111 protein-coding genes (2 of these 111 only partly in view) are annotated in these 114318 nt (G+C 54.6%); 55 read left to right on the plus strand and 56 right to left on the minus strand.

All coding sequences use genetic code 11. The annotated features are described in order from the left end of the window. Positions 1 to 596 carry the 3' portion of an enoyl-CoA hydratase gene (locus tag ACTRWH_RS03695; RefSeq protein WP_462825911.1) on the plus strand. 196 nt of this gene lie to the left of the window's left edge, so only the last 596 of its 792 coding nucleotides appear in the window; the start codon falls outside the window, past its left edge; it ends in the stop codon at positions 594 to 596. Between the two features lie 5 nt (positions 597 to 601). Here the strand turns inward: ACTRWH_RS03695 and ACTRWH_RS03700 are convergent, their stop codons facing one another. The 3 genes from ACTRWH_RS03700 to ACTRWH_RS03710 are packed head-to-tail and all read right to left on the minus strand — an operon-like array spanning position 602 to position 2784. Further along, complete coding sequence (locus ACTRWH_RS03700; protein ID WP_462825912.1) at positions 602 to 1078, minus strand: DUF192 domain-containing protein; 477 nt, start codon at positions 1076 to 1078, stop codon at positions 602 to 604. After that, on the minus strand, positions 1075 to 1836 hold the full coding sequence (locus tag ACTRWH_RS03705; protein ID WP_036207335.1) for an ABC transporter permease: 762 nt from the start codon (positions 1834 to 1836) through the stop codon (positions 1075 to 1077). Before ACTRWH_RS03705 ends, ACTRWH_RS03700 begins: the two co-directional genes overlap by 4 nt. A gap of 27 nt (positions 1837 to 1863) precedes the next feature. Then, positions 1864 to 2784, minus strand: a complete 921-nt coding sequence (locus tag ACTRWH_RS03710; protein WP_041333389.1) for an ABC transporter ATP-binding protein — start codon at positions 2782 to 2784, stop codon at positions 1864 to 1866. Between the two features lie 122 nt (positions 2785 to 2906). Between ACTRWH_RS03710 and ACTRWH_RS03715 the strand changes: the two genes are divergently transcribed. Together ACTRWH_RS03715 and ACTRWH_RS03720 are read left to right on the plus strand one after the other, a co-directional pair. Then, positions 2907 to 3389, plus strand: a complete 483-nt coding sequence (locus ACTRWH_RS03715; RefSeq protein ID WP_051946968.1) for a hypothetical protein — start codon at positions 2907 to 2909, stop codon at positions 3387 to 3389. Between the two features lie 70 nt (positions 3390 to 3459). Beyond that, positions 3460 to 3777: a hypothetical protein gene (locus tag ACTRWH_RS03720; protein ID WP_036207325.1), complete on the plus strand. Its 318-nt coding sequence runs from the start codon at positions 3460 to 3462 to the stop codon at positions 3775 to 3777. 19 nt (positions 3778 to 3796) lie between these two features. Here the strand turns inward: ACTRWH_RS03720 and ACTRWH_RS03725 are convergent, their stop codons facing one another. The 4 genes from ACTRWH_RS03725 to ACTRWH_RS03740 form a co-directional block, all read right to left on the minus strand. Then, a complete protein-coding gene (locus ACTRWH_RS03725) occupies positions 3797 to 4402 on the minus strand; it encodes a hypothetical protein (protein WP_075194874.1) in 606 nt (201 codons plus the stop codon). A 163-nt stretch (positions 4403 to 4565) separates the two neighbouring features. Further along, positions 4566 to 6032, minus strand: coding sequence for a PhnE/PtxC family ABC transporter permease (locus tag ACTRWH_RS03730; RefSeq protein ID WP_462825913.1), 1467 nt, complete (start codon positions 6030 to 6032; stop codon positions 4566 to 4568). A gap of 25 nt (positions 6033 to 6057) precedes the next feature. Beyond that, the gene (locus ACTRWH_RS03735) at positions 6058 to 6708 is read right to left on the minus strand and encodes a phosphonate ABC transporter ATP-binding protein (protein WP_036207303.1); all 651 of its coding nucleotides are present in this window, start codon (positions 6706 to 6708) and stop codon (positions 6058 to 6060) included. Beyond that, on the minus strand, positions 6708 to 7577 hold the full coding sequence (locus ACTRWH_RS03740) for a putative selenate ABC transporter substrate-binding protein (RefSeq protein ID WP_228209678.1): 870 nt from the start codon (positions 7575 to 7577) through the stop codon (positions 6708 to 6710). Before ACTRWH_RS03740 ends, ACTRWH_RS03735 begins: the two co-directional genes overlap by 1 nt. A gap of 176 nt (positions 7578 to 7753) precedes the next feature. On the opposite strand from ACTRWH_RS03740, the gene senB reads away from it, so the two are divergent. Next, positions 7754 to 8731: a selenoneine biosynthesis selenosugar synthase SenB gene (senB, locus tag ACTRWH_RS03745; protein WP_228209677.1), complete on the plus strand. Its 978-nt coding sequence runs from the start codon at positions 7754 to 7756 to the stop codon at positions 8729 to 8731. Here the strand turns inward: senB and selD are convergent. The 4 genes from selD to ACTRWH_RS03765 form a co-directional block, all read right to left on the minus strand. Then, entirely contained in the window at positions 8721 to 10997 is a 2277-nt protein-coding gene (gene selD, locus ACTRWH_RS03750) for a selenide, water dikinase SelD (protein WP_462825914.1), read from the minus strand. The two genes, senB and selD, sit on opposite strands and share 11 nt — an antisense overlap. After that, positions 10997 to 11767, minus strand: a complete 771-nt coding sequence (locus tag ACTRWH_RS03755; RefSeq protein ID WP_449288256.1) for a helix-hairpin-helix domain-containing protein — start codon at positions 11765 to 11767, stop codon at positions 10997 to 10999. The genes selD and ACTRWH_RS03755 overlap by 1 nt, the downstream gene beginning before the upstream one ends. Before the next feature lie 47 nt (positions 11768 to 11814). Continuing rightward, on the minus strand, positions 11815 to 12213 hold the full coding sequence (locus ACTRWH_RS03760; RefSeq protein WP_007152149.1) for a hypothetical protein: 399 nt from the start codon (positions 12211 to 12213) through the stop codon (positions 11815 to 11817). Between the two features lie 145 nt (positions 12214 to 12358). Continuing rightward, entirely contained in the window at positions 12359 to 13906 is a 1548-nt protein-coding gene (locus ACTRWH_RS03765; RefSeq protein WP_036207289.1) for a bifunctional GNAT family N-acetyltransferase/carbon-nitrogen hydrolase family protein, read from the minus strand. Positions 13907 to 14157: 251 nt separating this feature from the next. Here ACTRWH_RS03765 and ACTRWH_RS03770 point away from each other — a divergent pair, with 251 nt between their 5' ends. Beyond that, complete coding sequence (locus tag ACTRWH_RS03770; RefSeq protein ID WP_462825915.1) at positions 14158 to 16044, plus strand: methyl-accepting chemotaxis protein; 1887 nt, start codon at positions 14158 to 14160, stop codon at positions 16042 to 16044. Here the strand turns inward: ACTRWH_RS03770 and ACTRWH_RS03775 are convergent. Then, entirely contained in the window at positions 16027 to 16977 is a 951-nt protein-coding gene (locus tag ACTRWH_RS03775) for a hypothetical protein (RefSeq protein ID WP_228209674.1), read from the minus strand. The two genes, ACTRWH_RS03770 and ACTRWH_RS03775, sit on opposite strands and share 18 nt — an antisense overlap. A gap of 177 nt (positions 16978 to 17154) precedes the next feature. Here ACTRWH_RS03775 and ACTRWH_RS03780 point away from each other — a divergent pair, with 177 nt between their 5' ends. Beyond that, a complete protein-coding gene (locus ACTRWH_RS03780) occupies positions 17155 to 17706 on the plus strand; it encodes a PaaI family thioesterase (RefSeq protein WP_036207280.1) in 552 nt (183 codons plus the stop codon). A 12-nt stretch (positions 17707 to 17718) separates the two neighbouring features. Here the strand turns inward: ACTRWH_RS03780 and recQ are convergent, their stop codons facing one another. Continuing rightward, positions 17719 to 19575 (minus strand): DNA helicase RecQ, encoded by a 1857-nt coding sequence (recQ, locus tag ACTRWH_RS03785; RefSeq protein ID WP_286848042.1) that lies wholly within the window; start codon positions 19573 to 19575, stop codon positions 17719 to 17721. Between the two features lie 151 nt (positions 19576 to 19726). Here recQ and ACTRWH_RS03790 point away from each other — a divergent pair, with 151 nt between their 5' ends. Then, on the plus strand, positions 19727 to 20938 hold the full coding sequence (locus ACTRWH_RS03790; protein WP_228209672.1) for a 1-acyl-sn-glycerol-3-phosphate acyltransferase: 1212 nt from the start codon (positions 19727 to 19729) through the stop codon (positions 20936 to 20938). Positions 20939 to 20953: 15 nt separating this feature from the next. Beyond that, the gene (locus ACTRWH_RS03795) at positions 20954 to 21613 is read left to right on the plus strand and encodes an alpha/beta hydrolase (protein ID WP_041333396.1); all 660 of its coding nucleotides are present in this window, start codon (positions 20954 to 20956) and stop codon (positions 21611 to 21613) included. Between the two features lie 51 nt (positions 21614 to 21664). Here ACTRWH_RS03795 and ACTRWH_RS03800 read toward each other — a convergent pair whose 3' ends face one another. Further along, positions 21665 to 23080 carry a TrkH family potassium uptake protein gene (locus ACTRWH_RS03800; RefSeq protein ID WP_228209671.1) on the minus strand — a complete coding sequence of 472 codons (1416 nt, stop codon included), beginning with the start codon at positions 23078 to 23080 and terminating at the stop codon, positions 21665 to 21667. A gap of 251 nt (positions 23081 to 23331) precedes the next feature. Between ACTRWH_RS03800 and ACTRWH_RS03805 the strand changes: the two genes are divergently transcribed. The 5 genes from ACTRWH_RS03805 to ACTRWH_RS03825 all read left to right on the plus strand — a co-directional run bounded on the left by ACTRWH_RS03805 (position 23332) and on the right by ACTRWH_RS03825 (position 26306). Beyond that, positions 23332 to 23877, plus strand: coding sequence for a porin family protein (locus ACTRWH_RS03805; RefSeq protein WP_007152159.1), 546 nt, complete (start codon positions 23332 to 23334; stop codon positions 23875 to 23877). 67 nt (positions 23878 to 23944) lie between these two features. Then, complete coding sequence (locus tag ACTRWH_RS03810; protein WP_091644321.1) at positions 23945 to 24526, plus strand: acyl carrier protein phosphodiesterase; 582 nt, start codon at positions 23945 to 23947, stop codon at positions 24524 to 24526. After that, entirely contained in the window at positions 24520 to 25116 is a 597-nt protein-coding gene (locus ACTRWH_RS03815; RefSeq protein WP_036207262.1) for an ATP-dependent zinc protease family protein, read from the plus strand. Before ACTRWH_RS03810 ends, ACTRWH_RS03815 begins: the two co-directional genes overlap by 7 nt. A gap of 99 nt (positions 25117 to 25215) precedes the next feature. Further along, the gene (locus ACTRWH_RS03820; protein ID WP_007152162.1) at positions 25216 to 25617 is read left to right on the plus strand and encodes an antitoxin Xre-like helix-turn-helix domain-containing protein; all 402 of its coding nucleotides are present in this window, start codon (positions 25216 to 25218) and stop codon (positions 25615 to 25617) included. Further along, positions 25614 to 26306, plus strand: coding sequence for an RES family NAD+ phosphorylase (locus ACTRWH_RS03825; RefSeq protein ID WP_083637157.1), 693 nt, complete (start codon positions 25614 to 25616; stop codon positions 26304 to 26306). The genes ACTRWH_RS03820 and ACTRWH_RS03825 overlap by 4 nt, the downstream gene beginning before the upstream one ends. Before the next feature lie 8 nt (positions 26307 to 26314). Here ACTRWH_RS03825 and ACTRWH_RS03830 read toward each other — a convergent pair whose 3' ends face one another. Next, positions 26315 to 27199, minus strand: a complete 885-nt coding sequence (locus tag ACTRWH_RS03830) for a LysR family transcriptional regulator (RefSeq protein ID WP_007152164.1) — start codon at positions 27197 to 27199, stop codon at positions 26315 to 26317. A 178-nt stretch (positions 27200 to 27377) separates the two neighbouring features. On the opposite strand from ACTRWH_RS03830, the gene ACTRWH_RS03835 reads away from it, so the two are divergent. From ACTRWH_RS03835 to ACTRWH_RS03870, 8 genes are all read left to right on the plus strand, one after another. Next, on the plus strand, positions 27378 to 27545 hold the full coding sequence (locus ACTRWH_RS03835; RefSeq protein ID WP_156105500.1) for a DUF1127 domain-containing protein: 168 nt from the start codon (positions 27378 to 27380) through the stop codon (positions 27543 to 27545). Positions 27546 to 27954: 409 nt separating this feature from the next. Beyond that, a complete protein-coding gene (locus ACTRWH_RS03840; RefSeq protein ID WP_157132739.1) occupies positions 27955 to 28488 on the plus strand; it encodes a YfiR family protein in 534 nt (177 codons plus the stop codon). Continuing rightward, positions 28485 to 29939, plus strand: a complete 1455-nt coding sequence (locus tag ACTRWH_RS03845) for an ATP-binding protein (protein WP_462825917.1) — start codon at positions 28485 to 28487, stop codon at positions 29937 to 29939. The genes ACTRWH_RS03840 and ACTRWH_RS03845 overlap by 4 nt, the downstream gene beginning before the upstream one ends. Positions 29940 to 29993: 54 nt before the next feature. Further along, entirely contained in the window at positions 29994 to 30449 is a 456-nt protein-coding gene (locus tag ACTRWH_RS03850; protein WP_040474253.1) for a response regulator, read from the plus strand. Between the two features lie 13 nt (positions 30450 to 30462). Beyond that, positions 30463 to 32154 (plus strand): EAL domain-containing protein, encoded by a 1692-nt coding sequence (locus ACTRWH_RS03855; protein WP_198324855.1) that lies wholly within the window; start codon positions 30463 to 30465, stop codon positions 32152 to 32154. 59 nt (positions 32155 to 32213) lie between these two features. Next, positions 32214 to 33950 carry a thiamine pyrophosphate-binding protein gene (locus tag ACTRWH_RS03860; RefSeq protein WP_278739973.1) on the plus strand — a complete coding sequence of 579 codons (1737 nt, stop codon included), beginning with the start codon at positions 32214 to 32216 and terminating at the stop codon, positions 33948 to 33950. Positions 33951 to 33965: 15 nt separating this feature from the next. Beyond that, entirely contained in the window at positions 33966 to 34796 is an 831-nt protein-coding gene (locus ACTRWH_RS03865) for a citryl-CoA lyase (protein ID WP_007152173.1), read from the plus strand. Further along, positions 34793 to 35590, plus strand: coding sequence for a citrate synthase family protein (locus tag ACTRWH_RS03870; protein WP_305937238.1), 798 nt, complete (start codon positions 34793 to 34795; stop codon positions 35588 to 35590). Before ACTRWH_RS03865 ends, ACTRWH_RS03870 begins: the two co-directional genes overlap by 4 nt. Before the next feature lie 15 nt (positions 35591 to 35605). Here the strand turns inward: ACTRWH_RS03870 and ACTRWH_RS03875 are convergent, their stop codons facing one another. Together ACTRWH_RS03875 and ACTRWH_RS03880 are read right to left on the minus strand one after the other, a co-directional pair. Then, complete coding sequence (locus ACTRWH_RS03875) at positions 35606 to 37735, minus strand: TonB-dependent receptor plug domain-containing protein (RefSeq protein ID WP_256713541.1); 2130 nt, start codon at positions 37733 to 37735, stop codon at positions 35606 to 35608. A gap of 222 nt (positions 37736 to 37957) precedes the next feature. After that, positions 37958 to 38815 (minus strand): substrate-binding periplasmic protein, encoded by an 858-nt coding sequence (locus ACTRWH_RS03880; protein ID WP_227544224.1) that lies wholly within the window; start codon positions 38813 to 38815, stop codon positions 37958 to 37960. Between the two features lie 224 nt (positions 38816 to 39039). Between ACTRWH_RS03880 and ACTRWH_RS03885 the strand changes: the two genes are divergently transcribed. Beyond that, positions 39040 to 39747, plus strand: coding sequence for a DUF1223 domain-containing protein (locus ACTRWH_RS03885; RefSeq protein ID WP_228209669.1), 708 nt, complete (start codon positions 39040 to 39042; stop codon positions 39745 to 39747). A gap of 20 nt (positions 39748 to 39767) precedes the next feature. Here ACTRWH_RS03885 and ACTRWH_RS03890 read toward each other — a convergent pair whose 3' ends face one another. The 3 genes from ACTRWH_RS03890 to ACTRWH_RS03900 form a co-directional block, all read right to left on the minus strand. Next, a complete protein-coding gene (locus ACTRWH_RS03890) occupies positions 39768 to 40130 on the minus strand; it encodes a DUF3703 domain-containing protein (protein WP_462825918.1) in 363 nt (120 codons plus the stop codon). A 656-nt stretch (positions 40131 to 40786) separates the two neighbouring features. Then, complete coding sequence (locus ACTRWH_RS03895; RefSeq protein WP_228209668.1) at positions 40787 to 41194, minus strand: PaaI family thioesterase; 408 nt, start codon at positions 41192 to 41194, stop codon at positions 40787 to 40789. 143 nt (positions 41195 to 41337) lie between these two features. Then, positions 41338 to 41670 (minus strand): YdhR family protein, encoded by a 333-nt coding sequence (locus ACTRWH_RS03900; RefSeq protein ID WP_228209667.1) that lies wholly within the window; start codon positions 41668 to 41670, stop codon positions 41338 to 41340. An 832-nt stretch (positions 41671 to 42502) separates the two neighbouring features. On the opposite strand from ACTRWH_RS03900, the gene ACTRWH_RS03905 reads away from it, so the two are divergent. The 3 genes from ACTRWH_RS03905 to ACTRWH_RS03915 all read left to right on the plus strand — a co-directional run bounded on the left by ACTRWH_RS03905 (position 42503) and on the right by ACTRWH_RS03915 (position 45310). Next, the gene (locus ACTRWH_RS03905) at positions 42503 to 43441 is read left to right on the plus strand and encodes a LysR family transcriptional regulator (RefSeq protein ID WP_085680654.1); all 939 of its coding nucleotides are present in this window, start codon (positions 42503 to 42505) and stop codon (positions 43439 to 43441) included. A gap of 190 nt (positions 43442 to 43631) precedes the next feature. Continuing rightward, complete coding sequence (locus tag ACTRWH_RS03910; RefSeq protein WP_339807232.1) at positions 43632 to 44570, plus strand: hypothetical protein; 939 nt, start codon at positions 43632 to 43634, stop codon at positions 44568 to 44570. A gap of 116 nt (positions 44571 to 44686) precedes the next feature. After that, positions 44687 to 45310: a LysE family translocator gene (locus tag ACTRWH_RS03915; protein WP_151982193.1), complete on the plus strand. Its 624-nt coding sequence runs from the start codon at positions 44687 to 44689 to the stop codon at positions 45308 to 45310. 26 nt (positions 45311 to 45336) lie between these two features. Here the strand turns inward: ACTRWH_RS03915 and ACTRWH_RS03920 are convergent, their stop codons facing one another. Continuing rightward, complete coding sequence (locus tag ACTRWH_RS03920) at positions 45337 to 47052, minus strand: protein adenylyltransferase SelO (RefSeq protein WP_151982191.1); 1716 nt, start codon at positions 47050 to 47052, stop codon at positions 45337 to 45339. Between the two features lie 70 nt (positions 47053 to 47122). Here ACTRWH_RS03920 and ACTRWH_RS03925 point away from each other — a divergent pair, with 70 nt between their 5' ends. The 3 genes from ACTRWH_RS03925 to ACTRWH_RS03935 all read left to right on the plus strand — a co-directional run bounded on the left by ACTRWH_RS03925 (position 47123) and on the right by ACTRWH_RS03935 (position 49215). After that, the gene (locus tag ACTRWH_RS03925; RefSeq protein WP_462825920.1) at positions 47123 to 48280 is read left to right on the plus strand and encodes a hypothetical protein; all 1158 of its coding nucleotides are present in this window, start codon (positions 47123 to 47125) and stop codon (positions 48278 to 48280) included. Between the two features lie 75 nt (positions 48281 to 48355). Continuing rightward, positions 48356 to 48682, plus strand: a complete 327-nt coding sequence (locus ACTRWH_RS03930; RefSeq protein WP_036207216.1) for a rhodanese-like domain-containing protein — start codon at positions 48356 to 48358, stop codon at positions 48680 to 48682. 389 nt (positions 48683 to 49071) lie between these two features. After that, entirely contained in the window at positions 49072 to 49215 is a 144-nt protein-coding gene (locus ACTRWH_RS03935) for a hypothetical protein (protein WP_199480839.1), read from the plus strand. 143 nt (positions 49216 to 49358) lie between these two features. On the opposite strand, the gene ACTRWH_RS03940 is transcribed toward ACTRWH_RS03935, so the two are convergent. From ACTRWH_RS03940 to ACTRWH_RS03950, 3 genes are all read right to left on the minus strand, one after another. Next, complete coding sequence (locus ACTRWH_RS03940; protein WP_462825921.1) at positions 49359 to 50306, minus strand: LysR substrate-binding domain-containing protein; 948 nt, start codon at positions 50304 to 50306, stop codon at positions 49359 to 49361. A gap of 18 nt (positions 50307 to 50324) precedes the next feature. Then, positions 50325 to 50648 (minus strand): thioredoxin, encoded by a 324-nt coding sequence (gene trxA, locus ACTRWH_RS03945; protein WP_036207214.1) that lies wholly within the window; start codon positions 50646 to 50648, stop codon positions 50325 to 50327. A gap of 118 nt (positions 50649 to 50766) precedes the next feature. Beyond that, positions 50767 to 51792, minus strand: a complete 1026-nt coding sequence (locus tag ACTRWH_RS03950; RefSeq protein WP_091643713.1) for a lipid A deacylase LpxR family protein — start codon at positions 51790 to 51792, stop codon at positions 50767 to 50769. Between the two features lie 414 nt (positions 51793 to 52206). Between ACTRWH_RS03950 and ACTRWH_RS03955 the strand changes: the two genes are divergently transcribed. Then, on the plus strand, positions 52207 to 52458 hold the full coding sequence (locus ACTRWH_RS03955; RefSeq protein ID WP_151982178.1) for a hypothetical protein: 252 nt from the start codon (positions 52207 to 52209) through the stop codon (positions 52456 to 52458). Between the two features lie 49 nt (positions 52459 to 52507). On the opposite strand, the gene ACTRWH_RS03960 is transcribed toward ACTRWH_RS03955, so the two are convergent. Continuing rightward, positions 52508 to 53443, minus strand: a complete 936-nt coding sequence (locus ACTRWH_RS03960; RefSeq protein ID WP_151982176.1) for a LysR family transcriptional regulator — start codon at positions 53441 to 53443, stop codon at positions 52508 to 52510. Positions 53444 to 53563: 120 nt separating this feature from the next. On the opposite strand from ACTRWH_RS03960, the gene ACTRWH_RS03965 reads away from it, so the two are divergent. The 3 genes from ACTRWH_RS03965 to ACTRWH_RS03975 are packed head-to-tail and all read left to right on the plus strand — an operon-like array spanning position 53564 to position 56348. Then, on the plus strand, positions 53564 to 54550 hold the full coding sequence (locus tag ACTRWH_RS03965) for a zinc-dependent alcohol dehydrogenase family protein (protein WP_151982174.1): 987 nt from the start codon (positions 53564 to 53566) through the stop codon (positions 54548 to 54550). Between the two features lie 2 nt (positions 54551 to 54552). After that, on the plus strand, positions 54553 to 55539 hold the full coding sequence (locus ACTRWH_RS03970; protein ID WP_151982172.1) for an LLM class oxidoreductase: 987 nt from the start codon (positions 54553 to 54555) through the stop codon (positions 55537 to 55539). Next, positions 55536 to 56348: an SDR family NAD(P)-dependent oxidoreductase gene (locus tag ACTRWH_RS03975; protein WP_462825922.1), complete on the plus strand. Its 813-nt coding sequence runs from the start codon at positions 55536 to 55538 to the stop codon at positions 56346 to 56348. The genes ACTRWH_RS03970 and ACTRWH_RS03975 overlap by 4 nt, the downstream gene beginning before the upstream one ends. Before the next feature lie 96 nt (positions 56349 to 56444). Here ACTRWH_RS03975 and ACTRWH_RS03980 read toward each other — a convergent pair whose 3' ends face one another. Further along, positions 56445 to 57272, minus strand: a complete 828-nt coding sequence (locus tag ACTRWH_RS03980; RefSeq protein WP_462825923.1) for a DUF4437 domain-containing protein — start codon at positions 57270 to 57272, stop codon at positions 56445 to 56447. Positions 57273 to 57416: 144 nt separating this feature from the next. Further along, the gene (locus ACTRWH_RS03985; RefSeq protein WP_151982166.1) at positions 57417 to 58301 is read right to left on the minus strand and encodes a LysR family transcriptional regulator; all 885 of its coding nucleotides are present in this window, start codon (positions 58299 to 58301) and stop codon (positions 57417 to 57419) included. A gap of 107 nt (positions 58302 to 58408) precedes the next feature. Here ACTRWH_RS03985 and ACTRWH_RS03990 point away from each other — a divergent pair, with 107 nt between their 5' ends. Further along, on the plus strand, positions 58409 to 59581 hold the full coding sequence (locus ACTRWH_RS03990; protein WP_462825924.1) for an MFS transporter: 1173 nt from the start codon (positions 58409 to 58411) through the stop codon (positions 59579 to 59581). Positions 59582 to 59637: 56 nt separating this feature from the next. Here the strand turns inward: ACTRWH_RS03990 and ACTRWH_RS03995 are convergent, their stop codons facing one another. After that, positions 59638 to 60558 carry a LysR substrate-binding domain-containing protein gene (locus ACTRWH_RS03995; RefSeq protein ID WP_462825925.1) on the minus strand — a complete coding sequence of 307 codons (921 nt, stop codon included), beginning with the start codon at positions 60556 to 60558 and terminating at the stop codon, positions 59638 to 59640. A 162-nt stretch (positions 60559 to 60720) separates the two neighbouring features. Here ACTRWH_RS03995 and ycaC point away from each other — a divergent pair, with 162 nt between their 5' ends. The 5 genes from ycaC to ACTRWH_RS04020 all read left to right on the plus strand — a co-directional run bounded on the left by ycaC (position 60721) and on the right by ACTRWH_RS04020 (position 64514). Then, positions 60721 to 61347 (plus strand): isochorismate family cysteine hydrolase YcaC, encoded by a 627-nt coding sequence (gene ycaC, locus ACTRWH_RS04000; RefSeq protein ID WP_041334861.1) that lies wholly within the window; start codon positions 60721 to 60723, stop codon positions 61345 to 61347. 77 nt (positions 61348 to 61424) lie between these two features. Continuing rightward, positions 61425 to 62102, plus strand: coding sequence for a hydrolase (locus ACTRWH_RS04005; protein WP_199480765.1), 678 nt, complete (start codon positions 61425 to 61427; stop codon positions 62100 to 62102). A gap of 175 nt (positions 62103 to 62277) precedes the next feature. Continuing rightward, entirely contained in the window at positions 62278 to 63141 is an 864-nt protein-coding gene (locus ACTRWH_RS04010; RefSeq protein WP_199448665.1) for a pirin family protein, read from the plus strand. Positions 63142 to 63220: 79 nt separating this feature from the next. Beyond that, entirely contained in the window at positions 63221 to 63805 is a 585-nt protein-coding gene (locus ACTRWH_RS04015; protein WP_462825926.1) for an antibiotic biosynthesis monooxygenase, read from the plus strand. Positions 63806 to 63944: 139 nt separating this feature from the next. Beyond that, complete coding sequence (locus ACTRWH_RS04020) at positions 63945 to 64514, plus strand: NAD(P)H-dependent oxidoreductase (RefSeq protein ID WP_462825927.1); 570 nt, start codon at positions 63945 to 63947, stop codon at positions 64512 to 64514. 97 nt (positions 64515 to 64611) lie between these two features. On the opposite strand, the gene ACTRWH_RS04025 is transcribed toward ACTRWH_RS04020, so the two are convergent. From ACTRWH_RS04025 to ACTRWH_RS04035, 3 genes are all read right to left on the minus strand, one after another. Next, positions 64612 to 65196, minus strand: a complete 585-nt coding sequence (locus ACTRWH_RS04025; RefSeq protein ID WP_462825928.1) for a DsbA family protein — start codon at positions 65194 to 65196, stop codon at positions 64612 to 64614. Between the two features lie 26 nt (positions 65197 to 65222). Beyond that, complete coding sequence (locus tag ACTRWH_RS04030) at positions 65223 to 65954, minus strand: SDR family NAD(P)-dependent oxidoreductase (protein WP_462825930.1); 732 nt, start codon at positions 65952 to 65954, stop codon at positions 65223 to 65225. A gap of 125 nt (positions 65955 to 66079) precedes the next feature. Next, positions 66080 to 66955, minus strand: a complete 876-nt coding sequence (locus ACTRWH_RS04035; protein WP_462825931.1) for a LysR substrate-binding domain-containing protein — start codon at positions 66953 to 66955, stop codon at positions 66080 to 66082. Between the two features lie 93 nt (positions 66956 to 67048). On the opposite strand from ACTRWH_RS04035, the gene ACTRWH_RS04040 reads away from it, so the two are divergent. Then, positions 67049 to 67549 carry a lactoylglutathione lyase family protein gene (locus ACTRWH_RS04040; protein ID WP_127401246.1) on the plus strand — a complete coding sequence of 167 codons (501 nt, stop codon included), beginning with the start codon at positions 67049 to 67051 and terminating at the stop codon, positions 67547 to 67549. Between the two features lie 62 nt (positions 67550 to 67611). Here ACTRWH_RS04040 and ACTRWH_RS04045 read toward each other — a convergent pair whose 3' ends face one another. The 14 genes from ACTRWH_RS04045 to ACTRWH_RS04110 form a co-directional block, all read right to left on the minus strand. Continuing rightward, positions 67612 to 68604 (minus strand): XdhC family protein, encoded by a 993-nt coding sequence (locus ACTRWH_RS04045; protein ID WP_127402384.1) that lies wholly within the window; start codon positions 68602 to 68604, stop codon positions 67612 to 67614. Positions 68605 to 68606: 2 nt separating this feature from the next. Next, on the minus strand, positions 68607 to 70940 hold the full coding sequence (locus ACTRWH_RS04050; protein ID WP_462825932.1) for a molybdopterin cofactor-binding domain-containing protein: 2334 nt from the start codon (positions 70938 to 70940) through the stop codon (positions 68607 to 68609). Beyond that, positions 70937 to 71398: a (2Fe-2S)-binding protein gene (locus ACTRWH_RS04055; protein WP_136633807.1), complete on the minus strand. Its 462-nt coding sequence runs from the start codon at positions 71396 to 71398 to the stop codon at positions 70937 to 70939. The genes ACTRWH_RS04050 and ACTRWH_RS04055 overlap by 4 nt, the downstream gene beginning before the upstream one ends. A 67-nt stretch (positions 71399 to 71465) precedes the next feature. Continuing rightward, positions 71466 to 72257 (minus strand): transporter substrate-binding domain-containing protein, encoded by a 792-nt coding sequence (locus ACTRWH_RS04060; protein ID WP_462825933.1) that lies wholly within the window; start codon positions 72255 to 72257, stop codon positions 71466 to 71468. A gap of 202 nt (positions 72258 to 72459) precedes the next feature. Continuing rightward, positions 72460 to 73449: a PfkB family carbohydrate kinase gene (locus tag ACTRWH_RS04065; RefSeq protein ID WP_462825935.1), complete on the minus strand. Its 990-nt coding sequence runs from the start codon at positions 73447 to 73449 to the stop codon at positions 72460 to 72462. Then, a complete protein-coding gene (gene pgi, locus ACTRWH_RS04070) occupies positions 73446 to 75086 on the minus strand; it encodes a glucose-6-phosphate isomerase (RefSeq protein WP_462825936.1) in 1641 nt (546 codons plus the stop codon). The genes ACTRWH_RS04065 and pgi overlap by 4 nt, the downstream gene beginning before the upstream one ends. Positions 75087 to 75112: 26 nt before the next feature. Beyond that, positions 75113 to 76579, minus strand: a complete 1467-nt coding sequence (locus ACTRWH_RS04075; RefSeq protein WP_462825937.1) for a mannitol dehydrogenase family protein — start codon at positions 76577 to 76579, stop codon at positions 75113 to 75115. Between the two features lie 6 nt (positions 76580 to 76585). Next, positions 76586 to 77689 (minus strand): sn-glycerol-3-phosphate ABC transporter ATP-binding protein UgpC, encoded by a 1104-nt coding sequence (locus ACTRWH_RS04080; RefSeq protein ID WP_462825938.1) that lies wholly within the window; start codon positions 77687 to 77689, stop codon positions 76586 to 76588. A 12-nt stretch (positions 77690 to 77701) separates the two neighbouring features. Next, positions 77702 to 78535 carry an ABC transporter permease subunit gene (locus tag ACTRWH_RS04085; protein ID WP_462825939.1) on the minus strand — a complete coding sequence of 278 codons (834 nt, stop codon included), beginning with the start codon at positions 78533 to 78535 and terminating at the stop codon, positions 77702 to 77704. A 17-nt stretch (positions 78536 to 78552) separates the two neighbouring features. Next, entirely contained in the window at positions 78553 to 79500 is a 948-nt protein-coding gene (locus tag ACTRWH_RS04090; protein WP_462825940.1) for an ABC transporter permease subunit, read from the minus strand. Between the two features lie 83 nt (positions 79501 to 79583). Continuing rightward, complete coding sequence (locus tag ACTRWH_RS04095; RefSeq protein ID WP_462825963.1) at positions 79584 to 80876, minus strand: extracellular solute-binding protein; 1293 nt, start codon at positions 80874 to 80876, stop codon at positions 79584 to 79586. A 388-nt stretch (positions 80877 to 81264) separates the two neighbouring features. Beyond that, positions 81265 to 82161 (minus strand): AraC family transcriptional regulator, encoded by an 897-nt coding sequence (locus tag ACTRWH_RS04100; RefSeq protein ID WP_075194832.1) that lies wholly within the window; start codon positions 82159 to 82161, stop codon positions 81265 to 81267. A gap of 84 nt (positions 82162 to 82245) precedes the next feature. Then, a complete protein-coding gene (locus ACTRWH_RS04105) occupies positions 82246 to 82935 on the minus strand; it encodes a glutathione binding-like protein (protein ID WP_379864977.1) in 690 nt (229 codons plus the stop codon). A gap of 2 nt (positions 82936 to 82937) precedes the next feature. Then, the gene (locus tag ACTRWH_RS04110) at positions 82938 to 83618 is read right to left on the minus strand and encodes a glutathione S-transferase family protein (protein WP_091643751.1); all 681 of its coding nucleotides are present in this window, start codon (positions 83616 to 83618) and stop codon (positions 82938 to 82940) included. 240 nt (positions 83619 to 83858) lie between these two features. Between ACTRWH_RS04110 and ACTRWH_RS04115 the strand changes: the two genes are divergently transcribed. Next, positions 83859 to 85166 carry an ATP-grasp domain-containing protein gene (locus ACTRWH_RS04115; RefSeq protein WP_036207174.1) on the plus strand — a complete coding sequence of 436 codons (1308 nt, stop codon included), beginning with the start codon at positions 83859 to 83861 and terminating at the stop codon, positions 85164 to 85166. A gap of 84 nt (positions 85167 to 85250) precedes the next feature. On the opposite strand, the gene ACTRWH_RS04120 is transcribed toward ACTRWH_RS04115, so the two are convergent. Beyond that, positions 85251 to 86699: a malate:quinone oxidoreductase gene (locus ACTRWH_RS04120; protein WP_305937212.1), complete on the minus strand. Its 1449-nt coding sequence runs from the start codon at positions 86697 to 86699 to the stop codon at positions 85251 to 85253. A gap of 225 nt (positions 86700 to 86924) precedes the next feature. Between ACTRWH_RS04120 and ACTRWH_RS04125 the strand changes: the two genes are divergently transcribed. The 5 genes from ACTRWH_RS04125 (at position 86925) to ACTRWH_RS04145 (ending at position 93878) form a co-directional block, all read left to right on the plus strand. Beyond that, positions 86925 to 88187, plus strand: coding sequence for an MFS transporter (locus tag ACTRWH_RS04125; RefSeq protein ID WP_305937211.1), 1263 nt, complete (start codon positions 86925 to 86927; stop codon positions 88185 to 88187). Positions 88188 to 88538: 351 nt separating this feature from the next. Then, the gene (locus ACTRWH_RS04130) at positions 88539 to 89444 is read left to right on the plus strand and encodes an ABC transporter substrate binding protein (protein WP_462825941.1); all 906 of its coding nucleotides are present in this window, start codon (positions 88539 to 88541) and stop codon (positions 89442 to 89444) included. 83 nt (positions 89445 to 89527) lie between these two features. Then, on the plus strand, positions 89528 to 91531 hold the full coding sequence (locus ACTRWH_RS04135; RefSeq protein ID WP_085680735.1) for a HAMP domain-containing methyl-accepting chemotaxis protein: 2004 nt from the start codon (positions 89528 to 89530) through the stop codon (positions 91529 to 91531). A gap of 110 nt (positions 91532 to 91641) precedes the next feature. Continuing rightward, a complete protein-coding gene (locus tag ACTRWH_RS04140) occupies positions 91642 to 92562 on the plus strand; it encodes a peptidoglycan-binding protein (protein ID WP_462825942.1) in 921 nt (306 codons plus the stop codon). 92 nt (positions 92563 to 92654) lie between these two features. Further along, positions 92655 to 93878, plus strand: coding sequence for an MFS transporter (locus tag ACTRWH_RS04145; RefSeq protein ID WP_051946929.1), 1224 nt, complete (start codon positions 92655 to 92657; stop codon positions 93876 to 93878). Here ACTRWH_RS04145 and ACTRWH_RS04150 read toward each other — a convergent pair. Beyond that, the gene (locus tag ACTRWH_RS04150) at positions 93862 to 94803 is read right to left on the minus strand and encodes an EamA family transporter (RefSeq protein ID WP_462825943.1); all 942 of its coding nucleotides are present in this window, start codon (positions 94801 to 94803) and stop codon (positions 93862 to 93864) included. The genes ACTRWH_RS04145 and ACTRWH_RS04150 overlap by 17 nt on opposite strands. A gap of 165 nt (positions 94804 to 94968) precedes the next feature. On the opposite strand from ACTRWH_RS04150, the gene ACTRWH_RS04155 reads away from it, so the two are divergent. Beyond that, the gene (locus ACTRWH_RS04155) at positions 94969 to 95601 is read left to right on the plus strand and encodes an NAD(P)H-dependent oxidoreductase (protein WP_151982132.1); all 633 of its coding nucleotides are present in this window, start codon (positions 94969 to 94971) and stop codon (positions 95599 to 95601) included. A gap of 86 nt (positions 95602 to 95687) precedes the next feature. Further along, positions 95688 to 96593 (plus strand): LysR family transcriptional regulator, encoded by a 906-nt coding sequence (locus tag ACTRWH_RS04160; RefSeq protein WP_041334887.1) that lies wholly within the window; start codon positions 95688 to 95690, stop codon positions 96591 to 96593. On the opposite strand, the gene ACTRWH_RS04165 is transcribed toward ACTRWH_RS04160, so the two are convergent. The 4 genes from ACTRWH_RS04165 to dctP form a co-directional block, all read right to left on the minus strand. Beyond that, positions 96585 to 97871: a hydroxymethylglutaryl-CoA reductase, degradative gene (locus ACTRWH_RS04165; protein ID WP_085680745.1), complete on the minus strand. Its 1287-nt coding sequence runs from the start codon at positions 97869 to 97871 to the stop codon at positions 96585 to 96587. The genes ACTRWH_RS04160 and ACTRWH_RS04165 overlap by 9 nt on opposite strands. 23 nt (positions 97872 to 97894) lie before the next feature. Next, positions 97895 to 99217 carry a TRAP transporter large permease gene (locus ACTRWH_RS04170; protein ID WP_041334889.1) on the minus strand — a complete coding sequence of 441 codons (1323 nt, stop codon included), beginning with the start codon at positions 99215 to 99217 and terminating at the stop codon, positions 97895 to 97897. Then, on the minus strand, positions 99214 to 99729 hold the full coding sequence (locus ACTRWH_RS04175) for a TRAP transporter small permease subunit (protein WP_075194823.1): 516 nt from the start codon (positions 99727 to 99729) through the stop codon (positions 99214 to 99216). Before ACTRWH_RS04175 ends, ACTRWH_RS04170 begins: the two co-directional genes overlap by 4 nt. A 68-nt stretch (positions 99730 to 99797) precedes the next feature. Then, positions 99798 to 100853, minus strand: a complete 1056-nt coding sequence (gene dctP / locus ACTRWH_RS04180) for a TRAP transporter substrate-binding protein DctP (RefSeq protein WP_462825944.1) — start codon at positions 100851 to 100853, stop codon at positions 99798 to 99800. A gap of 165 nt (positions 100854 to 101018) precedes the next feature. Between dctP and ACTRWH_RS04185 the strand changes: the two genes are divergently transcribed. Beyond that, complete coding sequence (locus ACTRWH_RS04185; protein ID WP_085680747.1) at positions 101019 to 102401, plus strand: aminotransferase-like domain-containing protein; 1383 nt, start codon at positions 101019 to 101021, stop codon at positions 102399 to 102401. A 17-nt stretch (positions 102402 to 102418) separates the two neighbouring features. Here ACTRWH_RS04185 and ACTRWH_RS04190 read toward each other — a convergent pair whose 3' ends face one another. The 3 genes from ACTRWH_RS04190 to ACTRWH_RS04200 form a co-directional block, all read right to left on the minus strand. Beyond that, on the minus strand, positions 102419 to 102571 hold the full coding sequence (locus ACTRWH_RS04190; protein ID WP_167603990.1) for a hypothetical protein: 153 nt from the start codon (positions 102569 to 102571) through the stop codon (positions 102419 to 102421). A 150-nt stretch (positions 102572 to 102721) separates the two neighbouring features. Beyond that, on the minus strand, positions 102722 to 102976 hold the full coding sequence (locus ACTRWH_RS04195; RefSeq protein ID WP_036207155.1) for a YdcH family protein: 255 nt from the start codon (positions 102974 to 102976) through the stop codon (positions 102722 to 102724). A 91-nt stretch (positions 102977 to 103067) separates the two neighbouring features. Further along, positions 103068 to 103850: a hypothetical protein gene (locus tag ACTRWH_RS04200; RefSeq protein ID WP_273623301.1), complete on the minus strand. Its 783-nt coding sequence runs from the start codon at positions 103848 to 103850 to the stop codon at positions 103068 to 103070. Between the two features lie 186 nt (positions 103851 to 104036). On the opposite strand from ACTRWH_RS04200, the gene ACTRWH_RS04205 reads away from it, so the two are divergent. From ACTRWH_RS04205 to ACTRWH_RS04220, 4 genes are all read left to right on the plus strand, one after another. Beyond that, positions 104037 to 105005, plus strand: a complete 969-nt coding sequence (locus ACTRWH_RS04205) for a beta-ketoacyl-ACP synthase III (protein ID WP_075194819.1) — start codon at positions 104037 to 104039, stop codon at positions 105003 to 105005. Positions 105006 to 105083: 78 nt separating this feature from the next. Beyond that, positions 105084 to 106565, plus strand: a complete 1482-nt coding sequence (locus tag ACTRWH_RS04210; RefSeq protein ID WP_462825946.1) for an NAD(P)-binding domain-containing protein — start codon at positions 105084 to 105086, stop codon at positions 106563 to 106565. A gap of 88 nt (positions 106566 to 106653) precedes the next feature. After that, positions 106654 to 107334, plus strand: coding sequence for a FadR/GntR family transcriptional regulator (locus ACTRWH_RS04215; protein WP_136633177.1), 681 nt, complete (start codon positions 106654 to 106656; stop codon positions 107332 to 107334). Further along, positions 107331 to 108335: a bile acid:sodium symporter family protein gene (locus tag ACTRWH_RS04220; RefSeq protein ID WP_036207138.1), complete on the plus strand. Its 1005-nt coding sequence runs from the start codon at positions 107331 to 107333 to the stop codon at positions 108333 to 108335. The genes ACTRWH_RS04215 and ACTRWH_RS04220 overlap by 4 nt, the downstream gene beginning before the upstream one ends. Here the strand turns inward: ACTRWH_RS04220 and ACTRWH_RS04225 are convergent. Then, the gene (locus tag ACTRWH_RS04225; RefSeq protein ID WP_075194817.1) at positions 108306 to 108977 is read right to left on the minus strand and encodes a molecular chaperone DnaJ; all 672 of its coding nucleotides are present in this window, start codon (positions 108975 to 108977) and stop codon (positions 108306 to 108308) included. The two genes, ACTRWH_RS04220 and ACTRWH_RS04225, sit on opposite strands and share 30 nt — an antisense overlap. Positions 108978 to 109106: 129 nt before the next feature. On the opposite strand from ACTRWH_RS04225, the gene ACTRWH_RS04230 reads away from it, so the two are divergent. Genes ACTRWH_RS04230 through ACTRWH_RS04240 form a run of 3 tightly spaced genes read left to right on the plus strand, consistent with a single transcriptional unit; the run spans position 109107 to position 114257 of the window. Continuing rightward, positions 109107 to 111299, plus strand: a complete 2193-nt coding sequence (locus tag ACTRWH_RS04230) for a TonB-dependent receptor plug domain-containing protein (RefSeq protein ID WP_379864956.1) — start codon at positions 109107 to 109109, stop codon at positions 111297 to 111299. Positions 111300 to 111334: 35 nt separating this feature from the next. Then, positions 111335 to 112321 carry an ABC transporter substrate-binding protein gene (locus ACTRWH_RS04235; RefSeq protein WP_036207127.1) on the plus strand — a complete coding sequence of 329 codons (987 nt, stop codon included), beginning with the start codon at positions 111335 to 111337 and terminating at the stop codon, positions 112319 to 112321. Then, the gene (locus tag ACTRWH_RS04240) at positions 112314 to 114257 is read left to right on the plus strand and encodes an ATP-binding protein (protein WP_036207124.1); all 1944 of its coding nucleotides are present in this window, start codon (positions 112314 to 112316) and stop codon (positions 114255 to 114257) included. The genes ACTRWH_RS04235 and ACTRWH_RS04240 overlap by 8 nt, the downstream gene beginning before the upstream one ends. Positions 114258 to 114276: 19 nt before the next feature. Here ACTRWH_RS04240 and gorA read toward each other — a convergent pair whose 3' ends face one another. Next, a protein-coding gene (gene gorA / locus ACTRWH_RS04245; RefSeq protein ID WP_036207121.1) for a glutathione-disulfide reductase crosses the window boundary here: on the minus strand, positions 114277 to 114318 show its 3' end. The gene runs 1320 nt beyond the window's last position; only the last 42 of its 1362 coding nucleotides appear in the window; its start codon lies beyond the right edge, outside the window; its stop codon occupies positions 114277 to 114279.

Genomic DNA, 114318 nt, shown 5'->3' on the forward strand with positions numbered 1-114318 from the left:
CCGGGCACGACCTGCGGGAAATCCGCGAGCAGCTCGACAGCCATGAGTTCCAGCTGAAACTGTTTAACCAGTGCAGCAAGGTGATGCAGCAGATTGTGAACCTGCCAAAACCGGTGATTGCCCGTGTGGCTGGCGTGGCGACCGCTGCCGGTTGCCAGCTGGTGGCCAGTTGCGATCTGGCGGTGGCAGCGGATACCGCGCGTTTTGCCACGCCGGGCGTGAACATTGGCCTGTTTTGCTCCACGCCCATGGTGGCGTTGTCCCGCAACGTATCCCGCAAGCAGGCCATGGAAATGCTGTTGACCGGTGAGATGGTCGGTGCGCTGAAGGCGGAACAGATTGGGCTGGTCAACCGTGTGGTGGATGAGCAGGTTCTTGACGAAACCGTCTACCGCCTGGCCGCGACCATTGCCGGCAAATCCGGCCATACCCTGAAGATTGGCAAGGAGGCGTTCTATCAACAACTGAAGATGGGGCTGGCCGAGGCCTACGACTTTACGTCGGAAGTGATGGCAAAGAACCTGCAGGCTGCAGATGCCCACGAAGGCATCTGTGCGTTTCTGGACAAGCGCAAACCGGAATGGAAAGACGAGTAGGGCGGCTAACGGCAGTCTGATGCATTCAGGGAGAGCCGATCTCCCACGCCAATCCCCTGGCTTTCGAAATAGCCCAGGTTCATTTCCAGGGCCCGATAAAACGGGACGCCGGCCTCATAGGTTGGACAGTCCCGGCCCTGGTCCGATGGGCAGGGCACCATAGGGCGAATGGCACCGATGGTGCCGTCACGGTCCAGATAGGCAATATCCAGTGGAATCAGCGTTCGGTACATCCAGAAGCCGTGGTCGGCACGGCGCTGGTTGTTATAGACGAACAGCATGCCGGCGTTTGGGGCCAGTTTCTCCCTGTCCATCAGCCCGCGGCTGCGTTCGGCCGGCGTGCGTGCCACTTCAACGGTAATGGGCACCGCCTGGCCGGCGGAGATCAGGCATGCCTTCTCCACCGGCAGGTCGTCATTGTCCGGGAGTGCTGCCAGGCAACCGGAGAACAGCAGCGCCAGGCAAACCAGCAGGGCTCTCACGAACGCAGCCGGTAGCCGGTCTTGAAGATCCACCACACCGCGACCATGCACGCCGTCAGGAACAGCAGTGTCATACCCACACTGATGCCCACATGCACGTCAGACACGCCGTAGAACGCCCAGCGGAAGCCGCTGATCAGGTACACCACAGGGTTGAAGAGGCTGATGGTCTGCCAGATCTCCGGCAGCATTTCGATGGAGTAGAACGTGCCCCCGAGAAACACCAGTGGTGTCACGATCATCAGCGGAACAATCTGCAGTTTTTCAAACCCGTCCGCCCAGATGCCGATGATGAAACCGAACAGGCTGAAGGTGATGGAGGTAAGCACCAGGAAGGCGAACATCCAGAAAGGGTGGAGCACGTCGTAGTCCACAAACAGTTTGGCGGTAAGCAATATGATGACGCCAAGTATGACTGACTTGGTGGCGGCGGCACCGACGTAGCCGAGGACGACCTCCAGATAGGAGACAGGTGCCGACAGGAGCTCGTAAATCGTGCCGGAGAACTTCGGCATGTAGATGCCAAACGAGGCATTGGAAATGCTCTGCATCAGCAGCGACAGCATCACCAGGCCGGGAATGATGTAGGCACCGTAGCTGATGTTGTCGATGTCGCCCATGCGGCTGCCAATGGCGGAGCCGAACACCACGAAGTACAGCGAGGTGGAGATTACCGGCGAGGCGACACTCTGCATCAGCGTGCGGCGCATGCGGGCCATTTCAAAGTTGTAGATTGCTCGGACACCGTAAAGGTTCATTGCGTTACTCCCGCATACCGGTTGGTTTTATTCATGCACCAGGCCAACAAAAATCTCTTCCAGGGAGCTTTCCCTGGTCTGAAGATCCCGGTATTCGATGCCCAGGTCGCCCAGGGTTCGCAGCAGGCGCGCTACGCCAGCCTGCTCCTGTTGTGAGTCGAAGGTGTAGATCAGCTCGTAGCCATCATCGGAAAGGTCCACCGGCTCCAGTGTGAGTTCACCGGGGATTTTCTCCAGCGGGTTCTGCAGGTGCAGGCGAAGCTCTTTCTTGCCCAGTTTGCTCATCAGCCGGGACTTGTCTTCAACCAGGATGATCTCACCTTGGCGGATAACGCCGATGCGGTCGGCCATCTCCTCGGCTTCTTCGATGTAGTGGGTGGTGAGGATGATGGTGACGCCATTTTCCCGCAGCTTGCGCACCATTTCCCACATGTCCCGGCGCAGCTCCACGTCTACACCGGCGGTGGGCTCATCAAGGAAGAGGATGCGGGGTTCGTGGGACAACGCCTTGGCGATCATCACGCGACGCTTCATGCCGCCAGACAGGGACATGATGCGATTATTGCGTTTGTCCCACAGCGACAGATCTTTCAGGACTTTCTCAATATGGTCCGGTGCAGGCGCCTTGCCGAACAGGCCCCGGCTGAAGGAGACAGCGTCCCAAACGGTCTCGAAGGCGTCGGTGTTGAGCTCCTGGGGAACCAGGCCGATGCTCTCCCGGGCTTTGCGATAATCCTTCACGATGTCGTAGCCGGCGGCGTTCACTTCGCCATCGGAGAGGTTCACAATGCCACAGATAATGCTGATCAGCGTGGTCTTGCCGGCGCCATTCGGGCCGAGCAGGGCGAAGATCTCTCCCCGTTCGATGTCGAGGTTGATGTCGTTGAGGGCCCTGAAACCATCCGCATAGACTTTGTTGAGGTGCTTGACGGAGATGTCCGGTTGCACTGGCTTGTCCTGTTGGTGGTGAATCAAAGCGCGGTATTTTCTCATGACCGGTGATGATTTAGAAAGCTTTGCCTTGTTAGCGATTATCCCCATAATGCCCGCTTAACCGTGGAGGAGTGGATGTGTTGAAAGCGCTTGTTGCTGTGCTTGCCATTGCTGGCGTCGTTGCGCTGGGCATTTTTGGCCCGCGTTGGTTGATGTCTGAAGATGTCGCCGAGGCCGATCAGGGCGCGGTTGAGTGCGATCTCCTCAATACTACGTGCCACTGGGCACAAAAGGGCAAGAGCTGGCATGCGCGGTTGCAAAAAAGCGGTGTTCAGGCCCAGGGCACGGAATACCATTTAACGGTAAAGACCAACGGGAATCAGCCCCGGATGCTGGCTGTGCTGCGGGGCGAGTCCATGTACCTGGGGGAGTATCCGGTTCCCATGACCAAGGCGGGGATGTCGCCCGATGGTGAGGGCCAGCTCTGGGAAGCGCGGTTTACCGCACCTTTCTGCACCACCGACCCTAGCATGACCTGGCGGATCGACCTTCAGGCCGGGATGGATCACGCCTTCGTGATGCCCGTAAAACTGACGTTTGTAGCCAAGGGCCGCGTCTGACGATGGGATGACAGTGTGTCAGGATGGTGTAAAATCAGCAGACCACCACACATCGCCCAGGGAAGAGTATATGGATTACGGTGATAGCGTACAGAAAGTTCTGCTAAGAAAGATCCAGAAAGCGGAACAGGATCTGCTTCAGCTCAAACTGGATTATTGCCGTTTCATCTTTGGGCTCAGCCATCGCACCAGGGTCATCAGCAATGGCATAAGCTACGTAGTACGTTCCGTGGATGTGGAGTCGATGGAGCGTCTGGACGACGGGTGCTTTTCCCGGCCAGAGGTGGCTGGCAGCCCGGCCGATAACCCGGATACCACAGACCCCGTGAACCTCGGCGTTGACTGGACGCTGGAAGAGTCTGCTACCCGCCCCAAAGCCCGCGGTTGAGCGGGTCCTCCTGTAAACGTCAAATAAAGGCGTTCGACGTAACCGTTGAGTAGAGGCTGTGTTCCTGCGGAACATAGCGATGCCCGCTCCAGTGCTCTGCACCGCTTACACCACCTCTGAAAAAGGCCAACAAGGTCGAACTGCCGGTCATCGTTGATAGCGCCTGGACGGCTTCGGGTTGCCGTATGCCGATTTTTCGGCTGGCCAGTTTGCTGACCAGATCAAGCAGCGCATCTGAATGCCGTTGCGGTTTTTCACACAGGGCGCAGGCAGCGCCATACAACCAGACGACGGCGTATTCCCGAACCGCATGGGGCGCGGTTTCCAGAACCAGCCCATGTTCCCGGCAATCCCGGTCCTGGAGACTCAGCAGGATATGCATCTGGGTGATCAATCCACAGGTGTCTGAGGGAGCTGAGCGGGTTGGTTGCGGAGCGGCAACGGAGCGTTTCTGTTGAGCCTCTGGTAGTGGAGGCTGGGCCGAATGTTGGTGTCCAGCCACCATTGTCACCACGGACGCCGGCACGAACGGATCGTTCCGGACCAGGGTAAGCATTCGAAAGACCAGTAAAAGCAGCAGCGCGATCAGCCCGACTTCGAACAGCATAATAAAGCTGCTAATCATAGGTGTTCCCTCTTGCTCAAACCCTGTTCAAATCCTGGATGAGCGGTGTTCTGGTGGAGATTGTTACATCCGTTATCTGAAGTGTAACCAAATGTATTCTGAGCACGAAGGGAAGCCGGGCCAAAAGCGGCAGGAATCCATGGAACTGTGACGCGGTAGGCAGCTAGCAGGTAGGCATGGTCTGCAGGGCGAGTTTCCTGCGGATAAAGCGGCCTAATATATCGACACCAATGTTCAGGGATGCAGTGATCAGGATCAGCACCATCGCGCGATCAAACTGGATGTTCTGGATGGCGCTGTCGACGTAGAAACCCAGGGTGTAGATGCCCAGTATGCCGAGGATCGCAGTCTCCCGCATGATGATTTCCCAGCGGTAGAACAGGAACGCCAGGAATGAACGATAGACCCTGGGCACCAGTTCGTAGGTATACCGATTAAGACCAATCGGCGCATCCGGGCGTAACCGGATGGTGCTGGATTGCCGGCCAATCAGATGGCCGATGATGCCCCCGTTATGCAATGCCAGCGCAACAACGGCGGGCAGCATGGACGGGCCCCATAGCTGCAAAAGGATATACGCCAGGATGTACTCCGGCGTGGAACGCATGATCACCAGGAAGACATGCCCCGAGGTACGGCGAACAGGCCCGCCGAAGTGAGTCGATATCAACGGGAAGGCCAGTAGTGCAATGATCCCGGTTGCAACCAGGGCCACCTGGGTGAGGATTACCGTGTTCCAGATGCCCGGCATGGCCTGATTGACAATCATGTCCCCCAGCCACGCGCCCATGCCGGCCCAGCCTTCTTCTCCGCGCAGTGGTGACGGCACGATGTCCTGGGTGAAAAACCGGCCGACGTTACTCCAGACAATCGGGAGACCTTCGCCAAGAAAAAACGGTGCGCCAAGGATATAAACGGGCAACAGCTTCGGCTTTACCCAGAGCGGCATGGTGGCTATCAGCACGTAGAAAAGGATCAGCATGGCGCCGGCGTCGGAATAGTGGCCTTGAGAAAAGGCCGATTCCAGATAGAAGCCGAGGGTTGGCAAGCCAACAAAGCCAAGGATGGCACTGGAGCGCAAGCCGCATTCCAGCCGGTACGCGGTGTAGGTTCGCAGCTGCACCCAGCAATCCGGTATTTTGGTGTACAGGAAGGCCGAAACAACGCCCGTACGGGGCGGTAACAGGCGACCGGGTTCCGGGTCGGCTTCTTCCAGGATCTCCGAATAGACCTTGGCGAAGATACCGGCGTAGGGGATAGCGATGGCTAGAACGCCTGTCAGCGGATGGAAGCCGAAAAATTGAAGGAAAATAAGCGCCCAGAACAGCTCATGTATCGCCCGCACAAACGCGCACAGAATCCGAACCGGCATCCAGCGATAAACAAGCGCCAGAAGAAAGCCGCTGATACTGCCGAGAGCGACGCCAACGAAGGCAAAGGCAACCGTCCGAAGCAGGGCGGTTGCCAGCCCTTCGGTACTGAAAAAATCCGGTGTTATCACGCCCAGGAAGAACCGGCCAAGATCTTTCCAGGGATTGGCTGCCGTGATAGCGATATCGGCAAACACCAGGCCTACCAGGGCGATGGCGATAAAGATCAGGCTGGTTTTGACGGTTGGCGAAGACAGCATAGGAGTGGAATCTGGGCCGGTTGAGTCAGTAGAGTGGCGCAATGTCGGCCGGTGTGAGCTTTTCGCTCGACTCGTCCAGCGCGATCTGCCCGTCCTGGATACCCACGATACGGGTGCAGTATTCCAGTGCGAGCTCGACATCATGGAGTGCGATAACGCTGGTCTTGAAGCGCTCTCTCAATAACGTCATAACCTGGTGGGCAAGCGGCCCATCCAGGGCAGAGACAGGCTCGTCCGCCAACAAAAGTCCTGACTGCCGGTAAAGGGCACGGGCGATGGCCACGCGCTGGCGCTGTCCGCCGGACAGCGATGCGGTGGGCATCCAGGCTTTCTCGGTCATCCCCAGTTCCGACAATAGGCTTTTGACGTCACGGCTGTCCCGGGTGAATGGCCGAACCAGGGTAACCATGTTGTACCAGTTGCCGTGGGCATCGAGGCGGCCCATGTACACGTTGTGGAATACCGGTAACGCGTTGACCAGTCCCAGGTCCTGGGGGACCAATGCTGCCAGGCGCTCCACCTGCTCATAGACAAGACGGATCAGAGTGGATTTTCCGGCGCCGCTGCGGCCCACCAGGCCAACGCGCTCTCCTTCCCTGACACTGAGGGAGAGCGGGCCAATCACCCGCTCTCCACCAAAAGACGCCGTCAGGCCGGATAGATCGAATCCCGACATTAATCGATGATTCCGATCTGCTTTCCAACTACCCGGATCGGCTCGTAAGCGTCATTGGAGACTGGGATGAAACCACTACGGGGAAAACTTTCAAGCAATTCAGGGTCGTCCATCGCAAGCAGGGCTTCCTGAAGCCGTTTCTGGAAACCTTCACCGAACTGTTCGTTGACGTCGCCGCGAACACTCCACTGATAGTTCGGGTACGACGGCGTTGTCCAGATGACCTTCACCGCGTCGGTATCAATGTTGCCGTTTTCCATTTCCTTGTCCCACACTGAGAAGTTGATCGCGCCAACATCGTAGGTGCCCGCCTCTACGAGACGAAGGGTGCGGGTGTGATTGCCACTGAAGCCTACACGGCTGAAGACGTCGTCGGGGCTGTCATCAAAGGATTCGCGAATATAGTACTCCGGAATCAGGCGACCGGAGGTTGACCCCTTGGAACCGAAGGTAAAGGTCTTCCCCCGGAGTTCGTCGGACAGGGTTTCCATCTCGTCAAGTCCGGTACTTTTGTGGGCAATGAAATGAGTGTAAAACGCTTTGTCTTCCACGCCCTGGGCAATCGCTTCAGAGCCGGGAACCAATTCGCGGGCCTGCACGCCGGAAAGCCCGCCGAACCAGGCTAGCTGGACCTGGTTGTTGCGGAAGGCTGAAACCGCGGCGGCGTAGGATTTGACAGGGATATAGCGAACATCTACGTCCAACTCTCCTGCCAGGTAATCGGCGATACCCGTGAAGCGTTCCACCAGTTTGGTTTCGTCTTCATCGGGAATGGCGGTGAAGACGAGTGTCTGGGCTGAAACGGTTGCTGAAGAGAGCAAGGTCAGTAAGCTGGCAACAGCGAATTTCCGTATCAATTTCAAAGCCATTTGAATTTCCTTGTGTCTGGAGCTGAATTTAGCGGGGTCACATGTCCGGACCGGAAGCCCGAAGCTATCCAGAATACCGTGATTTACTGCAACTCTGAACAGCTATACGATTCTATGAGCCAATCAGGTTAGGGGTATCCGGCAAAAAATGAAAATCTTGATGGAAACCGACACTCATGAAAATCATCCTGAATACCCCGGCGCTACCGGGCTCCAGGGCTGGTAATCGGGCCACGGCGGACCGATGGTGCCGGTTGCTTGAGCAGGCCGGACACCGGGTTTTCGTTGTGACCGAATACAACAACGAGCCCTGCGACCTGTACATTGCCCTGCACGCCTGGAGGAGCCATGAGGCCGTTCTTCGCTTCCGTGACCGTAACCCGGAAACGCCGATAATCGTTGTGCTTACGGGCACGGACATATACGACCACCAGTACCGCTACCCGGAGCAAACCCTCCATTCCATGGCCCTCGCGGATTGCCTTGTGGGGCTCCACCATCGTGTTGGCCGGGATATTCCCGAGCGTTTCGTGCCAAAGCTGGTGACGGTGTTGCAGTCCGCCGATCGGCCCGGGGGTAATGCTGGCGTCGATACCAGGCATTTCGATGTCTGTGTTATCGGACACCTGCGCGAGGAGAAGGACCCTCTGAGGGCCGCAATCGCGGCGAGGACATTGCCGCCAGGTTCGACCATCCGGGTGCTGAATGCAGGCAAGGCTCACAGCCATGACTGGGCTCGGCGAGCCATAGCCGAACAGGAGGCCAATCCGCGTTTTCAGTGGCTCGGCGAAATTGACAGACTGTCCACCCACCAGCTTATGAACCGTTGCCGTGCCATGGTTATCAGCTCGGTGATGGAAGGAGGCGCTAATGTCGTATCCGAAGCCTGTCGTGCAGGGCTGCCGGTTATCGCGTCGGACATCTCCGGCAATATTGGCCTACTGGGTGAAGATTACCCGGGGTACTTCCGTGTAGGCGACGAGGCTGATCTTGCGAAGGTGTTACTGTGGGCGGAACAATCCCCCGAATATCTCGGGGAACTGACCGATCGCGTCACCGAACTCGCCTCTTGCTTTGTTCCTGAAGCTGAGCAGGCGGCCCTGCTCACTGCGATTGAGAAGGCCAGGGCCAAAGGCGACCGTCTCAATCCCTGAGTGTGATGGGCTCGATGGGGCCGCTCTCATCCTGCGGCAACACCCGCCCTATAATGGCAGTGTGGGGATAGCCCATTGCTTTCAGCTCACTGATACAGGCATCCGCCTGGTCAGCGGGCACGCTGGCCAGCAGTCCGCCGGCGGTCTGCGGGTCGAAGATCAATGGGTAGCGAGGATGGTTGACCCACTTTTCCTGGTCTCGAATACCACGCCGGAGACGAATGTTGGCCGGCTGCAAGGAGCTGAGGATACCTGCTGCTGCAGTTTCCTCAGCGCCAGGCAAAATCGGTATTGCCGTGAGATCGAGCTCCGCATCAACGCCAGAGGGGCGCGTCATCTCAACCAGATGGCCAAGCAAACCAAAACCCGTTACGTCGGTGCAGGCTCGTGAACCATATCGGCGCAGGCACTGGGCCGCGTCTTTGTTGGACTGCATCATTGAGGCCAGGGCAGAATCAATCCAGCGGCCTTTCGCGGCAAGTTTGGCGTGGGCAGCGAAGAGCGTCCCGGTACCGATAGGCTTGGTCAGCAGCAGAACGTCTCCGGCCCGCAGGCCGCCCTTGCTCATGACGTCATCCGGATCAATCAACCCGTTGACGGCAAAGCCCAGTGCCAGCTCCCGGCCTTCGCCCGTATGGCCGCCCACCAACGCGCAGCCAGCTTCATTCAGCACTTCCACGGCGCCGGACATCATCTGGTAAACCACGTCTTCCACCTTGGACTCTATGCCGTAGGGCACGGTCGCTACGGCCGTGGCACTCTGAGCTTCGGCGCCCATGGCAAACACGTCGCCCAGGGCGTGATTGGCGGCAACCCGGCCGAACACATAGGGGTCGTCAATAAAGGCGCGAAAGAAATCGACGGTGTGAACCACCGCCTTTCCGGGTGGGACGGTCAGTACGGCGGCGTCGTCTGGGGCGTGTAGACCAATCAGGATGTCATCCCGCTCTATTGGTCGCAGCTCGCCGAGGGCCCGTGACAACACGGTACTGCCGACTTTGGCTCCGCAGCCACCGCAACGCATGGCCACCGCGGAGATGGCCTGGGACGCTTCCTCGGGGTTTTGTGCGGCGCCGGTGTCGGGCAGGGCGGCGTTCTCTTCCATGGCGGGAAGATCATTGAATTTCGCCATGAAGCGTCTATCAATGCTGTTTTTCCAGCGCCAGACCCAAGAACCGGCCAACGACAGGTCACCTCTGGAGGCCACTGCGAATTTGTCGCCGGTACTGATCAGCGCCAGCCATTTTTTCTGCGGCCGGAATGGCTTCGCGGGCTTTCCGAGGGCATGGCGGCGGAGGTTGTCCGCTAGTGGCTGGCCCTGACGAACGGCAAATACGCCGGCTTTTTCCCGGGGGTGATTTACAACGTTGGCAATGTCACCCGCCGCGAAGATATCGTTGTCGGTTTCTGTCTGCAGGGTGTCCGTCACCCGGATAAAGCCACCGTCGTCCAGGGCCAGGCCGGTATCCCGCAGCCACTCGGGGCCGCCGGCACGGGTGACCCAGAGCACTTCGTCAACCGACAGGGTGTCGCCGGACTCCGTGGTCAAACGATTGGCCTCGACCTCTGAGACTGCGGATCCCAGGTGAACCTTCACCCCACGGCTTGCGAGTGTGTCAGCGAATACCGCACGCACCCTGGCGTTGTGGGTAGGCAGGATCTGCTGGTCTGCATCAAACAGATGAAAGTGCAACTGGTCCGGGTCGTGGCCGCGCTTTTCGAGCTCATTTCGTAGCCGGAACTGCATGGCCAGTGTGAGTTCAACGCCACCTGCACCTGCGCCGACCACAGCAACGGTCATCGGGCCGTCATGGTTTTCCAGCCGCGACAACAATGACAGCCAGCGATTGTTGAATCCGTTGATAGGCTTGACGGGCACTGCATGTTCAGTTGCGCCGCTGACGTCACCGACCTTGGGAGCGGACCCGATATTCACCGACAGAATGTCGTAAGGCACGTCCGGCCGGGAGCGGCAGACCACACGTTTTCGATGGCGGTCGATGCCAACCACTTCATCGCGGTAGAAGCGCGCGCCCGCGAACTCGGCCAGTTTGCTGAGGTCTATATGGACGTCGTCGTAGGAATAATGCCCAGCCACGTACCCGGGAAGCATTCCGGAGTAGGGTGTATGGGTATCCCTGCAGATGAGGGTAAGGCGGACACCAGGCACTGGGTTCATGGCAAAGCGCTTGAGAACGCCTACGTGGCTGTGTCCGCCGCCAATCAGGACAATGTCCCGTAAAACAGGCTGTTCGGATTGTTGCATTAAATAACTTTCTTGGCTTCGTCACTGAAGGTGTTAAAGCCTTTCACGCTTGAAAATGCCTGAAGCTTTTCCTTGTCCGCGTCAGACGGATTGGCGATCTGATCAACCGAGGTGATACCGGCTTCCTTCATTTTGCGGGCGGTGGCCGGCCCAATACCTTTAACCTGGGTAAGGTCGCTCTTGTCCTTCGGCTTTGGAGCGCGTGTTGCTGCAGCCGGCTTTGCCGCTGGCTTCCGCGCGGCCGTGGCGGCTTTCTTGGGAGCGGCTTTAGTGGCTGCGGCCGGACTTTTGGCGGCGGTGCTCGCCTTGGGTTTGGCGGCTTTCTTTGCAGTTGCCGCTTTTGGTGTGGCGGGCTTCTTGGCGGCCGGTTTTTTGGCCGCTGTCTTACTGGCGGTGGATTTTTTCGGAGCTGACTTGCCTTTGGTAGCAGGGCCGGCCTTCTTGGCGGCCTGGCCTGCGACCTTCTTCACCTCTTCGCTGGCTTCCTTGCTGGCAATACCAAGGCGGTCCAGGATATTGTTTTGCAAATCGTGGAATTCACCCAAGCGACGTTCAAATTCTTCGTTGAAACGTTTCATTTCACGATCACGAAGCTCATCCACTTCCTTCAACAGTTTGCGGACGGGTTCCTGAATCTGGTTCTGCAGGCTGTCGAACTGCTTGAGGGCGTCGTTGATCAGCTTTTCGATCTGTGATGACGTTTTATCGAACTCTTTGTTCACTTTCTTGACGACTTTATCAACGCTTTGCTTGTTGGCTTTCTTCGCCATGAGGACTTTCTCCTTGAAGTGCAAGTTGATGTGGGGCGTTGGTGAGTTCAGGCCAGTTGCCGAATGCTGGAGGCGGGCCCTGAGGAACGTCTGGATTTTAGCGTCTGCTTCTTGAGCACCACCTCACGAATGCGCTTGAGTTTTTCGCTCAGGGCAGACGAGGAGTTGTCATTGAGTTCTACGAAATCAACGGAATAGAAGAAATTGCTACAGTGTTTCCTGCGTTCCGTTACCAGGCCGGTAATTCCATCCGCCCTGATGTCGTCAAACGGCATTTCCATCACGAGATCCAGGATAACCGTATCACCGGGGTTAAATATCTTGTCCGTTTTCATCACACATCCGAAGTGATCGAGCTCGAACAGCGCGGCCTGCACACGCTCCCGGCGAAAGAGGCCACGCTTGATGTGAAAATGTGCGACAAGATCCGGTAGTGCTTCGTTCATCTAAAAGTGATCTCTTTTGCACCCCGAGGGGGTCCGGACGACACCCCTAGGGCGTGTTCCTGAAAGTATATGGTTAAACAATAGCCACACTCTGTTGGTTTGGCAACGTGTTCAGTGTCATACGATAGAGCTCTCAGGCGGTTCATCAACTGTTTTTATCATTTTGGCCCGTTTGTAGCGTGTTGAGCTCGTAAATATCCGTGCGCCGGTCTTTCAGGTTCGTCACCGAGCCTTCGTTGCGCACCAGCTTCAGCTTTTCCAGATCCATATCTGAAAACATGATCATTTCCGTATTCGGTGTGGTTTCCGCCATCACCGCATCGTGGGGGAACGCAAAGTCCGACGGTGAGAATACGGAAGACTGGGCGTACTGCACGTCCAGGTTCTCAACCTTGGGAAGGTTACCCACACTACCGGTGATCACGACATAGCACTCGTTTTCAATCGCCCGTGCCTGCGCACAGTGCCGCACCCGAAGGTATCCGTTCTTGGTGTCCGTCCAGAAGGGCACCATAATAATATCCACCTCTTCGATGGCCGCCAGGCGCCCCAGTTCCGGGAACTCGATGTCGTAACAGATCATGATGGCCACGCGGCCGGCGTCGGTGTCGAACACCTGGAACTTCTCACCGCCTTCGATGACCCAGTCACGGCGTTCGTGGGGCGTGATATGAATCTTGCGCTGTTCGTCGACGCGGCCGTCGCGGTGGCACAGATAGGACACGTTGTAGACCCGATCATTTTCGAGCAGGGGCATCGAGCCGGTAATGATGTTGATGTTGTAACTGACCGCCATTTCCGACATCTGATTGCGGAATTGCTCGGTAAAGCCTGCCAGAAAGCGAATGGCCCGTGTCTGGTCCACCTGGTCCGTCAGGCCCATCAGCGGTGCGTTGAAAAATTCTGGAAACAGGGCGAAATCGCTCTTGTAATCCGAGAGCGCATCCACGAAGTACTCCACCTGTTCCAGCACTTCCTCCACCGAGGTAAATTCACGCATCTGCCACTGAACGGCACCCAGGCGTACTTGAGTCTTCTTGACGTTAAGCACCGGCGACGGCGGTGTATAGAGGATGTTCCGCCATTCCAGCAGAGTGGCGTAGCCCAGGGATTTCTCGTCTTCCGGCAGGTACTTGTGCATCAGCCGGGTGACCTGGAAGTCGTTGGACAGCTGAAAGCTGAGGATCGGGTCGTAGATGTCCTTGCGATCCACACGCTGGATGTATTCTTCCGGAGAGTGCTGGTCTGAATACTTGTGATATCCGGGGATGCGGCCACCCGCCAGGATGGCGCGCAGGTTCATGGATCGGCAGAGTTCTTTGCGAGCTTCATAAAGCCGCCGGCCAAGGCGGTAGCCGCGATAATCCGGGTGGATAAACACATCGAGGCCGTAAAGCGAGTCGCCTTTGGCGTTGTGCCAGATCTTTTCATTGCGCAGGATCAGGTCGTCGTAGGTGTGCGGATTGCTGAATCGCTCATACTTGACGCACACCGTGAGGGCTACGGCCACCAGGTCACCGGACTCTTCGATACAGATCTGACCATCCGGAAACTGTTGCACCAGAGCTTCGATCGTGTCCTCTGGCCAGGCACCGCCAATATCATCGTAGACCCTGTCCATCAGTCGCTGGAGCTGTGGGTAATCATCACTGGTCAGGTTACGAAGGTTGAGGTGCAGTTCTTCGTGGGCCATATACGGCAGCTCCCGTTGGGTGTGGAAATGACGGCAAGAATTGTCGATTGCTTCGGTATTTTATCAGAGAGCGCTAAAGACTTCTTATCACCTAAAGCTAAAGACTTCTTATCACATAAAGTTAAAGACTTCTTATCACATAAAGTTAAAGACTTTGCAGCACACGCCGAAAACCAGTTTATGAATGATAGACAGCCGATAGGCTGTTTGACTGACCCCCCGAATAGACTGTCTCGAAAAGGACCCGGAAAATGAACCTGAGTTTCGGCCAGAAGTTGCTCGTCGCCTTTGGTATTTTGCTTTTACTTGTTATGGGGGCGTTTACGCTCAGCGGCAACCTCCGGTTACAGGACACTACGGATACTTATGTTGATGCACTGATTGAAGACACCGTGGCTCAGAGTACGTCCAGCATTGCGGATTGGCTCAACACCCGTCTTGCCATGACCGAAGCAACGGCAAAAGCGCTGGAGTCCGTGGAAACCGATGCCGAGGCGAGGGTTATCCTGGCCGCTGCGACAACCGGTGGCGGGTTCATTGACGTCTATGTTGGCCGTGATGATGGCTATATGCTGATGAAGGACGATGTCTCAGAAGCCACGCTGCCTGCGGATTTCGACCCACGCACGCGGCCCTGGTTCAAACAGGCGAAACAAAAGGGCTCAGCGTCGTTCACCGAACCCTACGTGGATGCGGGCACTGGAGGCACCATCATTTCCACGCTGGCACCGGTCAAACGTGGGGCCTACCAGGGTGTTGTCGGTGGTGATATTGCCCTGAAGACCATAGAACAGACGCTCTCCACGATTACGCTGGCCAACACTGGCTATGCGGCCCTGATCAGTGACGACGGCACCGTGTTGTTTCACCCGGACCAGAAACTGGTTGGCAAGAAGATCAGCAGTCTTTTGGGAGAATCCCCTCGGCTCAGCGGTGAAATTCACGAATATGACACCGGAGATGCCAGTTGGACTGCCGGTTTCCATCGCATCAAAGGTGCCCGTGGTGTTGAGTGGTATCTCGGCACTTTTATCAACGAAGACAAAATCAATGCGCCGGTCCACGCCGCTCGCGTAACCGGGCTGATCATCGCAGTAATTGGCTTGTTGGTGTCCCTGGTGATCCTGCGTTTTGGTATCCGCGTGCTGATGGCTCCCGTTCGCAAGCTTAATGCCGCCATGGCATCAATCGCCAGTGGCGAGGCGGACCTCACCAAGCGCCTGGACGATAGCGCCAACGACGAGTTCGGCAAGCTCGCGGCGGAGTTCAACAGCTTTGTTGAGAATATCCAGAATGTGGTCCGGGACGTCCAGCAAGGCACCGCCGAGCTTGGCGAAAACGTGTCCTCCCTGCGGGATACTGCCAGCACCAGCCGAGACAGCGTTGAAAAACAGCAGGCCGAGATTGATATGGTGGCCACGGCCATCAATGAGATGTCTGCCGCTGCCGGGGAAATTGCACAGAATGCCCAACAGACCGCGGATGCCTCCAACACCGCCGATGCAGACAGCCGTGCTTCCCTTGAAACCGTTGCCGCTTCCCGGGATGCAGTACAGAAATTGTCAAAAGAGATTAACGCCGCTGCGGAAGTCATCGATAAACTCGGCAAGGACGTTACCGACATTACCTCGGTTCTCGAGGTAATTCAGGGGATTGCTGAACAGACCAACCTGCTGGCACTGAACGCGGCGATCGAGGCCGCCAGGGCAGGGGACGCGGGCCGTGGCTTTGCGGTTGTTGCTGACGAAGTGCGCAATCTGGCTCGCCGCACCCAGGACAGCACGGAAGAGATCAACAACATGATTGAGCGCCTGCAAAGCGGTGCAAACCAGGCGGTTGACGTCATGAAGGCATCAACAGCGGTCTCGAATGTGAGCATGGAGAAAGCTCAGGATGCCATGGAGTCCCTCAACCGTATTGCTGATGCCATAACGTCGATCAGCCAGATGACCTCCCAGATCGCAACGGCTTCTGAAGAGCAAACCTCGGTGACAGAGGAGCTGAACTCCTCCATCACCCGGATTGCCGACCAGGGCCAGGAAGCCGCCAAGGCTGCCAGCGAGAACGACGTCTACAGCGGTCAGATTGAATCGGTCGGCCACGCGCTTAGTAAGAACGTGTCACGATTCAGGGTTTGAGTAAGACGTTTTCTGGGGCGCGGATAGTATCTGGATTCGCCGTCGGAGTTCGAGGAGGGTTCTGGTGCCGATGGCCCGGGACTCGTCCGTTAGATAGGGATTTTCCAGAACAAGGACGTTCCGGCTGTGCAGGTTTAGCTCGTCGATGGACTGGCCGTAGTATTGGTTGAGGTACGCGCCAAAGCTGCCATCGAAAATGGCCCTTTCCATGCCCAATTGAAGCCGATGTGCCGTTTCGTGGTCGTGCCGGTTGACGAAGAAGTAAGAGGGCATCGGATAGGCCAGCAGCAGGTCTGGCTCGATGGCGAAGTCTTTGTTGTTTTCAAGCTCCAGATCGAAAAGAACCTCGTTGACTCCCCGGGCGAAGCATTCAAAACGATGATTCTCCAGCATGCGGAAAAGAATTTCGTACCGCGAGTGAGTCACCACGCTGACTCCGTTGGCCTGCAGAATCGACGAATCCGGCCAGTGTGCGCCCTGGCCGATGCGGATACCGACTTCCTCAAGATTGCCAAGGCTTCGGATGCCTTTGAACCTGGGCAATGATTCTTTAAGCACCACGCACACCCGAAGCCCCAAAAGTCCGCCATCGATAGGTATGGGGATGGCCTGCAGGCTTTCTTCCCTCTGTTTTGATGTCGCGACATTCGCGAGATCGACCAATTTTGATTGCTGGCGCTCAAGTTCGCGGACAACCCGGCCTTGGGCCATCTCCGGGGTGCGAGTGATTCGATACGAACCGTATTCCGGTGTCTTGTCGAAGGCGAGGGCAACCAGGGCACGTATGGGTGGGCTGTCGTAATTGCGGTACCACAGGCGATATTCCCTTGCCTGTGTTTCTCCAGACAGATATTCCGAAGACACACCGGTTCCCGGGCAAACCAGAAACAATGCCAGGGCCGTCAGCCAGCCACGCGCACGCCTCACTTTCATTGAAGACTTACTCCCGCGTCCATTCGAGTTTCTTGTTATCGCCCGTTTTGATATCCAAGCAGTTTAGGTGAATTTTTCTTTCCGGAAAGGGATAACCGTAAAAAATCCCGAAAACAGTTGCGATACCTTTTAAACGGCTGCAATCATGGGCGTTAAATCACCAACAGGTAAGAAAACATGGCGTTCATCGACAATCTGATAGGTGCAACCGGCCATTGGGTGTCTGAATCGAATCCTGGGGCGCGAATCACCCAACCGCTGGCCTGGCTCCGTAAAACCAGTGGTTATGCGGCCGTCAACCGAATTATTGGCCTATCGATCCCGTTTGCACCACGGAATCGATTCAGTGTCGAGGAGATTCGCCCGGGGTTCGTTAAGGCAAGAATACGCCTGAAAGGCAATAAGAACCACTTTGGTAGCCTCTACGCCGGTGCCTATTTCCTGGTGGCGGAGATCCCCGGTGGTGTGTTGACGCTGTTTGATCTCGGCCCGGCTTACACGCCGATTCTCAAGGAAATGACGCTTCAGTTCCTGCAGCCGGCGAATTCCGATGTGTTTGTGGAGTTTTCACTGGACGCCGCCACGGTTGAAGCTATCAAGGCCGAGGCCGATGCTACGGGCAGGGCCGCGTTTGAGTTAGAAGGCACACTGTACGACAGTGACGGCCATCATGTGGCCACTTCGATGGCCCACTATCGTGTTCGCAAGAAAGGCTTCCAGGCGCAGTGAACTGAGGTAGATTCAAGCGCCGTCCAACTCCCGTAGGGCGGCGAGGAAAGTTTCCCCGTATTTTTCGAGCTTTGCCGCACCCACGCCGTTTATCTCAGCCATTTCGGCAAGGCTGTTCGGTTTCTTGTCCAGGATTTCAAACAGCGTGGCATCATGGAAAATCACGTAGGGCGGCACGCCCTTCTCATCCGCCAGCGATTTTCGGCAGGCCCGCAGCGCTTCCCAGCCGGGTTTGTCAGTGATCTGGTCTGCAATCCTGCGGCGGCCGGACCCTGATGACCCACGGCCACTGGAGGCCTTCACCACGGGATCCTTGCGTAATTGGATAGCTACCTCGCCCTTAAGTAGTGGGCGGCATTGCTCCGTGAGTTGCAACGCTCCATAGCCTTCCGGGTCAGCCCTAAGGTAACCATTGGCCACCAGCTGACGAAATACGGACTTCCAGTCGTTTGCAGACAACTCGGTACCAATTCCGTAGGTGGAAACCGTTTGATGGCCGGACTGCAGGATACGTTCGTTCTCAGAGCCGCGTAACACATCAATCAAATACGTAACCCCGAAACGTTGGCCGGTTCTGAACACGCAGGAGAGCGCCTTCTGAACGGCAACCTTGCCGTCCCAGGTTTCCGGTGGGGTCAGGCAGGTATCACAGTTCCCGCAGGGCTGTTCAAGGGTGTCGCCGAAATACCGCAGCAACACCTGTCGCCGACAGCTTGTCACTTCGCACAGGCCTAGCATGGCATCCAGTTTCTGGCGCTCAACCCGTTTGAAGTGGTCATTGCCCATGGAGCCTTCGAGCATCTGTCGCAGTTTGATCACGTCCTGCAGGCCGTAAACCATCCAGGCGGTCGAAGGCTTTCCATCACGACCGGCTCGGCCGGTTTCCTGATAGTAGGCTTCCAGGCTTTTTGGAAGGTCCAGGTGGGCGACAAATCGAACATCGGGTTTATCGATGCCCATGCCAAAAGCAATGGTGGCCACGATGATGACGCCGTCCTCGCGTAGGAAGCGCTCCTGATTCCGCGCGCGATCACCGGCATTGAGGCCCGCATGGTAGGGCAGAGCGGTGTAGCCTTTGTCACTGAGCAGCTTCGCGGTGCTGTCGACTTTGTTGCGGGACAGGCAATAAACGATGCCGCAGTCGCCATCATGTTCCGCTTTAATAAAATCCAGTAGTTGTTTGTTTGCATTGGTTTTCGGGGCAATTCTGTACTGAATATTCGGGCGATCAAAACCACTGATAAAGTGTCGGGCTTCGGTCAGGGACAGCCGTTCAGCGATCTCCTTGCGGGTGCGCTCGTCCGCGGTGGCGGTGAGGGCTATGCGGGGTACGCCCGGGAATTCATGGGCCAGCCGGCTTAGCTCCAGGTAGTCGGAGCGGAAATCGTGCCCCCACTGGGACACGCAGTGGGCTTCGTCGATGGCAAACAGGGAAATAGAAGCATCATGTAACAGGTCCAGTGTGCGAGGCTGGATCAGCCGTTCCGGCGCGCAGTAAAGCAGGTCGAGTTCGCCGGTCATAAGGGCGTTTTCAGTGTCCCGGGCCTGTTCGAAATCCATGGTGGAGTTCAGGAACGCGGCCTTGACGCCCAGTTCTTTCAGCGCTGCCACCTGGTCCTGCATCAGTGCAATCAGAGGTGATATGACGACAGCTGTTCCGGCGCGAACCAGGGCTGGCACCTGATAGCAGAGGGATTTACCACCACCGGTGGGCATCAGTACCAACGCATCGCCACCGTTAACCAGCTCGCGGATAATGTCGCCCTGCAAGGGCCGGAAGGTCTCGTAACCGAAAACACGATGAAGGACTTCTTCCGGGTCCTGGTCGGTAACACGGGGGCGCTCTGTGCTGAGTTGTGCAAAATCCATGACTTGGCCAGCGGTGTTGGTTGAGGGTAAAGGGTGCCGTTCTGGCAGGCAGGCCATGATACCAGAAAGCGGTCACGGAATCGGCGGAGACAAACAAACCTTATAAACGCTACAATGCGCCTTTTTTCTGCACCCAACAAACAGGAACTCCATGCAGGAATTTGACGCCATCCGACCTTACTCGGACGAGGAAACCGGAACCGCCATCAACAATCTGGTACGGGATCCGGAATTTCTGGATATGATTGGCCGCTTCAAGTCGCCCACACTGGCCAAATGGGCGCCGGGAATGCTCCGGGTATGGGTCAAGCGCTGGCTGGCCAGGAACTTTGGCGGACTTACCCGTATCGACGACCTCCAGGCGCGATTGTCTGGCTACGTTGGTGAACTGGTTGATCACACAACGACCCGGGTTACCCACAGCGGGCTGGAAAATCTGGACAAGCAGAGCGCTCACCTGTTCATCTCCAACCACCGCGACATCGTGTTCGACCCGATGGTGGTCAATTACCTGCTGTTCGCGAACGGCTTCAATACCACACGTATTGCCATTGGCGACAACCTGCTGGCGAACCGCGTATTTGCTGAAATGATGCGGCTGAACAAGAGCTTTGTGGTGCGTCGCAGTATGACCAGCCCACGTGAAATGCGGGACGCCTACATCATGCTTTCGGCGTTTATCAATCACAGTATCGACAACAACGAGAGCATCTGGATTGCGCAGCGTGAAGGGCGCGCCAAAGACGGGCTGGATTTCACCGATCCCGCCATTATTAAAATGTTCTACATGAGCCAGAAGAAAAGTGGGTTGGATTTCGGCGAAGCCATGAACCGGCTGCACATCGTGCCGGTGTCCATTGCCTACGAGTATGATCCCTGCGATATGGACAAGGCCCGAGAGCTCGAAACCCGCTCCCGCACGGGCAAGTACATTAAGGCCGAAGGCGAGGATACTAACCAGATAATGCGCGGGCTCACGGGGTTCAAGGGCCACGTGCACGTGCATTTCGGAGCACCCATCGCGGATGCCGAAAACACGCCTAAGGAACTGGCTGCCCGGATCGATCGGGAGATGCATGCCAATTATCACTTGCACACGTCCAACCTGGTGGCCTATCAGCAAAGAGGCATTCATCCTGATTCACACGCCAGCAGAGACTCTGTAAGCGATGCGGTGGTGACGGCAGAGGCCTGGTCAGCGGCGGAAATAGAAGCCGCCGAGGCGGAGATGGAGCGTCGACTCGATGCCTGCGACCCGGCGATTCGGCCCTACCTGCTGGATATGTACGCCAACCCGGTGGTCACGGCGCTTGAAGCTCACAATGGCAACGGCTCGACGGATACACCAACGGAACACCCCTGATACCCGAGGTATTTTGTGCAAGAACTTCAATATATCGAATTGGAAACCAACCCCAATCCTACTGCCGCCGTTATCTGGCTGCATGGCCTTGGAGCCAGTGGCCATGATTTCGAGCCAGTAGTGCCGGAGTTGGGGTTGCCCGACAATGCAGCTGTTCGGTTCATTTTTCCTCACGCCCCCAACATGCCGGTCACCATTAACGGCGGAATGACGATGCCAGCCTGGTACGACATCAAGGCAATGGATATTGATCGAGTGGTGGACACCGATCAGTTGATGGCCTCGTCAGACGCGGTTGCAAAACTGGTGGACCGGGAAATTGAGCGTGGCGTGAAGAGCGAGAACATTGTGATTGCCGGATTTTCCCAGGGGGGCGCCGTGGCCTACGAGCTTGGGTTGAGCTATCCGAAGCGCCTGGCGGGCATTATTGCCCTGTCAACATACTTTGCCACTGCGAAGACTGTGAAGTGCTCAGAGGCGAATCGTGATATCCCGATCCGGATCTATCATGGCACCTTTGACCCCATGGTACCGGAGGCCCTGGGCCGGCAAAGCGTGGAAAAGCTGCAGGACATGGGGTTTGAACCCACGTATGAGACCTATCCGATGGAACACAGCGTGTGCATGGAAGAGATCGTGGATATCGGCAAGTTCCTTCGCGATAACGTGCTGTAAAGCTCGCCTGCCGTTCGATTGGCGAAGCCTAAGCAGGGCAGGTTGCCTCGCTTAGCTTCGCCAGAACGCTGGTGAAAGCACAATCACCACGCTCAGTATTTCCAGACGCCCCATCAGCATACCCACCGATAGAATCCATTTGGCAAGCTCCGGGAGCGGTGCAAAAGTGCCCGCTGGCCCAATTGTGTCGCCGAGCGCCGGGCCAACGTTGGTCAGTACGGTGAGCGCTCCGGACAGGCTGGTGATAAAGTCCAACTGCAGAGCTGCCAGCGCGACCGTTATGATCAGCAGGCACAACAGAAAGATAAAGGTGTAGGCAATCATTGAAGCGATAATTTCGTCGCTGACCGCGCGGCCGTTATAGTTGCGGGTGAATACGGCCCTGGGATGCAGCAGCCGCATCAGCTGCTCCCTCAGCACGATCAATGAGAGCTGGAAGCGGAACACTTTCATGCCCCCGGCTGTTGAGCCAGAGCACCCGCCGATAAACATCAGAAAGAAAAACAGCACAAACGCAAGTGGGCCCCACGCAGAGTAATCTTCCGAGGCATAGCCGGTTGTTGTGACCACAGACGTGACATTGAAGAGCGTCGACACGTAGCCGTTAACGAGGTCGAACTCCACTGGTGAGACGTACCAGCGGTAAAGAGTCAGTAAGGCAGGTACCACCAGCAGGATGGTCACGAACAGCCGCACCTGCTGATCCCTGAACAGCACGCCGTGCTGGCCATGCATTTCCCGGACAAAAAGAAAGAACGGCATGCTGCCGATCATCATGAACAGGGTGGCTTCCAACAGAATCAGGTTGGAGTCGAACTTGCCCATGGACAAGTCGGATGTGGAGAAGCCGCCGGTCGCAATACTCGTCAGGCCATGGTTGAATGCGTCAAACAGGCTCATACCGGACAACCAATAGGTCGTTACCGCAAGCACCGAAAACGCCACGTAAACCAACAGCAGGCCACGACTGAGGGTTTTCATTCGCGGCAGGGCCTTGTCAGTCCATTCTGAAGATTCCGTTGCAAAAAGCCGCATGCCGCCCACGCGGAGGAAGGGCAATACGGCAACGAACATGCCGATGATCCCGATGCCACCAATCCATTGCAGTACAGAGCGCCAGAGCAGTAGGTCCTGATCCATGGTGTCCAGGCCGGTAAGCACCGTGGCTCCGGTGGTGGTGATGCCGGATGTGCCTTCGAAAAAGGCCTCGCCGAGGGTGAGCCCCAGATCACTGAGATAGAACGGGAGCGAGGAGAGCAGGGCGATAATAAACCAGCTGGAGACGGTCAGCACGAACATGTAGCGGGGCTTCAGGTCTCGTGCCTGGCGGTAGGTCGCGAGAATGCCCAGCAGCCCCGTGCCAAAACAGATAGCCGCAGACTCCGCAAACGCCATGGCATTCGGCGATTCAGAATTTACGAGAAGAAGCACAGGTAAGGTCATGAAAATACTAAGAAGTATAAACATGACGCTCATGATAAAGATTACGGGGTTCAGGTTTCTCAAAGGACGCTCTAGCCGGCTGAACAGAGAGACGGCGTCAGAATACATGCGGCTTGGGGCTTTCGCAAGGTGGAACCCGCAGTGTGTCAGGGTCTTACAGGTACATTAAATCACTGTAAATTCCGCGTAAATAAGGATCCGAACGCTGGTGTTTGTCGTCAGCCTGATGCAACTTCGAATTGTGAGTTCGGTTTGAAACCGGAAGGAGAATTCAAATGAAAAAGTCGATTGCATTGATGCTTGGTCTTTCTGCAGCGCCGCTGATGGCGGTCTCCCAAAGCGCCTTCGCTGATGTCTACAAGTCAGGTGGTGGTAGCCTTTATGCGGGCCTGAACTACAGCTTTATCAATATCGAAAACGGCAGTGACGACGTTGACGTTGGTACGCTGTCCGCGAAGGTGGGTGGCCTGGTGTCGCCTTTCTTTGGGCTCGAAGCCCGTGCTGGGTTTGGCGTGGACGATGATCGCATTGGCGGCGTCGATTATTCGCTGGACAATTTCTTCGGCGGCTACGCCACGCTGAATCTGGCGAACGAATCACCCGCAACGCCTTACGTTATTTTCGGTGTAACCCGGGTTGAAGTGGAAGCGAAGTCGTTCCTGGGGACCACCACCGAGGATGAGTCGGACTTTTCCTACGGCGCTGGTGTGAATGTTGAGCTGGCACCGGAAGTGTCTGGCAACGTGGAATACATGCGTTACTATGACAAGGATGGCTCCACCGTTGATGGTCTGGGCCTGGGCGTCACCTTCAACTTCTGATCGGAGCGCTCTGCACAAAGAAACCTTGGCGGCGGAGGCCTGTTCGCCGCCGTTATTGGGAGCCAGTTTGAATCACCTTGCCCATCTTTTTCTCGCACCAGATTCCCCCAAGGTTCGTGTGGGCAGCCTGCTGGGGGACTTTGCGAGAGGCATTGTGCCGGACGAACTGCCCCGGGAAGTGAGGGTGGGGCTGCAGCATCACAGGGCGGTGGATGCGTTTACCGACCAGCATCCGCAAGTCATTGCAAGCAAGCGGTTGTTCTCCCCTCAGCGCCGACGTTTCTCGGGTGTGGCGCTGGATATCCTCTACGATCACTACCTGTTAAGAAACTGGCAACGCTTTAGTCATGTGAATTCCGATACCTTTATCGATCAGGTCTATCGGGAACTCGATGAAAACGCGTCGCTGATGCCTGAGAAAATGCAAAAGGTGACTCGGCAGATCGTTCTCCACGACTGGTTCCGCTCATACCAGGACATTGACAACATTGGGTATGCTCTGGACCGGGTCGCCAATCGCATACGGTTCAGGAATGCGTTCAGCGGAATCATCGAGGAGATCAAAGCCCACGACCAGGAACTCGAACACAGGTTCCTCAGCTTTTTCCCTGAACTCAAACACTTTGCCACAAAGGATTTTGAATGTTGACGGACTCCAAGAGATACGTTGTCGCTGCGCTTTTCGCGTTCCTGATCCCCTCCATCGCCATGGCTGAGAGCAGCAGTAATGAAAACGCTGTGCCCGAGCGACTTGGCTTTGTTGAATGGCTTGTGCTCGAGGGCACGGGCCTACGCATGAAGGCCCGGCTGGACACCGGGGCCAAAACCTCTTCACTGCATGCCGTCAATGTTGAGCCGTTCATGAAAGGTGATGAAGAATGGGTCAGTTTCCAGTTGCCGCTGGCTGACCACCAGGATGAGGACGACGCCGACGGCAAGAATCTGGAAGAGGTGATTCTGGAGTTCAGCCTGCCTGTTGAGCGTACGGTTAAGATCAAGCGCAAGGGCGCACCCTCGCAGCGCCGGTTTGTGGTGGTTATGGACTTCTGCATTGCCGGTACCAGTCATAAAACTGAGTTCTCACTCACGGACCGTGGGAAGTTTTCCTATCCGGCGTTGTTGGGTCGACGGTTCATGCGCGACGACAATATCCTGATTGATTCGGCGGACGCCTTCATCGCGAAGCAGGACTGCGAGTACAAAAATCTGGCCGATGTTGCTGAAGAGCACGCTGGGTGAGCTGTTTGTAAAGTCTGCGTATAGACAAAATGTAGCTATAAGTCTACAATGATACCAAGTGTTAAGTGGGCGAGAGCCTGAAAAACAGTGGTGTCCGCTATGAGTAACGCGCAGAAACTCGCAACCGTCCAAAAGAACAACGTCTCCGGCGTTGGCCTTAAAACCGTGTTTAATATTCTGGACCGTTGGGGCTGTACTCCCGAGCAGGTACAGAAAATCCTTCAGATCTCCCGCCCGGCGTACTACAAGTATCGTAAAGCGCCGGAGCAGGCGAGCCTGACCCATGACCAGATTGAACGTCTCAGTTATCTGGTCAACATCCATGGCTGCCTGCGGATGATCTTCGAGAACCCGAAGAACGTTTACGGCTTTATGGCCCTGAAAAACGACAATCCGTACTTCAACGGCAAAAGTCCCCTTGAGATTATCAGTACGGGCCAGTTTGCTGCTTTGTATGAAACGTTCAGGCGTATCGATGTATTGCGCGGGGGGCTCTGGTGAGTCAGGAACTGCCGCCAACGATCACACCCGAGAGCATTACCGGGTTTCGCCTGATCAACTCGAGGTTTCCGCCCATCAGCCTGTTTGATGATGTGGCGGACGAAGATGAGTTTGATGCGCTCTACGAACTTCAAGCGCTCACCAACCCCCGTCTTCAGACCGAGTTGGGTAATCTCAACCTGATCCGCAAAGCGGAGATCCCGTTCGGAATCCCTGGCTGCTCCTACGCCACCGGCCCGTTTACCCATGTAAACCCCGAAGGCAGCCGCTTCAGCGATGGCCAGTACGGTGTTCTGTATATGGGGGAGAGCATCGATACAGCAATAGCGGAGGTGGCCTATCACCAGTCACGCTACTGGCAGGGCGTTCACGGTTTGGACTACGACCGGCTGGTGTTCCGGGGGCTAAAGTGCAAGGTAGGGACGATGACCCTGCACGACGCCACGACCCTCTCCTTTGGGGACGCCATCTACGATGCTGACAGCTACGCTGCTTCACGGAGTTATGGTCGCAGGCTCTACAGGGCAGGCTCGGAAGGGCTTCGGTATCACTCTGTTCGAAAACCCGGCGATACCTGCTGGGGATTATTCACTCCCAGGCACGTCCGCAGTGTTATCCAGACGGCGCATTTCGAGTTTATCTGGAACGGTGAGCAAATCAGCTCGGTTAACAAATTCACCAAGGCGTGAGAATACCGTTACGGTTTCCATTCACTGACGATCAAATCGAACAGTGCCCGCAATTCTGAACGTTCATAGTTTCGCACGCCGCATATCAGATTGAGGTTGGTGATCATCTCCGGATCATCAAAAATACGCACCCCTCCGCGGCTCTGTGATTGTTCCGCGAACTCCCGCTCCACAAGCCCAAACCCCATGCCGGATTTGACCATAACCACCGTGGAATACTCGTCGTCGGAACTGGTGGCCGCGTCGGAGAGGCTTGCCTGAGGGCCAAGCAGGTCCTTCATGAAATCAAAAAACGGGCAGTCCCGGTTGGGCCAGACCCAGGGCAGGCGCCGACGTGACTCGAAGTCGGCTGGTAGGGTGTCGAGCTCCGTATCCGCAGGGCCAACAACGGAAATACGCACTGGCGTGAGTGGCACCACCTTCAACCTCGGGTCCTCGCAGTTGCCATAGACATACCCCAGATCCAGCTCTTCTGAAAGCACTTGCTCGACAATCTGGGTTGACGCCCGGGTTTTCATTTCCAGGTTGAGGTGAGGGAGAGCGTCCGTCTTCCGGCGAAGCACTTCGTCTACACGAAGGTATTCAGGCGGAGAGTTCAGTCCAAGGCGGAGTGTTGCGTGGGGCACCGAACGCAAGGAAAGCGCAGTGTTACGTACATCTTCCACGGCGGTAAACACCTGGCGAACGGGCATGAGCAAGCGCTCGCCAGCCGCGGTCAGGGACATTCCCTGTTTACTGCGCTCGAACAGCAGAACCTCGAACTCTTCCTCAAGCTGGCGAAGGTGCTCGCTCACCGCAGACGGGGTCGAATGACGACGAGCGGCCGCGCGAGTCAGATTGGCCTCTTCAGCCACCAGAAGAAAAGACTTGAGCCTGTCCAGCTTTATGTTCATATTTTTCGAACACCGGGTTCAAATAATGTCGATGGACGACCTGGTACGGCGGGTCGAGAATGGTTTCATTGTAGTCATCGTTCATATTTAAAGGAAGATGAAAATGAAAGCCATCCTCGTCAATCAAACACTCAGACAAGCACCATCGATTGCATGTGTTCCCTCAAAGAGCGCTTTCGTGAGGCGAGCCATCGCTGCTATCAAACGCTATGCGGGGCGTTGGAGTCGCCGGTACCAATTGAGGCAGTCGCTGTATGAAATGGACACCAGACTGGTCGAAAAAGACATAGGGTTGCCTCACGGCAGTCTGGTAGAGGAAGCGCACAAGCCATTCTGGCGGGAGTAGTCGTCACGCTGAGCCCTTTCCCCAGGGCTCAGCGATGCGTCTTCCAGAACGGGCTGTGTGCCTCTCGTAGCAGCTGAGCTCTGGTTATTCCGATGTCCCATGCCAAACGATCCAGCTCTCTCATGGGCATTCCCCGCAGGCGTCTTCTTAGGCGTGTGCGGGTTTTTTGGTTCTCAATATAGTGTTTGAGTGTGCGAAACAGGACTTTGTCGATGTTCATATTCCACCTCCGGTGCTTGATAAAATTCTATTGGACCGGTGTTGGCGGAACAGACACAGAAGGGTGCTATTGGGGGAGTACAGTTTTAAGATACAGTTGACGCCAGCGAAACGGGTGCTAACCTTCCGTAGGTGCCGGGCTCCCATATAATTCATTTTTCAACATGACTACTTGTTTCGTGGCCGACTCGTGAGGGATCACCTGAAATATTCTATTTCCCTAGTTCTCAGCCTGTGTCTCAGCCTGGCGTCGGCGCATGCTTCCATACGCTCGGAATATGAAGTCAAAGCGGCGTTCCTCTACAACTTCACACGTTTTATTACTTGGTCAAATGGAGCAACCGCTTCCGATCCTCTTGATGTGTGCATCTACGGCGATGACCCCTTCGGCAACCTGCTTGACCCCATGCAAGGTCGTAAATCCCAGGGCAGGGCGCTTCAGCTTCGATACCCCAACGTTCCGGCCGATATCGCGGGATGCGACGTACTTTATATAGGGCAGTCCCAGTCCAGAAATGTCGACGAACTGCTCGAAATGGCCGAGAGCCACGAAGGCATACTGACAGTGAGTGATTTGCCAGACTTCATTCGCAAGGGCGGGATTGTCGGTTACGTGAAGCAGGGTAATGTTATTCGCTTCGAAATCAGCCTGAAAGCCGCAATGAAAGCGGGCCTGACCATTAACTCCAGGCTTCTGGAACTGGCGGTGAGGGTCCTGAGATGATGGGGCGGTGGCGATACTGGCGACTGAAAACCAAACTGCTATTCCTTACGTTGTTCACCAGCGCACTTGGCATCACCCTGGTCTGCGCGAGCCTCATCTTTGTTGAGAACCAGAATTACCGGAAACAGCTTGAATCCGAGCTTCATGTCATCGCCGGCATCCTGGCGGAGCAGTCCGCTGCCGCCCTGGTGTTCGAGGACAACGAGCAGCTGAGCAGTATTATCACCAGCCTCAAGCGTATCGACACTATTCGGCAGGCCTGTGTCTACAACCAGCAAGGGGACGTGATGACGTCTCTTTCAGGCCGGCCACAGGGGCAATGCCCGTCGGTTGGTTCGTCGTTGGAAGTAGGGTTCGTCGGGGACGTCTATCAGTTACTGATGCCGGTCACACTGGACAACGAAGTGGTCGGGCAGTTTTTCCTCTCATCACACCTTGAAGTTTTGCGGGGCCATATCCGGACCTTTGTATCCGTAGCCTCCGGTATCGGGGCGGTGATCCTCATCGCGCTGGTATTCCTGGCGCTCAGGTTACAGAGAATCGTATCCGAACCCATTCTCAAGCTTTCGGAGACGGCCGAGCGCATCGCCCAGGATCACGACTATTCCATTCGTGCGCCGGTTTCCGGCACCGACGAACTCGGGCGCCTGGGTAACACCTTCAACGAGATGATCAGCACCATCCAGCAACAGAACCGCCGGATCCTGGAAAGCCGTGACAGCCTGGAGCGCATCGTCGAGGCCAGGACCTCCGAGCTGAGCATGGCCAACCGTGAACTGGAGGCGTTCAGTTACTCGGTCTCCCATGACCTCAGGCAGCCCCTGAGAGCCGTTGAAGGGTTTGGGCAAGCCCTGGAAGAGGATTGTGGCGATCAGTTGAATGAGATCGGTAAGGATTACCTGAAGCGAATCCGCGCGGCCAGTGTACGGATGGCGGGGCTGATCGATGGGTTGCTTGTTCTGTCCCGCGTCAGCCGACAGTCCATGGAAAATCAGACAATAGACTTGAGCCAGATGTTGGAAGAAATTGCGGAAGAACTGCAAGACATCAGCGATGATGTGCCAACGGAAATTCTCATACAGCCGGGTATGTGGGTTGTAGGCGACAGCCGAATGCTGCGTGTTGCCTTCCAGAACCTGATGGCGAATGCCTGGAAATACAGCGCCAAAGAAGAAAAACGAATTGTCGAAGTGTTGTCTCGAAGAGAAGGGCGCTGGGTTGCTATTGAGGTTCGTGATAACGGTGTCGGCTTCGATATGAGGTATATCGACAAACTGTTTGTGGCATTCAATCGACTTCATACGCCGTCGGAGTTCGGCGGCACAGGTATTGGCCTGGCGACTGTATACCGCGTGGTTCGCCGGCACCATGGCGATATTTCCGCTACGTCGCAACTGGGTGAGGGGGCAAGTTTTGTTGTGAAGTTGCCTGTTTCGGGAGATCAGGGCTAGACTGTAGTCAGATTCAACCTATTAATGCAATTCATTGAAAGGGCAAATAAAATCATGGATGGCCATTCAATCCTTGTGGTTGAAGACAACCCGGATGATCAGGTTCTGGCAGTGCGAGCCCTCAAGAGTGCGAGCGAAAACAGCCCTGTCATCGTAAAAGAAGACGGGCAGGAAGCCCTGGACTTCCTGTTTGGCAACGATGCCAGGCAGCCGTGTAAAGATCTGGATTCGCTCGGTCTTGTTTTGCTTGATGTGAAGCTTCCCAAGGTCAGTGGCCTGGAGGTCCTGAAAGGTATTCGGTCCTCGCCACTGACCAACTGGCTGCCAGTCGTTATGGTTACATCCTCTGATGAGCCGGCAGACCTGTTGAATGCATACCGTTTGGGTGCCAACAGCTTTATCACCAAGTCGATCAATTATCGGGAGTTTACGGAACAAATGAAGTTGCTTGCCCGCTATTGGCTTTTTGTCAATAAAGTGCCGAAGGCAGGTGCGGTTCGCTCGTTTTAAAAAGGTAAGGCCATTGACAGACACAGCCAGCCCTCTACGGATGTTGATCGTCGAAGATTCAGAAGACGATGCGCTGCTTCTACTGCGAGAGATGCGCAAAGGAGGCATAGCCCCCTATCATGAGTTGGTAGACAGCGAAGACCGTCTGTCCTATGCCCTTCGCCGGGGTAAGTGGGATATCGTCATTACCGACCACAACATGCCCGGCTTCTCTTCGTTCAGGGTATTGGAGCTGACCAAGAAGTACTGCAAGGACCTGCCAGTAATCATCGTATCCGGAACGATCGGCGAGGGCGTTGCCGTTACCGCCATGAAAGCCGGTGCGCAGGATTACATCATGAAGGACAACCTGTCCCGGTTGATTCCTGCCATTGATCGGGAAGTACGTGAAGGATTCATGCGCCAGGCCAAGCGTGTTGCCGAGAATGCCCTGGAGCATATGGCTTATCATGACAGCCTGACTGATCTTGTGAACCGCCGGGAATTCGAGCGGCGGCTGGTGCAGGCGCTCGAAGACACCCATAAAACCGGCCGTCATCATGTACTGCTCTATCTTGACCTTGACCAGTTCAAGATCATAAACGACACCTGTGGTCATGTGGCTGGGGATTACTTGCTTAAGCAGGTCGCCGCATTGCTGTCACTTCAAATTCGCTCTGATGATACCCTGGCTCGCCTCGGCGGCGACGAATTTGGAGTACTGCTGCGCGGTTGCGACGCGGTTCATGCACACAAGGTCGCTGAAAAGCTGTGTGAAGTGGTCCATGAGTTCCGCTTTGTTTGGCAGAACAAGCCGTTCTCGGTGTCGCTCAGCATCGGTATGGTTGTGATCAACGAAAACTACAACAGTGCCGGTGAGCTTCTGAGCCACGCCGACCTGGCCTGCTACGCCGCCAAGGATCGGGGACGCAATAACGTCCAGCTTTACGAAACCGATGACAGTGATATGCAGCAACGTCAGCGGGATATGAACTGGACCAGCCGAATTCAGCAGGCTCTGCAAAATAACAGTTTCTGCCTATGGCAGCAGGAAATGGTTGCCCTTCAGCCAGAAGCCAACGACGGTTATCGCACCGAATTTCTGGTCCGCCTGAACGAAGGGGATGACATCGTACCTCCAGGAGCCTTCATTCCTGCGGCGGAACGCTTCAACTTGATGACACGAGTTGATCGCAAGGTCATCGACCTGGCATTTGACTACCTTGATCGCACTGGGCTCGGGCGTGAGAGCACAGGAACGTTCTTTATTAATCTGTCTGGAAGCTCGTTTAACGAACCGGAACTGTTTCTGTACATCAGCCAGTTAGCGGAGCGGTACAAGCTGATTCCCGAGCGTATCTGCTTTGAAATTACTGAAACTTCCGCCATTGCCAATCTGAACGCGACTCAGAGGTTCATCAATTCCGCCAAAAGAAGAGGGTTCAAATTCGCGCTTGATGATTTCGGCGCGGGCATGAGTTCGTTCTCCTATCTGAAAGCCCTGCCAGTGGACTACCTGAAAATTGATGGTGGTTTCGTCCGCAACCTGCTGGACGACCCAATCGATTTGTCGATAGTCGATGCGTGCAACCGGATTGGCCACTCCGCAGGACTCAAAACGGTTGCCGAGTTCGTGGAGAACGACGAGGTGAGAGCCCGTCTGGTTGAACTGGGCCTCGACTTCGCCCAGGGATATGGAATTTCCATGCCTCGACCGCTGGAATAGATACCTCTCCGCCTTTGTTCACACTTCAATAATGGACGTAACCTCCAAAAGGATTATCAATGCTCGAAAATGGTGACTTGATATTACGCTACCTGGAGCGTTTGGGTGTCGAGTATGTGTTTGGCGTTCCTGGCGGGAGCATTGAACCATTTTATGATGCGTTGGCAAGAAGTGAACGCCGGGGAGGCATTCGGACCATTACTGCTCGTCATGAATCCGGAGCGGCCTTCATGGCAGAAGGGTATGCCCGCGAAACTGGAAAAATAGGCGTCTGTTGTTCAACTGCTGGTCCTGGTGCCACGAACCTGTTAACCGGTGTCGCATCAGCCTATGCGGACGGCATTCCCATTCTCGTCATAACGGCGCAAACAGGGCTGGACAAGTTTGGCCAGGGTTCATTGCAGGAAACATCTTGCACAGGAATTCATACAGTAGAGATGTTTGCCAAATGTACGCGTTACAACACTCTGGTATCGCATCCTGCCCAACTCGAAACCAAACTGCTTCAGGCTGTAAGCCATGCTGTGAGTAATCAACCCGGGCCGGCACACCTTGCGATCCCCCTGGATGTAATGCGCCATCGGATTCCGGATAACGTAAAGGATCAGGCGCTAAATGCTTTTCTCAACCACGAAGTTGCTCCCAACCAGGCGTCCCTCCAGGCGCTGCTGGACGATTTAGAGTGCACCGATAAGGTCACGCTGGTGTTGGGTGAGGGCGCTACGGGGGCAAATGATATATTGGTAGCGTTGGCGGAATCACGTAATTGGCTACTCGTTACCACGCCGCGAGGAAAAGGGCTCGTAGATAGCTTTCATCCACTCTACAGGGGCGTATTCGGTTTCGCCGGCCACAATAGCGCGACCGACGCGTTAAAAGTGGAGAATGCGGATCGTGTCGTAGCCATCGGCACAGCCCTCGATGAAGTATCCACGTGTGGATGGGACCCGACCACCATACTGTCGGACCGCCTGATTCATATTTCCAGCAACCCTTCACATCTCAGCCGTTCAACAATGGCGAGGTTGGTAGTTCTGGGCTCCCCGAAACTCGTATTTGGAGCGATCGCGGATAAATTGATTGGTGACGCTACTGGAGAGTCCAGACAGCCAGTTACCAGCGATGCTCCCTTGCCGGAAAATACCCGTTTTGATGAACCTGAGGTTTGTCTTGAAAGATCGGGGCGCATTAAAGCCCAGGCACTGATGAATTTCATGAGTACGATATGCCCCCGGGATTCCCGAGTCCTTATGGATACCGGAAACAGCTTCCTGTGGGGGATTCATTACTGGAATGTTCGGCGCCCGAAAGGCATGCCAGCTGAAAGGAATCTGTTCAATATCGGGTTGGGGTTTGCTGCAATGGGCTGGGCGATCGGCAGTTCTATCGGGATGGCCGCAGCCAACCGGGACAAGCCGGTTGTTTGTTTTACGGGAGACGGCAGCTATCTGATGTCAGGTCAGGAATTGACGATTGCGCTCCAGGAAAACCTGAATGTATTGATGCTCGTTCTGAACGATGCTTCATTAGGCATGGTCAATCATGGACAGAAATTGAGCGGAGGGGAACGGGTCGCCACGCAACTACCAAGTGTGGATTTTGCCATGATGGCCAAAGCATTGGGTGTTGAGTCTCACACAGTACAGACCATGGAGCAGTTGATAGACCTGGACATACCCGAAATTCTGTCACGCCCCGGCCCTTGCCTTCTGGATATCATCGTCGATGGTGATCAGGTACCTCCATTAGGATCGAGAATGAAGGTGTTAACCGGCTCGATACCCAACGACAATTAACTTAGGGGAAATCGCGTGCCCTCAGATTACGTCTATCACTCTGATTTCTGGTTTGAAGAGCCGGAAGAGTCCAACCCGTTTGCCGCTAAGGCCAGCTACTGTCATGGCTATGATGTGTATGGCCAGGTGATCGCCAAGGCTGGTTGGTTCGAGTATTTACTATTGATGTTCAAGGGTGAACGGCCCCGGCCGGATGAAGCTGTGCTACTTGAGAAGCTTGCCCTGGTTCTTGCCAACCAGGGCCCCAAGGAAGCAAGCATTCGTGCGGCTATGAACGGCGGCGTGGCTGCCACTAACCATAGCTCCGCACTTATGTCAGCACTTGCTGTTGGGTCCGGTCTGTATGGCGGTTCCCAGGAATTGGAGATCTGTATCCGCTTATGGGAAGAATGTGGTCAGGACGTGGATCGCTGGAAATCAAGGCTGCAGGCCCCAGAGGAAGATGAAAGAGCCGACATATGGCCCGCGATAGAACATCCTCCAGGGTTTGATCCTAACGGTGATCAGATTCCAACCACGCTCCTGCAGTCGCTGGAACTTTTGGTGCAGTTCGCGCCGAAAGACGGAGCGTTGCACTGGCTGCAAAAACAACGCGGGGCCTTGGAGGAGTTCTTCGGATGCCCGATATCCATAACATCTGTTGCGGCGGCGGCGTTCGTTGATCTTGGTCTGGATCGCGACCAGGGTAGCATGCTTTATCTCATGCTCAGGCTGCCCGGTGCAGCGGTCCATGCGTTGGAACAACGTAAAATGGGATGGAAGAAATTCCCATTTTATAGCTCCGCCATTGAACTGGAAGATGATCCAGGGCCGTTTAAACAGCGAGACGAGGAGGGCGGACGATGAACCATGAGCAGCTACTTGAAACAGAAAGTCACTGGCTGACCCGTATCGGAAAAGCCTTTCTGACAGAACGTGTGGTTATGCATGGTAAGGATCTCCACCATGAACTGGATCACCTGGAATGGCTGCATCTATATCTGTACTGCATTCTTGGGAAAGACCCAGGAGAGAATGTCGCTAAGATGCTCAACTCCTATTGGGTTGGCACCAGCTATCCGGACCCATCTATCTGGCCCAATCACGTTGCGGCTTTGGCAGGCTCCGTTCGAACAACACCGTCTTTGGGGCTCATGGCGGGATTAAGTATTTCGGAAGCCTCTATATACGGCCGTCGGCCAGAGGTTAGAGCCCTTGATTTCTTCTACAGAGCAGGTAGATGGTGCGATGAGGGAGGAATGTTAGAGGAATTCGTTGACCACGAAAAATCCTTAGGGCGAATTCTTTATGGTTATGGGCGTCCGCTCGCGACAACAGATGAACGCATTGCGTTCACATTGGATAAAGCAAAAGAGTACGGCTTCTCTGAGGGACGCTACCTCAAGATGGCGTTTTCGGTCTACGAACACTTGAACACGACGTACGGATACTCGATGAATGTGGCAGCTGTGCACGCGGCGTTAGCTGCTGACATGGGGTTTAGTTGCGAGGAGTACCAACTTATCCTAACCCCTTGCTTCGTAGCAGGAATGGCTCCGTGTTTCCGGGATACCAAAAGTCGCCGCGAAGGTAGCTTCTTCCCGATCCGCTGTGAAAGTATCGTTTACCATGGCAGGGAAAAAAGGGACTGGGAAGGTTAGGCAGTCAGTGCCCGGCTAAAAGCTATAGGAGAGTTCACCGACTACAGTGCGCCCCGGCATGGGGAAGTCATTTGGAATGGGTGGGGCAGGGTCAGCAAACGGGCTGGGGTCTCTCACGTCCTCGTCGAAAACGTTACGAACGGATAGTGAAAGATCCAGCCCTTGCCATAGCCCCCGGGTACGAAGGGTCATATCGACGGTGGTGTAGTCCGATACGGGCTCTCTTTGGTCGCCAGCGGCCCTTTTTTGCTTGCCCACCCAGTTTACCTGTGAGCTCAGCAACCATTGTGGTGATACCGTCCAGTCAACTCGGGTGTAAATCTGATGATTAGGGGCTTCGCCAACCGATTGCCCGGTGCCTTCGTCTTTTGCCGTTTGATAAGCGTAGTTCGCTTGCAATGACAGGTCTTCGTACACCTGATACGTCAACTCGAGTTCGCCACCGTGCCCGGTACGTTGGCCCGCATTTCTATATTGCGTGGCAATGAGCCCTGACATTGGGACCGCGTTAATAAGATCATCAATCTCATAGTAGAACAGGTTAACCCCGTAGAGCAGTTGGGCTGTAATCTGATGAGAAACGCCTATCTCGAACGTGTCGATGGTTTCTGCGTCAAGCTCGTCGTTACCCATGAACACCGGGTTATTGGCGACATATAGCTCGTTCAGTGATGGGGCCCGAAATGCCCGGCCATAGAGCAGCTTGGTCGTGATGTTATCGGTAGTTGCCCATATCAGGGCAGCTCTTGGGTTTAACGTGTTGCCGAAGTCAGAATAGTCGTCAAAACGAATGCCGCTGACCAATTGCCAGTTTTGTGCAAACTGCCATTCATCTTGAATGAACGCATAGTAGTTCGTGCGGTCTTCCTCAGGCATCCAGACTTCCGTTGGGTCATCAGACACATCCACTACACTGCCTTTGGGGCTGAAATCCGGGTTGAAGTTCTTGCGTTCAGTAACTTCATAAAGATCCGCCCACAAAGTACCAATCCCGGTGTGTATGCGGTGGTTTTCGAGGCCCCGATAAATAGCGTTCAGATCAAACCTAAACTGATTCTCTTTATAGCCGGGACTTCCAATCAGGCCCTCAGGGAAGTTTCCGTTAAACGCACCTGGTGGATAGAGAACGATGTCGTTCTCCGGATCCTGCGTTATATTGAAGTAAGAGACCCGTGCCTCGACATCAAGGCCTTCGGCCAGATCAGACCACCGATAACTGTAATCGGCATTCACACGTCGAGACGAGAACTGTCCTTCAGGATCCAACGCCTGCGCAACGCCTGGGCCGGTGCCGAGATTTCCTCTGTCCTGCAGGCCTGCCCGAAAAGTCCATTGCTGTCCGCTCAATTCGAATCGAGCATCTACTTGGTCGACACCTGTATTGACTGGGCCGGGGGCCAACGACGCTGACGTACCAAACGTTTCGTCGAAGTTGGTCTGCGCATCACGTTCTATAGTTTCATCCCAACCATCCGTCGTTTGATATTCCAGTACTAGGCTGAGCCCCATATCGCCGATTTGGTGGCCCGACTCCAACCAGGCTCCCTGTGTATCAAAGCTGCCAACTCTGCCACCGACGGTTTGGTCGTTGATCGATTGATGGTTCTTTGTAGTGATATTAATGACACCGGAGTAGGCATCGGCCCCATAAAGAGCCGAGCCTGGGCCCCGAATGACTTCAATTCTCTCAATGGCCTTCACGGGCATACCGCCCCAGGCGTTGCCACGGTTCCCATACATCATGGTGGTTGTAGGAATGCCGTTGATAAGAAGAAGCGCTTGGGCGTTATTGCTGGAAGTAATGCCCCGAAACACGTATTTGGGCGAGAACGCCTGATCAGAGTGATTCACATGGAGCCCAGGCACTGTTTCAAGTACCTGGTCCAAGTCCGTGGCGCCCATGGCTGCAATATCGTCCGCATTAATGACCGAAGTGATTGCAGCGGCCTTATCGAGAGGTGTTTCGGTTCCAGAGGCGATTGAGACAACACGAATTTGACCAAGCTCTTCCAAGGGAATGTCCCAAAGGGAATCATCCGCGGCAACAACGATGGAAGAGGTTGAATAGCAAAGAACGGCGGCTACCACCCTCGAAACCACCTTGGGGCGTAAAGCTCTGCTTAGGGGCGATAGACGTTCCTGCATGCGCAATCTCAGCACTTTGCTCTTAGCATTATTTGAAACGATTCAGTCAACGATTGCACTCCGAGGCCTGCTACTGACAAACCTGACGGTCACACTGCCAAGGATGGCACATTTCTTAGCCAAACAGCGATGAAAAATGCAAGCTGAATAGGAGTTTAGCTGCATTCATCGTATAAGCAAGTCTTAAACGGCATGGAACCTAACGATACGATCAAACTCGCATTACTCGGCAGGAGGAGGGGAGCAGGGCGCCGCCGTGGCGTCCCAGTTGACCAGTTTATCTTCCAGTATCTGCGCAGTTACTGGTGTGCTGTTCTCGGCGACCGCTTTCTCAATAATGGCTTGGTACCTCCCGTTGTTGCGCAACGTCGCTAATCCATCATTGAACGCCTGCCTGAGGCCGGCTGACTCCGCGTTAAACAGCACGTGGTAAAACGCCTTCCGGAGTGGTTTGGGATGAAACGTCAGTTGATAAGCCTGGGAAGCAAACTGGTTTCTTATCATCGCTTCACCCACAACGGGGTCCATGGGAAACAAATCAATGCGACCAAGGAGCAGCTTCTTGAAATTAGCCGCGTCAGAAGTGGTGACGTCAGCGTCGACGAGACCACTCTCAATAACATCACTGAGTGTTTCGCCGTAACTGTAATCCTGTGTCAGACCAACTTTCTTTCCTTTCAACTCTACAAGGGCTTCCCAGTCAAAAGCCTCGGCAGCGCGGTGATAGAAAACGTATTGATAGGGCAGTAAAGGAGAAGAGAACAGGAAGTCACGGCTTCTTGATTCGGTGCAAGACCAGATCGCCGAGGCCTGATATTTTCCCGATTTGGTCATTGCCAGCGCCCGCGACCAGGGAAGAAATGCAAACTCTACGTCGACACCTTCGCTTTCAAAGGATTCACGAATAATCTGGGAGACAAAACCGCCACCAGGTAGATCTTCGCTCAGGTACGGCGGCCAGTGCCCGGTGCTGATTTTGATGGTGTTCGCTCCAAGCAACGTCGGACTAAACGACACAAATATCAGAATCATTAGGTGCTGTAGGTACTGAAAGTACCGGCATCTCTTCTGGCCTTTCATTTGTCCAAAATCCCGAAATTCCTGCGTTGGAGGATCCACATTTTATACCGTCATCAAACCTCGCAAACATGACAAAGCCATGTTTCTCGCAACATTATGTAAACGACAACCTGCGAAGAACCGTCACCAAGTGTTATAGAAACGTTATGTTTGGGGAGGAACCAAAGCCGGCACCTCTTGCTCTGATCCATTAATACAGATGGCTAATCCGATGAGAGGTTCCCATGACAAAATGGTTTATTGCGTTGCTTTTCTTACTGCTGTCGTTTGCCAGCGCCGCAGAGTGGACTAGTGGAACGAGTAAAACCGACGTTGTTGAGCTGTTTACCTCAGAGGGATGCAGCAGCTGTCCTCCCGCTGATCGTTGGCTGAGCTCTTTGAAGAGCAGCCCTGAGCTGTTCAAAGAATTCGTTCCAATGGCGTTCCACGTTGACTACTGGGATTACATTGGCTGGAAAGACCCGTTCGCAAAAGCTGCTTACAGCGAACGCCAGCGGAATTATGTGCGTGAAGGGCACGTTAGCCAGTCTTATACTCCGGGAATCGTTATCAACAACAAAGAATGGCGCCAATGGTTTCGAGGGCAACGAACCTGGACAGACGACACCAAACAGGTTGGGGTACTCAGGGCTAGCGTTAATGACAAACGCCGCTTTAAGGCGGAATTTGATGGCGAGAAGGCTGGCCAGTTGCATATAGCCATACTCGGTATGGGGTTAACAACATCCGTGAAAGCTGGAGAAAACCGCGGCCGGGAACTCACACACGATTTCGTGGTGTTGAAGTTAATAACAGTACCTGGAGAGAAAAGCTGGACCGTTACACTTCCAGAGTTCCCCGAAAAAGGGCAGAAACGAAATGCCATCGCGGCCTGGGTAACACCCAGCAATTCACAGACGATTCTGCAGGCAGTGGGTGGTTACGTCGATTAACGGCTAGCCGTAGTCGGTTTTTATCTTTCAGCCTGGTGATGGCTCTCTTTATAAAGCACACGAGCGAGATCTTCTGGCAAAGGCATTGGCGCAAACGGACTGACGTTCGCACGCCCGGTATTTCCAAGGGGAACCCATATGCGAGAAAACAACAATGCGGCGAACGTTCGAGTAAGCTGCCCAACGACTTCCCGCATGTCACGCGTACGCCAGCCGAGTTTGAGCATGCGAATGTGGGTACTTGTGTGCGCCCAAACATACTTCTGGCTCAGAATATGAGCTCGCTCAAGGTGGGCGAACGCCTTTGAAAAGTTACGCGACTCTTCAGCTTCACACGCCGCGGTGAGTTCCACGTTATAAGCCTGTTTCAGTTCAGTTTTCATTTCAGAAATGCTCCCATTAAATCTGCGCCGTCAGTGGGTATCAAAAACCCTGTAGTAGATGCAGAGTCAATGGTTTGGAAGGTGGCTTATGGGAAGAGAGGGGAATTTGGCCAGGGCTGCTGTTTCTACCTTTAAAGAGCAACATATACCATTTAACATAATATACATTATGCGCAGTACTGTGCTTCAACCTTGGTAGAGATTTGACCACCGATGTTGTACTAAATCCGGCGCATGCCCGCCTCAGCAACGGAACTACCTCCTTGTCCAGATGATTAGGCTGGCATGTATCACGCCATTTTCACTACTGGATCCGGTACAGGAATCGTTCCTGGATCGAAAAGAGAAAGCCCGGAGACGTCATTGGCACTTTCGGAGCTTATGGCTTGTCGTACTCTGACGCAGAACTCCTTGAAGACTTTCGTGCGGTCGGTGCAGCGATCCTTGCAAACAAGCACTTTAGGGGTGCTTCGCGCAGATTCCGAGCCCTTCCTGAATCTCTGTCGCGCCCGCCCATTTCAGCCAATACCTGCCAGTTTTTCAACGATTCGTGGATTTATCCGTTATCGAGCGCGCTCTCATGTCTGAACCATTGCCTCTAGCGCCAGACTGATAACCACCCTGCCCGCCTCTGAAAAAACCTTTGCGATGACTTGTCATGAGGCTATGACGCTGAACACTGCGCTGGCTCTCGCTATGCGCTTTGAACCGACATGGAAATAGCAGTTGGCGAACGCGGTATTGCGCCCGACTTTTTGAACGTCCGTATGAACCTCAATCCAATCTCCTTTTTCTGCTTTGCCCACATAATCCACGGTCTGGCTCGTGGTAACGATTGGCGTCGGCGGCTCTGTAGAGAACGCTGCACTATACCCCATAGCAATATCAGCGAGAGTACCCAAAAGACCCCCGTGGACGATGCCCCGAGCGTTGCAATGTTTCTCCTCTGCGACCAGCCCAATAACCAGGCCAGCTGCGTCCACTTTCTGGTAAATAGGGCCGAGCAATTCAGTGAACGGGCTCGTGCGTGACAGCGGTTCAAATCCTTCTCGTACTGCATTCATGCTCGATTCCTTTTCTTTACTCTTAACGCAAAGCCTTGCGGCAATCTTGGAGCCGCGAAGCTTTGGAAAGTTGTCCGGCAATAGCGCCTTTTACGGCTTTTCTGTTTCTCAGACTACCTTGGACTGGCCGCTCAACGGAACGACTAGGCGGCCGAACCAGCCTGCTCATCTGACAGAATCTCTTGCGTAACGTTGTCGACGACGACAGGAGTTTCGAAGTACGTCACCAAAGGATCTGTGCCGTACTTCTCGCGCACAAAAGCGCGCCAACTTTCGGTATACATTGCCTCAGCTTCTTCCTGCGAGTTCCAGAGGTAGACACCACCGGCCGTGCCGCCATCTTGCGACAAGACGTAGCATTTACGATAAAGGCCAGCTACGTCCTGATACTTCGGAGCCGTGCTCAGAAAAATAATTCGTGCCTCTTCCTGCGTAATTGGCGTTGACAAACGAAACGTAGTAATAACGGTGATCATTGGAGTTGCTTCCTATATGGTAAATACCGTGAGTGACGCCCAAGTGCATGCAGTCAGCGTACGCTACCGCACAGATATTCTCGCTAGCCTATCTAGCACCCAAGTCCTCAGAAATGGTTTATCTGAATCACTTCGTCGCTAAGAAGTTTCGAGATAATGGAGTTTCATCTTAAAATCTAATTGTTGAAAGGCTGGATTAGCTGGTTGATATTCTTTCCCACAATAAAAATAAAGTAAATAATTGTTAGTTCTGTTAGAGAGTTGATTATCGTATCAAGGTTTCCAAAAAGGCTTAAAGGCTTCATTTACCAAAGTCCCTGGAGCGAGGCCGACATCTTTCTCAATCAGGGATATATCCATGTTTCGAACTTTATTCCTTAACTGATGCCTGGTTCTGAATCTCGATCCCCACAACCTGACGGTAAGCAATATGAAATTCCCTTTTGAAGATATATAAGTAGTTAAAGCAGAGGCACTACTAAGTTGCAGATCGGAACCTTCAGCGTCAGATCTTTCCACGACTTTGTCCTTCTGTTTTTTATCTTATTTCCAAAATAAATGCATAGATCCGGCGGGTCCATCAATTGATTTTTCACGCATATTCAGTTTTTGTTGACGGGATTTCACTGGTTGTTTTTTTCGAGCTCGGTTATGGTAACGGTAAAGAAGCGGGTCTATGACTTAAGAGGCCGGCGGCTACTCGTCATCACCACCACACACTTTTGCCTCCGTGGTGTAGGTGCACTTTAGTCGTTGGGATCAGGTAGTACTAAGGCGTTAGTTTAGCTAGCCCTTTTCCCGACGTTCGCACTTTGCCAGAGAGGGGAATGTGATGAATATTCAGGTCGACAAACTTAGATCTTTTGTTCTGATCGCCGAAGAACGTAACCTGACGAAGGCTGCGGAACGCCGGTTTTCGACGCCAGCAGCGGTCAGCGCTCAGATTCGTCAACTCGAAGACGTCACCGGGTTAAAACTTTTTGAACGTACCTCGCAGGGCATGTTGCTAACGGAAGCTGGTCAAAGAATGCTGCCGCTGGCCTATCGAGTTATTGGTGACCTCGAAGAGTTTAAGTCCACGGCTAAGGCGGTGGCATCCAGCACAAGGAAGCGGCTGCTGCTAGGTCTGAATGCATTACCCGAATTGCTGAAAATGGACTCGATTTTGAAGGCTGTTTCAGCTTCGTTGCCTGATGTCTCTCCAGTCATCAAGACCAGTAATTCATTGGCTATTCAGGAAGATGTGTTCCGAAGACAATTGGACGCCGGATTTGTATACGGTGGCCGGGACCATCCCGAACTGTACCGGGAAGAACTCGGCCATATTGACGTAACCGTTATTGCGCCGGCCTCCAGCGACATCGAACAGCTTCCCGATCGGTTGGGAGAGCTGGCGAGCTTGCCCTGGGTGTTTCCGGCGGAACATTGCCCTTACCATCAAATGTTGAAGAAAATGCTCGGCGATGATAATGATCAAATACATGTTGTTGCCACTTCCGACGACGAATATTCTACATTGGCTATGGTTAGATCCGGTATGGGATTAGGCGTACTTGAACGCCAGCTTGCCACTGCGTCCGCCGCGCGCGGCGATATCCAGATTGTCGCCAGGGACAGAATGAAATTGCCAATTTACCTGGTGGCGAGAAAAGACCGTTACGAAAGTATTGAAGAGTTGGCGCTTTTTTTTAACCTGGTTCGTGAGCACTGGTCAATCAGAGGCTGCAACACCTGCCTCTCCCAGGAGAAGTTGGATGGTGTGCTGATTTAGTTAGCAGTGTCCGGAATCATTGAACCACTGCACAGCCAGTGGTATATCGGTTGCGGGCAGGAATTTTACCTCCGATCAATTCAGGGTAAGTCTATCCCCAATCTCTTCCAACAGAATTTTGATTCGCGTCACTCGCCTCAGATCTCGGTGCGTAAGCATCCACAATTGTGTTCTCAAAAGATAAGATCGGTTGAACCACCAGAACAAACGTAACGAACCCACCAATCAGCTGCATCAAACATTTGTTAATAACAGTCGTATATTAATAGATGGATTCCGTACTGCTCCGATTCATATATTTGAAGTTCAAGCTTTCAAGGAGCAAATTATGAAGATCCTCGCCATGCTAGTGGTTGCATTAGGTATCGGAATCGCAGGCTGCGACCAATCGATTGAAATCAATACCGCTGGAACCGATCGCTCGGATACGAACTGGTACATTGCTGATGGAGAAATAGCAACACAACTCAACGGCTCAACTGAGTATGTTGATTTTACACTAATACAGAAACGTTCGAGTGGCTCTGTTGTTTCCGGTTTCGTTCTATACGATGTGCATCATCGCGGATACAACATGCTGATACATCGAAGAACAAAAACTGAGGCAGGTCTGAAAGAAAGCTGGAGCTTCCACGAAATTCAAAATGGAAAATCAGAGGTTAGCTGTATGGAGTCACTCAACGACTACTTTACCCTTCCTGCCACCCTTAGAATGGTTGCCTGGACTCATGCCCCTTTCGACAACATTGTAGCTCCCAACGCCCACCCTACGATAAGCACTTGGACAAAAGGGGAAATACCCGTAGTAAACTCCAGTCTATTCAAACTAGAGCAGAAAATAGACCGGATAACCCGGATGCCGGAGAACTTCAGGCTGTGGTCATCAACCGGAAAAGTCGTTCAAATGGGAAAAGTTACGCAAATGGCCCTGATTGATCAGCTATACATGCCTGTGAGCATTAAGATCGTAACAAATGAACAGGAGGTCAGTGTCATGCTTCGAAATGGTGCCGTATTAAGTAACACAGAGAGCGCTAACGGTATCGAGGCTTATCGTCGATATATAGAATCACCAACCGCAACCTGTGTCTCCCCACATTTTTCAAATGACCAGTTGAAACAGCTCTAGATGAGTTATGCTGCTGGGCAAACATCTAGTCACGATTCTCTGCGGTAAAGCGTCCTGAATAATAACCATCATAAAAGAACCCGGCCAAAGGCCGGGTCCCCTAACAAGGACACGCTATGACTCTTGAGATCTGGATAACCTTTGTATCTGTGGTCTTCATCTTTGCCATCATCCCCGGGCCAACTGTGATCTTGGTGCTTGGTCAGTCTATCAGTCACGGGAAAAAATCTGTTATTCCACTGGTTTCTGGCGTTTTAATTGGTGACTTGGTGGCAATGACGTTGTCCTTGATTGGTCTAGGTGCTGTTTTAGCGACGTCAGCGACGCTTTTCCTGATCCTAAAATGGTTTGGGGTTGGGTATCTGGTTTACCTTGGTATAAAAGTCTGGCGCGAAGTGCCTCAGCGTGATTTGCCGTCGTTATCAGCTCCAGGGATGTCATCAGCGAACCTGTTCAAGTCCTCTTTTCTCGTTACAGCACTGAACCCAAAGGATATTGTCTTTTTCGTTGCTTTTTTTCCTCAGTTTGTTAATCCCGAAGTACCGGCTGTTCCACAGCTACTCATATTAATGGTGACGTTTTTGGGCGTCGTCTCGATATCTATTACATCATTTGCGCTCTTCGCCGGGGCAGTTCGCCATAAGCTTCAAAGCCTCCCGGCCCGAAGACGGCTCAATAGACTGGGAGGCATGGCAATGTTTGGCGCTGCTGCGTTTACATCAACGATGCAGCGAAGTTAAGAAATTTCCGGCTGCGCGGAAACCCGTCACGACGAGCAGCTGTAATGCGAACAACCGCCAACCTCAAAGAGCTCCAGCGGCTTCAGCCTGTAGTATGTTTTCTCTACTGCCTCTGATTGCTCAGCGTACGGCTGCGTCATCACGTCCTGCAGTTCTCGCAGCAAAGCGTAATTACCCTCTGCCGCTTGCTGATAGGCGGGCACAACGAACCACTCTCTCAAGCTGTACTTCGGGTTAACGAGCTTCATCTGACTGGAAAGCTCCTCAGGCGTGCCAGGCTGAATCAGCGATTGCCAATTTGTGAGCCACGCTGACCAACGCTTGTCTAGCCCTTCGGGATCTGCAGCATAGGTCGAGCCTTTGTAGAAGCTTTTCTTAAGCGGCTCAATGTCATCTGGCAACGATGAGAGTTCCCGGAAGAACATTGTGTAATCAACAGGCGTCTGCATCATCAGTGTTGCCAGCTCGCGGAATAAAGCCGCGTCAAACGCGTCGAGTCCGAGTTTGGCCGCCCACATCGTCTCCATTTGCGCCTGCATCACCTTTGGGAAATCACTTTGAATGTCCTCCAGCTGCTGTAGACACTCTGGATGCCCTGCCAACAAAGGCCGAACCGCCGAACAGAACGAGTAGAAATTGCGTTCGACTGCTGCTGGTTGGTTGAGGAACGCGAAGTGATTTCCCCCGCCCGTCCATGGCTGGTACTGCGGATCAAACACATCGCAGAACCCGAAGGGTCCATAGTCGAGCGTGAAGCCGCCCGCGGCACAGTTGTCGCTGTTGAAGTTACCCTGGCAGTAGCCAACACGGATCCAGTTGGCGACAAGCGAGGTCAGTCGTCTGCGGAACTCATGTGCGAGCGACACCACTTTTTCAGCTGTGGTCCGCGACCGATCGATAACGTCATCGTACTCGCGATCAATCAGGTGCAATACGATCCTCTCGAGCTCCTCCATCGCCTGCGGGTGTTCCTGCTTGCGGGCACGACGACTAAAGAGCTCCAGCTGCCCTACCCGAATGAACGAAGGTGCAACACGTGTCGAGATGGCCACTGGCTCGGATACGAGAATATCGGGATCTACCGAGCGTGAACCCTCCGAATACCAGGGGCGCCTGACTTTCTCGGTTGTCGACACGTACAGACTCAGAGACCGTGACGTGGGAACGCCCAGCGCGTGCATATGCTCTTGGGCCAGGAACTCCCGCACACTGGAGCGCAGAACTGCCCGGCCGTCTGCGCCGCGGCAGTAGGGCGTGCGCCCTGCCCCTTTTAACTGCATTTCCCAGCGCTGCTTGTTGATGACAGCCTCGAGCACGGAAATCGCGCGGCCGTCGCCGTAGCCATTGCCAGTCTGGAACGGGCATTGTTGGTAGAATTCGGTGCCGTAGATGGAAAGTGCGTAGCCACACGCCCACCCCACGTTGCGCAGAGGCTCCGGAACATGCGACAAGTCGCCGGAGAACATACGGATGAAGTCGCTGGACTGCGCCATGCTGTCGGCGAAACCCAGTTCGTGAAACAGGTTTTTCCCATGGGCGACGTATTCGGGGTTTTCGATGGGCGTGGGGCTAACCGGAACATAGTGGCCCGAGAAGACTTGTCTTGGCGCGTGATCAGCTCCGTTTGCTTTCCCCTCAGGGTCGCAGTTGAGCGTGTCCATGAGTGAATAGTCTGCCAGCGGTGCGAGATCGTCGAGGGTCGCGACCGTTGTAGGCATTTCCAAATGATGTCGCGTTAACATAATAGGGACTCCTCTTTATCTATCATACACTTCTAACTCACGGATACAGATTCAGGGACGACATTGAACCATGGGTAAACAGCGCTTTCGTTACTCTGCCAGCATTCTCAAACCCAGCCACCTGTTTGCAACAATCGGAGCCTTGCTGACGATTTTGCTTGGAAGTCTGCTGCTATTGGCACTGCCCAACCTCGGTGAACTGGACTTCAGCCAACTATACCTGGACGAACACGGTAACGTGCCTTTCGAACTGCACCTAATTGCGTTGTGTCTGCTGCTGGGTTGCGTCGTGGCGTTTGTTAATCGCCGGGTCTGGCTGGAACTGGACAGCGAGAATCTGACGATTCACATCCCGCGGTTGACCGGCCTCGGGCTAATGGGATTCACCACCGGAGACCACCGCATTCCGTTAAATACTATTCGGAAAGTTGAGCTGACCGCCGTTACGGGATTTCGGAATATGGCTCAGGCACTTCAGCAGTCAAAACTCAGTCTCGTTACCGACAGGCGGACCTATCGTCTGCAACCCTACCATTTTTTGAGAGAGGGCCACCCGGATCACCGTATCGGCATGGGCAGCGCCTTTGGAAAGCCCAAGGCGAGATTGGAATCCATCATTACCGAGGCCCCTCTTGTCAAAGCTCTGTCCGGAATCACCGGCAACGTGGAGTTTACGTCGACCCAAACTGATCGAACCGGGCCATTGGCTAACCATTTCAACTTATTGAAACACAAAGGCATGGTGCTACAGCTAATTCTGCTGGCTGTGCTCGGCACCTATGCTCTCGTTGACTACGTACTGCTCACCAACTATCTCGTGATTGGTGACTTGCCACTTTGGCCATTCATTTCAACCGGGCTGCTGCTCGGTGTTTTGGGGGTTCAACTGGGTAAAGGTGCTCCCCGAGCAGAGCGCTTCGGCCTTGCTGCCCTGCTCTGTGTCATCGCCCTCGCCGCCACCTATCCCGGTCTTCAGCGGTACGCGTTGGTGGTATCCCCCGAACCACTGACTGTTGCCTACGACAACACTGAAACCGGCTACTTTGAACATTCGCATTACCCTGCGATTGACCAACGGGAAAGCAGTATCCCTGAATATTGGCAGATCCTTCCCTCAGAAGTGACTTACACCTTCTTCCTGCATGAATCGGAGCTGGGCTTTGTCCTGATTGATATGGCGGCCGTTTACGAGAAAAGCCGTGCTTTCTATCGGGAGGATGGCCGCTAACGACCTTGAAATCGCGTCTCAAACCATCACAGTCAGATAATGAGGTAGCCATTTCCTTAACGAAGGAGAAACGCTATGAAGAGTATTAGCCGTGACGACCTCAAACAGATGAACGAAACTGAGCACGAAGATTTTGTGCTCATCAATGTCCTGCCGAGGGATGCCTTCAACCGAGAACATATCCGCACATCCATCAGTGTTCCTGTGGAGGAACCGTCCTTTTTGGAGCAGGTCGAGGCAGTTACCGGCAGCAAAGATCGGAAAATTGTTGTCTACTGCGCGAACTTCGAATGTGATGCTTCTCCCAAGGCTGCCAAGAAGCTGGAAGATGCCGGCTTTACGGAAGTCTACGACTATGAAGGCGGCACCGAGGACTGGTTTAGCCGGAAACGTGCCGCTTGACCGGTTGTAGTAGTGGAGGATGAATCTCAAGGGCTGCTCAACAGGGGCAGCCTTTTTTATGACATACGCACATGCTTCGGCCTAATCCGACGGTGATTCCCCGGCGGAGGTCGTCATCAACCAGGAACCGGGTCAAACGTGCGAGGCAGGAGGGGTTTGCCCGTGTGAATCCACCCCAGTAGGTGCATTTAACGACCCCGGAATACTTATTCGCACCTCGCCGGCCGCCCAGGGCCCTACTGGCTTTGGTGGCTCTGAACCCATCATCGCGTGTGATGTTCTGTATATCGCGAGGCAATTTTTTCTGCAGCCGGGAAACAGAGAGAATTCCAATCAAGCCAATGAGGCGACGTTGTCTAATCTAATTCTCTTAGAAGGTGCAATATCCCATGAACGCAATCAACAAGTTCTTTCTCGTTTTTTCTGTACTCGTTTTCTCTGCATTCGCGCAAGCCGAAGGTGTTAGCCAGAGTGATATCGAGCGCGGCAATAATCCTGCAGTTGAAACTGTCGAACTGGGCACTGGCAACTAAGCCGTCCGAAACGATAATGAGCGGCCTGTTGGCCGCTCAAACATTTTTCTCAGAACCTTCCCTCATCGAAATACCGGGTGAAAATGAGAGGCAATCGGGCGTCCAACGACGGCGATGTCGTTCGGCGCTGGTGCATATCAGGTCTAGACCGCCTTCAGGTGCCGGCCACAGGGCGAATTGGTCATGATGTCGTGCCAGCGAGTCTGGAGCAGTCTTTCGATATGATTCCTGATCCAGATAATCCCCGGTTCTCTATCATGGCGTGCGTGCCAGATGAGGTAGAGGCTGGTTGGGTCCACATCGAAGGGTAGCTCCCCCATCCATAACCCATCGACGAACCCGCAGTCCTGGCTGATCAACTCAGGAACGGCCGCGATGAGATTGGACTCCCTTAACACTTGAGGAACGGACGCAAAATGGTTCATTGTTGCGGCGATACGCCTGCTCTGCCCTTTTTGATCAAGATAACTGTCAACAGAACCGTGGGCGTCGCCCGACATGGTAACCAACAGATGGCGGGCTTCCAGAAACTCTTCCATGGTGATTTGCCGGCCTGCCAGCGGGTGGTCTGCCCGCATTGCGAGAACAAATCCGCTATCAAGAAGCCAGGTACTCCGCAAACTGTAATCGTGCTGGTTAAGCACGCCAATCGCGAGGTCAACGTGAGCTGATCTCAGGTCGTCGTAGCTCCCTTCAGGTGTATAGGGAACGGCGTGTACGTCCACGCCCGGCGCCTCACGCTCAAGCAAGTCAATAAGCTGACGCCAGATCATCTCGACGATGACGTCGGTTACTGCAATGCGAAACGTCCGCCGGGCGGAGGCCGGGTCAAACTGCGTAGCGCTGACGGCGTTTGTCAGCGCGAACATAGGGTCACCCACCTGATCCCATAGACTGAGCGCATAGGAGGTGGGTTCGATGTTGCGGCCCTTTCGCACAAAGAGCGGATCATTCCAGATCTGGCGCATCCTGGAAATCGCATTTGATACCGCAGGCTGTGTCATGGCCAGGCGATCCGCCGCACGAGTCACTGAACGCTCCGTCATAATGGCATCGAAGATGTACAGCAACTGGAGCTCTTGAGTTTTCATAGTAAGTTCTCGGCGTAACTATAAGTGCCCTTTAACGAACGTTCTCAACTGGCTGAGGCTCCCTGCCCCGGCATGTTGGGCAATCACATCGCCATCCTGAAACAGGGCCAATGTTGGAATGCCACGGATACGCATTTTTGCAGTAATCTCCGGGCTATCATCCACGTTGACCTTGGCAACGGTCAGTTGCTCACTGAACTCATCGGCGATGTCCTCAAGCAGCGGGGCTACCGTCTTGCAAGGGCCACACCAGGGTGCCCAGAAGTCAACCAGAACTGTCCGGTCGCTCTGAACAACCGCTTCTTCAAAATTCGCATCGGTTACATGAACAATGGTCGTCATAATATCTGCTCCTGAATGGAATTGCTCACTTTCAATACTGGGTCCTCCAAGCTGATAGCACTAATTTCAGTGCCATATAGATCCCATTTCTCACAATGATGGGTTGGCATAGAGCCCGTTAAAGGCGCTTACTGAATACCAGCCCACCCCACGCAAGCGTGCGGTTTCCGGTCCCGCTCTTAATTTCGGAGCTCTGGACCCGGAGCACGTAACTCAACTCGGTGCCAGCGACGAAACTGTGGGTATAGCCCGCCCAGATTTCCGCCAGGAGCACGTTAAGGTCGTTGGCACCCAGTTCGTGGTCGGAGTGCCTGAATTGGCCTTGAAGGAACGCATTGTAGGCCCGAGCTTTAACAGACACGCCGCCCCAGAAATAGTGCTCCCGGCCGCCAGGGGCCGCGACTCCCGGCGCTCGTTCGCCGTAGGCCATAAGCTCAGGGTTGAAACGATTGTCCGGGGAGGAAATGAGCCCATCCCGAAAAACAAGCGCGGCACCAAACTCAGTCAAATAACCCACCGACCCGAAATACGTGACTTTGAATTGCTGGTCCGGCCGGCTTTCATCCAGATACTGATGATAGGCAGCGGAGTATCGGAATGTTGGTTCCCCGCCATTGGAGACCTGATGGTCCCAGCCGTTGGCACGGTCACTTCCTACCACCTTGTGAACCGCATTCTGACCCGATTTAAAAACATCCAGGCCCAGCACTCCGACGGTCATCGAGGTGGTCCACCCGGAATCGTCACTCAGGGTCCTGTAACTATGGCTTGACGATAAATAAACGAGGCTGCTGTAGGGACGATCATCCCGATCGATATCCCTCGCCTTGATTTCCTCAGGGGTGAATCCGTAGATGCCAAATTCCAGGGCTGCACTTTCGGGCTCGTTAATATCTGCGCCAATACCCGACAACACGAACCTGTCCAGGTTTTGGCTGATTCCGGAAACCGGATTTTCCAGGAAGTCCTCCGAGTTTGAGGAATAGGTTATGGCCACACCTGCGGTGTAATCCCGATCGGTTTGGGTGGGTGCAAAAAGATCATTGTCCGTAGAAAGCGCAATGACAGAATCAGAGTTCTCAGCATGAGCCATCGGAGACAAAACCAGAACAGTGAGAAAAAGTACAAGCAGACGATGAGACATGGCCAACTCCGAAAGGCGATAGGTCGGAAACAAGTTGGCTGCTATTTTTCAACTGAACGCCTTGCGCGACTAATCAGGGCTCAATATTGAAAACATCATGTATTTTGATGAATAGGTGTTTGTACTGCGATTTTTACATCATTGTCGGCGGGGCGCGTTCTATAAAATTATTTAAGTTAGTCGTTTAACATATTGTATTTAATTTATTTCCATGCATTTCGATAAAATCAGTCAAGATAGGAAACATCGAAGTAAGTCGCCGAAAAGCTCTATTTATCAGTTTTGGTGATGTGACTCATGTGGCCTCCTGATTATTCGTGACCTCTCTTCAAGCTCATACTCCACTCCATCTGATCTCGCGCCGATTGGCGAAACGGAGATCAGCCTTCGCTTATCAAAACTGGAGAACATGTTATGCGTACAACTGTACTGGTTGCCCTTACATCACTCTTGGCCGCTGCTGCGCTGCCTGCACACGCGACCCTGGCTGATCGGAAATCCGACGAGACTCATTTTGAAAACGCTCAACCGGCCCCGTACAGCGGCCAGCTCGTCATACGTGGTGAGATACAGGATCGTGATGCAGCAGGCCGTTCAGCAGGACCTGCCCCCTACAGCGGTCACATCGTTATCCGAGGTGAAGTGCGGCCTGAAAGCCACGGTTGAGCGAGAAGTCTTTCTTTGCGTCTTGGCACCAGGGACGGTGCGTTTTTTGTCAATCCGCTTCGGATGGCGTTACCGCCTCTCCCTCCAACCACGGTGGACGGTTACCAATCCGCTCCAACAGGAAATCAATAAAGACCCGTACCTTCGCCGTTAAAACATTAGATTTGGGATAAACCAGCCAGAGCGCCGGCTCTGCGTCCATCCGGAAGTCTCCAAGAACCTGTACCAGTGTGCCCTCCGAAAGTTCACGATGAACACTCCATAAAGCATGCATGGCAATGCCAGCGCCTGCCATGGTGGCGATCTTATAACTTAGCCCGTCATCAATGATCAGGCGGTTACCAGGCGCACGCGGGTTGAATTTACCCTGTTCACCATCTGGGCCAATCAGGTTGATGGTCGCCTGGGATTTAAACGCAATCAGTTGGTGGGAACAAAGGTCGTCGGGATGCTTCGGTGTGCCCCACTTCGCCAGGTACTCCGGGGAGGCGCACAACAATCGCCTGTCGTCTGCCAGTTTACGAGCCTTTAAATTACTGTCTGGAAGCACCGAGTCCCGCAATGCCAGGTCAAAACTTCCCTGGATAAGATCAAGCTCCATATCCGACAGTCGCAAGTCCAGATTGATGCCTGGGTAAAGCTCCAGAAACTCCGGCATCAGCGGTAACACATACTGCTGGGCAAACGTGCTGGATGCAGTCAATCTCAATGTCCCAGCCACATGTTCATTGCCGAACCCCATCGCCGCCAGTGCTGCATTCTCCTGCGCCAGTATTTCTCTGGCGAAGGGTAAAAATTCTGCTCCCTCAGTGGAAAGCGCTACTTTCCGGGTTGAGCGTCGCAAAAGGTCTGCCCCAACTGCATTCTCAAGTTTCGCGAGCCTGGCACTGGCAACTGCTGGAGGCATTCCCAATTCCCGGCCCGCAGCGCTGATGTTGAGTTTTTCCGCCGCCAGAACGAACAGTTTAATGCCTTCGGTATCCACAGTTTTATATCCATTTAACGAATACTGAAAACCATTATTGGCCATTTATTGCGATTATGCGAACCATTAATCTTGTCGATAGAGTTTTGACCAACCCAAGCAATGAATTGGAGGTACACGATGAAAGCAATGGTTCTTAATCAGTACGGTGAACAGTCGGCATTCGAATCGGCAGAGGTGGCCAAGCCTTCCGCACAACCGGGCCAGGTGATCGTGCGTGTTGCGGCAACGAGTATCAATACCGTCGATACGATGATTCGCCAGATGGGGAAGGATCTTCCGCTGTCACCCGACCTGCCTGCTGTTCTTGGCATGGACTTCGCAGGAACGATTGAAGCCGTAGGCGAAGGCGTGACCGATTTCGCTCCCGGTGATGAAGTGTATGGCTGTGCTGGCGGGCTGGCCGATCTGCAGGGCGCCCTCGCCGAGTTTATGCCTGCCGACGCACGGCTGATTGCCCATAAGCCCAAGAGCCTGTCTATGCGTGAAGCGGCGGCGTTGCCGTTGGTTGGCATCACTGCATTCGAGGGTCTTCAACGTGCGGGTGTCAAAGCCGGGCAGAACGTACTTGTGCATGGCGGTACCGGCGGCGTAGGCCATCTAGCGGTCCAACTTGCGAAGCATTTCGGCGCCAATGTTTACTCCACTGCCACGGGTGCTAAAGCATTCAGCATCATCGAAGGCTACGACGCCACGCCAATCGATTACATGACTGAATCCGTTGCCGACTATGTCGAAGCCCACACATCCGGTGCCGGGTTCGATGTGGTTTTCGATACAGTTGGTGGCGCCAATATGACCAACAGCTTTGAAGCGGCTGCCCTGAATGGCCATGTGACTACGACTGTCGCCATGGTTGAACTGGATCTGACCACCGCGCACTTCAAAGGGCTGTCGATTCATGTCGTGTTCATGTTGATTCCCATGCTGCACAACCATCATCGGGAAGCGCACGGCAACATTCTGGAGCAGTTGGCGCAGATCGTGGATCAGGGTGCCGTTAAACCCCTCCTGGATGAGCAAGGCTTCAGTCTTTCTGAGGTCGGACAGGCCTACGATCGCCTGACCAGTGGCCAGGCGGTTGGCAAGGTCGTCGTGGAGGTTTGACAATGCCGGCACTGAACGAGAGCACAAAGACATTTGCCCCTATCAATCGCGGCTACAATCAGGTGTTTCAGCCGAATCGGTTGAGTATTGGCGTCATTGCTCCGCTGGAGAGTTATACCAGCGGACCTGTGCCTACGATGGAGCGTCACCTTGAACGTGTGCGGTTGGCCGAGAAGGCCGGTTTTTCCGCGGTATGGTTGCGTGATGTCCCCTTCAATGTGCCCTCGTTCGGTGATGCCGGCCAGGTGTTCGATCCGTTTGTTTACCTCGGTTTTCTGGCGGGGCAAACCGAGCGGATCGCCTTGGGCGTAGCGAGCCTGATATTGCCGCTTCGCCACCCTGCGCACGTCGCGAAAGCCGCAGCAAGCGTCGATCAGCTCTCCGGTGGTCGGTTGATACTCGGAATCGCATCTGGCGATCGCCCCGAAGAATACCCTGCTCTCAACGAGACCTATGCGAACCGGGGCCAGCGTTTTCGGGACAGTTTCGAGTACATCCGCAGGATGGCCGATAGTGCGCCGGCATTCGAAAACCGTTATGGCCAAACGAACGGTGAGATGGACCTGCTTCCCAAGCCAGCGGCAGGGAAGATTCCGATGTTGATTACCGGCGGAAGCCAACAGGAGCCGCAATGGGGGGCGCGCAACAGTGATGGCTTGATTACTTACCCGCGGAATATTGACGACCAGGCAAACGCCGTGAGGTCGTGGCGTGACGGTATTCCTGGTAAAACAGAAGCCTCAAAGCCCGTGATGCAATCCCTGTACATCGATTTGCTGGCAGATCCCGATGCACCGCCTCAGCCCATTCATCTGGGCTTCAGATCGGGCATAAAGTTTCTGAAGACTTACCTTAAATCGCTCGAAGAAATTGGTGTAAACCATGTTGCATTGAACCTGCGATTCAATCAGGCGGATACTGAACAAACGATCCTGTACCTCGCCGAAGACCTGCTCCCCGAATTCGCGGCACAAGGACACAAACCATGACCAAAAAAATTCTGATCACCGGCGCCACTGATGGAATCGGCCTGGAAACCGCAAAGCGTCTCTATTCCGAAGGCCACACGTTGCTTTTACACGGACGAAACGCGGAAAAGCTGGAGGCGACAGAAAAAAAGTTGGCAGACAGTACAGGCGCTGGACTGATCTACACCTATAAGGCGGATCTGTCGCGTTTGGCGGAAGTGGATTCTCTGGCAAATGCCATCACCAGAGAATATGGCCAACTGGACGTCATCATCAACAACGCCGGAGTCATGCGTGTTCCTGAAACAATCACCCAGGACGGACTGGATGTCCGGTTCGCCGTGAATACGGTTGCGCCGTACCTACTGACAAAACACCTGTTACCAATCATGAGGCCCGGTTCACGGGTGGTAAACCTGTCGTCGGCCGCACAGGCTCCGGTGGAACTTGACGCCCTACGGGGAAAAAACCGGCTTCTGGACGACATGTCAGCCTATGCTCAAAGCAAGCTGGCGTTGACCATGTGGAACAATGCGATGGCAGCGTCGCTCGGCAATCGGGGGCCAGTCTTTGTCGCCGTAAACCCAGGCTCACTGTTGGCATCAAAGATGGTGAAAGAGGGGTTTGGCGTTGCCGGAAAAAGCCTATCGATTGGCGCCGATGTTCTCGCCAGGGCCGCGCTTTCAGACGAATTTGCCAATGCGTCAGGCCACTATTTTGACAACGACAAAGGTCAATTCGGCCCGCCCCATTCCGACGCACTGAATGAAGAGAAGTGCGCTGCGGTTTTAGCGGTTATCGAAGAGCTGGTTGGCCGCGAAAAGTCATAAAATACTCCTGGGCTAATACCTGTAGTCGAAGCCGCAGGTAGCCTGAGCGGGTCATTGCCGATGATCTCGACATGACCCACGATCACGGTAATTTCTCTACTTTACGGTGTACCGGCTGTTCGTACGGATATAAAGGGTCGCTACCCTATCGCTGTCGTTTGCTATTCGGTGCGTGAAGCGCCCTGTCGATTCGATATAGCTTCCAGCCTCGAGGTGCTTTTCAGTATCCAGACCCTTTGCCTGGTAGGTAACCTCGCCACCGATCACAACCGCGCGAAATTCGCTGGCATTCGTACTGATTTCTCCCTCAAAGCCGGACGCAATCTTGATCATTGAGCCGCCCACATCGGCATCACTATCCCATACGAACGTGGCTTCCACGTTGTCCGCTTCAATATTGTGTAGCTCACTGTTATTGAGCCAGACAATATTGGTTTCATGCAGGTTGAGCGGGCGTTCGCCGTTATCAAATTTCTCGTCGGAAGGCTTAACCAGATAGGGACCGGAGTCTATCTCCAGGTAAATCAGATTGGTGTCGCCATTTGCCGCGGTTGTATGATCTTCGCCGGCTGGCTGTGTCCAGAAAGACCCGGGCGGCATCCACATTTTTTGTGCATCTGGGTCGTCGTTATGCATCAGCCCTTCGATGACAACGCCGCGATACGTAATGTTGTGAATATGGGGAGGAGACTCAAAACCCTGCTTGAACCGAACGAGCATTCCGGTGGCGCTGTCGGTCGTGCGATCTCCCCATAGGTCTGCCGCACCAGGGCTCAGTACGCCGCGAAGAGGATTAAGATACCCCCACTCAACGTCATCAGCCGGCACAACTTTCACGAGAGAACCGCTGTTTTCGGTGTCGGCATTCACCACCGTCGCGGTACCGGCAACCATCAGTGCACAAAACAGCCTGCTGGAAAACATTTGATAGCTCCACTTTAAATATGATGAGAGCTACAAGCCTAGTCGCCGCGATATCGGATAAAAACGGGCAGTTTCCGATTTTAGTTTTCGTAAAAATGAAGTAATTCCCGGGGAACTTTCGTCATTAAGGGGAGCGTAACGTCGTTACAGGCTTTTCCAGCGTGCACTGAAGAAATCCAGAAACACTTGAATGCGCGCAGACAGTGTTGTGTTCCTGTAGTACACGGCGTTGACCAACTCCCTTGGATTGGGGCGCACCAGTTGATCCCCCATCAGTTCCACCAAGTCGCCTCGTTCAAGGTCCTTGTCGATCATGAACCGTGAAAGATACGCCAGACCGTTTCCGCCGAGGCAGAGTTGGCGTACAGCTTCTCCACTACTGGCTCGTACCGTCGGCCTGATTCGTAGCCCTTCGCCAAAATGCCATACATTCAAAGCTTCCGGTGCGGTGAAGCCGATGGTGTCGTGGCCAGCGAGTGATTCCGGCGAGTCGCAGCCACCACGCCGCTTCAGGTACTCCGGCGAAGCCACCACTGACAGCGGAGACCGACCCAATGCCTTGGCATGGAGCGTCGAGTCTTCCAGGCTTCCGATTCGGATAGCCACATCAATCCGGCGCTCCAGCAGGTCGACAATCTGATCACTTGCCGTCAATTCCAGTTCAATGTGCGGATAGGCGGCTCGAAACTCCCGGACATGAGGCACGATCTGATGCAACAGGAATGGGTTAGCGGCGTCCACCCGTAGGCGGCCCGCCGGCCTTTGTTTACGTATGGCCAATTGCTCTTCGGCCTCTTCCAGCGAAGCCAGGCCATCTCTTACCTTCGCTACAAACAGCCGCCCTTCCTCGGTCAGCCCCACTTTGCGGGTGGTTCGGTTCAGCAGCGTTGTATTCAAGCTCTGTTCGAGGCGGGAGACCGCTCGCGACACCCGGGTCACAGATACGTCAAGTTGTTCTGCCGCGCTACTGAAGCTTCCGCTGTCCACCACTGACAGCAGGAAGTGAAGGTCGTCCGATCGGCTTTTCATTTCATTTTCCGCAAAAGTATTTTTTAAAAACCACTGTTTATCGCAAAAGTATGCGGCCGCAAACTAGGCATCGTCAATTCATTCCCGCTCACTGCTAAGGAGCCGCTATGCCCATTGCACTTTTCGCACTCACTTTGAGTGCCTTTGCGATTGGGACCACCGAGTTTGTCATTGTCGGACTGGTTCCCACCATTGCCCAGGATCTGGGCGTTACTCTCCCGTCTGCTGGCCTTCTGGTCAGTTTGTACGCGCTCGGTGTTGCTATAGGTGCACCGGTACTCACCGCCCTGACCGGCCGTTGGAATCGTAAGTTGGTGCTGCTTTCGCTGATGGGGCTGTTCATCATCGGTAACATCCTGGCCTGGATGGCGCCGAATTACAGCTCACTGATTACCGCCCGAATTCTCACCGGCCTTGCACACGGTGTGTTCTTCTCAATCGGTTCGACCATCGCCACTAGCCTGGTACCGAAAGAGAAAGAGGCCAGTGCCATTGCCATCATGTTCACCGGGCTTACCGTTGCCCTGGTAACGGGCGTTCCTCTGGGAACCTTTATCGGACAGACGTTCGGGTGGCGAGCCACCTTTCTGACCGTTGCCGTAATGGGGACCATCGCGTTGATCGGCAGTGCCTTTTTGGTGCCCAGGAACCTGAAACAGTCGAAGCCGGCAACCCTGCGTCAGCAGCTTGAGGTCATTACTCACCCGAGACTGCTGCTGGTGTACGCGATGACCGCCGTTGGGTATGGCGGTACGTTCACGGCATTCACCTACCTGACCCCGATCCTCGAAGACGTCACCGGTTTTGCCTCCGGCATGGTCGGCCTTCTGCTGCTCGTTTACGGTGTGTCTGTGGCCGCTGGAAATATCTGGGGTGGTAAGCTGGCCGATCGTTTTGGGCCAACCTCAGCGCTGTACATCGTTTTTGGCGGCCTGGCGGCCATCCTGTTTGTACTGACCTTCAGCGCTTACAACCCGGTTACAGCCGTGATCACCCTTCTGGTTTGGGGTGCATTTGCCTTCGGCAATGTACCAGGCTTGCAGGTGTATGTGGTCCAACTGGCTGAACGTTACACTCCGCATTCCGTGGATGTTGCTTCCGGCCTGAACATCGCGGCCTTCAACATTGGGATTGCCGTCGGCGCCTGGCTCGGAGGCCATGTGGTGGCCGACATGGGGCTGATGAACACGCCCTGGATTGGCGGCGTGATTGTTCTCAGTGCGCTGCTTCTGACCCGCATTTCCGCCACCTTGGACAACCACGAAACGGCTACCGCCTGATCTCTGAATGGCCTCCCGAAGGGGAGGTCATTGACGTGTGTCATGACGGTTTTTAATCAGTCGTTATCCGGTAACCTGAAATCGATTTCCTCGAGTGAGTCTGCCAGGAAGTCCAAAAATGCTCTTACCGCAGGAAGCAGCCCGCGGCGCGACGGGAAAACAGCGTGGAAAATCCCTCCGCGTGGTCGCCAGTCCGGTAAAATACTGACGAGATTGCCGTCAATCAGGTCCTGCCCACCGACGATGAGCGGCATTTTTACCACACCTAAACCACCCACAGCAGCTTTGAGTAACGTAAAGACATCATCGGTGACCAGGCGTGGCTGGTGATGGATTTTAACGGACGCACCAGCGGGCCCATCCAGGCACCAGACATGCTGTCCATCCCATTGCTCAAAATCGATACTGGGAAGTTTTGATAAATCATCGGGAGTTATTGGTTTCGGATACTGCGCAACCACCTCTGGCGCGGCCATCAAGCACTGAGGGCTTTTAGACAGCACTTTCATCGTTAAGTCACTGTCTTCGAGCGGCGGGTATCTCACTCGCAAGGCAACATCGAACCCCTCCCTGACAACGTCGATCCGTCGGCTCGTAGCCTCCATTTCGATTTTTACTTTCGGGTACTGCTGCATAAACCGGACAATCAACGGGGCCACCAGAAAGTAGATGATTCCCGGCGGGCAGCTCACCCGTATCGAACCCACTGGCTCGGAGCGGGAATGATCGATGACTTCCTGTGCCGCATCGGCCTCCACCAGCATTGCCACGCAGTGGCGATAATACTCTTTCCCCAACTCCGTAACAGTGAAGACACGCGGTGAGCGATTAATCAGTCGGGTATCAAGCCGACTCTCGAGCTCTGCCACGCGCCGGCTCAACTTGGATTTGGGTAATCCAAGTGCCCTGCCCGCTGGCGCAAATCCGCCGTGATCTACCACCTTCACGAAGTAAAAAAGATCGTTCAGATCCTGCATATACGATCGTCCTATATATAGAACTCTGAGTATAAGAATTAGTGCCTACTCAGGCCACCCTGGCTGAACTATCGTTAAATTTATTCCCTTTTCCAGTGCCAAAGGAGAGGGGGCCAACGACGACGGTGCACTGCGCCGTCTAAGCCCAGAAAGGAGAACGTCATGAGCAAACCCTATGTTCGACTCGATAAAAACGATGCTGCGGTACTGATGGTAGATCATCAGACTGGCCTGCTCTCCTTGGTCCGCGATATTGACCCGGACAAGTTCAAGAACAACGTATTGGCGATGGGTGACCTGGCTCAATACTTTGGGCTTCCGACCATTCTGACAACCAGTTTTGAGACTGGCCCTAACGGCCCATTGGTTCCGGAGCTGAAAGAACAGTTTCCCTCTGCCCCTTACATCGCCCGCCCAGGGCAGATTAACGCTTGGGACAATGAGGATTTTGTTAAGGCCGTTAAGGATACGGGAAAGAAACAACTGATCATCGCCGGCGTCGTGACAGAAGTGTGTGTTGCTTTTCCGGCGCTCTCTGCGCTGGCCGAAGGCTACGACGTATTCGTGGTGACGGACGCCTCCGGCACGTTCAACGAGCTGACCCGGCATTCGGCCTGGGACCGGATGTCGCAGGCCGGTGCCCAATTGATGACCTGGTTTGGGCTGGCGTGTGAGCTGCACCGTGACTGGCGCAACGATATTGAAGGCCTGGGAGCCCTGTTCTCAAACCACATTCCTGACTACCGAAACTTGATTACCAGTTACAACACTCTGCCTGAGAAGCAGTAGCGTAATGACGGGGTATTCGTGTCCTTCCAGCGAATACCTCCCCCAACCCATAGTATCTTTATACAGGGAATATCATCATGACTTCTCCCGCAAATTTTAATGGTCAGCGCCCGGTTATTGATCCAGACGACGCCGTATTGCTTCTGATTGATCACCAAAGCGGTCTGTTTCAGACCATCGGTGACATGCCCATGACCGAACTTCGAGCTCGTGCCACTGCACTGGCTAAAATTGCCACACTATCCAAGCTTCCCGTGATCACCACGGCATCTGTCCCCCAGGGCCCTAACGGCCCACTGATACCGGAGATTCACGAAAACGCGCCCCATGCGCAATACGTGGCACGCAAAGGTGAAATCAATGCCTGGGATAACCCGGATTTCGTTGCGGCGGTAGAAGCAACCGGTCGCAAAACGCTAATCATTGCAGGGACAATCACTAGCGTGTGCATGGCCTTCCCTGCTATTAGCGCCGTAGCTGACGGCTATAAGGTATTCACGGTCGTCGATGCATCCGGCACCTACAGCAAAATGGCTCAAGAGATCACGATGGCTCGAGTTGTCCAGGCCGGTGTGGTTCCGATGGACACCGCTGCGGTCGCCTCAGAGCTGCAAAAAACCTGGCATCGTGATGATGCTCAGGCATGGGCGGAAGCCTATACCTATATCTTCCCTGCCTACCAATTGCTCATCGAAAGCTACGCCAGAGCGCAAGAGGTAGTCCAGAACAATGAGGCGCTGGACTCAATCCGATAATGATTGACTGATTCAGTCAAACGGCGTCGTCCGGTCAGGTTCTGTCGGGCGGCGAGCGTTCTAGGTATAGAACACTGAGTGCGAATATTGCTATCTATTCAGGGCCCGTACGCTGTTTTATCGTCACAATGATGCAGTAAAAACGTTGGGTCGATGGACCCGTTAGGAGGTCAAAGTGAAAAAGATTCTGACAACGTATGGTCCCCCTCGCGGTCATTGGGTGGGTGATGGCTTTCCGGTTCGCTCGCTCTTCTCCTACGATCGGATGGGCGCATCGAATATCTCGCCGTTTCTGCTACTGGATTACGCCGGGCCATCGGAATTTCCTCCGGCTCAACGTCCCCGGGGGGTTGGTCAACATCCACACCGAGGCTTTGAGACCGTGACAGTGGTCTACAGCGGTGAGCTGGAACACCGGGATACCTCGGGTGCAGGTGGGCTCATTGGCGAGGGAGACGTCCAATGGATGACCGCTGGCGCGGGAATCGTGCACGAGGAGTTCCATTCACAGCAATTCACTGAACAAGGTGGTTTGCTGAACATGGTGCAGCTCTGGGTCAACTTACCTGCATCGGCAAAGGACACGCCGGCGGCTTACCAGACGTTGCTCAATAAGGATATCCCTCGTGTGTCCCTGGAAGATGATGGTGGAGCGCTGCGAGTCATTGCTGGTGAGTATCTTGAGCATAAAGGACCTGCCAACACATTCACGCCAATCAATGTGTGGGATCTTAAGCTGGAGCCTGGTGCCCGTGTGAATTTGCCGGTGCCCAAAGGCCACACCACCTTGGTGGCAGTGCTGAACGGTTCAGTTCAGATCAATGACACTGATGTGTTGCGTGAGGCAGAGCTTGCGAACCTGGACAGAGAAGGTCAAGAGATTGTGCTGGAGTCCAATAATGACGCTCGGCTGCTTGTGTTGAGTGGAGAACCCATTGATGAGCCGGTCGTGGGCTATGGACCCTTTGTGATGAATACAGAGGGAGAAATCAAACAGGCCATGCTCGACTTTCAATCAGGAAAATTCGGCGCTCTCTAGCAAGGGTAAAGAGCATGAACTGTTTTTGAGGGGCTGACAGGACGTCGCCCCCAATCAATCAAAGATTGGGAAGCACGCTATGAACGAACAAGAGGCAGACGCCGCCCCAAGCATCCACTATGACTCTGGTCGATCCATCATAATCCGGCACACCGTGAAACCCGGACACCGTGACCACTATGAAACCTGGCTCAGGCAGATTATTGCCGCCGCAGCCCAGTTTTCCGGGCACCAAGGCGTTCATGTGGTACGACCGCCCGAAGGGCATGACACCTTTGAAATCGCGGTGCGCTTTTCTCAACCCGAAGAAGCCGATACTTGGCTGAACTCCGATGTTCGGCGGGAATTGGTATCCGACATCGTTCCGGCGCTGGCCTCTGAAGAACAGGTAGAGATTCAGACCGGCATCGATTACTGGTTCACCCCACCCACGTCAAAAGCCAAACAGCCTACTCGCTGGAAACAATGGCTTATTACAACAGCGGTTATTTGGCCACTCACGTTGATCGTACCAATGGTCTTTCAGCCCATATTTGATCAACTTCCAGCGCTTGCGTTATGGGGTGTGCGTCATGGTTTGGTGGCAGCCACTGTCGTCGCACTAGTGGTCTATTTGATCATGCCCCGAGTGGTTCGACTCGTTGCAAACTGGCTGTTTCGTTAGTCGACAGCGCTAGGGGCAGAGGTACAGATCGATTTTCTATGGCAGTTTTGCCGTACGACCGGCGGGAAGATATGGTAAAGACCTGCGGCCTTTCGCACTTGTTTGGACACTAGGGAACACAACACTGAGGGAAATTACTATGACGCTGAAACTTCAAACAATCATTTGCAGCACGCGTCCTGGAAGGGTTGGTCCATCGATCGCTAAATGGTTCAACGAATTCGCCAATGCCGACGGACGATTTGGGTCGGAGCTTGTCGACTTGGCAGATTTTGAACTACCGGTCTACAACGAACCAAACCATCCGCGTTTACAGAAATACGAGCATGATCATACCAAGGCGTGGTCAAAAAGCGTCGATGCAGCTGATGCGTACGTTTACGTTATCCCCGAGTATAACTATTGCCCTCCCCCCTCCTTCACAAACGCGCTGGATTACGTGTACACCGAGTGGAACTACAAGCCGTGCGGGTTTGTGAGCTACGGTGGCGTATCCGGTGGTCTGCGCTCGGCGCAACTCGCGAAACAGCTGGTAACCACATTGAAAATGATGCCAATGATGGAGGGCGTGATGGTTCAGATGCCCTGGAACCTCCTCGATGAGAATAAGGTGTTCCAGGCGAGCGAGCATCACGAAGGTTCCGGGAAAGCGATGCTCGAGGAGTTGGAGAAATGGGCCAGTGCCTTACAATCGATCCGTAAGGGATGAGAGCAGACGCTGAATCTGCACCTCCATGCGCCTATCACGGCATTCCGATTGCGGACGCTAATCAATAGGTGTGTGTTGGTGCTGAGGGCGGCCCACGTTATCCAAGCGCCCGCTTAACCCAGTCCATACGGTCCTGGCCGAAGAACATTTCGTTGTTGACGAAGAAGGTGGGGGCTCCGAACACGCCCCTCTTGGCGGCGGCATCCGTCGCCTCGATCAGCGCTGTTTTTATCTGCGGTTGAGCCATTGCGTCCGCTACCTGTTCCGGATCAAAACCAGCGTTGGTTAGGATCGCCCTCAATGCCTCCGGGGATGAAAGGTCCTCACCCTGGGCCCATGCGGCTGAGAACATCGCCTGGTTGTAGAATTCGATCTGTCCGTTCGATAGCGCCCAGAGGGCGCCTCTCATTGTATTGACCGTGCTGAAAATAAAGTGAGGATTCAACTGGAACGGAATGCCATAGTGATCGGCATGGCGTTGAAAGTCGGTTTTGATCCATTCCCATTTGGCTGGGACGGTCACCGGAGACGTATTGCCTGTGGCCTTGAGGATGCCCCCGAGAAGAATCGGCTTGTAATTGATATTGGCGCCCGTCCCCTCAGTGAGTTCCTTCAACCGCATCCATGCGAAATAGGACGCGGGGCTTATGAAATCATAGTAAAAGTCGACATTCGTACTCATCATCATTACCTCTTGATGGGAAGGGTTTACCAGGGCTCAGAAAATGGCCGCGCATCCTGCTCGAATGTCCAGGCTGACCGAGGCTGTGTATGGAGATGCCAGTAAATGTCGGCAAGATCATCGGGCTCGATGATGCCACCCTCCCCCTTACTGGCATAAAGATCAGGCAGAAACTCAGCGGTCGCCTCGTTTCGTATCAGTCCATCAACAATAACGTGACCTACGTGGATTCCTTTTGGTCCAAGCTCCCGCGCCATGCTTTGAGCCAGGGCCCGTAACGCGTGCTTGCCGCCCGCAAAGGCAGAAAAACCGGCCCCACCTCTCAGGCTTGCCGATGCACCGGTGAATAGGATGGTTCCCTCGCTACGGGTCAGCATCTTCGCTGCCACCTCCCGGCCCATCAGAAAGCCCGCCAGCGCACACATCTCCCAGACTTTCTGGTACACCCGGGTGGTTGTTTCGCAGAGATCGAACCGAACGTTTCCACCCACGTTGAAGATGGCAACCCGTATAGGGCCCAACTCTGATTCCACCCGATTGATCAGCTCCGTTACTTGCGTCTCATCACGGGCGTCGGAATGAATTGCCGTTGCCGTGGATCCGATGTCGCTGATTTCACGACTGAGCTTTTCCAGATCTCCCCGGCGACGGGTTACCACGAGATGGAATCCTTCCCTGGCAAATCGGCGTGCGATCGCCGACCCTAAATGATCACCAGCCCCAACCACCAGCGCAATGGGTTTGTCGGTCGTGCCCATGTTCCTTCCCCTTATTCCGTTGTGATGCTGGTAAAAACGTATCCCACCTAATAGCGTAGCTAAAATCGATTAAATGTATGCCAATCACAACCAATGGTTACGTCTTTTGGCTTTCTTGGTTGTCGTCACCGATCTCCCAATTGTTGCCTCAGATATTCCATGGCATAGCGAGCGCGCGCAGACAGGGGCCATTCCGCCCGGGAGATCATCCAGAGCGAATCCACCACGTCCCTTTCAAGCGTCATAACCTTGATTTCGCTGTGTCGGGCAAAGGCCTGCCTCGCGTACTGCGGTAGTACGGTAAAGCCCATGCCCCTGGCTACGGGTTCGAGAATTAAGCCTACCTGATTAACAAAACCGCGCACCGGAATATTGCGGATTCCAGGCTCCCCCGGAAAGCAGCGGCTCAACAGGCGCGTTGCCATGGCCCGGCCATCAGGGTGGTCGATATAGCCTAATCGCTCCAAATCCGCCCAGCTCGATACCGATTGCCCTGCCGGCACAATCAGTTCCAGTGGCTCTCCGGCGAAGTGGGAGGACGTCAAGTGGGGATCGTCAGGCTTTGCCGTAACCAAGCCGATCTCATAGCGTTTACCCAAGACCGCATCCAATATTTCCGTATCCGGTGCAAATTGATGACGGACCACCAAGTCAGGATGCTGCTCCTGCAGATCGAGCAACAGTGGGTATAGCAGCAAGCCGCAGCTCCCCGGCGTGATAAGACTGAGCTCACCTCTTGTTTTATCGCCTTCCGACATTCGCAGGCGTAAGCGCATATCGGCCTGTTCCATCTCATCACAATACGCCAGGAGTGCGTGGCCGGCCGGTGTTAAATCCATCCGTCGAGGTTGCCGTATCACCAGGGTCCCCAGCTGTGCTTCAAGATGTCTTACATGCTGACTGACGGCTGCCTGGGTCAAGCCGAGCTGGTCGGCTGTCCGGGTAAAACTGCCGACGTCTGCAAGTACAACGAACGAACGTAACCATTGGGGATTAAGCATAAGAAACTCTTATTGATTTGATAAGCAATGACCTGTTTATATTATAGCAATTGCCGCTTACTCTGGTTCTACACTTTCCAGAGGAGAAGAACCATGAGCACCACTTACCCACGCAGTTTTTCCCATATCGGGATTTCGGTGACCGACCTTGATGCCGCTGTGAAGTTCTATACAGAAGTAATGGGCTGGTACCTGATCATGCCGCAAACCACTATTGAGGAAGATGACAGCCCCATTGGAGTTATGTGTACCGATGTGTTTGGTGCAGGCTGGGGCTCTTTCCGGATTGCTCACCTTTCCACCGGCGACCGGATTGGTGTGGAAATCTTTGAATTCAACAACGCAGAAAAGCCGGAAGACAACTTCGAGTACTGGAAAACCGGCGTGTTTCACTTTTGTGTCCAGGACCCGGACGTGGAAGGCCTTGCAGAGAAAATCGTTGCGGCAGGCGGTAAACAGCGCATGCCAGTTCGTGAATACTTCCCCGGCGAAAAGCCCTACCGCATGGTTTACATGGAAGATCCGTTCGGAAACATTCTCGAGATCTACAGCCACAGTTACGAGCTGACTTACTCCGCAGGCGCTTACGAGTAATCCGGTATTCGGTGGGCAATGACCCACCGACCTTTCGTTAACCTAGGTTTGAGCAAGGGCGCTCACAGTTCGACACGCGAACGCCCTCGCCTGACACGCACCATGTCCGCAACGATGGCCAGTGCAATTTCAGAAGGGGTTTTACTGCCGAGGTTGAGTCCGATGGGCATGTGGATCCGCTCAACGTCTTCCTTTGACAGGCCACCAGTCCGACGAAGTCGTTCGGATCGGGCCTGGGAAGTACGAACAGAGCCCATCACACCAATGTAGCTTGCCGAGGTTTTGACAGCAGCCATCATGGCCAGATCATCAATGCGGGGGTCATGGGTTGCGGCGACTATCGCCGTGGAGGGCGTGCAAGCACCAGGCGAAGCGATATACAGCGACGGCAGTTGGGGCACAAACTCAACACCCGGCGGCAGGCTCATGCCATTGGTGACTTCCTCCCGTGGGTCACACAGCACCACCTCATAACCAAGGCTTAAGGCGAACTGTGCACAGGCCTCTGATACCGTTGAATAGCCGGCAAGAATTAGCTTGGCGACGGGGCCAATACGAACCGTCACCGTCTCTTCGGTTTCATTTTGCAACACCCGCGGCCCCGTGGGTTCAGCATCGGACAGCCACCACACTGCATCCGTCAATCTGATATGTCGTGCGATTTCATTTTGGCCGGACAGGGCCTGCTGAATCCGCTCAAGGTGATCCCGGGTCTTTGCGGTGGCAACCATACGTTCCACCAGGACGTCGAGAATGCCCCCGCACGGCAAGCGAATACGGGGGCTCTCCGGGCTGTTGCTGCCCGGGTCGCCATAACGAACAATAACAGCAGGTTGTTCGTACTCTCCGGCGGCAACGCGCTCGAGGAAGTCTTCCTCGACGCAACCACCCGAGAGCGAGCCCACATGATGTCCATCCGAGGTGGCAACCATCAGTGAGCCCGGCTCCCTGGGCGATGATCCGAAGGTAGACAACACCGTGCACAACCAGATCGTCCGGCCACTCCCCAGCCATTCGATCGCCTGCTCCACTACCCGAGCATCCAGACTTTGCATGGTCATGCACTCAACTGATCACCAACAGGAAGACGCCGGATGCGTTTCCCCGTGGCTGCATAGATGGCGTTGCACAGTGCCGGCGCGACCGGTGGCAACCCCGGCTCGCCCACACCGCCCATGGCGTCATCGGGATTATCAATCAGGTGCACCCGGACCACTTTCGGCGCGTTTGGCATTCGCGGCAACAGATATCTGTCGAAGTTACTTTGTTGAGCGACACCATCCTGGAACGTCACCTCATTTTGAAGGGCAATGCCGATTCCCATCACGCAGGAACCCTCCATCTGTGACCGGATTCGCTCCGGGTTGGCCTGCGGCCCGCAATCAAAGGCAATGTCGGCGCGGTGAATGGTCACTTGCCCGCCGTCATCCACTTCCACGTCAAAGACGACGGCGGTGTAGGAAACAAAGCTGTGGTGGAAGGCAAGCCCAAGGCCACGCCCCTTTGCTCTTTCCTTTCCCCAGCCCGCTTCTTCGGTGGCACGCTCAATAACCCGGCGCATACGGCCCACATCGATCGGGTACATCTCAGGATCTTCACCGTAGTTCCAGCCATCGCCCACCGTGAGATTGTGAACCTCACGCCCTGGCCCCAGCAGGTCCAGTACGTAATCGCGATGGTCCTTGCCGGCGGCTACCGCCATCTCGTGGGCAAAGCTCTGGATGGCCCACGCATGCGGCAGGTTGTACACCGAGCGGAACCACCCGATGCGGACATGAGCCGGTGCCGGCGGGTTCTCCAAACGGATAGCAGGGATGCTGAATGGCATGGTGTTAAACCCCATTCCCAGCTCAAAGCCCGCCTTGTGTTTGGGATCCGGCGCGAACAGCGATGCAATGCTGGGAGACAGAGTACGGTGGCGCCAACTGGTCGCTTTGCCATTACCGTCGAGCCCCGCTTCCAGGTGATCCACAGAAACCGCATGGAAGTAGGCATGCTGAATGTCGTCCTCACGGGACCACTGCAGTTTGATGGGCTGCCCTTCAAAGGCCTTGGCCACTTGAGCGGCCTCAATCACGAAGTCTGGCTTCGATTTACGGCCAAAACCGCCACCCAGCAGGGTTTGATGAACGGTCACGTTTTCCAGGTCGATCTCCAGAAGCCCGGCGATGCCTTCTCGCGTCGCCCTGGGGTTCTGCACTGGCGCCCAGGCCTCGGCTTTGCCCCCGCTTACGCGAACCACGGCGACGGGGGGCTCCATGGGAGCCTGAGCCATATGGGGCATGTAGTAGGTGGCTGACACCCGCTTATTGGCTTCTTTCAAAGCGGCCTCAACATCACCGGACTGGCGTATAACCTTGCCCGGCGATTGCGCCGCTTTTTCCAGAGATTCACGGTAAGTATCCGATGTGTAATCGGCGTTGTTACCGGCCGGAGTATTGTCCCACTCTATCTTCAAAGCTCTGCGGCCTTCCATGGCAGCCCAGGTGTTGGTGGCTACTACTGCAACACCCCCGAGCGGATTAAATGCCGCAGGCTGGCCCGTGCCATCAATGCGTACAGTTTTCTTAACACCTCTGACCTTCAGGGCCTCACTGTCATCGACGCTTTTCACCGTCGCACCATAAACCGGTGGTCTGGCCACCACTGCATAGAGGGTGTTTTCCAGATCCACATCGGCGCCAAAAATCGCCTTGCCGGTGACAATGTCTTCACCATCGATTGCTTTGGGGTGCGTGGACTTCAGCTCGCCATTGATCAGGCCGGATTCCTTGCCAATGAAACGCAGCTCACTATCGGATTTCAGAACCAACCCGTCCCGGCCAGGAACGTCCAGCTCCCGTGCGGCTTCTGCAAGCTGGCCAAAGCCGAGTTCACGTCCAGTGGCAGGATGAACAACCTTATGAACATCCGCCCTTACTTGGTCGACCGATACACCCCATTGATTGGCCGCTGCCTGCTCAAGCATCAGCCTGGCAGCAGCGGCCGCACGGCGCATGGGGTCGTACCAGTGACGCATGCTGCGGGAACCATCGGTATTCTGGTTGCCAAACTTATCCTGATCGCCGTCTGCCTGTTCCGCGCGAACCCGGTCCCAGTCTGCGCCCAGTTCATCCGCGGCCACCATAACCAGGCTGGTGCGAATACCCTGCCCCATTTCGGCACGGTTGTTGACGATGGTGACAAGGCCGTTGGCGTCGATATGGATAAACACATTCGGGTTGTCTACCCAGCCCCCCGGCATGGCCCCGGCCCCGAATTGAGCCTGTTCATTGGCCAGCCCAATATCCCATCGGGCTGCGAGCAGGAGCGCAGAGGCTCCGGCCAACCCTTTGAGAAGACCGCGGCGGCTGACATTCGCAAGCAGCAGTGTGTCGTCGGATTGGCTCATGAGCTCACCTCCTTGTCCGCAGCCCGCTCAATGGCCGCCAGAATGCGATTGTAGGTGCCACACCGGCAGAGGTTGCCCGCCATGGCATCGATGATTTCCTGGGTTTCCGGTTCCGATGTTTTCTTCAGCAGAGCTGTGGCATTCATGATCTGGCCACCCTGGCAGTAGCCACACTGGGCCACACCCAGGTCCAGCCACGCCTGCTGGACTTTGCTGCCAACCGGGTCGTCGGCCATGGCCTCTATGGTCGTAATCTCTCCCTGAGCTGCGGAGACCGGCGTTATGCATGATCGGGTGGCGACCCCATCGAGATGAACCGTACAAGCACCGCATTGGGCGATACCGCACCCGAACTTGGTGCCTTTCATGCCGACAACGTCCCGAATGGCCCAAAGCAATGGCATATTGTCGGGGACGTCCAGTTCATGCAGCTGTCCGTTTATGGTCAGGTTAATCATTGGTCTCTCCCTTCACTGTGTTCCACGCACTGTGTTGCACGATTTACGTTGCTGGGGAAGCTTGAGCTCACTGACCGGAGAAAAACGACTCGGCATAACCGGTATATTTCTTAAACAGCTCGTCTCTGAAAGCCTGCCCCCTTGATGCAAGGACTCGATCAATGTCATCGCGCAGACCGGCAAGTTCATTGCGATAACCGGCCACACTGACCGAAGAACCAAGCGCTGGTTCCAGAACGCGAAGCGCCAGATCGTGATCCTGGATCAGATTGGCGCTCCAGAAGTTGTCTTCAATGAATGCATCGGCCCGCCCGAATTCGAGCATGCGGAAAGGCACCATTCCCTCGCCATCAGCGGAATAGGTGATCTCGACAATATCCTGATGGGTCTCTGCCCAGCGCGTGATATTGTCCGGGTAAACATACCCGCTGATGATCAGCACGCTAAGGTCATCCAGCTTCTCAAGCGTCACCGGCCCCTCAATGGATAGGCTCTCAGGTACGATCGCAGCCAATGTCCAGTGAGCAAATATCGTTCGCGAGTGCAGAAGCTTGTCCCGCCCCTCTGTTATTGGTACGGCGATGTCTGAGGCGCCTGACTGAACCTCTGAAATACAGCGTTTAAACGGCAATTCCTCGTAGGCAGCGATCAGCCCCAGATCATTGAGCGCGGCATTCATCAATTCCACGGCAATGCCGCGCATCTCTCCCTGATGATCCTTAAAGATGTATGGGGCCCAGGGTTCATAACAGATCTTTATCGTCGAGGATGGTGCGGCTGCATGGCTGAGGGTTCCATAAAGCACCAGCAACACCGCGATAACCCCGTAATGTATGACAACTGATACTGCACGCTGCATGAGAGGCGCCCCACTGCGCTTTGGGTTTGAGAACGGCGGGCGTCACCGTTTCTATAGTCTGATAAGTATAGACAATTGTGACAGACACCGACCGAAAGGTAACGCTCGCTACCACGATGGATTCATGGCACCTGTCGGAGGGGATCTGTAGGAGAGTGTGCGCAGGTGGGTAGAGCTGGCGAGGGCTACGTCGGGCAGGCCCCTATCTGGGTAGGTAAGCCGAAACTTCCTCCAGGCCTGGCAAAGAGGTGAAAGCGCCTGCATGAGTGACCGCATGCGCACCACAGGCACTGGCAAAGGTCAGTATGTCTTCAAGTTGCTCGGGGTCTTCGCCCAACGCCTTAAGACTGGCAGCGGTTATATCCAGGTCCGACAGCCGATAGAGCAACCCACCAACGAACGCATCGCCGGCGGCGGTGCTATCAACCATCTGCACGTTTCGTGGCTCGATGGAGCCGTAATGAGATGAGGTGAAGTAACGCAATGGCTTTCCGCCGTCTGTAACCAACACCAAAGAAGCGCCTGCCTTCAAGATTTTCTGCAACACCTCGGTTTCGTTCTGGTGTCTGCACAAGAAGGCCAGTTCTTCTGCGGATAGCTTCACAAGATCCGCTTGCTCCACACAGGCCCACACCGGAGCATATGGATCTGTGCCTTTGGGCCAGAGGTTATTTCTGAGGTTCATATCAAAGCTCACCAGCCATCCGGCTGATCTGGCCTTTTCCAGTCCCGCCTGGGTTGCATCCAGAATGTCCGGTTCAGTCAGTGTGTTGGAGCAGAAATGGAAAATGCCGCGGTCATCGAACCATTCTGGCTGGAATTCGTGTGGGGCGAATAACAGGTCAGCCGATGGTCCCCGGTAGAACTCGAAACTTCGCTCTCCGGTCTTATCCAGTGACACAAAGGCCAAGGCAGTTTTCGCTTCACTGGTTTGCAGCAGATAGTCTGTTCGCACATGCATGGCTTCCAGCGACTTGACGAGAAAATCACCGAACATGTCAGCGCCCACTTTGCCGGCGAAATAACTGTCTCCGCCGAGTTTACCAATCGCAGCGGCGACGTTGGCAGGTGCACCGCCTGGAAACTTCGTGAAGCGCTCGTTGACCGAATCAGAGTTTTCAGCCTGGTCTTCGCTCACCCTGCTTGAGAGCATGTCCACCAGGGCTTCACCGAATGAAATAACCTTGATCATCGACTGCTCCCCTCTTCCATCTTTTCCACCGCTGGATCCGAATTGGTTGTACCCGTGTTCAGGTGCTGTTTGACAATCTCCATCAGCCCCTGGGTTGACGGATCATACTTGTCGCTCTGCTGTTCAATATCACGGCTGATTTCGTTGGCCAGCCGCTTGCCCAACTGCACGCCCCACTGGTCAAAGGAGTTGATGTTCCAGATAGCACCCTGCACAAAGACCTTGTGTTCATACAGAGCAATCAAGGCGCCCAGATTTCGGGGCGTCAATTCGTCCATCAGCAGCACGTTGCTTGGGCGATTGCCTGGGCAACTGGCGTATTGGTCGTTCTGGGTGTCGCCATTCATAAAGGCGTTGGCCTGAGCCAGCATGTTAGTCAGCAAGGCAAAATGGTGGTCCTTGGTGTCGTCCTCTGGTTTCAGCGTCGCAATAAAGTCGATGGGTACGAAGCGTGTGCCCTGATGCAGTAACTGAAAGAACGCATGTTGACCGTTGGAGCCGGTTTGCCCCCACACAATGGGACCGGTGGCGTGGCTGACCGGGTTGCCATCGATGTCCACTGACTTGCCGTTACTTTCCATATCCAGTTGCTGGAGGAACGCCGGTAATTGGTGCAGAGCCTGATCGTAAGGAATAATCGCCTGGGTTTCGGCACTCAAGAAATTGATGTTCCAGATGCCGATAAGAGCCAGCACGACCGGCATATTGGCCTCAAAAGGTGCCTCCCGGAAGTGCTGGTCCATTATGAAAGCGCCCTCAAGCAACTCGATAAACGCATCGAACCCGATACTCAAGGCAATGGGCAAGCCAATGCTGGACCAGAGCGAATAGCGGCCACCTACCCAATCCCAGAATTCAAAGATGCTGTCCTCGCGGATGCCAAATTCCGTTGCTGCGTTGATGTTGGTGGACACCGCGACAAAGTGCTGGCCCATGTCGGTTGTGGTGCTTTGCGTCTGCGCCTGGAACCAGCGCTTGGCACTGTTCGCATTCAACAGGGTTTCCTGGGTAGAGAAGGTCTTGGTCGACACAACGAACAAAGTGGTTTCCGGATCCAGCCCTTTCAGCACTTTCTTGAGGTGACGGCCGTCGACGTTGGAAATGAAGTGGACGTTCATTTCCTGATGCTGGTAATCAATCAAGGCGCGACACACCATGCTGGGCCCAAGGTCTGAACCGCCGATGCCGATATTTACAACGTCGCGAATTCGCTTTCCGGTATAGCCCAGCCATTGTCCGTTCCTGACCTGCTCGGTGAAGGCCCTGAGTTTTTCCAGGCTGGCCCGAACCTCTGGCATGACGTCCTGGCCATTCACGACAATCGGTGCATCACTCAGGTTGCGCAAGGCGGTATGCAGAACCGGACGCTGTTCGGTGACGTTAATGGTTTCCCCAGAGAACATCTGTTCCCGGCGCGACGCCAACGGCGACTGTTTGGCCATCTCGAACAGCGCATCCATCACCTGCGGCGATACCTTGTTCTTGGAATAGTCCAGAAACAGCTCGCCTAACCGGAGGCTCATCTTATCGAAACGGTCCGGATCCGCTTTGAAATAATCCGCGATCCGGTCGTTCCGAGTCTCGTTGGCAAGTTGTTCCAGCATGCTCCAGGACTCGGATTTGCCCAGTGCATTCATATCTGTGCTCCCTAATGTTCGTCAGGTCAGCTCTCGCTGAGGGCTGCAAAAACCCCTTTTGTTTCCAGCTTGTCGAGTGCCCTATCGAAGGCCTCTTCAAAGTCGCTGGAGCTGGCGAGGGTGGTCCCGAAAAGGTCTGCCATCCCCAGAAACTCCGGGGTCAGGTTGGCTCTGTCTTCAACGGCCGCCTGCAGCCGGGGGGCCATGGGATCATTGATCTCGTGCGGTTGTCCCTGCTCATCTTTGCCACGGAGGTAGAGCGCCCAGCTGGCAATGATCATGGCAACACGAGACAGCGGTCGTCCTTCGTTCACTAGTGTCTGCACCGTCGGCACCAGGAACTTCGGTATCTTGCTGGAGCCGTCCATACACAGCCTGGCCAACTCGTCGCCCATTTGAGGGTTGGAGAAGCGTTCGATCAGGGTCTGCTTGTACGCGGGCACATCGATACCTGAAATTTCTCCCAGTATCGGTGTCACGTCTTCATCCATGAAGCTGCGAATAAAACGGCTGAACCGATCATCCGCCATGACCTCGTGGGTATATCGATAACCGGAAAGATACCCGAGGTAGGCCATAGCGGAATGGCTGGCATTCAACAGGCGGATTTTCATGCGCTCGTAAGGGGCGACGTCGTCCGTGAACTGAACACCCACCGCTTCCCATTCCGGTCGACCGTTACAGAAATCATCCTCCAGCACCCACTGGTAAAAAGGCTCGCAGATCACTGGCCAGCCATCTTCCAGGTCGTAGTTATCTTTCAGCCACCGGCGATGTTTGTCATGGGTTCCCGGTGTAATGCGGTCAACCATGCTGCTAGGGAAACTCACCTTTTCGCCGATCCAGCCCGCAAGCTCGGCATCCCTCAGGCGGGCAAAGCTCAACAGGGCACCGCGGGCCACCTGGCCGTTCTCGGGGAGGTTGTCACACGACAGGACGGTAAATGGCGGCAGATTACGTTCGCGTCGGCGGCATAGGGCCTCAGTCAGATAGCCAAAGACCGTGCGCGGTTGCTGCGGGTTTTCCAGGTCGTGAAGAACGTCCGGGTGGTTTTCATTGAACCTCCCGGTGTTGTCGTCCACGTTGTAGCCACCCTCGGTAATCGTCAGCGAGACGATCTTCACTTCGGAGCTCGCCATTTTCTCAATGACAGCGTCCTGCTCCTCAGGCGCGAACATGAAACCGGTGATAGAGCCAATGACACTGAGGGTATTGGTGCGGTCGGCGCCGAGCTCGATCAAGGTGTAGAGGTGGTCCTGATCAGACAACACCTGCTGCATGGCCCGATCACCTTCACGCAGCCCAACACCACAAATCGACCAGTCCGGGTTGCCACCTGCCTGCAACAGCTGGTGGGTATAGACCGCTTCATGGGCACGGTGGAATCCGCCCACGCCAATATGAACGATACCGTGTCCGAGGTTGCTTCGTTCGTAAGCAGGCACGGACATCTCTGGACTCAGTTGGTCCAATGCTGAGTTATTCAGTTTCATAAGATGTCACGCTGCCAATCGGCTGGGTTTCTGAACGGCATTGCCTTGCTCGTCGAACAAGTGGCACTCATCCACATGCAGGCGTAAACCGATGCGATCACCGTAGTTGCAGGCAAAGTTGCCGGGCATGCGGACAGTCAGCGTTTCCTGGCCATCGGTCTTTACATAGCAATAGGTATCGCTACCCAGGCTTTCGGCGATGTCCATGTGGCCGGTCAGTGAGCTCTCGCTGGGTTCAACCACATCGATGTTTTCCGGCCGAACGCCAACGGTGACAGCACTGCCCTGACTCAGGTGTTCGCTGGCCGCGGGCAAGGTCACTGTAGTACCGGAAGTCAGTTCAACCGTGACGCTTGAGGCATCAAGTGCGGTTACGTTGCCCGGCAGGAAGCTCATCTTGGGCATCCCCAGGAAACCTGCGACAAATCGATTGGCCGGGTTACGGTACAGGTCGAGGGGGGTGCCTACCTGCTCAATCCGGCCCTGATTCAACACGACCACTTTATCCGCCAGAGTCATAGCCTCGACCTGGTCGTGGGTAACGTAAATCATGGTCGCGTTAAGGTCATGGTGAAGTCTGGCCAGCTCGAGTCTCATCTGTACCCGCAGTGCAGCGTCCAGGTTAGAGAGCGGCTCATCGAACAGGAATACTTTGGGCTGGCGTACAATTGCACGACCAATGGCAACCCGCTGGCGCTGGCCACCGGACAGCTCTTTGGGTTTGCGTTCCAGCAACGGGTCCAGCTCCAGAATTCGGGCCGCTTCGGCTACCTTGTTATGGATAACCTCTTTTTTCTCTTTAGCGAGTTCCAGTGCAAACGACATGTTTTTGCGTACGGACATATGGGGATACAGGGCGTAGCTCTGGAACACCATTGCCAGATCCCGTTTGGCCGGGGCCAAATCGGTGATCTCTTTCGTATCCAGCAGAATGTGGCCGCCGGTCACCTCTTCCAGGCCCGCGATGGAGCGCAGCAGGGTCGACTTGCCACACCCTGATGGTCCGACAAACACCACAAATTCATTGTCTTTAATCTCAAGATTGATGCCTTTGAGAATTTCTGTTTCCCCGAAGGATTTCTTGAGGTTCTTTATTGTTAAGTTAGCCATGGGAAATCTCCGTTATTTGACGGCGCCAAAGGACAAGCCGCGAACCAGCTGTTTTTGGCTGATCCAGCCAAAGATAAGAATGGGGGCACAAGCCAGGGTCGATACGGCTGACAACTTGGCCCAGAACAAGCCTTCAGGACTTGAATATGAGGCGATCAGAGCCGTCAACGGGGCCGCTTCCGAGGCCGTGAGGTTGAGTGACCAGAACGCCTCGTTCCAACTGAGAATCAGTGACAGAAGCACCGTCGCGGCGAGACCACCCTTACTCATAGGCAGCAGCACTCGCCAGATCTCCTGGAACAGTGTGGAGCCATCCATTCGAGCTGCCTCGAGCACCTCTTTGGGTATCTCTTTGAAATAGGTATAGGCCATCCAGATCATGATCGGCAGGTTGATCAGTGTGTAGATGATGACCAGTCCGGTTTTGGTATCGAGCAAACCCGTGTCTTTGAAGATCAGGTAAATCGGCACCAGCACGCCAACCGGCGGCAGCATTTTGGTGGATAGCATCCACAGTAGTGTCCCTTTGGTACGCTTGGTCTCGAAAAAGGCCATGGAATAGGCGGCGGGTACGGCGAGCATCATTCCGATGATCGTGGAGCCGAAAGACACCACCACCGAATTCCAGGCAAAGTGCAGATAGTCACTGCGTTCATTAACCAGCGTGTAGTTCTCGAGGGTCGGCGAGAAGAACAATTGTGGAGGTGTGGCAAAGGCATCGATTTCTGTCTTGAAGCTGGTCAGCAGCATCCAGAAAATCGGGAAGAATATGGCCAGGGCCACACCCCACGCCAACACCCCCATAAGCAGGGTGTTCAGGCTACGTCGTTGTTTCAGGCTAATCATGTTGTAACCTCCGGGAATCATTGTTTTTCGGTCAGGCTTTTGCCGATCAGCCGCACCAGGAAGAAGGCGGCAATGTTGGCCAGCACGACGGCAATCAGGCCACCGGCTGAGGCCAGTCCAACGTCGAACTGCAGCAACGCCTGGCTGTAGATGAGGTACGCAAGGTTGGTGGTCTCGTAACCCGGGCCACCGCCCGTGGTGGTGAAGATCTCCGCAAAAATCGACAGCAGGAAGATGGTTTCGATCATCACCACCACCGCGATCGGGCGAGCAAGGTGCGGCAAGGTGAGATGGAAGAACAGAGCCAAGGGACCGGCGCCATCAAGTCGGGCCGCTTCCTGTTGTTCCTGATCCAGCGACTGCAATGCGGTCATAAGCAGCAGGATGGCGAACGGCAGCCACTGCCATGACACGATCATGATGATCGAAAACAACGGAAACTCGGAAAACCAGTCGATCGGCGTGGCGCCGAAAAACTTCCAGATGGCCGCAAAGACACCGGATACCGGATGCAACAGAAGGTTCTTCCAGATCAGCGCGTTCACAGTCGGCATAATAAAGAACGGGGATATGAGGAGAATCCGGACGATGCCCCGCCCCCAGAACGCCTGGTTAACAAGCAGCGAAATCAGCACGCCCAGAACCACCGTAATTAACAGCACCGAACCGACCAGCAGCAGGGTGTTGCTCATTCCGGCCATAAAACCGAAATCGGTGACAAAGAACTGGAAATTTTCCAGCCCCACAAATTCGTTATCGCCGGGGTACAGCAGGTTATAGCGAATCACTGAAAAGTAGATGGTCATGGACAGCGGAATCACCATCCACAACGCCAGGACGAGCACCGACGGCGACACCATGAAACGATTGATGCGGGAGGTCTTTCTATTACCTCCCTGGCGGCTGTCCTGTTTGGGTTCCGCGGCGGAGCTCGCGGGACCGGCATTCAGAGCGGTTGTCTTCATATCGGTTCTCCGGTGACCCCCAAGCAGGCTCCGCCGAAGCGGACCCTGAATCAGGTCATTGTTGTTTCGTCTTGGCCGGGTATTCAGTTGGAGTAATAGCGGGCGCGAGTCATCTCACGAAGGGTGATCGATTGTGCTGCCTTCAGGGCATGATCAACCGACATCGACCCTGCCAGGGCGCCCGAGATCAGCTTGCCGACCTGGGTTGCGATCGACTGAAACTCAGGGATGGCCGCAAACTGAACGCCCACATAGGGGGAAGGATTCAACGTGGAATCGTTGGGGTCGGCGTTGCCAATTGCTTCCAGGGTTCGGGTCGCGAACGGCGCAGCTTCCAGGTATTCAGCGTTGTCGTAGGTGGAGGTGCGTGTGCCGGGGGGCACGTTGGCAATGCCATAGGTTTCCTCAACCAGTTGGCTATAAGCCCGCGAGGTTGCCCAGGTGACAAAGGTTTTCGCCGCTTCCTTGGCGTCTGAGCTTACCGGAACGGCGAGGGCCCAGGACCACAACCATCCCGAACCTTTTGACGTTACCTGTTCTGGCGCCAGGGCAAAGCCGATGTGTTCCGCTACCCTGCTTTGAGACTCATCGGTAAGAAAGGATCCTGCGACAGTCGCGTCTACCCACAAGGCACACTTGCCACTGTTGAACAGCGCCAGGTTCTCGTTAAACCCGTTGGATGAAGCGCCCGGAGGGCCGTAGTTCCCGAGAAGGTCGACGTAGAAACTGACGGCGTTGTTCCACTCTTCGCCAGTGAATTCAGGCTTCCAGTTTTCATCAAACCAGCGTGCGCCAAAGGCGTTAGCCATGGTTGTGATCAGAGCCATATTCTCGCCCCACCCTGCTTTTCCACGCAGGCAGATACCGTATTGCTCATCTTCCGGTTTATGGAGCTTTTCTGCGAAGGTTTTCATTTGATCCCAGGAAGGCTGTTGCGGCATGCTCAGCCCATTGGCTTCAAAAAGGTCCTTGCGATAGAACGTCATCGAACTTTCGGCGTAAAACGGCAGTGCGTACAAGGTACCGTCGGAGGACAGGCCGCCGAGAACTGATGGAAAAATATCGGCCAGATCGTAATCCGAAGGCAGATCCTCCATCGGGGTCAGCCACCCCTTCTCTCCCCAGATCGGTGCCTCGTACATTCCAATCGTCATCACATCGAATTGACCGCCGTCCGTCGCAATATCGGTAGTCAGGCGCTGGCGCAGGACATTTTCCTCAAGCACTACCCAGTTCAGATCGATGTCTGGATGAAGCTTTTCGAATTCATCGGAAAGGCCCTGCATGCGAACCATGTCGCCATTGTTCACAGTACCAATAGTCACTTTGGTGGCAGCCATTACGGAGGACGCGACGGCCGTCATGCCAACGGCCATAACAGCGGACAGATATCGTTTGTTGTTCATGTTCCAACCTCTGTTTGTTTTTGGAGTAGGTCGTTCAGAATGTCCGGATTGGCCGGTGCATTCCGGGTACTTTGATCTGACGGATCACCTCTCGTCAGGAAAGTGAATCAATGGTGCTATTACACGCTTAATGTCAGAACTGAACAAATACATACCCTGTCATTTTTCTGTACTTTTATGCCATCACGAATGGGGATGCCTCCCCCGCTCATTTAGCTAAAGGTGGCTACAAGTACAGGCTGTGTGGGCTATTGGCGACAAAGTAAGGTTGAACGGAACCCATGGACGTCACCAGAAAGTATCATTCTGAGAGAAAAGAGGATGTGCAGAGAGAGGGATGAAACAGATGAGGTACTGATTACCGCTGATACAACGCGTCCATGGAGGTTCGGCGGTATTCAGACGGCGTCATGCCCTTCACATCGGAAAACCGGCGATTGAAATTGGCGATGTTGTTGAAGCCAACCTGAAAGCAGATCTCCGTAATTGGATCATCCGTATGCGCCAGGCGTTCACAGGCTTTGTTGACCCGAAGGGTATTAACGAATTCAATGAATCGATGGCCGGTGGCCTTCTTGAAGAACTTGGAAAAATAGGTTGGGCTCATGTTCACATGCGCCGCAACATCTTCCAGGGAAATACTTGACCGATAGTGCTCGAAAATATGGTTCAACGCCTGGTTCAATCGGTTGAGGATCTTTTCATCGGTAATCGGAAGGTAAGTCGACGAAGACAGCACGCGATAGTCATCCATCGCCGCCAGGATCTCAACCATTGCCCAAAAACGCGTCAAGCGTCGAAAGCCATTCGAAGTGGCAACTTCTTCAAACAACCCTATCGCTTTGTCAATTCCCTCGCGATTCCGGAATTCAATGCCGTATTGAGCACGTTGCCAGAACGGAGCAAGGGCCCGCGTTTCAGGAAACACCGATTCAGAGGCGGTAATCAGATCGTGGGAAAAATTGATGACGCGGTCACGAAGCTCAACATGCTCGCCCTTTTCTAGCTGACTGATCCAGTTGTGAGGAAGGTTGGGCCCCACAAGGATCAGGCTGTTGGGGGCAAAATTGCCGATATAATCACCCACGAAAACCTTTCCGGAGGTCTCGGTGATCAGATGGAGTTCATACTCCTCGTGATAATGCCAGCGCACAAGTGGGCTCGGGTAACCGTGATCGAGGTACCGGATCGACTCGTCACCCCGCTGATCTACCCACTCGAACTCTGGTTGGATACGTTGCTTCTCAGCGCCCATTGCGTTCTCTTCGGCTTTCTCCTGATGCGTAGAACCAGTGTAACCAATAAGTCAGCAAGTAGGGAGATCAGTCGTGCTTGACGTCTATCGATTGGCCGTCTGACCAAACAGCAGACTCTTACCCTCTTCCGTCACGGCTGGCCGACTGGACCACGGGGCTCCCTTTTCATACGCTCTGACCACCGCCGGTCGCGCCTGCATGGCATTGAACCACCGCTTGAGATTCGGGAAATCATCAAGGTTCTGCTGTTGAGTTTCATGCGGCACAACCCAGGGATAGGTCGCCATGTCAGCAATGGAGTAGTCACCTGCAATCCAGTCGCGTCCTTCCAACTGTTTGTTGAGTACGCCATAAAGCCGATTGGTCTCATTCACGTAACGCTGAATGGCATAAGGAACTTCTTCCGGCGCGTATTTTACGAAGTGGTGGTTCTGTCCCGCCATTGGGCCAAGTCCACCCATCTGCCACATCAGCCACTGTATGACCGTGATACGAGCCCGGGGATCCGCGGGCAGAAAGCGGCCTGTTTTTTCTGCCAGGTACAGCAGAATGGCGCCCGACTCGAAAACGGAAAGCGGCCCCTCGCCGGATGCCGGCGAGTGATCAACGATCGCCGGCATCCGGTTATTGGGTGAAATTGCCAAAAACGATGGCTTGAATTGGTCCCCAGCACTGATATCCACTGGGTGGATATCATATTCAAGCCCCGCTTCTTCAAGAAAGATCGTGATCTTGTGGCCATTGGGCGTTGGCCAGTAGTGAAGATCAATCATGTTTACGCCTGCTCAGGGTAGTTTTGCGGGAAAAGGGCTCGGCGTGCTGCATCATCCATTTCGGTTTGGAACGGAACGTCCTGGCCGACGGCCCTGGCACGCGCGACTGCCGGACGATTGTTGATGCTGTCAAACCACCGCTTCAGGTTCGGGAAACCGGCCAGCTCAGCATCACCGAGCACAACTCCAGCTTTATCAACCCAGCCCCAGGCTGCAATATCCGCAATGCTGAATTCCTCTCCCACCAGATACGTGCGATCTGCCAGATGCGTATCCAGCACTTCATAGTGGCGCTGTGCTTCGCGCTGATAGCGATTAGCGGCATAAGGAATCTGTTCCGGCGCTGCATGCCGGAAATGCACTGACTGACCGGAGTACGGCCCCAGCCCAGACGCCACAAACATCATCCAGGACAGCAGTTCAGCCCGGTTTTCAGGCGTTCCGCCCAGCTTACCGCTCTTCTCCGACAGATAAAGCAAAATGGCATTGGAGTCGAATACCCGTATTCCATCATCGTCGATCGCAGGGGTTTTACCGTTGGGGTTAATGGCCCTGAACTCCGGCTTATGCTGCTCGCCCTTGAGGGTATCGACGGGAACCAGTTCATAAGGCGTACCTGTCTCTTCGAGATACAGGGCCACTTTCATCGGGTTGGGTCTGGGGTGGAAATAGAATCTGATCATTGAGGGCCTCCGGTGGTCTGTTTCAGGAACTTACACTCTAGGCATTCTTGAGCACTCATTCAATATTAGTTATTGGAAAATAGTTGGTATGGAGGAACGGCTAATTCCGGCGCAATCTTTTCATTTTGGGGTGATAGCGACTATGTTGATAGAGAGGATGTATTAACTCACGAAACTTGCCCCGCAATAATTTCAACTACTTACATGCTCCTATCGGGCAGGTTGCAAGGAGAACGACACATGTCGACAACACAAGAAGCGCCCTTATCAAATGATGTGGCCGCCTGGCTTGATCCGGAAATGGACTCTGTTAAAGGTACGGAGACCCCAAAGGATCCGAACAAAGGCTATATCGCTCTGCTTGGCTGGAGCGTCAATGCCATCAAGGCCGCACAGAAGTTCGACCGCCGCTACATCGTTGTTGCTCCGGAATGGGCTGCGGATTTTTGTACCGCTAACAAGATCCCCTTTATCCCATGGGATTTTATCCGTTTGAATGATCGGTCCCTGCAGATTGCTGAAAGGCTGAAAGAGGAAGGCGTTGATGTTGCGATACCGCTGTTCGAAGAGACCGTTGAGTGGTCTGGGGCGATCAACTCAGTGCTCCTGGACAGCCCTCGCATGTACGGGCAGTCGATTCTGTTCCGTGACAAGGCTTTGATGAAGCGCCGTGCCCAGCTTGGCGGCATTCGAGTCGGGATCTTCGAGGAGGCCCACGAGAAAGACGACATCGTCCGTTTCATGAAGCGTGTCAACCAGACCCTGTTGAAACTGGATGGCGACCCGGACGACCCCATTCACGTCAAGGCGTTTGACAAGGCTGGTTGCCTCGGCCATCGAATGATCCGTACGCTTGAGGAAATTGACAACATTCCAGCGGAAGAATATCCGTTGCTCATGGAAAGCCATCTGAGCGGCTGGGAGTTTGCCGTTGAGGCATGGATTCACGACGGCAAGATCAAATTTCTCAATATCTCTGAGTACGTAACGCTGGGCTATTCCGTTTTCGTTCCGGCGACCGAGCAACTCGAAAGCTGGCGTAATGCCATCACCAAGCAGATCGAGTTGCTGATCAAAACGTTCGATATTAAGTTTGGCTTGATTCACCCTGAGTACTTCGTTACTGCTGATGGTGAAATGTACTTTGGTGAGGTTGCTTACCGCCCACCCGGCTTCAAGGCGTTTGAGCTGATTGAACGTGCGTATGGGTTTAACGCGTACCAGGCGTCAATGCTGGTATTTGACCCCAAGAGCACCAAAGAGGAAGTGGAAAAATTCTTCCCACGCGAAGTGGTCGATGCCAAGGGCTATGCCGGTTGCTTCGGTGTTTATCCGCGCCGCCGCGTGGTCAGCAAGCTGGAAATGCCTCCGGAATGTGTTGATCACCCCTATTTCGAGTCACATGAACTCGTCGCACCGACGGAAGAAACGGTTCCTGACCGGTCCGCCTTCGGTACTCACTGGGGCCTGGTCTTCTTCTATGGTGATGACCCCATCAAGATGCGGGACCTGTTGAAAGCCCAGGAGGACCTGGACTTTTATGTCTAGGTTAGTCACCACCCATTCAGGTGCTATTCGGATAGCGTTCCATGATTCTGACCTGCAACTCCGGAATCATGGAACGCCCCTACTTCAAACTATTCCCAACTGCTTATTAACGGCATCACGAATTTCCCGATAACGATCAGGATTCGTGGCCAGGGTATCCAGATCATCTTCAGGAAAAATCTCTTTCTTCGCTTTCCTGGTTTCCTCTTTGGTAAAAATGGCCGGTAGCAGCTGTTCCAGGCACCTCAGCATTACCTCCGGCGAAACCGATGCCCCTGGCGATGCTCCCAACAAGGTTCCGTAGGTTTTGTCCTTGGACACGAGGATTTCCGTACCCATCTGCAGATCGCCGTCCTTGATAATCTGGACCCGTTGGCCGGCGTGAACCGGTTTCCAGTCAAATTTTTTGCTCAGGCCGGGCGCAAAGCTTTCAAGCTCCTCGAACATGCTCTTCTCGCCCTTGAAGGTTTCTGAAACCAGGTATTTCACCAATGGGAAGTGCTCCAGGGTGACGTTCAGCAATCCTGGGATATCATGCAGGCGCATTGCCCGGAGGTAGTCAAAAAATCCACGTCCTTTCTCCAGAACGGGCTTGAAAGAGGCAAACGGGCCGAACAACAGGTAGTGCTGGCCATCCGCCACTCGCAAATCCAGATGCGGTACCGACATGGGGGGCGCGCCTACTTTTGCTTTGCCATAGGTTTTAGCCCGGTAATGATCGGCCTGCTCTGCGCTGATCGGGGCCTGCAGGAACCGCCCGCCGACGGGAAAGCCTGTAAACCGTTTCGCAAACGGCAGGTGGCTTTTCTTCAGGATCGGGAATGCACCCCCACCCGCACCAACAAACAGTACATCAGCCTTGTAACGAGCGTGGGCTCCATGGCGTTCGGTTTCTATAAGCCAACTCCCCGCGGGGCTCTTGTGTACGCGTTTAACATGGGTGCCGTACTCAATCTTCACACCCAGGTCCTGAGCAGCGTGTTCAGCCATTTGATGGGTCAGAGCACCGAAATTCACGTCCGTGCCTGTTTCTATGACGGTCGCAGCCATCTTTTCATGGCGAGGACGCCCTTCCATCAAATAGGGGATCCAGCTCTTGATTTCGTCGAAATCCTCTGAGAAACGCATGCTCTCAAAAAAATGATGAGCAGACATTTCCTTGAACCGCAGTCGCAATTCGTCGACTGAGGATTCAGAGACGATGGTGCAGTGCTTGGTCTGATTGATGAACGTCTTGGGGTCCTTGATCGCGCCTTTTTTGATCAGGTGCGCCCAGAACTGCTTGGCCACGTTGAATTGCGCATGGATCTTCAAGGCCTTTTCGACCGAGATAACCTCTTCGTCCACCGGCGTGTAATTCAGCTCGCAGTTCGCCTCATGTCCCGTGCCGGCGTTGTTGAACACCCACGAGTTACCCTCTCCAGCGCTCTCCAATCTCTCCAGGATGGTGATATTCAACTCAGGAGCCAGCTCTTTTGCCAAGGTGGCAAACGTGGTTCCCATAATCCCCGCGCCGATGATCATTACGTCCATAGAGTCTATCCACCCGCTTTAGTTTTCTGATATCCAACGATAAAGTCTGCTTGCCCGAAGGTACCACGCTTACAGCGAACACTGAAAACCTGCCACATTCCTGTTTTTCCATCTGGGTACTTCATCTGGCGCCCAGTTTCTACGCCAAATGCCGAATGGTGCATCAGTATACTGTGCCAGCCGGTCAGTCTACACTGATGGCCGCGACGGATATGGAGCGCATTTATGACGTCTGGACAATTTGAGGGGGCTACCCCCATCCCTTCAAGGTTTTTGCGCAGGCTTGGCCCCGTTGCGACAATCGCCCTCGCCCAACTGTTCGGAACATCGCTGTGGTTCAGCGCCAATAGTGCTACGGATACCCTGATGATCAGTTGGCAAATCAGTGCTGCTGATATTGGCTGGCTGACCAACGCAGTTCAGGGCGGCTTTATCCTGGGCACAATGATCATGGCTTTGGGAGGCTTGGCAGAGCGGTATCGTGCCAGTCTTATTTTTGTGGTGAGTGCGGCTTGCGGTGCTTTGTTCAATGCCTGCTTCGCCTGGTTTTCGGAGGGACTGGCCAGTGGCATTGTGTTCCGCTTCCTGGTTGGCCTGAGTTTGGCGGGCATCTACCCCGTGGGCATGAAGTTGATCGTCAGCTGGGCTCCCGAGCGGACCGGGCAGGCCCTCGCCCAGCTTGTCGCCATGCTGACGCTCGGCACCGCACTGCCCCATGCATTGCGAGAAGCCGGTGCGGACCTGCCATGGCAGTACGTCATCCTGGCATCATCGCTACTTGCGCTATTTGGCGCCGTTCTTATCCATCTGCTTGGAGATGGCCCTCATTTACCAGGGGCAGGCCAGAAAAAACAATCATCGGGCACCGCCTCCGCGCGCCCGCTGACGGTCTTTGACGCCTTCAAGGTCAATCGATTTCGTGCTGCAGCCCTGGGCTATTTCGGGCATATGTGGGAGCTTTACGCGTTCTGGACGGTCGTACCACTGCTTGTGGCCAATACGGCACTCATCAGTGAATACTCGGCCGTCGGATTATCCGGTATGGCGTTCAGTATCATTGGCATCGGCGCTTTGGGGTGTCTTGTTGGGGGATTCCTGTCACGTCGTATTGGGAGTGCAAAAGTTGCGGTCGGTGCACTGGCCTCCTCTTGTGTTTGCGCAGTGGTGTTTGCTCTCTTCTGGCGTGACTTGCCTGCCATGTGGCTGGGAATACTCCTACTCGCCTGGGGCGCGACCGTGATTGCGGATTCCCCCCAGTTCTCCGCCCTGTCCGCGCAAGCTTGCCCAAAGGAAGTAGTTGGTGCCGCGCTGGCGATTCAAAATTCCATCGGCTTTGCGATTACCGTGGTATCGATCGCTGCAACCACCGCGCTGTTCGATCGTATCGGTCTGGACGCGGCCTGGCTGCTGGTTCCCGGCCCAATTGTCGGATTACTGGGGTTCGCCTGGGCATCCTGCCGAGCCTCGACGTTCGAAACAGACGCCTGAGCCACGGAGACCGTCCCAACTTCCCCTACCGAAGTCCGGATATCAGGACAGCACTGTCCGATAAATCAGACAGCTTTATCCCCATTCTGAACATTGTGTCGCTAAAACCAGACACTCAGAACCGATGATCCCAATCCCAACGCCTACTCATTCGAAAATGCTCCTATAAAACAATGACTTAGAAAGCTGGCACGGTTCCTGTTTGGTTCAACGGAATAACGATAAAAACAAGCGCTTTCAACAAGAAAGAACGGGTGCAGACTTCACTCGGACAATAATAAGGAACACCCAATGCGTACGCTCCTCCTGGCTCTTCTGCTAGTAAGCCCCCTGTGTTTCAGCAAAACCGTGGTGATTATCGAGAGCTATCATCAAGGCTATAAATGGGACGCTGATTATATCGCCGCCGTCCAATCAGTGCTGGGCGACGACCACGACATTCACGTACTTGCCCTCGACACTAAAAGATTGCCGAAATCAGAATGGCCCCAAAAAGTAGCCAGCCTCCAGCAATCCATTACCGATATCCAGCCTGACATTGCCATTCTGGGTGACGACAATGCATTCTCCCTCATGGCCAACCACTTGGTTGAGCGGAAGATTCCGGTTGTATTCCTGGGTGTCAATGGCGGTCCCGCGCAGCACCCTACCCTGGAACACGATTTGGTCGCCGGTTTGCTTGAACGGCCATTTTTTGAGGAGAGCATCCGTCATCTTCAGAAAGTATTGAAAGTGGATAAACACTTTCTTGTATTAATGGACGACTCACCCACCATGCGAAACGCAGTCAATGAATACTTCGGCGACAAGAGAAGTGCCGAAATATATGGCTCCAAACTGGACATCGTCCTTACCAACGACAAAGACACCTGGTTGCAGTCGGTTGTTCGGGCTCACGAACTGTACGATGCAATCATCGTTGGCACCCACCACACCATCCGGGATGCAGAGGGCACCTACATCGCACCGGACGAACTCATTACCAGAGCGTTCAATCAAAGCCGGGTTCCCATCTTTTCCTTTTGGGATATCAACATTGGTAAGCAGCAAGCCATTGGCGGCTTCACCATTTCAGCTCACCAGGAGGGCATTACTGCCGCTCGCTTGGCATCCCTCATCCTTAATGGAGTCAAGCCCGCCCGCATTCCGAAAATGAATTCCCTGAGCGGGCACTACATCTATAGCCGAAGCGGCATGGCTCATTGGAACCTGGAGCTTTCCCCCATGATTGCGACCCAAGCAAACTTCGTTGAATAAATTGGTTGGGCGGCTCCAGATTATGCCGGAACAGCCGTTAACCAAGAGATCTCGCACGCATACACGCATAGAGGGGCAGACCAGTGGCTGTAGAAAAACTAGAATTCATTGAACGCCGGCTTGGTGTAAGCGGAAAACTCCTGATAGCACCTGTTTTCATTCTGCTTTTGTTCGCCCTCGTCACCTTTTACAGCATCCGGGAATTTCAGAGCCTTGATGCGCGAATGGATACGGTGGCAAGGGATCTGGCACCGGAAACCGCCGTTGCGACCGGTGTGCTTATCAACCTTTACACCATGAGACTGAGAGTCTTCGACTACTACGCCACCGGTAACGAAGACATCCTGGCCCGCTTCGAGCAGTTGGAGACAGATTTCTTCAGGGAGTTGTCGGCAGCGCAACAGACGATCAAAAGTGCCGACCGTGTGCAACTGGTTGCAGAGATCGAAGAGGCGACATTGCAGTACGCGAATGTCTTCAAAAGCGAACTGGTGCCCGCCAAGCAGCAAGTAAAAAATATCATTGCCGACGAACTGGACCAATACGGCCCCACAGCATCAGAGGCACTGCGCAGGGCCATTGATGGCGTTACCAACAGAGAACCGGACAGCCGGTTGCGCGTCGTTCTGGAACAGCTGATCCACGATACCCTTATGATGCGAATGGCCTCACAGCGCTTCTTTGCCGATGGCGACGAATCCTCGGAAACTGCATTGGGTTATGCCATGGAGGATATTTCCGATGCGCTCGAGTTTCTGGACATGGATTCGGTCCCCGACTACGTCAGGCAGTATTTCGATACCGCGATAGCGGCACTCGAGAAATACCAGGCTTCGGTCAACGAGCTGCTGGTTCAGCAAAAGGCGATGATCCGAACAAAGGAAGACAGGCTTGACGTACTCGGCCCCCAAATCACTGACATGGCGAGGAATCTTGAGAAAGAGGTTTTTGCCTCCCTCGAAACCGTGGCCGACGAAGCGGAAGCAGAGACCGAGACGGCACTCAACCTGACACTCGCCGCATTCGTTGCGTCTGTCGTTCTGGGCCTGGTGGTCGCCCTGCTGATGAGCCGTATGATGGGTAACAGCGTCAAGCGTGCCCGGTCAGAAATTCTGGGTTACCTGGAAAACATTGGAAATAACGAAGGCGACGTTTCTACCCGGCTGACCAAGGGCCGCCCTGACGAAATTGGCGATTTCATCTCAGCGGTCAATGCCTTCCTGGAAACCCTGGAAGACATCATTTCCCGGATTGTCGCGTCGTCCCGGCGTCTCAGTACGGAATCCGAGTCGTTGTCTGGCATTACAAACAGCACCACTGCCAATGCCGAACAACAACGGGACCAGGTGACTCAAGTTTCGGCGGCGATGCAGGAAATGGTCTCCACCTCCGACGAAATCGCGTCCAACACCAGTGACACAGATGAATCCGCACGCCAGGCCGCCGAGCTGGCAGGAACCGGCCAGGAAACGGTGTCGACCGCAGTTAAATCCGTTTCCCGACTCGCAGAACAGGTCGAGGCAGGGTCAAAGCGCATCCAACGGCTTGAGCAGGAATCCGGTGAGATCGGTAACGTACTGGACGTTATTCAGGCTATCGCAGAACAAACCAACCTCCTCGCCCTCAATGCCGCCATCGAAGCAGCACGTGCGGGAGACGCAGGCCGTGGGTTTTCGGTGGTTGCTGATGAGGTCCGGGGGCTTGCCAAGCGGGTTCAGGATTCAACGGTCGATATCGAGCGAATCGTCTCGAATCTGCAAAGCGGTGCCGCCGGCGCGGTGGTTGATATGAGCAAGGCCAAACAGATGGCCTCTGAAGCCAGTGAAGAAGCCGGCAAGTCTGGCGCTGCTCTGTCAGAAATCATGGCGGCCGTAAACCGGATTGTGGATATGACAACGCAGGTTGCAAGTGCCACTGAGCAACAGCGGGCGACCGCTGCTGAGATGACTCAGAACGTGGAGGCCAGTAGTAGTGCCATCGACAAGCTCACCGACGATATTGCCCACGTTAACCAATCCAGCAATTCCCTGGCGGAGATGGCGGAAGACCTTAACGGCCTGGTGCGTCGCTTTAAAACGTCAAACTAGGACCCTTTTCCGCTTGTGTTAACTGCGTCATGGGCGACATGTTCAATTACTGATACTTTCAATACTCAAACAATAGCTATAAATACAGCGTATCAGGGAGAGATTCACCCATGAGCCATTCACGTTTTACCAGGATGCCCGGCTTTCTTGCGGCGCTGACGGTGTCCTTTTGTGCAGTCGCTCAGGCCGATCCTGCCGACACCATCTTTGCTGCTGAAAATGCCCTCTACGGTGCTGGCTATGATATTGGCAAGGCCGATGGGTGGATGGACGACACCCTGCGCTCGGCCATCCGGAAGTATCAATCCGGTCGAGAGGGGTTGCAGGCCACTGGCGATCTGGACCCACAAACGTTGTCTGCCCTGGGAATCGCCGTTAAGGATGGCGATGCCGTGACTGGCAACAGCGCGCGAAGCCGTGAGGGGGCGATGGCTGACGCGGGAATCAGCAAGCAGCGTTTCGGGTCACCCAGTGCAAAACAACCCATTGCAGCTGCGCCTGAACCGGAGGTTAAGCCGGAGCCAGTGCCAGTATCGACTGAAGCGCCAACCTTGGAAGAAGAATCAGCACTTGCTCCGGAGACCATCGTAGCAACAAACGATAAGCCTGTGATTCAGCCCGAAACGGAATTAGCTCAAGATCCAAAGCCTGAACCTCAAATCGCAGAGGAACCTGAAAGCGAACCCGTTGCAGTTGCGGCTGTTGAAGAGCCCTCAGCCATGGAGAAGCCCCAAACCATTGACGAGCCCTCAATTGTTGAAGAGACATCAACGGTCGAAGAGCTCTCAACCGTTGATGCAGAACCTTCCGTGGCTCTCAATGTGCCTTCCGAGGCGACCGAAGAGACATCAACGGATGTTGACTACCAGTTGCCAGAAGAACCGACGGCTTCTGGCAATCCGGAGATTTCGGAGTCATCGCAGGCAACGAGTTCGACCTCAGACAACACTTCGGAATCCACCACCGTCGCGAAGAGCAGTGGCGGTTTTTTCAGCTCGTTATTCGACTTCCTCTTCGGCTGGCTGATCTGAGGACATACGCGTATTCCGAAATGCCTTGGATTAGCTCACACTGGGTGGCCTTGTTTCAAATTTACTGACTTGCAGCCAAGGCCAACCACCCCATGCCCTCTCAATTGCAGGAAGCTCCCTACTCTCCCGCCAGGATTACACTGATCATATTCTCACTCGCCATGGGCGGGTTTGGGATAGGTACGGGAGAATTTGCCATCATGGGGCTGATGCCCGGCGTTGCTGCGGATCTGGGCGTTACGGAACCACAGGTTGGCCACTTGATCAGTGCCTACGCTCTGGGCGTTGTCGTGGGAGCGCCGCTCCTGGCCATTGGCGGTGCCAGGCTTTATCGGCGGCACCTGCTGATTCTGTTGATGTCGTTCTACGCGCTGGGAAATATTGCCAGTGCCCTGGCGCCGGGGTACGGATCACTTCTGGTGTTCCGGTTCATCGCCGGCCTCCCCCATGGCGCCTATTTCGGTGTTGCCGCCCTGGTTGCCGCCTCACTCGTACCTTTTAACAAACGCGCCAAGGTCGTGAGCCTGGTCATGATGGGGCTTACCCTCGCGCTGTTGATCGGAAACCCACTGGCAACGATTCTTGGGCAACATCTGGATTGGCGGTATGCCTTTGGGTTTGTGGGTGCTATCGCAGCCCTTACCGGATTGATGATTGTTCTTTTCCTGCCTCTCAATCGACAAGAGGAACGGCAAAGCCCATTCTCGGAAATCCGGGCGTTCAATCGCCCGGAAATCTGGTATCCGCTCGCCATCGGCTCCATCGGGTTTGCCGGCATGTTTTGTGTATTCAGCTATATGGCTCCAACATTGTTGGAAGTCACCGGGGTCAATCCCTTCTGGATTCCAATCGCACTCGCGGTCTTCGGGCTCGGAGGATTCGTTGGCAACATCCTCGGAGGTTGGCTGTTTGATCGCCTCCAGTTCCGCAGCGTTGGCTGGATGTTGTTGTGGAGCATCAGCATGCTGCTTCTGTATCCCTACGCCACAGAAACCATCTGGACCATGCTGGTGATGTGCTTCCTGGTCGCCTTGATGGTTGGCCTTGGGCCCGCGCTGCAAACCCACCTGATGGACGTGGCGCACGGTGCCCAGACACTGGCCGCCGCCTCTCACCACGCAGCGTTCAACGTGGCCAATGCTCTTGGACCCTGGCTGGGCGGGATGGCTATCAGTGCCGGCCTTGGATGGCAGTCCACAGGGTATGTTGGTGCCACAACCGCCGTTGCCGGGCTCGCGATATTTCTGTTGGCATGGCGTCAGCAGTCCGGCCCAGAGCGTGTCGACGACGACGTTGCGCTTAGCCAGGATTCCTGACCGCGTTGCAGGTTTTGCGTTCACGGGTGGCGCCGTTTGCCAGTACAACACCTATCAAGAGCAGCACCACGCCACCCCACACGGCCCAACCATAAGACTCACCAAAGAAAACGATCCCGAACAATAGGCCAGCGGGTGTAATCACGAACCCCAGTTGGCTGAGAAATGTTGGCGATGTCCGCTTCTGTAAGTGAAAGAAGCCGCGATAACTGATCGCAGTCAGGACAGACTGAACGGCCACAATGGTCCAGAGATCCATCCCGCTAACAAGCAGCGAATGTGCGCCCCCAGTCACCACGACCACCAGTAAAATCAGTACGGCACCGGCCAGAAGCATTCCAGGGGCCAACTGCTCTGGAGTAGCCCCTTTCGGCCAGTGAGACGTGCGATACACATTGCCAATAGCGAGGGACAGCGGAACCAACATACCTAACAGCAGCCATGGCAGCGAGTCCGGTTTGATGCCCGCGGGATTGGGCGACAGAATCCAGACACAACCGGCAACGCCCAGGCTCAGCCCAACGGACTTTTTCCTGCTCAGTGTTTCCATGCCCAGAATGACGGAGATCCCGTAGGTGGCAAGGGATGGCAGCGCATAGAGAGTCGCCGTCAGGCCGGACCCAATATTGGCAACAACAATGAAGGCCAGCGCATTGGGTACGGCAATGGCGGTCAGTCCGCTGATGCCAAAGTATTGAAACAGGGGCCTGCTGAATCGCACCGGAGAACCCCGGCGACCGCAGAGAACCAGCAGGATACCGCCACCCAAAGCCTGCCAGAAGGCGTACGCCAGTGGTGTCATGCCGATGTCCATGGCGGCCCTGGAAAGCGGCAGCATCAGGGCAATCAGTACGCCAACGCCCAATAACAGAAGCATGGACGTTACATCGGGTTGATGAGATGCGGTACTCGCATGTTGTTCCATGGTTTTTTCTCCGTTGGTTGCGAGCCCTATCATCCCGATGCGGCGACCACGGATCACTACACGTTTCGTGAAAACTCCTTTGCCGATATGCGCGTCGATTCCCCGAAACTCATCGTTTAGTGTCAGCAGTCAACCAACCACCAAAACTGACACAGGAAGACTGTTATGGATTTTCTGGAAGCCCTGGAATGGCGTTACGCCACAAAACGCATGAATGGCAAATCTCTCCCGGAAGGCACACTGGAGAGAATACTGGAGGCCACACGATTGGCGCCGTCCTCTTATGGGTTGCAACCCTACACCATCAAAGTCATCAGCGACCGCTCGCTGCTTGAGCGCATCCATGAAGACGCTGCACCGCAACCACAGGTCAAGGAATGCTCCCACCTGTTGGTGTTTGCGACCAAGACGGACCTGGATGACTCAACGGTTGATCATTACATCGAGTTGGCGGCGACCGAGAGAGGGGTTGCGATTGCCGATCTGAACGGGTTCGCTGACGCTATCAAAGGTACCATCAAGGGTTTGGAAACGGCCGCTGACAAGCAGGCCTGGGCCGCAAAACAGGCATACATTGCCCTGGGCTTTACCCTTGCCGCCGCCGCTATAGAGCGTGTCGATGCCTCGCCGATGGAAGGCTTTGATCCAGCCGCCCTCGATCGCGTCCTGCGATTGAACGAGGATAATCTGAGCAGCGTGGTCATTGCAGCATTGGGGTACCGTGATACGGCGGAGGACCGGATGGCGAACATGCCAAAGGTGCGCAGACCCCTGTCCCAACTGATTCAAAGGGTCTGATCAACAGGCCCGATAGAATTCAGCCACACACCGGCGCTTGCCTGTATAATTCCCTCATCAATCAAGATCTGATGTGGAGCGCCGGCATGGACCGCCTCAAGGGTGTGGAGTATTTCAAGCGAATTTACGAGCTGGGCTCGTTTACGGCTGCTGCCGACGAGTTCCACTGCTCGAATGCAGTTATATCCAAGTATGTCCGGTTCCTCGAATCCTGGACGGGCTCGAAGCTGATCAACCGCAATACCCGTACGATCAGCTTTACGGACGAAGGCGAGCGATTCTACACCTATTGCCTTTCTATCATTGAGCAGACCAGCGAAATGCTCGATTCCGTTGCTGATACCGGCGATCTGTCGGGCGAGTTGGTTATTGCCAGCCCGGTTTCTCTGTCGATGAAAGTGATGGCCCCGTTAATTTTCCAGTTTCGGCAGGCATATCCGCAGCTGACGATTCGATTACAGATGAGCGACCAGTTGACCAGCCTGGTCGGCTCGGGTGTTGATCTTGCCATTCGCGGAATCGGATCCCCCGAGGATTCTTCGCTCATTGCGGTTAGACTGGGAGCGCTCGAAAGGGTTCTTGTTGCTTCTCCAATGTATCTGGCGTCCGCCGGCACACCGTTAACCGTAGAAGATCTCCGACAGCACCAGTGCCTTATTTACAGCCTCAGCACCGATGCGAAGAGCTGGGAATTTGTTCCAGCTGGCGCTGCAGGTAGAAGTCACGCCCCCTTTAGCGTTGCCGTATCCGGGCCCTTGGTGGCCGATAATTCGCTTGTATTGGTTGATGCGGCTGTGGCTGGCCTTGGAATCGCACTGGTCCCACGCGCATACATCAGGCAGGAGCTTGCGGACGACAAACTGCGGAAGCTCGAACTGGACGCGTTGCCTGCCCGGCGCTCCATCTATGCAGTATACTCAGACCGCCACTACCTGCCGCGTCGAGCCAGGTTGTTTATCGACTTTCTACGAGCCAGCCTCGAATCAGGATGACACGCCTTTAGCCCGCATACGTAGCAGGATCTCCTCAGCGATATCCACCCGTACTTTTCCGCCCTCAACCAGCTCTCTCGCCACGGTGTCAATTTCCGGGCCTTTCGCACCGGCCATGACGGCGATATTCTTGGCATGAAGGGCCATGTGCCCCTTCTGAATTCCCGTGGTAGCGAGCGCTTTCAATGCCGAGAAATTTTGTGCGAGCCCGACAGCCGCAATCACTCTGGCCAATTTTTCAGCGGTTGTGGTATTCATAATCTCCAATGCAATGCGGGCAGTCGGATGGGATTTGGTCGCCCCACCAATCAGCCCGACAGCCATCGGCATCTCTATCATTCCGGTCAGATTACCGTCCTGATCGACTTCCCACCGGGTCAGCGAACGATACTGCCCCGACCGCGCGGCATACGCGTGAGCACCTGCTTCAACCGCACGCGTATCATTACCGGTAGCCAACACAACGGAACTCACCCCATTCATAACCCCTTTGTTGTGCGTTGCAGCCCGGTACGGATCAATATCCGCAAAATCAAACGCCGACAGAATTCCCTCTCGAACCGACTTCCCACCAATGGCGTCCAGCGACCAAGTGGCTCTGGCCCTTGCGAGGCGACGATCGGCGAGGTTAGACAGAATCCGGAGATACGTCTTGCCGCCGGTCCATTCCGCAATCAGAGGGGCCACCGCTTCGGCCATGGAATTAACGGCATTTGCGCCCATCGCATCGCGGGTGTCGACGATCAGATGGGTAATGACCATGGGTCCGTTGCGCCCCCCTTCGAGCACCCGTACCTCCAGATCTCGATAGCCGCCGCCATGTTTCAGCAATACCGGGTCGGTCTGGTCACAGATTTCTCGAATCCTCTCTTTGTTCTCAAGAATCTGAAGTCGCGCGAATTCGGGATTACTGACATCAATAAGCTGTACCTGGGCAATCATTAACGAGCCTGACAGGGATGTAGTAAACCCACCGGAATCGCGACATTGCCTTGCCGCGTTGCAAACGGCGGCAACGACGGATGATTCCTCAGTTGCCATCGGAATGAGGACGTCCTCACCGTCAACAATCATGTTCGTCGCAACGCCCAGAGGAATATTCATGGTACCGACAGCGTTCTCGATCATTGAGTCCACAACAGACGCTTCGAGATTACCGGTATTCGAGAGTTGTGCCTCTACACTCCGATCAAGGCCAGCAACCTCCATGACCTTGTTGAGCCTTTCTGACATTGAAAGCTTGTGAAAGCCGGATATACGGGAGTTTTGAGTGTGCATTTAAAGAATCTCCATTACATTTGTCAGGAAGCCAGGCGTTGGGATAGCTGGTTAGGCAACCAGGTCACCAAATCCGGGAATACCATAAACAGGACCAGCGCTATCATCTGAAGCAACAGGAAAGGAACAATGGCGCGATAGACCGTTTCCATCCCGATACCGTCAGGAAGCACCCCTTTGATGTAGAACAGGGTGTATCCGAACGGCGGGGTGATATAAGCCATCTGCGCGGTGATCAGGAACAACACGCCAAACCAGATCGGGTCAAAATCGAAGGCGTTAATAATGGGAAGGAACACCGGCACACAAAGCAGAATGATGCCGATCTCATCCAGGAATAGTCCTAGCAGCACCAGGATGCCCATCATTGCAAGTAACACCAGCCAACGGTTCAGTTCCAGATCCTGGATAAACGTCAACAAGGAGTCCGCGCCACCAGTACCGGTGAAGATCGATACAAATATTTTGGCGCCGATGGTGATCCACATGATCATGGTGGTCACGCGCAGCGTATCCATTGCAGCGGCACTCAGGTTGGCGGGCGTGAAGGTACGCTGCAAAGCCGCTGAAACCATGGCGCCCACCACGCCAACGGCGGCTGCCTCGGTCGGTGTAGCAATACCCGCATAAATACTCCCAAGCACACTGAAGACAATCAGCGTCGGAAGAATCAGGGACTTAAGCGACGCAAACATGTCACGTACCGATACTTCCACCTGCTCCGGACGTGGCGCCACACTCGGCTTCAACAGGGTGCGGATCACTACATAGGCAATGTACAGCCCTGCCAACACCATGCCCGGAATGATCCCCGCCGCAAACATTTTGCCCACGGACACCTGCGCGGTTGCCGCGTAAACAATGGTGATGATTGACGGTGGGATCAGAATGCCCAAGGTGCCACCGGCACAAATGGTGCCCAGTGCGAGTTTTTCGTCGTAGCCTCGGCGGAGCATGGATGGCAGTGCCAGAATACCCATTGCCGCAACGGCCGCCCCAACGATGCCGGTCATCGCCGCCATCACAGTGCATATTGCGATGGTGCCCACCGCTAGCCCACCGGGTAGCCGTCGGAACCAGAGTTCCATGGCCTTGTACAAGGCTTCAATGATTCCCGACCGCTGCAGGATACTGGCCATGAGCACGTAAAGTGGTATTGCGAGGAGCACATCGGATGTCATGACATCGAACGTTTGCAAAACCGAAAGAACAAGAGCATCTGTTCCCCAGAGCGTTACGGTAAAAAGCACAGCCAGAGATATAAGAACGAACGCAAGTGGCATCCCGCTGAGCAGCAGCACCAGCAGGGAGATAAACATCGCGGACAGAACAAAGGTCGAGCTCATGACGCGCTCCCCCCGCCCGTCCGGATTCGGACGATTGCCTGCAACGTTTCCGCAATCGACTGAAGCAAGAGCAGCGTAAAGGCGACCGGTATCAAGGTTTTTGCCGGCCATATCGCCGGATTCCATGACGAGAACGACGTTTCACCGGATTCAATTGAGTTAACCGCAACCGGAATGCTCTGGTAGATCAGCACACAGGCAATCAACCCGATGACGGGGTAGATGCCCGTATCCACGATGGCAGCTGCCCTTGCAGACAATTTGCCATAAACAATATCGACATTGACGTGTCCGGCTGTGTGCAGAAGATAAGGGCCAGCCAACATAAAGTAGGGGCCAAGCAACAACGTGGACAACTCCAGCGCCCAGACAGTGGGCGCATCGAAAAAGTAACGGGCAACCACCTCATAGGAGATGACGGCAACCATGATGAACACCAACAACGATGCCAACACTGCCAGCCACCGATTCAGACCAGTGACGGCCTTGCAGTAGCCCTGAACAATAGACATAACTACTCCTCACTCTGCGGTATCAGCCCGGCGAACCGGGCTGGTTCTGATTAATGGCAGGGTGGGTATTATTCCAGCAGTCCCAATTCCTTCATGAACTCGACCTGACTGTCCAGGACCTTGTTGGCCAGTTCATCGTCGCCAGCCGCTTTTTCCCAGGCTTTCATGGCGGTTGGGCGGCCTTGCGCCACGGTATTGGCGTCCAGGTGGATGATTTCGGCTCCCTGCTCTTCGAATTTCTTCAGAGCAACTGCGTCCTGAGCCACGTTGTGCTGGCGAAGGGCTGCGGATACTTCACGGGCAGCACTTTCCAGCGCAGCCTTGTAGGAATCCGGCAATTTATCGTAGGCACGCTGGTTGGCAACATAGCTGGTAGCAGTGGTAGGTTGGTGAAACCCCGGCACGATAACGTACTTGGCCACTTCGCCAAGGCCTGCTTCCAGGTTGGCAGTCAGATCCCCCCTGTCAGCAAAGTCGATCACGCCTTTTTCAAGTGCTTGATAGACTTCAGCGGTCGGCAACGGCGTGGTCGATACACCGAATTCCGCCATTACAGTGCTGGCCAGGCCGACAAAACGACCTTTTTTGCCTTCAACGTCGTCCAGTGTGTTTATCGGAAACTTGGAGTGAATGGGTTCCTGGCCGTAAACGGTGGGTGCGATATAAAAAAGCCCTGCCTTTGCATAAGCTTCGCGGGCAAACTCAAGGCCGCCACGCTCATAGAACCAGGCTTCATATTGGTCCGACTCAGGAAACCCGAACGGAATCGTGCTTGTGAATGCAAACGCGGGAATCGAGCCTGCCTCGTAACCATCAAACGTTTTCATCATTTCAAAGGCACCACCCCTCACGGCTTCAAAGGCCTGCGCCGAAGGAGCCAGTTGGCCGCCAGCAAAAAGCCGGATAGTAAATTGACCTTCGGTCAGTTCCGAAACACGGCTGACAAATCGTTTCTCAAATTCGTAGGGAGTGGTTCCTGCATCCCACAATGCCTGCATTCGCCAGTTCACCTCAGGCAGCTCTGCGGCCAACGTCACACCGGTAAACATCGCGGCGGCAGCAACCAAACCTTTGCAGGCATGACGAAGACCGACAACGGTCTTCTGGCGTATCGATTCGTTCATAGTGTTCTCCATCGTACTGGTGGTTATTGTGTTTATTATTGCCGCGTACACCTGCATGGCGCACCTGTACAAACTAGGACAGCTGACTAAAATGGACAAGTGACACTTAATGCATGTGTACCACGGACTGTACCAGTCTATTTACTGGTACAATTTGGAGTTGATATGGCAAGTGAAGTATCCCGGGCGCAACACATCGCGGACACATTGATTCAACAGATCGACTCAGGACAGCTAATGCCCGGGTCTCGGCTGCCGTCCATCCGGGTGGCGGCCGAAAGCCATGGGGTTTCAAAGAACACGGTAACGGATGCCTACGATCGCCTGGTGGCAACCGGTTATATCAGCCCTCGGCGGGGTTCCGGATTCTACGTGCAGGCAGCTAACCCGACACAACCTGTCCCCTATTCCGAACACGTCACAGAAGCCCTGGATCTTGTGTCACTCTTGCGCGAGCAATTGAACCAACACTATGAAATCCGTGCAGGTGACGGCCGCCTACCCGCGACCTGGATGGAGAGTTCGGAGATCGGCAGATACCTCAAGCGCAACGCCAGTGCTTCCGGCCTTGCCGACGACTTCGAGTATGGCAGACCACAAGGCCTTCAGGCTTTGCGGGAAGACATTGCCCGTGCTTTGACAGACCGAGCAATCAGCGCAAGCCCCGACCAGATTCTGATGACGTTTGGCGCCAACCATGCGCTCGACCTGATCGTTCGGCATTTCGTGCGGCCCAACGACCCTGTTCTGGTCGAAACGCCAGGATATTACCCAATGTTTGGCAAACTCAAACTTCAGAAAGCCAACGTCATTGGCGTAAAGCGGGAATCGGACGGGCCGGACCTGGAAATGCTGGAGGAAAAGATACGGCAGTTCAGGCCAAAGCTGTTTTTCGTGCAACCGATGGCTCACAATCCAACGGGCACATCCATGTCGCTCCAGAAGATGCATCGACTACTTACTATAGCGGAACGGCATGATCTGGTTTTAATCGAAGACGATCCCTTTGCCGATATACTGCCAAAGGCAACACCCCACCTCGCGTCACTGGATGCGCTGAACCGAGTAATCTACGTGGGAACGTTTTCGAAAACCTTGTCGGCCAGCCTGCGTTGCGGGTATATCGCGGCGAATCCCGCGTTGATTACGTCGCTGACGGACATCAAGATGCTAACGGTGGTTAACAGCTCCAGCACCACGGAACGCATTGTTCACGAGATGATCGTTAAAGGTCGGTATCGTCGTCATTTGAAGAGGCTACGGGATCGGGTGGCCAATGCGAGTGTCGACGCGGTGTCTGCGTTGAGAGGCATCGGCCTGGACAACATCGAAAGCCCGGCGGGTGGGTATTACCTATGGTGCCCGCTTCCACACGGTGTGGACGTCATGGCACTAAGCAGGCGGGCTGCAGGAGAGGGTATTTTTCTGGCGCCCAGCCAACTTTTTGAGTTGGCTGACCAAAACGGGGAGTCCGCTCTGCGAATTAACATTGCCCATGCGAACAACCACAAACTACTGCGATTCCTACAGGCAGCCGTGCTGAAATAACCGCCTCAACTCGCTTTTCAGAACTTCCAGAACGGTGTATCCAGACGCTGTGCAACAAGCTCAGGTGGGTAACCAACGTCCTTCAGAAGACGGGGTTCCATGGTCAGGACCAGGTGGAGGAAGTTACGCTTCATTCTCCACCCTTTGTACAGTGATGCGGCTCTTTTCATTTCAATCATCCATCTATCGATAACAACAAAGGGTTAAACCGTAATCGGTTTTAAGTAGTTACCTATTTTATGGATGATTCCTGTCCGGCCCCATACTTGGAAACCACTACGAGGCCTTGTTTTGGGGCCTTTGAGCCTAGCAACTTGTACCTATGCCGCCCCGTTCGACTTCTTTACAAGCGTCTTATACAGATCATCTTTCAGTTGCAGTCGCTGTTGTTTCATCTGGTGCAACTGATCGTCTCCGATCGGGGCATCCCTGCGTTCCAGGCCTTCGATCTCCTGGTCCAGCTCTGCGTACTGCCGAAAATGGTGCTGGAACGTCGGGTCGTTCTTTCTCAGTTCGTCGATCAATTCGCCAAACTGGGGGAATTCGTTATGAAGTTCGTGGTTGGAAATGCCCATTACCTCGTCTCCTTCTTTTCGCAGAGTGGTTAGTCAGGATGCCATTCATCATCGGGAGTTGTGAACCGTTAAAACGTTATAAAGCAGCTCCCTATAAATCCGAATCAAGCCGCTCCAATCCGAGAGTAGCTTTAAACTCAAGATACTCGTCACGATAGACAATGGCACCGAGAGCCATCGCAGCCTTGGTGGCCATGCGATCAAAGCTCTCCCGGATCAGTCGTGGGATCCTGGCTTTTGGTCTCACGCTGGCCGTTTCAATCAGCACGGCGCCCATAACGAGCAGTGCATCAATTCGACGGTTATCACGGTCGCCATCCATTATGTGGCGGGCGACCGATTGCGCATCGTTCAATATCACCTTCTCGTCGGCGTTCAGTGTGGCGCCGTCGAACGCCATAAAGCTTTGATAGCGACGTGCCCGCTTCAGCATGAAGGCCTCGCGCACTGCAGGGTCCGGTTTGCCGGAATCTGGTTTGGTGTTGAGAAGTCCATGAAGACGGAAATCCACCTCCCCTGCTTCCCGTTTTTGTTCGAAGACGTGCTTGATATCTGCTCGCGCGATATCGGACGTGGTTTCCAGGGCCTCGGCGATCACGGCATCGAACGTGGTTTTCTCGACCACATCCAGGACGCGCCGAATGGTATGGATAGATTTCATAAGCTCCGGCCACAGGCGCGGGTCCGCCTGGCCAGGTTCGTCCGGCATCCTGCTTTCGAGGGCCCGGGCGCAGAAAAACGCCTTTTCAACGTCACGAATCGCAATGCCCGGTTCGTTCGCAATCCATTTGACGCCATAGTCATTGAGGTCTTCAATCAGGCTTGAGGTGAGAATAAGCAGGTAATACTTCATACCGAGGGGAAGGTCTGTCATCAGCAGCACTCCTTCACAACAAGAGTTCCTGTCTACAGGTATAGCTGATTACAGGCTGAGTACCAGCTTTTCCGGGGTATCTCCCGCTCATCTTTGACAAAACGCTAATAGCTGGGGGCGATCAATAGGGTATAGGATGATTGAAAGAATCTGAGTATTGATCCGTTCACCTGAGGAAACTAGCACATGACGTACGCGCGAATTGTCGGCACGGGCTCCTATCTGCCCGAGAATGTCATGACAAACGAAGACATGGAGAAAATCGTCGACACCAGCGACCAGTGGATTCGTGAGCGTACCGGCATTGAGCAGCGACACATCGCTGTAGAAGGTGAAACCACCGTCGATCTTGCTGAAAAAGCATCCCGCAGGGCCATTGAAGCCGCCGGACTTCAGCCTGCCGACATTGACCTGATTGTGTTCGCCACATCCACCCCTGACAAGATCTTTCCCAGCTCGGCGTGCATTCTACAGGCGAGACTCGATATCCATGGCTGCCCGGCTTTCGATATCCAGGCTGTTTGCAGCGGGTTTGTCTATGCGTTATCGGTTGCTGACAAGTTCATTAAAACCGGCAGCAGCAAGAAGGTTCTGGTGGTTGGCGCAGAGCTGTTCTCCCGCATTCTGGACTGGGAAGACCGAGGCACCTGTGTGCTGTTCGGTGACGGTGCCGGCGCCGTAGTGTTGGAGGCCAGCGAGGAAACCGGCATTCTCTCGACCCACATCCATGCTGACGGCAAATACGAAGACCTGCTCCACGTACCCTTTGGTATTGGCGATGGCTTCGACCAGGTTCGGGCCGGCAAAGGCCATGTCCACATGAAGGGCAATGAAGTGTTCAAGATTGCCGTGAACACCCTGGGCAGAATTGTGGACGAAACCCTGGAAGCCAACCAGATGAAGAAATCCGATGTGGACTGGCTGGTACCGCACCAGGCGAATTTGAGGATTATCGCGGCCACGGCTCGCAAGCTGAACATGTCCATGGACCAGGTGGTGGTGACCGTCAACAAGCACGGTAACACCTCTGCTGCGTCAATTCCGCTGGCGCTGGACGTTGCCGTTCGCGATGGTCGCATCCAGAAAAATGAGGTGCTTCTGCTGGAAGCCTTTGGCGGCGGGTTTACATGGGGTTCTGCGTTAATCCGGTTCTGACCATCTACCGCAAGTCGCGTCAGACGTATACTCTACCCGGTATCCGAATTCCCAAAATAACGTCAAAGGGAAGATTCCGTGAACGAGAGTGTCCGCAGTACCACACCGTCTGTGATCATCATTGGCACCGGTTTTGGCGGCCTGTGCATGGCCATCCAGCTCCGGAATGCCGGAATAGAAACCTTTACCCTCCTGGAAAAGGCGTCCGGGGTTGGAGGCACCTGGCGAGATAATACCTACCCCGGTGCGGCCTGTGATGTTCAGTCTCACTTGTACTCCTTCTCCTTTGAGCCCAAACACGACTGGTCAAGAAAGTTCGGATTGCAGCCGGAAATTCTTGATTATATGCAGCACTGCGTTGAGAAATATGATTTGGCGGGGCATATTCAGTTTAATAAGGAAGTCGCCAGCGCGGTTTTCAACGAAGCCACCAACACCTGGACCGTCACCACTACTGACGGAGAGTCTCAGACAGCCGATATCATTGTCACCGCTACCGGCCAGTTGAATCAGCCAGCATGGCCAAATATTCCCGGCCTGGATACCTTTGCAGGCACGACGTTCCATTCCGCCCGTTGGGACCATAACTACGACCTGAGCGGCAAGAATGTTGGCGTGATTGGCACCGGTGCCAGCGCCATTCAATTCGTGCCGGAAATAGTGCCAAAGGTAAGAGCTCTCAGCCTTTTCCAGCGCTCCGCTGCCTGGGTGCTGCCGAAACCCGACCGACCGTTCTATAAATGGGAGCAGGCACTGTTCCAGAAGATTCCGGCCTGGGACCGCATCTACCGCTCCCTGATCTATTGGAAGAATGAAAGCCGCGCCCTGGCGTTCACCCGCTTTAACAGCTTGCTCGAGCTTTTTGCCTGGCAGGCAAAGCGCTTTGCCAAACATCAGGTGCGCGATCCCGAGAAGTTCAGGCACCTGATTCCGGACTATAAGATCGGCTGCAAGCGGATACTGATTTCCAACGACTGGTATTCAGCCGTTGATCAGTCTCACGTCGAGCTCGTCACTACTGGTATCGAGCGTGTCGTGGAGGAAGGCGTGATTACCATAGACGGCGCTCTGCACCGGTTGGACACGATAGTCCTGGGGACCGGATTTGCGGCTTCGGATTTCCTGTCACCGATGGAGATCACCGGCAGCAACGGCGCGTCGCTCAACCAGGCCTGGGCCACTGGATCGGAGGCCTACAAGGGCATTACGGTGTCCGGATTCCCTAACCTTTTCATGCTCTACGGGCCCAACACAAACCTCGCCCACAACAGCATTGTGTACATGCTGGAGTCCCAGGTCCGGTATGTGCTGGATTGTATCAATACATTGAGCGCAACACCCGGCACGGCTATGGATGTAAAACCAGATCGGCTTAAAACGTTCTCGGAGGGCGTTCAGACAAAGCTTAAAGACAGCGTTTGGGAATCCGGTTGCCATTCCTGGTACCTGGACAGCGATGGCAAGAACACGGTGAACTGGCCCGGTTTCACCTTCACTTACCGCAAGGCCACGCGGGAGGTGAACCCGGACGACTACGAGTTCCTGCAACCTTCCGTTTAGCCTCTCTTTGCTCCCTCCAGGCTTGTCCATTTGACAGCCCAGACATATTCATAGGATGATTGGGTCATCATTTATCAGGATCTTAAACATGCAGCTCGCCAGAATCTCCAAGGGCTCTCTCGTCGAAACCGCCATAGAAAGCCTGCGCCAGGCCATTGAAAAAGGCCACTGGGCGATTGGCGAACGGCTGCCCGTTGAAGCGCAACTGTCGGAGTCCCTCGGCGTGAGCCGTAACACCGTTCGTGAAGCGGTCAGGGTCCTGGTGCATGTCGGCATGCTGGAGACACGTCAGGGGGATGGCACCTACGTTCGAGCCACAAAGGATGCAGGAGAAACCCTGCGGAGAATCAACCGGGCCCAGTTAAGAGACAAGCTCGAAGTACGGATCATGCTGGAAACCGAGGCTGCGAAGCTCGCTGCGGAACGCCGGGACGCCAAGGACCTGGAGAGAATGACGCTCGCCCTGGATGAGCGGGCGAAAGCCGGTGACGATGTTGAAAGCCGAATCCGTCACGATCATGCGTTTCATACATCCCTGGTCGCAGCGTCACACAACCCTGCCCTGTCGGAGCTGTACGACTATTTTGCCAATTCGGTGGCACAGACCATTGAACTGACCGAGCTCGATTCAGGACTTCCTGAACCTTCCCAGGAGGATCATGAACTGCTACTCGCCGCGATCCGACGACAGGACTCCGTTAAGGCGGAAACTCTGTCGAGGGCGCTGCTCCAGCCGAGCCTTAAAGCCTTGGGGAAGAAGCATCCATGAAATTCAGGCTCGATACCTTCACGCTATTGCTGTTAGGTGCGATTGTCCTTGCCACGTTCCTGCCGGTGCGTGGTGATGCCGCCAACGCCCTGGCAACTGCAGGCACTGTGGCCGTGGCACTCCTGTTTTTCCTTCATGGCGCGGCGCTTTCACGTGAACAGATCGTAGCCGGGGCTACCCATTGGCGCCTGCACATCATCATTACCGCTTTCACCTTTGTTTTCTTTCCCCTCGTGGCATTACCCATCAATGAAATCAGTCGTTTTGCGCCTCAGTGGATGCCGCCTGATCTGGGGCTGGGATTCCTCTATCTGGGTGTGCTGCCGTCGGCCGTTTCTTCCTCGATTGCCTATACCGCCATGGCCAAGGGCAATGTGCCTGCCGCCATCTGCAGCGCTGCTGCATCCAATGTCTTTGGCATGATGCTGACACCATTTCTGCTGTTACTGTTGGTGAGCACGTCGGGCGACGGTGGCTTTTCGGTGGCGGAGGCGCTCAAAGACATTGTGCTACAACTGCTTCTTCCGTTTGCGGTTGGCCACGGCCTGCGCCCCTTGTTGGGTGGTTTCCTGGCTCGGAATGAAACGCTCACCTCCCGCTATGACCAGTGTGTGATCTGGCTGATCGTGTATTCCGCCTTTTCCCATTCGGTCGCGAGTGGCCTGTGGCAGAACCTGCCGTTGAAGGCGATTCTGCTGGCCATCGTGCTGTGCTTCGCGCTGCTGGGATTTTTTATGGTACTGGCGATGTTTGTGGTTCGCCGGCTTGGATTCAGCCTGGAGGACGAGGCCGCCGTGGTATTCTGCGGCTCAAAGAAGAGTCTGGCGTCCGGCCTGCCCATGGCCAAGGTGCTGTTCTCCGGGCACCCCGGGTTTGGCATGATCGTGCTGCCGATCATGTGCTACAACCAGATTCAGGTCATTGTGGGAGCCATGCTGGCTCAGGCGTATCGCCGCAGGATTGAGGCCGCGTCAGCCGCCGCCCCCCATACCACTGAATAAGGTAGCCAATACAGCCAGGCCGACGATCCAGCCGATGACCGCTGGCCAGAAGTTAACCATCTGGGGCGGCAGTTCTTCCTGCGGCTCTTGATCCCCCGCTGACTTTTCCGCCTCCATGTCGTCCTCGTCAGCGTCGTGGGCATGTGCATCCCGCAAGCTATACCAGTCGAACCACCCCGCCAGAAACTGCACAACCGGCGCCGGGAAGCTGCCGTTTTCCGCCATCGGCCGAACCTGAGGTTCCAGCGCGTCGGCAATTTCCTTGCGAACATGAGGCTGATCTGCAGGAGGCTCTCCAAGAATGGCTTTCCAGATCTGCGCGTCCTTGCTGCGACTTGAATCATTCAGCAAGGCTCGGACCTGGATAACCACCTCTCGTACCACCTGTCGTTCCGAGGCATCCAACTCCTGGTTCTCCTGCCTCACTGCCGCAGGGGGCTCAGCAACCTGAGGCTGTCTTTCATTACCGGCATCGGATGGACTGTTGTCCGTTTGCGGTTCCCCGCCCGTTGCTTCCTTGAAAGCCCGCCGCAGTCGTTCAAGCTCCTCACCGGAGGCGAACTTTTCCTGCCGCTCATAAGCCGCCCGGATACGGGCATGATCACCAGTGGGCTCGATACCCAATACTTCCCAACAATTCATAGAGTTGTAACTCATTCATCAGACTTTCATTAAATTTTAGAGAGACAAATGTAATCTGGTCACCTAGGATATGAAAAAAGCGTTCATCATAAAAAAATCCCACACTCGGCAAAGTATAAAACGACACTCATGTCCGTTACGACCTATCTCATTAAAATTCCGGGGCTTGTTCGTCCTGACACCTATCGCAATCGCCTGATGTCGGTGTTTGCGGGCACGTTCATCGCCGTTGTTCCGGTGGTAGCGGCGGTGGCGGAGGAAAACAACGAACAAACCTTCGAGCTGGCAGCGCTTGGCGATTCACCGGAAGCCTTTGAAATGGATTCCAGAATTCCAGAGGTGCTGACCACAACCCGCCTCAGGCAACCGAAGTCACGTGTGCCCGGCACAACCACCATCATCACCGGCGAAATGATCCGGGATCTCGGTATCATGAACCTGGTAGAGGTGTTTCGTCTGGTTCCTGGCATGACCGTCGCCGAAGTCGGGAGCAACAACCCGGTAACCAGCTACCACGGCACTGTACATTATGAGCAGCGTCGATTGCAGGTTCAGGTTGATGGCCGTACGTCATACCGCCCTAACCTTTCCGACATGGACTGGAATACCATGCCAGTACCGCTGGAACTGATAGAACGAATTGAGGTCAGCCGCGGCCCGAACAGCGCCGCGTATGGTATCAATGCCTTCCTCGGAACCATCAACATCATAACCCGCGCGCCTGAGGATACGGCTGGTGTTGAAGCTCGCGCTATTACAGGTTCCAGAGGCTATAAGCGGGTGTTTGGTTCTGCCGGTAATGCCTCTGGCGACTACAACTGGCGCCTGGCCTACGAGAAGCGTAAATCGGACGGCTTTGATGAGCAGGAAGACGATGACATCTACTACCCTTTTCATGATGGCTATGACATCAACACCTTTAACTACGACAGCAGTTTGTTCCTGAACAGCCAATACAGTTTGGACCTGCGCGGTGGTGTGGTGGATGGCGTTAACGAGGAGGACCAGATCAAGAACGGCAAGCTCGGCGCCGATGACCATCCTGATATCATCGTCGACGACTACTATCTGCAAACCCGCCTGAACGTGACGACCTCCGAAAGCCATTTCTATCATGTACAGGCCAGCTTCCAGAACTATGATCGACGGCAGCGCTGGAGCATATGCATTCCCGGGGATACTTTTGACAATATTCTTCAGGGAAACAGCTTTGATCTCGAGTCCTGTACGGCCAACGAAGTAGACCCTTTCAGGGCATACCTGAATGAAGACATCGAGGAATCCCGCCTGGAGTTCGAAATCCAGGATACCCTGTTGTTCAGTCGGGACCTGAAGCTGGTATCGGGTCTTGGTTATCGTAAGGATACCTATCGGTCTGAAACCTATTTCAATGGCCGCGGCAACAACTACCAGTCACAGGTTTTTGCGAACCTTGAGTACACACCTCTACGCTGGCTTACCCTGAATGCCGGCGGCAACTGGGAAAAAACCACCACCACGGATGAAGGCTACTTTTCACCAAGGGTGGCTGCCAACTTCATCCTGGCTAACAACCACACGCTCCGATTTGTATACTCCGAGGCGGTACGCACACCAGATGCGTTCGAACAGAACCCGGACTGGTCCTATCGCCCCAGGAATGTTCAGCCACCATACGCCTTTCTTGAAGGACAACGATTCCTGGTCGAAAATCTGGTCGACCCAGCCACGTCGACGTATGGCAAAACACTTGAAGAAGAGCGCATAACCTCTCGGGAAATAAGCTATTTTGGCCAGTATTATCTGGATAGTTCCACCTTGTCACTGGAAGTTCGCTATTTCAACGACAAGCTTCGGGACATGATCAGCGGTATCATCAACGAAGAAGACTGGACCATCGACAACAATGTCGCGCTCGATCAGAAAGGCTTTGAGGTAGAGGCGTCACTGGACTTTCCCGGTACAAAACTGAGGATGAGCTATGCTTATCTGGATCAGGATGGCCGCTATACCGGCGCCAATGATCGCGATGCCGGCGACAAACAATACGCCATTGACCTGTTGGGGCGGTTGTCGGTCAGGCATTCAGGAAGTTTTGCGTGGATACAGGATCTGCCTTTCAACCTGACCTCGTCAGCGGCGTTCTATTTTGCGGATGAGTTCCGGCGCTCACATTTCGAACGTCTGGACCTGAGGCTGGCAAGGCACATTTTCAAAACCGGCTACAGCTATGAGTTTGCCGTTACCATGCAGCACTACCTGGACCGCGACGTGGATCTGAGTCCAGATAACGTCATCAAGGACCATAACCAGTTCTTCGCTGAAGTCGGCGTAAGATTCTAAAGGCACCACACGGACGATACCCGACCCTGGACGGTATGAAACCAACGTACAACACCAAAGTGGGGAATAAATCAGGCGGCCATGCCAGTCGGTGCGTCCTGGCCAGTGCCGTACTGTTCCTGCTTTTCGTGTTGTCCATGCCTTTGCAGCCTGTTTACGCGCAATCCTCTTCGGGGGCCCAGGTGTACCTGGCCGGTTCCGAGAACTCCGCACTGAATCGCCGCATGCTCTCCCTTCTTAAGGAGGCCCTGGGCAGTGGCATCAACATTCGCTCCTTCAATAGCGGTCAGGCGTCTCAGGACAAAACCACACCCGTTATTACGCTCGGACCAGAAGCCTTTACCCGAGTCCGGCAAGGGAATCGTGACGTACCCATCCTGGCTCTGCTTGTGGATCAATCATTTATCAAAGGTTATGCAGAGCGCTCTGAAGGTTCGGTTTCCGGCATATTGTACAATCCCCCTTTAATCAGGCAGGCCGTCGCTGGACAGGAAATCCTGCCTCATGCCACCCGGGTGGCGATGCTTGCCCGCCCCGAGACCGTCGAAATCTACGAATCCCTGGTTGAAAAACTTCCAGCTTACGGGCTCCAGGCACGAGTATTTGTCGTCAGTTCCGACAACGACCTGATACCAACGCTCATTCACGCGCTGAACTACGGCGACTTTATTCTGGCCGCACCGGACAGTGGTATATACAACCCCCGAACCATCAAGCACATCTTGTTGACGGCCTATCGTCGTAACCGGATTGTCATCGGCCCGAGTCAGGCTTATGTCAAAGCGGGATCGCTGGCGTCTACCTATACCCCTTTAACCGAGATTGCCAAACTGGCAGCGAATTACATAGAACAATACCGCCGCGATGGTCAGTTCCCCCCGCCCGCCTATCCCGATGTCTTCAGGATTGAGCTCAACGACCAGGTTGCGCGTTCCCTGAACATTCCGCTGCCCGACCGTCAGGAGATCATCAACTCTATTAGCGAGCGGTTAGCCGGTTCTGAGGAGGCGTCTGATGAGTAAGCGTATGGGCAGGCCAGTCTCCCTCACGCGGAAGCTTCTGCTACTGGGTGCCGCACCAGCGATCGTCATGTTTATCGTATTGATGGTGTTCTTTACGTCTGCTCGGCTTGATGACGCCCGCAAGGACCTGGCTGACAGCAGTCAGATGCTGGCTGACAGCCTGGCGCCGGCGGTTGAATACGCCGTCGTTTCGGGGAACACGGCGTCCCTGGAACAGATACTGTCGCAATCGCTGCGGCGCAGCCGCGCCCAATGGATACGCGTCTCCAACGTGGTGGGCGAAGAGGTTGGCTTTGTGTCCACGGACGACCCAGGCAATATCAGTGCTGAGGAGACCTTCGACGTCTTCGAATCTGAGATATTGCAGCAACCACTTGATCTGGGGGAGGATCGCCAGACCGAATGGTTTGAGCCCAACTACGGTTTCGGGTCAGGAGCGCTTCGCGTCGGTACTGTTCAGGTGGGCGTCAACAAAGCCCAACTCGCAGCACGCCGGCAGGATATACTCTGGACATCACTGGCGGTTGGATTTTCACTGCTGCTGTTTACGCTACTAATCGTCAAACACTCGCTGAACAGTATCGTCTCACCGATCCATGGCCTGTCCCGCCGAGTTGCAAAACTGACCAATCGGGAATACGAGGAAGTTGAGGTCGGCCTTGCCGGCGCCACCCGCGAAACCCGGGAACTGGAGGAAAGCCTCAATGCTCTCTCCAGGCATCTGAGGAACCTTAAGGCATCCCGGGACGAAACCCTGGCTTCTTCTGAAAAAGCCCGGGAACGCGCGGAGATGGCGAATCGAGCCAAATCCGAATTTCTTGCCACCATGAGCCATGAGTTACGCACACCGCTCAATGGTGTTCTGGGAATGATCGAACTTGTGACCGACGAGGCCCTGAGTGCTCGGCAAAAGGACTATCTCCAAACGGCGCGGCAGTCCACTGAGGACTTGCTGACGGTCATCAATGACATCCTGGACTATTCCCATATTGACCGGGGTACGCTGGAACTGGATAACCGCGAGTTTGACCTGAAAGAACTCATCACCAACTGCACCGCCAGCTACCGTCATGTCGCCGAGCAGCAAGGTTTGGCGCTGTCCACCAAGTTTATCGGAGACTGGCCGGATCGCCTGCTTGTGCTGGGAGACTCACCACGCCTGCGCCAGATCCTGGCGGGTCTTATCGATAATGCCATCAAATTCACAGGCGACGGCTTCATCAAAGTACAGGCAAACTTTTTCTCTGTTGAGGATAACTGCCTGGTGCTCAACTGCACCGTCAGCGATTCCGGCTGTGGCATTCCTGTCGAACGGATTCACGACATCTTTAACTCATTTGAGCAACTCGATACGGGTGATTCACGCAGTTATGGTGGAACCGGCATGGGGCTTTCGCTGGTCCAGAGACTGGTTGAGCTGATGGGCGGTCACGTCAAAGTCGAGACCGACATTGGGAAAGGGTCGCAGTTCCGCTTCGAGCTGCCCTTTGAATTGGCAAACCGGGTCGATCATGTTGAGGCCGCAGATCAGGGCCCCATCAAAACCGGAGGCGAGCAAGCCCGTGCTCTTGTGGTGGAGGACAACATGGTGAACCAAAGGGTCGCCACTGCCCTGCTCCGGCGGCTGGGCTTTGAGACAGACGCTGCAGCCAATGGTGAGGAGGCACTGGAACTGGTTCGAACCAATCACTCCGGCTACGACGTTATCCTGATGGATTGCCAGATGCCGGTGATGGACGGCTATGAAACCACCCGCTGCATCCGGGAATGGGAAAAGAGCAACGGCCAGGGCGGAACTCCCATTATCGCACTGACAGCGGACGCCCTTCCGGGAACCGAGACCAGCTGTCGAGAGGCAGGCATGAACGATTACCTCGCCAAGCCAGTGAGAAAAGAAAACCTGAGAACGGTACTCAGCCGCTGGATACGGGTGTAACCAGCGGCTTTTAGCAAGATTACGCGACGGGCTCGCGCATGGTGACGAACTCTTCAGCGGA

The organism is Marinobacter sp. G5_S1_61_S3, assembly GCF_054968585.1.

Excerpts from the sequence above, each read along its gene's own strand:
- trxA (WP_036207214.1), bottom strand. The coding sequence starts at position 50,648 with ATGACGACCATTGTTCATGTAACCGATGCGAATTTTGAAGAAGCGGTT.
- ACTRWH_RS03920 (WP_151982191.1), bottom strand. The coding sequence starts at position 47,052 with ATGTTAACGCGACATCATTTGGAAATGCCTACAACGGTCGCGACCCTC.
- ACTRWH_RS04020 (WP_462825927.1), top strand. The coding sequence starts at position 63,945 with ATGACGCTGAAACTTCAAACAATCATTTGCAGCACGCGTCCTGGAAGG.
- ACTRWH_RS04035 (WP_462825931.1), bottom strand. The coding sequence starts at position 66,955 with ATGCTTAATCCCCAATGGTTACGTTCGTTCGTTGTACTTGCAGACGTC.
- ACTRWH_RS03935 (WP_199480839.1), top strand. The coding sequence starts at position 49,072 with ATGAACGCAATCAACAAGTTCTTTCTCGTTTTTTCTGTACTCGTTTTC.
- ACTRWH_RS04145 (WP_051946929.1), top strand. The coding sequence starts at position 92,655 with ATGCCCTCTCAATTGCAGGAAGCTCCCTACTCTCCCGCCAGGATTACA.
- ACTRWH_RS03950 (WP_091643713.1), bottom strand. The coding sequence starts at position 51,792 with ATGTCTCATCGTCTGCTTGTACTTTTTCTCACTGTTCTGGTTTTGTCT.
- ACTRWH_RS04195 (WP_036207155.1), bottom strand. The coding sequence starts at position 102,976 with ATGGGCATTTCCAACCACGAACTTCATAACGAATTCCCCCAGTTTGGC.
- ACTRWH_RS03965 (WP_151982174.1), top strand. The coding sequence starts at position 53,564 with ATGAAAGCAATGGTTCTTAATCAGTACGGTGAACAGTCGGCATTCGAA.
- ACTRWH_RS03905 (WP_085680654.1), top strand. The coding sequence starts at position 42,503 with ATGAATATTCAGGTCGACAAACTTAGATCTTTTGTTCTGATCGCCGAA.
- ACTRWH_RS04060 (WP_462825933.1), bottom strand. The coding sequence starts at position 72,257 with ATGCAGCGTGCAGTATCAGTTGTCATACATTACGGGGTTATCGCGGTG.
- ACTRWH_RS03990 (WP_462825924.1), top strand. The coding sequence starts at position 58,409 with ATGCCCATTGCACTTTTCGCACTCACTTTGAGTGCCTTTGCGATTGGG.
- ACTRWH_RS03970 (WP_151982172.1), top strand. The coding sequence starts at position 54,553 with ATGCCGGCACTGAACGAGAGCACAAAGACATTTGCCCCTATCAATCGC.
- ACTRWH_RS04160 (WP_041334887.1), top strand. The coding sequence starts at position 95,688 with ATGGACCGCCTCAAGGGTGTGGAGTATTTCAAGCGAATTTACGAGCTG.
- ACTRWH_RS04125 (WP_305937211.1), top strand. The coding sequence starts at position 86,925 with ATGACGTCTGGACAATTTGAGGGGGCTACCCCCATCCCTTCAAGGTTT.
- ACTRWH_RS03880 (WP_227544224.1), bottom strand. The coding sequence starts at position 38,815 with ATGAAAGGCCAGAAGAGATGCCGGTACTTTCAGTACCTACAGCACCTA.
- ACTRWH_RS03940 (WP_462825921.1), bottom strand. The coding sequence starts at position 50,306 with ATGAAAACTCAAGAGCTCCAGTTGCTGTACATCTTCGATGCCATTATG.
- ycaC (WP_041334861.1), top strand. The coding sequence starts at position 60,721 with ATGAGCAAACCCTATGTTCGACTCGATAAAAACGATGCTGCGGTACTG.
- ACTRWH_RS04170 (WP_041334889.1), bottom strand. The coding sequence starts at position 99,217 with ATGAGCTCGACCTTTGTTCTGTCCGCGATGTTTATCTCCCTGCTGGTG.
- ACTRWH_RS03900 (WP_228209667.1), bottom strand. The coding sequence starts at position 41,670 with ATGATCACCGTTATTACTACGTTTCGTTTGTCAACGCCAATTACGCAG.
- ACTRWH_RS03850 (WP_040474253.1), top strand. The coding sequence starts at position 29,994 with ATGGATGGCCATTCAATCCTTGTGGTTGAAGACAACCCGGATGATCAG.
- ACTRWH_RS03755 (WP_449288256.1), bottom strand. The coding sequence starts at position 11,767 with ATGGCGAAGAAAGCCAACAAGCAAAGCGTTGATAAAGTCGTCAAGAAA.
- ACTRWH_RS04230 (WP_379864956.1), top strand. The coding sequence starts at position 109,107 with ATGTCCGTTACGACCTATCTCATTAAAATTCCGGGGCTTGTTCGTCCT.
- ACTRWH_RS04095 (WP_462825963.1), bottom strand. The coding sequence starts at position 80,876 with ATGGCCGTTGGCATGACGGCCGTCGCGTCCTCCGTAATGGCTGCCACC.
- ACTRWH_RS03805 (WP_007152159.1), top strand. The coding sequence starts at position 23,332 with ATGAAAAAGTCGATTGCATTGATGCTTGGTCTTTCTGCAGCGCCGCTG.
- ACTRWH_RS03815 (WP_036207262.1), top strand. The coding sequence starts at position 24,520 with ATGTTGACGGACTCCAAGAGATACGTTGTCGCTGCGCTTTTCGCGTTC.
- ACTRWH_RS03980 (WP_462825923.1), bottom strand. The coding sequence starts at position 57,272 with ATGTTTTCCAGCAGGCTGTTTTGTGCACTGATGGTTGCCGGTACCGCG.
- ACTRWH_RS03975 (WP_462825922.1), top strand. The coding sequence starts at position 55,536 with ATGACCAAAAAAATTCTGATCACCGGCGCCACTGATGGAATCGGCCTG.
- ACTRWH_RS03730 (WP_462825913.1), bottom strand. The coding sequence starts at position 6,032 with ATGCTGTCTTCGCCAACCGTCAAAACCAGCCTGATCTTTATCGCCATC.
- ACTRWH_RS04215 (WP_136633177.1), top strand. The coding sequence starts at position 106,654 with ATGCAGCTCGCCAGAATCTCCAAGGGCTCTCTCGTCGAAACCGCCATA.
- ACTRWH_RS03720 (WP_036207325.1), top strand. The coding sequence starts at position 3,460 with ATGGATTACGGTGATAGCGTACAGAAAGTTCTGCTAAGAAAGATCCAG.
- ACTRWH_RS03790 (WP_228209672.1), top strand. The coding sequence starts at position 19,727 with ATGCAGGAATTTGACGCCATCCGACCTTACTCGGACGAGGAAACCGGA.
- ACTRWH_RS03925 (WP_462825920.1), top strand. The coding sequence starts at position 47,123 with ATGGGTAAACAGCGCTTTCGTTACTCTGCCAGCATTCTCAAACCCAGC.
- ACTRWH_RS03895 (WP_228209668.1), bottom strand. The coding sequence starts at position 41,194 with ATGAATGCAGTACGAGAAGGATTTGAACCGCTGTCACGCACGAGCCCG.
- ACTRWH_RS03775 (WP_228209674.1), bottom strand. The coding sequence starts at position 16,977 with ATGAAAGTGAGGCGTGCGCGTGGCTGGCTGACGGCCCTGGCATTGTTT.
- ACTRWH_RS03780 (WP_036207280.1), top strand. The coding sequence starts at position 17,155 with ATGGCGTTCATCGACAATCTGATAGGTGCAACCGGCCATTGGGTGTCT.
- ACTRWH_RS03765 (WP_036207289.1), bottom strand. The coding sequence starts at position 13,906 with ATGGCCCACGAAGAACTGCACCTCAACCTTCGTAACCTGACCAGTGAT.
- ACTRWH_RS03875 (WP_256713541.1), bottom strand. The coding sequence starts at position 37,735 with ATGCAGGAACGTCTATCGCCCCTAAGCAGAGCTTTACGCCCCAAGGTG.
- dctP (WP_462825944.1), bottom strand. The coding sequence starts at position 100,853 with ATGAACGAATCGATACGCCAGAAGACCGTTGTCGGTCTTCGTCATGCC.
- ACTRWH_RS03735 (WP_036207303.1), bottom strand. The coding sequence starts at position 6,708 with ATGTCGGGATTCGATCTATCCGGCCTGACGGCGTCTTTTGGTGGAGAG.
- ACTRWH_RS04175 (WP_075194823.1), bottom strand. The coding sequence starts at position 99,729 with ATGTCTATTGTTCAGGGCTACTGCAAGGCCGTCACTGGTCTGAATCGG.
- ACTRWH_RS04050 (WP_462825932.1), bottom strand. The coding sequence starts at position 70,940 with ATGAGCCAATCCGACGACACACTGCTGCTTGCGAATGTCAGCCGCCGC.
- ACTRWH_RS04220 (WP_036207138.1), top strand. The coding sequence starts at position 107,331 with ATGAAATTCAGGCTCGATACCTTCACGCTATTGCTGTTAGGTGCGATT.
- ACTRWH_RS03995 (WP_462825925.1), bottom strand. The coding sequence starts at position 60,558 with ATGCAGGATCTGAACGATCTTTTTTACTTCGTGAAGGTGGTAGATCAC.
- ACTRWH_RS03800 (WP_228209671.1), bottom strand. The coding sequence starts at position 23,080 with ATGTTTATACTTCTTAGTATTTTCATGACCTTACCTGTGCTTCTTCTC.
- ACTRWH_RS03770 (WP_462825915.1), top strand. The coding sequence starts at position 14,158 with ATGAACCTGAGTTTCGGCCAGAAGTTGCTCGTCGCCTTTGGTATTTTG.
- ACTRWH_RS04190 (WP_167603990.1), bottom strand. The coding sequence starts at position 102,571 with ATGAAAAGAGCCGCATCACTGTACAAAGGGTGGAGAATGAAGCGTAAC.
- ACTRWH_RS04225 (WP_075194817.1), bottom strand. The coding sequence starts at position 108,977 with ATGAATTGTTGGGAAGTATTGGGTATCGAGCCCACTGGTGATCATGCC.
- ACTRWH_RS04205 (WP_075194819.1), top strand. The coding sequence starts at position 104,037 with ATGACGTACGCGCGAATTGTCGGCACGGGCTCCTATCTGCCCGAGAAT.
- recQ (WP_286848042.1), bottom strand. The coding sequence starts at position 19,575 with ATGGATTTTGCACAACTCAGCACAGAGCGCCCCCGTGTTACCGACCAG.
- ACTRWH_RS03740 (WP_228209678.1), bottom strand. The coding sequence starts at position 7,577 with ATGGCTTTGAAATTGATACGGAAATTCGCTGTTGCCAGCTTACTGACC.
- ACTRWH_RS03725 (WP_075194874.1), bottom strand. The coding sequence starts at position 4,402 with ATGATTAGCAGCTTTATTATGCTGTTCGAAGTCGGGCTGATCGCGCTG.
- ACTRWH_RS03705 (WP_036207335.1), bottom strand. The coding sequence starts at position 1,836 with ATGAACCTTTACGGTGTCCGAGCAATCTACAACTTTGAAATGGCCCGC.
- ACTRWH_RS04055 (WP_136633807.1), bottom strand. The coding sequence starts at position 71,398 with ATGATTAACCTGACCATAAACGGACAGCTGCATGAACTGGACGTCCCC.
- ACTRWH_RS03830 (WP_007152164.1), bottom strand. The coding sequence starts at position 27,199 with ATGAACATAAAGCTGGACAGGCTCAAGTCTTTTCTTCTGGTGGCTGAA.
- ACTRWH_RS04080 (WP_462825938.1), bottom strand. The coding sequence starts at position 77,689 with ATGGCTAACTTAACAATAAAGAACCTCAAGAAATCCTTCGGGGAAACA.
- ACTRWH_RS04015 (WP_462825926.1), top strand. The coding sequence starts at position 63,221 with ATGAACGAACAAGAGGCAGACGCCGCCCCAAGCATCCACTATGACTCT.
- ACTRWH_RS03820 (WP_007152162.1), top strand. The coding sequence starts at position 25,216 with ATGAGTAACGCGCAGAAACTCGCAACCGTCCAAAAGAACAACGTCTCC.
- ACTRWH_RS04140 (WP_462825942.1), top strand. The coding sequence starts at position 91,642 with ATGAGCCATTCACGTTTTACCAGGATGCCCGGCTTTCTTGCGGCGCTG.
- ACTRWH_RS04200 (WP_273623301.1), bottom strand. The coding sequence starts at position 103,850 with ATGACAGACCTTCCCCTCGGTATGAAGTATTACCTGCTTATTCTCACC.
- selD (WP_462825914.1), bottom strand. The coding sequence starts at position 10,997 with ATGCAACAATCCGAACAGCCTGTTTTACGGGACATTGTCCTGATTGGC.
- ACTRWH_RS04030 (WP_462825930.1), bottom strand. The coding sequence starts at position 65,954 with ATGGGCACGACCGACAAACCCATTGCGCTGGTGGTTGGGGCTGGTGAT.
- ACTRWH_RS04165 (WP_085680745.1), bottom strand. The coding sequence starts at position 97,871 with ATGCACACTCAAAACTCCCGTATATCCGGCTTTCACAAGCTTTCAATG.
- ACTRWH_RS04075 (WP_462825937.1), bottom strand. The coding sequence starts at position 76,579 with ATGAAACTGAATAACTCAGCATTGGACCAACTGAGTCCAGAGATGTCC.
- senB (WP_228209677.1), top strand. The coding sequence starts at position 7,754 with ATGAAAATCATCCTGAATACCCCGGCGCTACCGGGCTCCAGGGCTGGT.
- ACTRWH_RS04115 (WP_036207174.1), top strand. The coding sequence starts at position 83,859 with ATGTCGACAACACAAGAAGCGCCCTTATCAAATGATGTGGCCGCCTGG.
- ACTRWH_RS03915 (WP_151982193.1), top strand. The coding sequence starts at position 44,687 with ATGACTCTTGAGATCTGGATAACCTTTGTATCTGTGGTCTTCATCTTT.
- ACTRWH_RS03760 (WP_007152149.1), bottom strand. The coding sequence starts at position 12,213 with ATGAACGAAGCACTACCGGATCTTGTCGCACATTTTCACATCAAGCGT.
- ACTRWH_RS03885 (WP_228209669.1), top strand. The coding sequence starts at position 39,040 with ATGACAAAATGGTTTATTGCGTTGCTTTTCTTACTGCTGTCGTTTGCC.
- ACTRWH_RS03930 (WP_036207216.1), top strand. The coding sequence starts at position 48,356 with ATGAAGAGTATTAGCCGTGACGACCTCAAACAGATGAACGAAACTGAG.
- ACTRWH_RS04090 (WP_462825940.1), bottom strand. The coding sequence starts at position 79,500 with ATGAAGACAACCGCTCTGAATGCCGGTCCCGCGAGCTCCGCCGCGGAA.
- ACTRWH_RS04240 (WP_036207124.1), top strand. The coding sequence starts at position 112,314 with ATGAGTAAGCGTATGGGCAGGCCAGTCTCCCTCACGCGGAAGCTTCTG.
- ACTRWH_RS04150 (WP_462825943.1), bottom strand. The coding sequence starts at position 94,803 with ATGGAACAACATGCGAGTACCGCATCTCATCAACCCGATGTAACGTCC.
- ACTRWH_RS04155 (WP_151982132.1), top strand. The coding sequence starts at position 94,969 with ATGGATTTTCTGGAAGCCCTGGAATGGCGTTACGCCACAAAACGCATG.
- ACTRWH_RS03955 (WP_151982178.1), top strand. The coding sequence starts at position 52,207 with ATGCGTACAACTGTACTGGTTGCCCTTACATCACTCTTGGCCGCTGCT.
- ACTRWH_RS03860 (WP_278739973.1), top strand. The coding sequence starts at position 32,214 with ATGCTCGAAAATGGTGACTTGATATTACGCTACCTGGAGCGTTTGGGT.
- ACTRWH_RS04085 (WP_462825939.1), bottom strand. The coding sequence starts at position 78,535 with ATGATTAGCCTGAAACAACGACGTAGCCTGAACACCCTGCTTATGGGG.
- ACTRWH_RS04100 (WP_075194832.1), bottom strand. The coding sequence starts at position 82,161 with ATGGGCGCTGAGAAGCAACGTATCCAACCAGAGTTCGAGTGGGTAGAT.
- pgi (WP_462825936.1), bottom strand. The coding sequence starts at position 75,086 with ATGAATGCACTGGGCAAATCCGAGTCCTGGAGCATGCTGGAACAACTT.
- ACTRWH_RS04045 (WP_127402384.1), bottom strand. The coding sequence starts at position 68,604 with ATGCAAAGTCTGGATGCTCGGGTAGTGGAGCAGGCGATCGAATGGCTG.
- ACTRWH_RS04235 (WP_036207127.1), top strand. The coding sequence starts at position 111,335 with ATGAAACCAACGTACAACACCAAAGTGGGGAATAAATCAGGCGGCCAT.
- ACTRWH_RS03985 (WP_151982166.1), bottom strand. The coding sequence starts at position 58,301 with ATGAAAAGCCGATCGGACGACCTTCACTTCCTGCTGTCAGTGGTGGAC.
- ACTRWH_RS04025 (WP_462825928.1), bottom strand. The coding sequence starts at position 65,196 with ATGAGTACGAATGTCGACTTTTACTATGATTTCATAAGCCCCGCGTCC.
- ACTRWH_RS03845 (WP_462825917.1), top strand. The coding sequence starts at position 28,485 with ATGATGGGGCGGTGGCGATACTGGCGACTGAAAACCAAACTGCTATTC.
- ACTRWH_RS04185 (WP_085680747.1), top strand. The coding sequence starts at position 101,019 with ATGGCAAGTGAAGTATCCCGGGCGCAACACATCGCGGACACATTGATT.
- ACTRWH_RS04040 (WP_127401246.1), top strand. The coding sequence starts at position 67,049 with ATGAGCACCACTTACCCACGCAGTTTTTCCCATATCGGGATTTCGGTG.
- ACTRWH_RS03890 (WP_462825918.1), bottom strand. The coding sequence starts at position 40,130 with ATGAAAACTGAACTGAAACAGGCTTATAACGTGGAACTCACCGCGGCG.
- ACTRWH_RS04005 (WP_199480765.1), top strand. The coding sequence starts at position 61,425 with ATGACTTCTCCCGCAAATTTTAATGGTCAGCGCCCGGTTATTGATCCA.
- ACTRWH_RS04120 (WP_305937212.1), bottom strand. The coding sequence starts at position 86,699 with ATGGACGTAATGATCATCGGCGCGGGGATTATGGGAACCACGTTTGCC.
- ACTRWH_RS04065 (WP_462825935.1), bottom strand. The coding sequence starts at position 73,449 with ATGATCAAGGTTATTTCATTCGGTGAAGCCCTGGTGGACATGCTCTCA.
- ACTRWH_RS04110 (WP_091643751.1), bottom strand. The coding sequence starts at position 83,618 with ATGATCAGATTCTATTTCCACCCCAGACCCAACCCGATGAAAGTGGCC.
- ACTRWH_RS04105 (WP_379864977.1), bottom strand. The coding sequence starts at position 82,935 with ATGATTGATCTTCACTACTGGCCAACGCCCAATGGCCACAAGATCACG.
- ACTRWH_RS03870 (WP_305937238.1), top strand. The coding sequence starts at position 34,793 with ATGAACCATGAGCAGCTACTTGAAACAGAAAGTCACTGGCTGACCCGT.